The organism is Streptomyces justiciae, assembly GCF_015163075.1.
Classification (GTDB): Bacteria; Actinomycetota; Actinomycetes; order Streptomycetales; family Streptomycetaceae; genus Streptomyces; species Streptomyces justiciae.
Window position 1 is genome coordinate 1 of record NZ_JADDXU010000029.1, and the last position, 102,271, is coordinate 102,271.

Here is a 102,271-nt window from a genome sequence, read left to right on the forward strand (position 1 = left end):
CTCGCTGTCCTTCGAGACACCTATGCTCTGGGCCACCGGCTTCCTGGTCACGTTCGTGTTCGGTGGCCTGACGGGAGTGATGCTGGCCTCGCCGCCCATCGACTTCGCGGTCTCCGACTCGTACTTCGTCGTGGCGCACTTCCACTACGTCGTCTTCGGCACCGTCGTCTTCGCGATGTTCTCCGGCTTCCACTTCTGGTGGCCGAAGTTCACCGGCAAGATGCTCGACGAGCGCCTCGGCAAGATCACGTTCTGGACGCTGTTCGTCGGCTTCCACGGCACGTTCCTCGTCCAGCACTGGCTGGGGGTGAACGGCATGCAGCGCCGGATTCCGGACTATCTGGCGGTGGAGGGCCTGACGCCCCTCAACACCCTGTCGAGCATCTTCTCCCTCGTGCTCGGCGCCTCGCTCCTGCCGTTCTTCTACAACGTCTGGAAGACGGCCAAGTACGGCAGGCCGGTCGCGTCCGACGACCCCTGGGGCTACGGCCGTTCTCTGGAGTGGGCGACCAGCTGTCCCCCGCCGCGGCACAACTTCCTCGCCCTGCCCCGTATCCGCAGCGAGTCCCCCGCGTACGACCTGCACCACGCCCCGGCGCCGGAACGGGAGTTGACCGCCCGATGAGGGACACGTTCGTCAACGACATCGAGGGCCATCTGCTGCTCGCCGCCACCCGGCAGGAAGGCCGCACGGCCGCCGAGCGGCTCACCGCACCCCTGCACTGGCTGACGGACACTCAGCGGGCCGAGCTGGAGCGCCGCTTCGAGGCGGAGTACCTCGCACTCGCCCGCGCCTCCTGGCAGCAGACGGCGGTGCGGGCCGGGAGTCTGCGGGACGAGTACGAGGCGAGGTACCGGACGCTGCGCCGACGACTGCTGGCGGGTTTGCTGCTCGCCTGCGCGGCGGCCGTCGGCGCCCTGGCCCTCTGTCTGGTCTAGCTCTGCGTCCACTTCTGGTTGGTCTGGCCGTTGCACGTCCACAGCACCATCGCCGTGCCGTTGGCCGTGGCCGCGTTGTAGGCGTCGAGGCAGAGACCGGCGTTGACATTGGTGATCGTGCCGTCGCTGTTGACGTTCCACTTCTGGTTGTTCTGGCCGTTGCAGGCCCAGATGACGACCTTGGTGCCGTTGGACGTCCCGCTGTTGTAGGCGTCCAGGCACTTGTTGCCGTACACCACGAGTTCCTTGCGGGAGGTGTACGTCCACTGCTGGTTCTGGCCGCCGTTGCAGTCCCAGAGCTCGGCCTGGGTGCCGTTGGTGAGGGTGTTGTTGTAGACGTCGAGGCAGCGGCTGGAGCCCGTGCCGACGACGAGGGTGCTGTTCGCGCCGGGCAGGGGGCGGACGGTGATGTCGGCGAGCGTGGGCGCGCCGGTGAAGGTCAGCGTGTTCGAGGAGCCCTTGGACAGGCCGACCATGACCGAGATCGTGCCCTGGGAGGAGCCGGTGGGCGGGAAGGAGACGGTCGTCGAGCCCTGGCCGTTGACCTTGAGGGTCGCGGTGCGGGCGCCGGCGGTGTTGTTGGTGTAGGCGACGTCGACGGTCTTGATCCCGGTGCTGCCGGCGGTCACGCCGGTGAAGCTCGCCGTGCCGGTGTAGGTGCTCGCCGACTGCTCGGTGCCGCCGGTGACCGTCAGCATCACGGAGCCGCCCGCCGGGACAGAAGCGGTGTAACTCGTGCCGTACGAGCCGACGTCGGCCCGCGCCCACAGGTCACGGACGGTCGCGTTGGCGTTGGTCAGGCCGAGGTCGGACCAGCGGACGGTGATGTTCTGCGCGGAGGCGGTGCGGTTCATCAGCACGACGGCGCGGTTGCCCTGGCCGGACAGGACCTTGCCGTACACCTGAAGGCCCGTGCTGTCCTCGGCGACCTTGACGCCCTGGAGGCCGCGTGCGTCCTGGTCGACGGCGATGACCTCGGGGTTCTTGAGGATGTTCGCCGTCTCGGTGGACATCGTGGCGAGGTTGTTGCCCGCGAGGAGGGGTGCGCCGGAGATGGCCCACAGGTTCATGTGGGTGCGGTTCTGGGCGGCGGTGAAGCCGGACATGCCGACCATCAGCATGTCGGGGTCGTTGTAGTAGCCGGTGTGCTGGGCGAGCGGGTGCAGGCCCTGGTCGAAGTTGGACAGCATGTTCGTCTGGGACGGGCTGTTGCCCCAGAAGATGATGTCGGTGCTGGTCCGGTACATCGGGGCGAGCCCCGGGGCCCAGTTCCAGGTGTTCTGGTAGCCCCAGTTGCAGATGGAGAGGGTGAGCGGACGCCCGGTGGTGGCGGTCGCCCTGGCCACGGCGTCGCTGATCGACTTGTACGTCGTCGCCGCGTCGAGCCCTTCCGCGTCGCCGCCGCACCAGTCGACCTTCACGAAGTCGAAGCCCCACTGCGAGAACTGGAGCATGTCCTGGTCGTAGTGGCCCTCGCTGCCCGAGCCGGGGGCGGCGGGGCGGCCGGTCGGGTAGTAGTAGCCGCAGCCGTCCTTGCCGGCGTCGGTGTAGATGCCTGCCTTCAGGCCCTTGCTGTGGATGTAGTCGGCGATGGCCTTCATGCCGCCCGGCCACTCGGACTCGTCGACGGTGATGTTCCCGGCACTGTCCCGGGTGCCCTGCCACCACCCCTCGTCGATGTTGATGTACTTGTAGCCCGCGTCCGGCAGCCCCGCCGCCACGAACGCGTCGACCTGCTGCTTGATCACGTCGTAATCGATGGCTGCGGCGAAGCTGTTCCAGGAGGCCCAGCCCATCGGCGCGGTGGGCACGGCGATCTGCCGGCTCGTCGCCGCCTGCGCCGGGGTGGGCTGGGCGAAGAGCAGGGCGGCCGTGGCGGTCAGGGCGAGGACGACGGCGCGTACGACGGCGGTTCTGGTACGGCGGACGAGTCCGCCGCGGGGCGCGCGGGGTGGGGGAAACATGCGGCTCCTTCGGAGGGGAAGAACGCCCGGCATGGTCGACATCTCGAACGAGGATCGAATGCCCGAACGTATCGCGCGCTGAAAGTAGAACCGCGGGAGGCGGAAGTCAACGGCTGCGGCAGGCGTGAACTCGCCGCTTCGCACGGGTCGTTCACCCCGCTCGGGACGTGATCCCGACATACTGGCGCTCGTGCGCGTAGCAATCATGACGGCGGGATCCCGGGGCGACGTGGCCCCCTTCACCGGCCTGGGGCACGGCCTGCTGCGGGCCGGCCACGAGGTCACCCTGGTCACGCACGGCTCCTTCAGGCCCTTGGTGGCGGGCTCGGGGCTCGGCTTCCACCCCCTGCCGGTCGACCCCCGCACCGTGCTGGAGTCCGACCGCGGCAAGGGTCTGCACCGCAGCGCCACCGGCCCCGGGAAGCTGCTGCGAGCGGTCTCGATGGCACGGGCGCTGGCGGGCACGATGGCCGACGACCTGCTGACGGCGGCCCGCGCCGCCGACATCCTCCTCCTCTCGGCCTCCCTCGCCCCGCTCGGCCACACCATCGGCGAGGGCCTGTCCCTGCCGACCCTCGGCCTCAGCCTCCAACCGGTCGCCACGACAAGGGAGTTCGCCCCACCCATGCTGGGCGGCGGCTCCTGGGGCGCGCTCGGCAACCGCGCGGCCGGACACGGCGTGGGCCTCGCCATCGAGCACGTCTTCTCATCGGTCGTCCCCGAGCTGCGCACCCGCCTGGGCCTGGGCCGAGTCGGAAGCGCCGCTGCCCTGCGCCGCCGGGAGCGCCGCAACTGGCCCGTCCAGCACGGCTTCAGCCCCCTGGTGGTGACCCGCCCCCACGACTGGCGCCCCGGCCTGGACGTGGCGGGCTACTGGTGGCCGTACGACGTCTCCACCGAACTCCCCCGGGAGGTGCGGGACTTCCTCGACGCCGGCCCGCCACCCGTCTTCGTCGGCCTCGGCAGCGCCACGGTCCCCGACCCCGAACACCTCAGCACCGAGATCGTCCGAGCCCTGCGCCGGGCCGGGGTACGCGGCGTGTTCCAGCGAGGCTGGGCGGGCCTGGCGGCCGAGGGCGACGACATGCTGACGATCGACGAGATCGCCCACTCGGCGCTGTTCCCCCACATGGCCGCGGTGGTCCATCACGCGGGCGCGGGCACGACCGGGGCGGGACTACGCGCCGGGGTGCCCGCGGTGCCGGTACCGATCCAGTTCGACGCTGGCTTCTGGTCGGAACGCCTGGTCAGACTTGGGGTGGCTCCTCGCGCGGTACCGCTGCGCCGTCTGACCGCCGACACGCTCGGCGCGGCGCTGGTCCAGGTGACGCGGGACGGGGAACACGGGAAGCGGGCACGGGCGCTGGGCGAGCGGATCCGGAGTGAGGACGGAGTGGGCCCGGTGGTGGCGGCGATCAGCCGATTGTGTCGCAGCTGACCGGCTCCACGGTCACTGGGGTGATCCGTCGACCACCTGGGTGATCCCGAGGTCGAGGCGCATCTCACGGCGCAGGTCGTGCAGGAGGCGGCGTGCGGCGTCCAGATGCGCTCGCGCCTGTTCGGCACTGTCCGCGTCCCGAAGAGTCCCGCCGTGCAGCCGCCTGAGGATTCCGTACGCCTGGTTCAGCTCCCGGTTGACGGCCGAGGCGACCGCCAGCACCTGGTCCGGCACCACCATCTGGGCCTCCGCATAGCAGGCCCGGTACTCGGAGCGCGTCTCCTGCAGTTCATCGAGGTGTTCCGCACGCTCCGGCAGCGCGTGCAGGCTGTTGTTCAACGCCCCGAAGTAGTGGCGGGCGCACTGGTTCAGCGCGACGTAGCTCGTCAGTCGCAGTTGCTGCACCCGCTCCTGGGCCCGCGCCGTCTCCTCATGCTGACGCAGTCTCTCGGCGTTGTGCCGTTCGGCCGCCAGCGACCGTGCCGCGCTGCGCTGGGTCAGCCAGGCCGCGCTGAGCGTCCCGCAGACACCTACGACCGCGACGAGCAGTGCCTCCACCGTCCCGCCCTCCTCATCAGCATCCCCCGCCCCCGGAACGTCGGCGGCACGTGCGGGACAGCATCCGCCAACTCGGGCCGCCGAGACAGTCGTTGGGACAGATTCTGTCGCGACGGATGTACAACCCAGAACAGATCTGTACCCTTCCGACATGAACCGCGACTCGGTGCAGAGCGACGGGGGACCCGGCCGCGACCTGCTGAAATCCGCACGGGCACTGCTGCAGGGTCACTTACCGCAGTCCAGTACCGTGACCTTCGTCAAATCCCTCGCGGGTGGCTACACGGCCGCCCGCGTCATGCTGTGCGACATCAGCCAGACACCCCCCACCAGCAGTGGCGTGCTCAAGGGGCAGTACATCTTCAAGGCCGGGTTCTCCACCGGCGAGCCCCAGGCCACCGCCCACAACGCCTTCGTGACAGGCCTCGGCGGATATGGCCACGACCGCGTCCCGCGCCTCGTCGAGTCGGTGCAGGAGTCCGGCATCGGCGTCGACATCTACGACATCGCCGGGCTCGCCCTGAACCTGCTGCGCTCGGCCGAACACGTCGACGTGGAGGACCGCGAGGAGATCTGCGCCCGCGTCGCCGGTGAGCTCCTGGAGGCCCAACTCGCCGTCGCAGGGCAGCCGGACTACACGGCGACCGTCGGATCGGTGCTGCGCGAGTGGCTCGGCAGCGACTTCCCCGAGGACCAGCGCGGCGCACGGGTGCGTGAAGTGCTCGCCGAACTCTGCGACGGGGGCCGTGCCTTCCTCCACGAGGGCGAGCTGCTCCCGAATCCGCTCGTCCTCCTCGAACCCCGATTCGGTCTGGCCGAACGCGACCTGGCCTGCTTCCGCGGTCCCGCCCACGGCGATCTGCACCTGCGCAACGTCATGGTCCGGGGCTCCCGTCTGACCAGGGACCTCGAGTACTGGCTCATCGACGTCAACTGGGACGCCCCCGCACCGCTTCTGTACGACCACGCCTACCTGGAGCTGTCGGCACTGCTGTTCGGGCTCACCCGGTCCAGCAGCGGCCGGGCCCTCCCGCTGCTGGCCCGGCTCGACAACGAGGCCTTGACCGTCCCCGTCGACCTCGACCTCAGCGACAAGGCCTTGCTCACCCTGCTGCGCAGCATGAGGCAGGAGGCACAGCGTGTCCTGACCACCCACGAGGAGAGACGGCCCGACGTCTGGCAGCAGCAGCTGCTCATGGCCCGGATCGCGGCCGGTCTCAACTACGCCGCCAAGCCGCTCGACAGCATGCCCCTGCGGCGTGCCGCGCTGGCGAGCGCCAGCTGGGCGACACGGCTCCTGCTGCGCAGCCGCCACCCCGAGGTGTGGATCGACATCGCCAAGGAGGGCCGGATCAGCAATGTCGGCCTGGCGACCAACGCCGGCGCGATCCGGGTCACCGCCCAGGAGTCCCTGCGCCGTTGGAGACCCTTCCGGGAGACGCACGGCGGCATGGACCTGTTCCTGGTCGCCGACTCCGTGGCCGCCAAACCGGCGCTGGCCGCTCTCGCCCACTGCGGCTGGGCGGCCGTGATCGACCTCGACCCGAGAAGCGACGACGAGGGCCTGTCCAGCATCGTCCTCCCCGGTCTGGAGGAGCGACGCCATGTCAGCGTCTTCGGTGAGAACAGCGGGGAGGTCTCACCGGCCAACGCGACCAACTGGCTGATGGCCAACGGCTGGGAGAGTCACGACGAGGACGCCGCCGAGACCGACGACCAGTGGCGCCGACGCGGTCATCTGCAGCGCGTACGGCAGTTGATCGACAACACGCACGACGGCACCCCGCACCAGTCCGCCGCGGTCCTGGTGCTGCGCTCCGGGAATCGGGACCGGGAGATCGACCGCGTCCTCGACTACATCGACGAGCGCTACGACGGCATCGCCGAACGGCTCGACCTCGCCGAGGCTCCCGCCCACAACGGCATAGACATCGACGCGTTCCTCACCGTCGTCGCCGAATCCCTGCCGCCGGACACCGGTGCCACCTCGCCGTCGCTGCCCGGCCCCGCCGGACGCCGCTGGGCGCTGAAGTGGTCCGACCTGCAGCGCCTCTCGGTCGACCTGGAGGTCCTGCACTCCGAGATCCTCTCCAGCGGCGATCCCGCCGCCGAACAGGTCAGCGACGAGTTCTGGCGTGGCCGGCCGCCCACCTGGCAGGAGCTGGAAGTCCCCGTCGACGTCGAGCGGGACGCGTACAAGGAGCTGGTCAACGACATCATCGAGCGGCTCAGGGACCACCAGCTCGCCACCGTCCGCCTCGACCACTCTCCTGGCTCGGGCGGCACGACGCTGGCCCGTCGCGTCGCTTGGAACCTGCACCGCGGCCATCCGACGGTGCTCCTGCGCTCGTACTCGGACACCACGGCCGACCGCATCGACGAGATCTACCAGGAGACAGGCTCCACGACACTCGTCGTCGCAGAGTCGGCCATACTGCCCGAATACGACCGGGACGAACTGGTCCACTCCCTGGCCCAGCGCAACACCCGGGCCGTGTTGTTGTGGGTGAACCGGACGAACGTCCGCAGGGGCGGAACGCCGCACAAACTGCTCGACCCCCTGCACGGCAACGAGCGCCGCCGCTTCCTCAAGAAGTTCCGGGAGCGCGCGACCACCGACCACGCCCGCCGACTCCTGGACGGCTTGGCCGAGGGAGCCACGGACGATGTGGCGGCGCAGAAACTCTCGCCGTTCTTCTTCGGGCTGTGCGTCTACCAGGAGCAGTTCGAGGGCATCGCCTCGTACGTCCAGAACCACTTCACCCGACTGACCCGGCAGCAGAAGGTGCTCGCCCGCCATCTCGCGCTGCTGACCCGCTACGGCCAGGAACTCGGCCTGCCGATCGTGATGGTCGACGCCTGGATGCGCCCCGAGCGGCCGGTGTACTCGCCTCTCAACGAGACCCAGCTCAGCGAGCTCCTCGGTCCCGACCTCCGTCATCTCGTCGTCGCGGAGCGGGGTGCGCTCAGGCTGCTGCACCCGCTCATCGCGGACTTCGTCCTGCACGGCGAACTGGACGGCGAACAGCACAGCCTCAGTAACATCGCGGTGGAATTCATCAACAAGACCACCGAATTGCTCGGCTCCGCCAACAGTACGACCTACCACCTCCTGAACGAGCTGTTCATCCGGCGTGCCAACATGTCCGGGGACGGGCGGCCGTACGACTTCTCCGAGCTCATCGAGAAAATGGAGACAGACGGCGGCACACGCGTGTTCGAGGCGCTGACCATTCGGTGTCCCGAGAACGCGCATTTCTGGAACCACCGCGGCCGTTTCGCCATCTACCGGCAGAAGACGGACTTCGGCCAGGCCGAGCGGTTCGTGCAGACCGCCGTGGACAAGTCCAAGGGCCGTGACGCCACTCATCTCCACACCCTGGGCATGGTGCGTCGCTTCTGGATCGAGAACACGCTCGACGAGATCCTCAGAGACGGCGACCGGCACACACCGCAGGAACTGCTCACCACCGTCGAGCCGCTGTTCAACCGTGCGATGGAGGCCTTCACCGACGCCGCCAGGTACAAGAACACCGAATTCACCTGGTCCACTCCCATCCAGCTCATCGCCACCGTCGTCGAGCGGGTCTGGAAGGCTTCGGGCCACCAGAGCCTCGCCGAGTTCATGGACAGCGACGACCCCTCGGCGGTCTGGGTGACCGAGCAGATCGGGCGGGCCGAGGAACTGCTCGACAACCTCCGCAACATCAACGCCGAGGGCCGGTACTACCAGAAGCTCGACAACCAGTTGACCTCGCTCTACGGCGATGTCGAGCGGCTGGTCGAGCAGTGGCAGGACCTGCGCCGCCGGGGGACGGACAGTCACGAGGTCGGCCTCGCCATCGCCCGCACCTTGTACGCCAAGGCCGGGCGGGACTGGTCGGAGGTGACCGAGGAACACGCGCGGACCATCGCCGAGATGACCGAGGGGACGGTCGACAGCGGCCAGGCCACCGACGCGGACCTCCGGCTCTGGTTCCAGTCCTACCGCAGGCTGCCCGAGTACTCCGAGACGCGCGCGCTGGAACGGCTTTCGTGGTTCGCCTCGCAGCGCAACAGCCTGGACGCGAACTACTACCTCTACATCCTGCACTTCCTCATCTGGTACCGGGGCGATGCACGGGACGAGGAGCGCGTTCGCTACTACCTGGAGGAGTCCACGCGGCTGAGCCGACAACACCGCAGGCAGTGGAGCTTCGAGTGGCTCGGCAACGCCACTCGCGCCCATCCCCTCGTGCACTTCAGCGAGATGGGCCAGCAGCGGACCGGGCCCACCGGGTTCTGGAGCCGGCCGCAGGAACTGGCACGTGTCGAGGGGATCATCACGGAGATCAAGAGTCCCCAGTCCGGACGGCTCAGGGTCCGGCACGGGAAGCTGCCGGCGTTCTTCACCCCGCGGAACAGGTTCCGGCAGACCCGTGACGTCGAGAAGCCCGTCGAGTTCTATCTCGGTTTCAGCTACGAGGGGCTGCGCGCCTGGGAGCCCACCTACCCCGGCGAGACCCCCGACGCACTGACCAACGCGGAGCCGGCCAGGAGGTTCCTGAGCGCGTCGAGGCCGGTCGCCACGTCGGCTGCCGCGGCGCCGGATCCCGAACCGGAACCCCAGCCGGACGAGCCGGTCCACGCACCCGCGGCGGCCGCGACCGCCCCGACGCCCTACCGGGTCGATCCGGCCGTCCTGCGCTCACTCGCGGGCCGCCGGCAGGGACGCGGCGGTCCGGAGGACTTCCAGAAGGCCATCCTGGACCTGCTCAAGGAGGCCGAGCGCCAGCAGTCCCCGCTGACTTCGCTGGAGTTGGGCAAGGCCCTGCAGACGCTGTTCGGGATGGAGGCGTACAGCCGGTTCCGCCGCGACAAGGGGAAGGGGAAGCTGAAACTCGCCGTGGAGAGCATCGGCTTCCACACCACGCCGACCCCACAGGGTTTCGACGTCCGGCTGCCCTAGGAGGCAGCGACACCCTCAGGCAGTCGCCGGGCCCCACCCCGGCGGCTGCAGTATCCCCAGCAACTGCCGCACCAATTCCTCCACCACCTCATCCAGCGAAGCGTCCACCCACCCCGAGCTCCAGTCATGGAGCAACCCGTTCACGGCCCCGATGAACGCCGTCGCCGGCAACCGGTAGTCCCGGGGCACCGCCTCCCCCCGCGCCACCGCCGCCCCCGCCTCCGCGCACACCAGGTCCACCCACCGCGCCCGCCGAGCCAGCCGCTGTTCCTCCAGCCGCGGGCTGACCCCGATGATCTCGACGAACGTGATGCGGATACGGCGCGCGTCACCGGTGACGTTCGCGGCGTACGCCCGGAAGATCGCCGCGACCCGTTCAGCCAGCGGCAGCGCCTCCGCGTCGGCCACCGCCGTCAGCACCGCCTCCTCCGCCCAGCCGTTGACCTGGAGGTGCAGCGCGGCGAGGACGTCCTCCAGGGTGCGGAACTCCTCGTAGAACTGGCGCGTGGACAGGCCGGCCGCCTCGCTGAGCGCGGCGACGGTCGTGTTGCGGTAGCCCGGCGTGTCGCCGAACAGTTGCAGCGCGGCGTCCAGGAAACGGCGGCGCCGTTCCGCCTGCCGTTCCTCCGCGGTCTTGCCGCCGTAGCGGCCGGTGGGCGCCTTGAGCCTGCCCGCCACGGTCACCTCCGTTGATCGTCCACTGGCTCGCCAATTTTGTCGTGCACGCAGTCTTGTGGACAGGGCGCCTCTTCCTTACTTTTCAGTAAGTTGACTCTGAAAGCATCCGTGTTCAGTTTCCGAGTCCACCTTTCGAGCCGCGCTTTGGCATGTCCTACTCATGAACCCCACTCAGAGGAGAGAGCCGTCATGCCTGCCTTCAGAACCCGGCATCTGTGCGCCCTGGCCGCCGCCGTCGCCCTGACCGCCACCGTCCCGGCGACCGCCGCCTCCGCGGCCGACGCCGCCGCCCTGCGCGAGGTGCTGTTCGTCGGCAACAACTGGGACGGCACCGCCGACGTCCTGCAGTCCACCGGAAGTCTGGCCAAGGTCGGCCGGATCAACGTCATCCCCGACAAGGACGCGCGGATGGCGGAGATCAACGCCGATCCGATCAAGTGGATCTACTTCATGGCGATCCGCAACGGCGTCGGCGAGGGCCACGACCAGTTCGTCGACGACATGTACACCACGCCGGACGGCGCCTCGGTCGTCGTCTCCCGGCCGAGCTTCGCCGACGTCGTGTCGATCAACCTGGCCACCGGAGCCATCAACTGGCGCTTCCCGGTGTCGGGTTACCGCTCCGACCACATGGCGGTCTCCCCCGACGGCACCCGGGTCGCGGTGTCCGCCTCGACCGCGAACACCGTGCACGTCCTCGACATCAACACCGGCAAGCAGGTCGGCAAGTTCGCCACCGGCGACAAGCCGCACGAGAACATCTTCACCAAGGACGGCAAGTACATCTACAACATGGCGATCGGTGACGTGAACACGGACACCGACGCCCCGTGGCTGGACTGGACGAAGGGCGACCGGCACATCACGGTCGTCGACGCGACGACGTACCAGCAGGTCAGGACGATCGACATGCGGCCGAAGCTGGACGCGCTCGGCCTCACCGACTACTCCGACGCGGTGCGCCCGGCCGTGTTCTCGCCGGACGAGTCCAAGCTGTACTTCCAGGTGTCGTTCTTCAACGGCTTCTTCGAGTACGACCTCGCCACGGACAAGATCACCCGGATGAAGACCCTGCCGAAGAACCCCGCGACCAGCGACGACCGCACCACGTACGTCAACGACTCTCGTCACCACGGGCTGTCGATGAGCCCGGACGGCTCCAAGCTGTGCGTCGCGGGCACGATGGACGACTACGCGACCGTCGTCAACCGCTCCACGCTCCAGGAGGGGCCGCTGGTCACCGCGTCGAAGCCGTACTGGGCGACGGTCAGCGGCGACGGCAAGAGCTGCGTCATCTCCGAGAGCGGCGCCGACCAGGTCACGGCGATCGACTTCGCCACGGGTCAGAAGACGGTGTCCGTCCCGGTCGGCGACCACCCCCAGCGGGTGCGGCTCGGCCATGTCGCGGCGAACTGGACGAGCCCGGCGTCCTGAGGGGCGGTGCGGTCGTGTGTCGGGTGCGGGGTGCGTCGTGGCTTGTCGCGCAGTTCCCCGCGCCCCTTGAGGCCGGACCAGTTGTCGAACCCGCACCCGACACACAACCTTCTCAGCTGAACTTCGACGCCATCCAAGTCGCAAGCTCGGCCTTGGCCGCGTTCAGCACGGTCGCCGAGGGCGCGGTCGCCCCGTTGGTGACCAGCGCATAGTGCAGGGTCCCGGAGTCCGAGTCGGTGAGCAGCAGTCGTCGGCTGCCCGTGCCGCCGGGTTCCGGGGCTGTGCCGATCGGGGCGGACGACGTATAGGCCGGCGGAGCGTACGCCGTGCCCAGGTCGGAGACCACCGTGGTCGTCGCGGTCGGGAAGGAGGCGGGCAGGTGGAGTTCCGTGGGAGCCGTGCCGCTGCCCGAGCGCCACACCAGCAGCCCGTACTGCCCTGAGCCCACCAGCGAGGACACGTTCGGCAGCGAACTCGGCACCGGGTTCCAGGTCAGGGTCGTGGAGCCGTCGCGGGAGCGGTCCTCGTAGGTGAAGGCGAGGGTGCTGCCGGAGGTCGCGCTCGGGTAGAGGCGGTCCAGGAGCCTGGCGTCCTGACGAAGCGTCACCACCCCGTTGTCGTCGAGGCGTACGGCGGACAGGTCCTCGTCGTTCCAGGCGTCCCCGCTGGTCTGCACCTTGTCGGGGTTGCCGTTCATCAGCTCGCTGTGGCGGCCGTTGTAGATGTCCCACTGCCACTGCGAACCGGACAGGACCGGACCCGAACCTGCGGGCGAGGTCCACCAGTTGGCGCCCTTCACCCGGGAGTCCAGGGCCTGGTACATGGCCTTGAGGACGGTCGGCGCCTTGCCCGCCGTGGAGCCGTTGAGCGGGTGGCCGAACTCGCTGACGACGGCCGTGGTGCCGAGCGCCGCGGCGCGGTCGCGGACGGTGCCGAAGTCGCTCACGTACTGGCCGTCCGAGGCGTTGCCCCACATCAGGATGCCGGAGATGGCCTTCTGGTCATAGAAGTGGGTGTTGAAGACGTACCGGGAGCCGATGCTGCCCGCGTCGAGGAGACCGCCCTCCTCCTTGCTGACGTTGCCGTTCCAGAAGAGGTTGGGCTCGACGAGGGCGGGCTTGTCCTGCCAGCCGGCCGCGTCCATGCGGGCCCGGAACTTCACGTAGAACGGCCACAGCAGGTCGCGTTCCCAACTGCGGCTGGCCTGGCCGGAGTCGTAGGTGCCGGCGTACGGCTCGTTGTAGGGGTCGAAGCCGAGGACGCCGGCGAACTCCTCGGTGCTGACGTTCTGTTTGATGTACGCCATGACCTTCTGGGCCGTGGTGAGGAAGGCGTCCTGGAGGCCGTGGGCGTTGTGCCAGAAGTCGTACTGGGCGGCCTTCACCGCACCGTTCTGGGTGATGTTCTGGCCCCACAGGAAGCAGATCCCGCACGACTCGTCGGGGTAACTCCCCAGGTCCACCGCCCACTTGGGGGCGCCGTCGCCGGTGTACCAGCTGTCCTCGTCGAAGAGGTACCGGGAGTACAGGTCCTGGTGGAAGTCGGGGTAGACGCGGATGCCCGCGTCGAGGAAGGCGCGCATCTGGGCGGTGGCGGCGGCCAGATACGCGGTGTCGACCTGGCCCTGCACCGGTTCGGCGTAGGCCCAGGAGAGCAGGAAGCGGACGGAGTTGCCGCCGCCGAGGGCGCGCAGGGCCTTCGCCGACTTCTGGGCGTCGGCGACCGAGGCGAAGGGCAGGCCGTGGTTCTCGGCGAGCTTGGTCTCGCCGGAGACGTTGTAGCCGCGCAGCACGACCTCGCGGCCGTTCGCGTCCACGAATCGACCGCCGGACACCGTGAGTGCCGTGCCGTCGAAGGAGAGGGAGTCGGGGACGGTGGCCGCGGTGGCGGACGGGGAGCCCGCCACCGTGAGGAAACCGCAGAGTCCGCAGAGGACAACCAGAACAACCAGCAGACGGGCCCGGAAATTCGGCATGTTCACTACAGTCCGGTGATATCAGGACACCGTCAATACCTTCTGACTCATGAGTAAGTCTCAGGTTTTCTCGGCTCTTTGACCCCACTAACCCCTTCGGCCCGTTACGTTCAGCAGGTACTCCTTGCGGTTGAGCGGGTTGTGGTCGGTCCGCGGACGCTCGGGGACGTCGTCCCCGCCCGCCACCGGCGCGTAGTCCTCGAAGGCGCTCTCCCACTCGGCCTCGCCGCGGGTCAGCCCGGGCAGCCGCTGTTCGAGGCCGTGCACCCGGGCCGCCGGGACCACGCCCTCCAGCACGCACAGCGCGCCCCGCGTCTCGGTCGTCTCCGGCACCGCGCGCGCCGCGGACAGCACCGGCAGCAGCGCCCCCAGCGTGTCCGCCGGGGCCTCCAGGCGGAACCGGTGCATCGGTTCGTACACCCGCGTGCCCGCCAGGCGCAGCGCCTCGGCGAGGACCAGCGGGGTCAGACCGCGGAAGTCGGCGCCGGTGCTGGACATGCTCTTGTCGAAGCCCTGGTGGGCGTGGCTCTGCCGGGGCCAGTAGCCGGAGTGGGTCATGGTGACCGCGCAGTCGGCTACCTGCCAGCCGTGCAGCCCCTGGGCGAGGGTCTCGCGGACGGTGTCCTCGACCGCCCGGAAGAAGGCGTACGGCATCGCGCCCAGCTCCACCTCCAGGCCGAAGGTGACGCCGGTGCCGGGCGGGGCGGGGTCGACGCGCAGACCGACCGTGGCGAGGAAGGGGTTGGCGTCCTTCTTGATGAACTCGGCGGCGGCGCCCGTCCCCACGGGGCGTTCGACGCACAGCGGCGTCGTCTCCCGGAAGCCGACGGCGAGCCCGAACTCCTCGGCGAGGGTGGCCTCGATGACCTCCTTCTGGACCTCGCCGTAGAGAGAGACGGAGAGCTCCTGGCGTACCTCGTCGTGGCGCAGGTCGATGAGCGGGTCCTGCTCGGCGAGCTGGGTGAGGGCCTGGTGCAGGGCCCTGCGATCGGTGCCGGGGCCGGGGACGACGACGGTCTCCAGGGTGGGCGGGGAGAAGAAGTGGCCGTGCCGTTTGCGGGGTTCGCCGATCGTGTCGCCGATGCGGATGTTCCCGAGCCCCCACAGCCGCGCGATCCGGCCGGCCGGGACCGCGTCGGCACGGACGTCCGTCCCGTGGTCGAAGACGCTGACCGCGGTGACCCGGCCCTCCTCGCGCCCGGGACCGAAGGGAACACGGTCACGGGTGCGCAGGGTGCCGGAGAACAGCCGCGCGTACGCGACCTTCTCCCCCGCCGGACCCCGCTCGACCTTGAACACGCTGCCGGAGACGGGCCCTTCGGGGTCGCCGTCGGCGGCGGGCAGCAAGTCCTTGATCCCGTCGATCAGTTCGGGCACTCCGGCGCCGGTGACGGCCGAGCCGAAGTACACCGGGTGGACGAGGGCCTGCCGGGTCTGGGCGACGAGCGCGGCCCGCAGCCGATCGGCCGCGAGAGTCCCGTCGACGTACGCGGCGAGCAACTCGTCGTCGTGGTCGGCGAGGACGTCGGCCGTCACCGCGCCGGGCACGAACGCCGCCTTACGCATGCCGAGTTCCACGGCTCGGCCCATCGGGACGATCGCGGGCGTGAGCCGTTCGGCGAGGGCGTCGAGGACACCCTCGTACCGTGCCCCGCGTCGGTCGATCTTGTTGACGAAGATCAGCGTGGGGATGCGCAGCCGCTGGAGCGTCCGCATCAGGACGCGGGTCTGTGCCTGGACGCCCTCGACGGCCGAGACGACGAGCACGGCCCCGTCGAGCACGCCGAGGACGCGCTCCACCTCGGCGATGAAGTCAGGGTGGCCGGGGGTGTCGATGAGGTTGACGGTGATGTCGTCGACCGCGAACGAGACGACGGCCGACTTGATGGTGATGCCGCGCCGGCGCTCCAGCGCGAGGGTGTCGGTCCGCGTACTGCCGGCGTCGACGCTGCCGATCTCGTCGATCACCCCGACCGAGTGCAGCAGCCGCTCGGTCAGGCTGGTCTTACCGGCGTCGACATGGGCGAGAATCCCGAGGTTGAGCAAGTGCACGAAGCGTCATGTCCTTCGAAGAGGGGGTCATTCCTTCTTGGGTGGACATGCGTGCAGTGCGCACTACTGCTCTCCTTCATCGATGGCCGACCGGTCACTTGCAGTGCAACAGGTCCGCACTCCGGGCGCCAACGGATTAACGCTCAACAAAGCCCTGTCACGGCCCTCGCCGCCTCCCCCGGCCGGTCCTAGAGTGACGCCCATCACGTCCGGTGTTTCCTGGGAGGGCACATGACCCGTGTCTCGGTGAAGGTGGACGGAACGAACTACGAGGACGAGGTCGAACCCCGTCTCCTGCTGATCCACTACCTGCGTGACCGCCTCGGCCTGACCGGGACCCCGGTCGGCTGCGACACCTCCAACTGCGGGGCCTGCACGGTCGACCTGGACGGCGAGAGCGTCAAGAGCTGCTCGGTCCTGGCCGTCCAGGCGGACGGCGGAGAAGTGACCACGGTCCAGGGCCTCGCCGGGGAGGACGGCGAGTGGACGGGCCTCCAGCGCGCCTTCCACGAGCGGCACGCCCTCCAGTGCGGCTACTGCACCCCGGGGATGATCATGGCCGCGCGCGATCTGCTGCGCGACAACCCCACCCCCACCTCGGACGAAGTGCGCCACGCCCTCGAAGGGAACCTGTGCCGCTGCACGGGCTACCAGAACATCGTGCGCGCGGTGCTCGCCGCCTCCGGGCAGGAGGTCGGCACATGAGCGACACCGTCGAACGGGAGGTGGGCCGGGCCCGGCCCCGCAAGGAGGACGCCCGGCTCGTCACCGGACAGACCAACTGGACCGACAACATCGCCGTCAACGGGCTGCTCCACCTGGCGATCCTGCGCAGCCCGATGGCCCACGCCCGCATCGACCACGTGAATGTCACGCCCGCTCTCGAACGCCCTGGCGTGGTCGCTGCGTTCAGCGGCGCCGACCTCGCGGAGGGCCTCGGCTCGCTCCCCTGCGCCTGGCCGGTCACCGAGGACATCGTGCTGCCCGACCACCCGCCGATCGCCACCACCGAGGTGCGCTACGCGGGCGACCCGGTGGCGGTCGTGGTGGCCCGCGACCGGTACGCGGCGGCGGACGCCCTGGAGGCGATCGAGGTCGACTACACGCCGCTGCCCCCGGTCCTCGACCTGGAGGCAGCCCTCGCCGAGGACACGGTCCTGGTCCACTCCGACAAGGGCACCAACCGCTGCTACGACTGGCCCTTGAAGACCGGCGAGGACTTCGAGTCCGTACGGCAGCGCGCCGACGTGACCTTGAAGCGCCGCTACCACCAGCAGCGCCTCATCCCCAACGCGATGGAACCGCGCGGGGTCGTGGTCACCCCGCTCGCCGCGTCCGGCGAGTACACCCTCCACTCCTCCACCCAGATCCCGCACATCCTGCGGATCATGCTCGCCGTGGTCACCGGCATACCCGAGCACAAACTGCGGGTCATCGCCCCGGACGTCGGCGGCGGTTTCGGCTCCAAGCTCCAGGTGTACGGCGAGGAGGCCATCGCCCTCGCGGTCGCCCGCCGGACCGGCCGACCGGTGAAGTGGACGGAGTCCCGCAGCGAGGGCTACCTGGCCACCCATCACGGGCGCGGCATGATCCAGGACATCGAGATCGCCGCGAACCGCGACGGCACCCTCCTCGGCCTCAAGGTTGATCTGCTGGTCGACATGGGCGCCTACCTGATGCTCGTCACCCCGGGCATCCCGATCCTGGGCGCGTTCATGTACCCGGGGATCTACAAGATGGGCTCCTACGAGCTCAACGTCACCGGCGTCTTCACCACCAGGACCCCGACCGACGCCTACCGAGGCGCCGGACGCCCCGAGGCGACGTACGCCATCGAACGGATCATGGACGAGCTGGCCGCCGAACTCGGCCTCGATCCCGTGGAGTTGCGGCGCCGCAACTGGATCGGGCACGAGGAGTTCCCGTACACGACGATCGCGGGCCTGACGTACGACAGCGGCAACTACGAGGCCGCGACCGAGAAGGCGCTCGCCCTGTTCGACTACGACAAGCTGCGCGCCGAGCAGGCCGACCGCAACCACCGGGGCGACAGCGTGCGCCTGGGCCTCGGAGTGTCGACGTACACCGAGATGTGCGGGCTCGCGCCGAGCCGGGTGCTCAGGGATCTGCGGTACGCGGCCGGCGGCTGGGAGGCGGCGACCATCCGCATGCTGCCCACCGGCAAGGTCGAGGTGGTCACCGGCACCAGCCCGCACGGTCAGGGACACGTGACCTGCTGGAGCCAGATCGCCGCCGACGTGCTGGGCGTACCGTTCGAGGACGTCGAGGTCGTCCACGGCGACACCCAGGCAGCCCCGCAGGGCATGGACACCTACGGTTCGCGGTCGCTCGTCGTGGGCGGCACGGCCGTGCATCACGCGGCGGTGAAGGTGGTGGAGAAGGCCCGCAAGATCGCCGCGCATCTGCTCGAAGCGAGCGAGCAGGACCTGGAGTTCACGGACGGCGTCTTCTCGGTCAAGGGTTCCCCGGACGCCCGCAAGACCATCCAGGAGGTCGCCTTCGAGACCTTCACCTCCCACGACCTGCCCGACGGTCTCGTCCCCACCATCAACGCCGAGCACCTGGTCGATCCCGACAACTTCTCCTACCCGCACGGCACCCACCTGTGCGCGGTCGAGGTCGACACCGAGACCGGGCAGACCCGGATCAGGTCGTACGTCTGTGTCGACGACGTCGGCCGGGTCGTCAACCCGCTGATCGTGGAAGGCCAGGTGCACGGCGGCCTCGCGCAGGGCATCGCGCAGGCGCTGTACGAGGAGGCCGTCTACGACGACCAGGGCAACCTGGTCTCGGGCACGATGGCCGACTATCTCGTGCCGTCGGCGCCGGATCTGCCGGAGTTCACAACGGACCGGACGGAGACTCCGGCCACCTCGAACCCCTTGGGGGTGAAGGGCGTTGGTGAGGCCGGGACGATTGCGTCCACGCCCGCCGTCGTCAACGCGATCGTGGACGCGCTGCGTCCGCTGGGCGTGCGCGACGTGCGGATGCCCTGTACGCCCGAACGGGTCTGGCAAGCGGTGAGGGAGGCCTCGCGATGATTCCCCCGGCATTCGAGTACGCCCGCCCGGCCGACGTCGACGAGGCGGTCCGCGCGCTCGCCGACGCGGGCGAGGAGGCCAAGGTACTGGCCGGCGGGCAGAGCCTGCTGCCGCTGCTGCGGCTCCGACTGGCCTTTCCCGAACTCGTCGTGGACGTCGGCCGTATCGCGGAACTGCGCGGGGTGCGCGAGGACGGCGACAGCCTGGTCATCGGCGCGATGACCACGCACCACGACGTGATCCGCGACCCGCTGGTCCGCCGCCACGCCGGTCTGCTGGCCGCCGCCACGGCGACCGTCGCCGACCCCGCCGTACGGCATCGCGGCACCCTCGGCGGCTCCCTGGCGCACGCCGACCCGGCCGGGGACCTGCCCGCCGTGGTACTGGCGATGGACGGCGAGCTGGTGGCGCAGGGCCCGGCCGGGCGACGCACCATCCCCGCCCGGCAGTTCTTCGTCGACTACCTCCAATCCGCCCTGGAACCCGACGAGTTGCTGGTGGAGGTACGGCTGCCGAAGACGGACGGCTGGGGCTTCCACTACGAGAAGTTCCACCGGGTCGCCCAGGCCTGGGCGATCGTCGGCGTGGCCGCGCTGGTACGGCGCGACAACGGCCGCGTCGCCGAGGCGCGCGTCGGACTGACCAACATGGGCACGACCCCGCTGCGCGCCACCGCCACCGAGGAGGCCCTCGCCGGTGCCGGGGACGCGGACGCGGTGGCACGGGCCGCGGAGTCGGCGGCGGTGGCCACCCAGCCGTCCCGGGACACCTCGGCTTCGCCGGAGTACCGGGCCCATCTGGCACGGGTGCTGGCCAAACGCGCGGTGCTGGCCGCCGCCGGGATGGGGTGAGCGGCGATCACGGAGACCGACGGCCAGTTCGACGGCCCGGAACAGGTGCGGGCCCGCCTGGAGGCGACGGGGTACCTCGTCGACGAAGGGCTGGCCGTCGCCTGCTTCCTCGCCCTGCGGCTGGCCCGGCCGATCTTCTGCGAGGGTGACGCGGGCGTCGGCAAGACCGCGCTCGCCGCCGCCCTCGCCGAGGCGCTCGGCGCGCCGCTGATCCGGCTCCAGTGCCATGAGGGCATCGACGCCTCGCAGGCCCTGTACGACTGGGACTTCCCGCGTCAGCTGCTCCATCTGCGGGCCGCCGAGGCGGCGGGGATCACCGACGCGGACCGGCTGGAGAGCGAACTGTACGACCGGCGTTTCCTCGTGGCCCGGCCGCTGCTGCGGGCGTTGGAGACCCGGCCGTCGGTGCTGCTGGTCGACGAGATCGACCGGGCCGACGACGAGTTCGAGGCGTTCCTGCTGGAGCTGCTCTCGGAATACGCGGTGACGATTCCGGAGCTGGGCACGCTGCGGGCGGAGGTTCCGCCCGTGGTGGTGCTGACGTCCAACCGGACGCGTGAGGTGCACGACGCGTTGAAGCGGCGGTGTCTTTATCACTGGTTCGAGCATCCGGGGTTCGGCCGTGAACTGGCCATTGTGCGGCGGCGGTTGCCGGGGGTGTCGGAGCGGTTGGCTGCGCAGGTGACCGCCCTTGTGCAGGCGCTGCGCGGGCAGGACCTGGTCAAGCCACCCGGGGTGGCGGAGACCATCGACTGGGTGCAGGCGTTGGATGCGCTGGGGGCGAGTGAGGTGGATGCGGAGTTGGCTGTGTCCACGTTGGGGGCGGTTCTCAAGTATCGGGAGGATGTGGAGCGGGGGCGGGGGTTGGATTTCGCCGCGTTGCTCAGTGTTTCAACGGAAGTTCAGTGATGGAGTCGTCTGCGGGTTCGTCGTGGCTTGTCGCGCAGTTCCCCGCGCCCCTGGGCGGCGTTGACGCTGCCCTTCTTGGATTTGCGCGGGCCCTTCGCGCTGTGGGGGTCGGCGCCAGTTCCGAGCGGGTGCATGCCTTCTTGCGGGCCGTGGATGTGCTGGGGCCCGCTCGGCGGACGGATGTGTATTGGGCCGGGCGGCTGACTCTTTGCGGGGAGCGGGACGATCTGGAGCGGTATGAGCGGGTGTTCGCCGCCTACTTCGGCTCCGGTGAGCCTGCGGCGCCGCCCATTCCCGTCGCTCCCGCCATCAGGCTGCGGGGTGTCGCGCGCGATGCCACTGGGCCTCGCACCACCACCCGACGCGAAGCCGAAGCACCTCCCATGGCCGCCCTCGCCGGTTCAGCCGAAGTGCTGCGCCATCGGGACTTCGCCCAGCTCAGTGCCAGCGAACGCGTCCAACTCGACCGGCTGCTCGCCGCGTTCGCGCTTCGCGGTGAGACGCGGCGCAGTGCGCGGCGGCGGTCCGCGCGGCGTGGCGGTGTCGATCCGCGGCGGACCGTGCGGGAGCTGTTGCGGCACGGAGGTGAGCCTGCGCGGTTGTTGCGGCACTCTCGGGCCGAGCGGCCCCGGCGGGTCGTGCTGCTCGTGGATGTCAGTGGGTCCATGGCGCCGTACGCCGACGCGCTGCTGCGGTTCGCCCATGCCGCTGTCCGGGGGCCCCGTACCGAGGTGTTCACCATCGGGACCCGGCTGACGCGGGTGACGCGGGAGCTCTCGCATCGTGATCCGGATCTGGCGATGGCTGCGGTCTCCGCGGCCGTGCCTGACTGGCGGGGCGGTACTCGGCTGGGGGTGTTGCTGCGTGAGTTCCTGGATCGGTGGGGGCAGCGTGGGACGGCTCGCGGTGCGGTCGTGGTGGTGCTGTCCGACGGGTGGGAGCGTGGCGATCCGGAGCTGCTGGCGGCGCAGATGCGACGCTTGCGGCGGCTGGCGCACCGGGTGATCTGGGCGAATCCCCGCAAGGCTCGCCCCGGGTACGCGCCCCTGGCGGCCGGGATGGCGGCGGCGCTGCCGAGCGTGGACGCGTTCGTCGAGGGGCACAGCCTGGCCGCTCTGGAGAGCCTGGCGGCGGTCGTGAGAGGAGCGGATCGTGCGTGAGATTCTCCCGGCGCTGAGCGCCTGGTACGCGGCGGGATCGCCGTTCGGGCTGGCCACCGTCGTCGCCGTGAGCCGTAGCGCGCCGCGTGATCCGGGGGCCGCGATGGCGGTCGGGCCCGGTGACGAGGTCGTCGGCAGTGTGTCCGGAGGGTGTGTGGAGGGGGCGGTGTTCGAGCTGGCGCAGGAGGTGGCGGCGAGCGGGGAGGCGCAGCTCCAGACCTTCGGGTACAGCGACGAGGACGCCTTCGCGGTCGGGCTCACCTGCGGCGGCGAGATCACGCTGCTGGTGCGGCCCGTCACGCCGGCGCTGGACCCGGCGTTCGGCGAGGTCGCCGAGTCCGTGGCCGCGGGGCGGCCGGTGACCGTGGCGACGGTGACGGACGGTCCGGCGCCGCGCGGCGCGACGCTCGCCGTGTGGCCGGACCGGGTCTCCGGCACCCTCGGTACGACCGGTCTGGATGTGGCGGTCACCGCCGACGCGCGCGGTGAACTCGCCCTCGGGGCAACGGGGCTGAGGCACTACGGTCCGCGTGGCGAGCGCCGTGAGGACGCGGTGAGTGTCTTCCTGCACTCCTTCGCGCCGCCCCCGCGGATGCTGGTCTTCGGCGCCATCGACTACGCCGCCGCGGTCGCCCGGATCGGCGACTTCCTCGGCTACCGGGTGACCGTCTGCGACGCCCGCCCCGTCTTCGCCACCCCCAAGCGCTTCCCGCCGGGCGTGGAGGTCGTCGTGGACTGGCCGCACCGCTACCTCCAGAGCACGGACACCGACGAGCGCACCGTGATCTGCGTCCTCACCCACGACCCCAAGTTCGACGTCCCGCTGCTCCAGGAGGCGCTGCGCCGGCCCGCCGCGTACATCGGCGCGATGGGCAGCCGGCGTACCCACGACGACCGGATGAAGCGGCTGGTCGACGGCGGGCTGACCGACCGTGAGCTGTCCCGGCTGCGCTCCCCGGTCGGGCTCGACCTCGGCGCCCGTACGCCCGAGGAGGTGGCCGTCTCCGTCGCCGCGGAGATCGTCGCGCTGCGGTGGGGCGGCACGGGCACGCCGTTGACGGCGACCGGTGGGGCCATCCATCCCGAGGGAACCTGACGGAGGAAGTCATGGAACTGCACCACGAGTTCACCGTGCCCGTCCCGGTCGACGACGCCTGGACGGCGCTCCTCGACATCGAACGGGTGGCGCCCTGCATGCCGGGGGCGAGCGTCGAGGAGTACGACGGCAAGACCGTGACGGGCTCGGTGAAGGTGAAGGTCGGCCCGATCACCGTGACGTACAAGGGCACCGCCGTCTTCGAGGAGCAGGACGACGCCGCCCACCGCATGGTCCTCGTCGCGAGTGGCCGGGAGACCCGTGGGCAGGGCACGGCCCGCGCCACCGTCACCGGCACGCTCACGGAACAGGACGGGGGTACCGCCGTCTCCGTGCGGACGGATCTCACCGTCACGGGTCGCCCGGCGCAGTTCGGGCGCGGGGTGATGGCGGAGGTGGGCGACCGGATCATCGGCCAGTTCGCCCAGTGCCTCGCCGAGAAGCTCGCCGTCGCCCCGGACACCGCGTCGCCCGACGCGGAACAGCCGCTGGACCTCCTCCGCACGGCCGGCGTGCCGGTCGCCCGGCGATTCGCGCCGGTGGTCGTGGCCGCCGTCGTGATGGTCCTGGTGGGGCTGCGGATACGGCGGTGGCGGCGGCGCTGAGCCGCACGTTCACCCGTACCGCTGATGATCCTCCACGACCTGCGCCAGGTGGTCCAGAGCCGCCGTCACCCGCGCCGGGTCCTGCTGGAAGAACGGGTCGTCCGGCACCGGCAGCGACCCGGCGAGGGCCCATCCCCGGGCCCGCGCCCAGGTCGCGTCGTCGGCGTCGACCGCCTCCCGGAAGGCGTCGCGGCCCTGCGGCGGCAGGAACATCCACGCGGGCTGTAGGTCGACCGCGGGATCGGCGACGGCGAGCGTCCCGAAGTCGATGACGGCGCTCAACCGGCCGTCCCGCATCAGCAGATTGCCCGTCGCGAGGTCCCCGTGGATCCATACCGGCGGCTTGTGCCAGGCGGGCGCCGCGAGGGCCGCCTCCCACACCTCCGTCACGGCGTCGATGTCGACGATCCCTGTCCCCGCCAGCGCCTCCAGCTTGGGCCGGACGCGCGCCTCGGCGGCCAGCGAGTCACGCGGGTCGCCCAGGGGGACGCCACGGAAGGCGTTGCTCTGCTCGGGGCCGGGACCGCCGGTCGCGTCGATGTCCTTCAGCGCGTTGACGAACCCAGCCAGATCCAGCGCGGCCTGCACCGGGTCGGCGAGAGCCTCGGTGGTCGCCGTCTCGCCGTCCAGCCAGCGGTACACCGACCATGGGTAGGGGTAGCCCTCGCCGGGTTCGCCGAGCTCCAGCGGTTCGGAGACGGTCAGCGGCAGGTGGGGGGCGAGCTTGGGCAGCCAGCGGTGTTCCCGGGCCACCTGGCCGGCCCAGTAGGCGTACCGCGGCAGTCGTACGGACAGTTCGTCGCCGAGCCGGAAGGTCGCGTTGTCCATGCCGGACTGCGGCACCGGGGCGAGCGGGAGGTGGGCCCATTGCGGGAACTGGGCGGTCAGCAGACGGCGTACGAGCGTGGTGTCGATCAGCACGCCGTCCATCTCAGCGGGGCGACGGCGGCAGCGTCCAACGAATTAGAGGGTTGAGAGCCGCTCCCCGGGGTACGCGGCGCCCAACGGAAGGAGAAGAGGACGCACACCGTTGCGCACCCTCTTCGGCACACCTCTGTGGAAGGAGGTCCGTGACAGCGCACACTCGCAGCGCCCGGGCCGCTTCCGGACACATGGAGCGGCCCGGATCCCCGTGAGGTGTCGCAGCCGGCTACCGCGGAGGCAGCCGGTGCAGCAGCACATCGTCCAGGCGGCCGTCCTCGACGGTCGCCGTCATGTACGTGCAGTGCGGCTGACGCCGCCGGTCCGTCGGGGAGCCGGGGTTGAGCAGCCGCAGACCGGTCGGGGCGGTGGTGTCCCAGGGGATGTGACTGTGCCCGAAGACCAGCACGTCGGCGTCGGGGAAACGCGCGGCACAGCGTGCCTCGCGGCCCTGCGCGGGGCCGGTTTCGTGGACCACCGCGAAGCGCAGGCCGCCGAGTTCGGCGTACGCGACCTCCGGCAGCCGGGCTCGCAGTGCCGGTCCGTCGTTGTTGCCGTACACGCCGACGAGGCGCCGGCTGAGGCGCTCCAGCAGATCGAGGGTGGCGGTGTCCACCCAGTCGCCCGCGTGGAACACCACGTCGGCGTGCGGGAGTTCGGCGAGCAGGGGGGCCGGGAGTTCCTTGGCGCGCTTGGGCAGATGGGTGTCGGACATCAGGAGCAGTCGCACGCGGTCAGACTATCCGGGGAAGATCGTCAACCTTGACACGATCGGTATGCGATCCGAGCGGTGGTCGCAACATCAACCACTGCGGCGTCGGGTTAGCATCTGGCCACAAGCACCGCACCATGACAGAAACGACAAGCGACCCAAGGGGGACCGAGCCTCATGCCGGTCAAGGTCAGCGTCGTCGTCCCCGTGTACAACCCCGGGGTCTACATCGAGGACTGCATCGCGTCTCTGAAGAGGCAGTCACTGCCTCCCGACGAGTACGAAGTGATCTTCGTCGACGACGGTTCCACCGACGGAACGCCCGGCCGGCTCGATGAGCTCGCTGCCGAGGACTCACGCGTCCGTGTCATCCACCAGGAGAACTCCGGCTGGTCCGGCAAGCCCCGCAACGTCGGGATCGAGGCCGCCCGGGGCGAGTTCGTGATGTTCGTCGACAACGACGACTACCTCGGCGACGAGGCCCTGGAGCGGATGTACGACTACGGCGTGGCCAACGGCGCCGATGTGATCGTGGGCAAGATGGCCGGCAAGGGGCGCCCCGTGCCGGTGGAGCTGTTCCGCCGCAACCGCCCGAAAGCCACGGTCGAGAACGCGCCGCTGATCGACAGCCTCACCCCGCACAAGATGTTCCGCCGGGCCTTCCTCGACGACATCGGTCTGCGCTTCCCGGAGGGCAGGCGGCGGCTCGAGGACCATGTCTTCATCGCCGAGGCGTATCTGCGCGCGGAGAACGTGTCCGTGCTCAGCGACTACGTCTGCTACTACCACGTACGCCGGGACGACGCCTCCAACGCCGGTTTCCAGCAGTTCGAACCGGCCGGGTACTTCAAGAACCTGCGCGAGGCCCTCGACGTCGTCGAGACCTACACCAAGCCGGGCGACCTGCGGGACCGGCTGTTCCGGCGCTGGCTGCGCAACGAGATGGTCGAGCGGATGCGCGGCCGGCGGCTGCTCGGGCTGCCCGAGGACTACCGCCGGGCGCTGTTCGCGGAGATCCACTCGACCGTCGTCGACCGCTTCGGGCCCGGTGTCGCGGCCGGTCTGCCGCCCGCCCAGCGGGTGGTGGCCGCGCTGATCACCGCGGACCGCTATGACGACATCGTGGGGTTCGCCGAGTGGGAGGCCGGGATCGCCCTCAAGGCCGTTCCGGAGGGCGTCGAGTGGCAGGACGGGGTGCTGGAGGTGTCGCTGAGCGCCGAGTTCACCTCGGGCGGCGAACCGATGCGGTTCCCCGCGCAGGGCGCCCTGGCGAAGGATGCTCCGCCGCTGGACGCGGCCGAGGCGATCGCCTGGGTGTGCGCCGACTCCGTCGCGCGTTTCGACAAGGCCGCGGGCGATCTGCTGCTGCGTGAACGGACCAGTTCCGCCCAGCACTTCCAGCCCGTGCGGGTCGTCCGGGAGACGGTGTCCGACCAGGGCGGCGACCGGGTGCGGCTGGTGCTGCGGGCGACGGCGTCCGTCGATCCCGCCACGGCGGCGGGCGGGGCGGCGCCGGACGACGGTCTGTGGGACGCGTTCGTGCGGGTCCGGCTGGGCGGCTGGACCAAGGAGTGCCGGCTGGGTCCGGCCCCGGCCGAGAACCGGCCCAGGCCGCAGGCCGGTCTGGCGGGCGGGCGCGTGGTCCTGCCGTACTGGACCCATCCGCACGGCAACTTCGCCCTCGACGTGGACCGGGCGACCAAGCGGCTCGGTCTTGACCGGGTCACGCCGGGCACCGTCGCGGTGGACGGCGCCCGGATCAGCACCGCCGTGCCGTTCCAGGTGGCCGGGGAGACCAAGGTGGTGCTGCGGCTCGGCGCGGCCGAGATCGTCGATGTGCCGGGCACCCTCTCCCCCGCCGCGGACGAGCGGCTCGGGTCGGTGCTGGAGGCCGATCTGCCGCTCGCCGAGTTGAGCGGCGGGCGATGGCGGGTGGCGCTGAGCCCGGTGCCGAACGCGGCCGAGCCGCGCTTCCTCGTGCTGCCGCTCGCCCTGCGCGTCTCCGGGGACACCGTCCGTCCGGTCGCCGCGCCCGGCCACGGCGGCGCGCAGCGGCTGGCCCGCAAGGTCAAGCGCACGCTCGGCCGGGTGCTGCGGGGGGCGGCCCACCGGGTCAGGAACCGCGGCAAGTAGACGACAGCAACTGAGCGCGGCCCCCATGGAGTTCATGGGGGCCGCGCTCAAGTGCTGTCCGGGACCGGGATCACTTCTTGGCGTAACGCGCCTTCAGCGCATTGCGCTTGTTGGTGCCCTCGGCGTTCTTGCCCTTCTCGATGATCACCAGGTTGTGGTAGAAGTGCACGCCCACGACGTTGAGGTCCGTGTAGCTGGGCTGGTAGTGCTCGTCCACGAACTCCTCGTAGTTGAGGCCGTCCGTCAGCCGCTTCAGCATCGCCATGCTGGTGTTCGGGTCGTCGAGGTCCTCGCTGCCCATCCACTCCGGCCAGTACGACGACTGGGTGTCCTCGACGACGTAGATGCCGCCGTCCTTGAGGCGCGGGAAGAGCGTGGCGAACGTGGTCAGCACGTGCGGGGGGCGGTGGCTGCCGTCGTCGATGATGACGTCGAGGTCACCGATCTTGTCGGCGACGGCGTTCAGCGACGACGGGTCGGACTGGTCGCCGATGAACGTCGTGATGCGGTCCTCGTCGACATGGGACTTGTCCTGGATGTCCATGCCGAAGATCTGCGCCTTCGGGAAGAACGCCTTCCACATGCGCAGCGAGGCGCCGCCCTGGCCGGGTCGGTTGTAGCCGCCGATACCGATCTCCAGCAGGTTGAACTGCTCGTTCTTCAGGTGCTGGAGGTGCTTCTGGTAGTGCTGGGTGTAGCGGTGCGCGCCCCACTTGTCCGTCTTGAAGTGCACGGCGAGTTTGTTGAGGTCGTGGGAGATGGCGTCGAGCCCGGTGGGCTTCTTCTTGACCGGCTGGGGCGGCTGACCGGAGATACGTCGCTTCAACTGGCGCACGATACGCACGTTCTTCTCACCCAACACGTTCTTCACAGTTGTTCTGATCGACATGGCTCGACGAGGTCCTTTCAAAGGTGAACGGTCGGATGGTGCTCAGTGCGGGGTGACGCGTCGCTTGAGCGGCTCCCACCAGCTGCGGTGGGCGCGGTACCAGGCGACGGTGTCGGCGAGGCCGGTGGCGAAGTCGTGCCGGGGCGCGTAGCCGAGTTCGGTGCGGATCTTGGTCCAGTCGACGGAGTAGCGCAGGTCGTGGCCCTTGCGGTCCTCGACGTACTCGACCATGTCCCAGCCGGCGCCGCACGCTTGGAGGAGCAGCCCGGTGAGTTCCTTGTTGCTCAGTTCGGTGCCGCCGCCGATGTTGTAGACCTCGCCGGCCCGGCCCGCGGTGCGCACGAGGTCAACGCCCTGGCAGTGGTCGTCGACGTGCAGCCAGTCGCGGACGTTGCGGCCGTCGCCGTACAGCGGGACGTTCCTGCCGTCGAGGAGGTGGGTGATGAAGAGCGGGATCACCTTCTCCGGGAACTGGTGCGGCCCGTAGTTGTTGGAGCAGCGGGTGACGCGGACGTCCAGGCCGTGGGTGCGGTGGTAGGCCAGGGCGAGCAGGTCGGAGGAGGCCTTGGAGGCGGAGTACGGCGAGTTGGGCGCGAGGGGGTGCGTCTCGGGCCAGGAGCCCTCGTCGATGGAGCCGTAGACCTCGTCGGTGGAGACGTGCACGAACGGGCCGGTGCCGTGCCTGAGGGCGGCGTCCAGCAGGGTCTGGGTGCCGACCACGTTGGTGAGCACGAAGTCGCCGGCGCCGGCGATCGACCGGTCCACATGGGACTCGGCGGCGAAGTGCACGACCTGGTCCGCGTCGGCCACCAGCTTGTCGACCAGCTCCGCGTCCCGGATGTCGCCCTGCACGAACTCCAGGCGGGGGTGCTCGAGTTCGAGGTTGTCCAGGGTGCCGGCGTAGGTGAGCTTGTCCAGCACGGTGATCCGGGACGCGTCGGAGTCCGCCGAGGCCAGGAGCCTGCGCACGTACTGGGAGCCGATGAAGCCGGCGGCGCCGGTGACGAGGAGGTTCATGAACGGATCTGCACCTTGCTGTGGTCTCCGAGCACTAGGCGGTGGGCAGCGGGCATACCGGTCGTCGGGGTCACCTCGACGTGACGGCCGATGAGGGAGGACTCTATACGTCCCACGCCCCGGATCGAGGAGTCCCGCAGCACGATGGAGAACTCCAACTCGCTGTCGGTGACACGGCAGTTCTCGGCGACCGAGGTGAAGGGGCCGACGTAGGAGTCCTCGACGACCGTGCCGGAGCCGATGATCACGGGTCCGACGATGCGGGAGTTGACGATCCGCGCGCCTTCTTCGAGGACGACCCGGCCGACCAGCTCGGAGCATTCGTCCACCTCGCCGTCGATGCGGTGCGCGACGGTCTCCAGGACGGTGCGGTTGACCTCCAGCATGTCGGTGACGTTGCCGGTGTCCTTCCAGTAGCCCTTGATCACCGTGGAGCGGACGTCGGCGCGTTCGTCGATGAGGTGCTGGATGGCGTGGGTGATCTCCAGCTCGCCGCGCCAGGACGGGGCGATGGCCCGGACCGCGCCGTGGATGACGGGCGTGAACAGGTAGACGCCGACCAGGGCGAGATCGCTCTTGGGGGTCTCCGGCTTCTCCTCCAGGCCGATCACCTGGCCCGCGGCGTCGAGTTCGGCGACACCGAAGGCGCGCGGGTCGGGGACGTGGGTGAGGAGGATCTGCGCGTCGGGGCGGTGGGTGCGGAACTCGTCGACGAGGGCGGCGATGCCGCCGACGATGAAGTTGTCGCCGAGGTACATCACGAAGTCGTCGTCGCCGAGGAACTCCCGGGCGATCAGCACCGCGTGGGCCAGGCCGAGGGGGCGTTCCTGGGGGATGTAGGTGACCTCCAGGCCGAACTTCGAGCCGTCGCCGACCGCTTCCTCGATCTCGGCGGCCGTGTCCCCGACGATCACGCCGACTTCGGTGATCCCGGCGGCCGCGATGGACTCCAGGCCGTAGAACAGGACGGGCTTGTTGGCCACGGGAACGAGTTGTTTGGCCGAGGTGTGGGTGATCGGCCTCAAACGCGTTCCGGCGCCACCAGACAGGACGAGAGCCTTCATCTGGTTCACCTTAGTCCCGTTCACCCGTTGCCGACCGTGCGCGGTGCGGCTTGCCTGCCACGAAAAGGCCGAGGTGGCGCGGGGTGGATTCGATCGACCGGCGCCGTGCGCGATCGGTTCACGGTGCACTCGTACGAGTGGTCACAGCGTGACCTCGCTCCACACCTGTTTGCCGCCGCTGACCGGTACGGTGCCCCAGGCCGCCGACATGGCTTCGACCAGCAGGATGCCGCGACCGCCGGTGGCCTCCCAGCCGATGCTGGTCGGCTTGACCGGGGTGCGGGGCGAGGCGTCGGCGACGGCGACGCGCAGCCGGTGGTTGACCAGGGTGAGGTCGAGGCGGACCCGGCCGTCGGTGTGCACGAGGGCGTTGGTGACGAGTTCGGAGACGATGAGCAGGACGGCGTCCTGGGCGTCGGCGGGCACGTTCCAGGAGCGCAGGGTGCGCCGGGTGAAGCGGCGGGCGTGGCCGACGGCCTGCGGGACCCGCCACACCGTCCAGTTCTCGCGCAGCGGGTGGGAGGCCATCCCGTCGTAGCGCACGAGGAGCAGGGCGACGTCGTCGCTGCGGCGGGCGTTGCCGAGCAGGGCGTCGGCGACGAGGCCGAGGTGGGCGGGGTCGGAGGCGGACAGGCCCTGGGCGAGGCGGTCCATGCCCTCGTCGATGTCGGCGTCGGCGGACTCCACGAGACCGTCGGTGGCCAGCGCGATCAGGGTGCCGGGCCGCAGCCGCAGCGGGGTCATCGGGAAGTCCGCCTGGGCGACCACGCCGAGCGGCGGCCCGCCCTCGGTCTCGGTGATCTCGGTGGTGCCGTCCGGGTGCCGCAGCACCGGCGGGAGGTGGCCGGCCCGGACGCACCAGGCGGAGCCCTCCTCCATGTCGAGGTCGACGTAGGCGCAGGTGGCGAAGAGGTCGGTCTCCATGTCCGTCAGGAGCCGGTTGGCGTGGGAGACGACGACGTCCGGCGGGTGGCCCTCGACGGCGTAGGCGCGCAGGGCGGTGCGCATCTGGCCCATGAGGGTGGCGGCGCCGGCGCTGTGGCCCTGGACGTCGCCGATGACGAGGGCGACGTGGTTGTCGGGCAGCGGGATCACGTCGTACCAGTCGCCGCCGAGCTCCAGTCCGGCCGTGCTCGGCAGATAGCGGGCGACGGCGACCGCGCCGGGGAGCTTGGGCAGCCGGCGGGGCAGCAGCTGCCGCTGGAGCATGCCGACGAGCTCGTGTTCGGCGTCGAAGGCGTGGGCCCGCATCAGGGCCTGTCCGGCGAGCCCGGCGGAGGCGGTGAGCAGGGCGCGTTCGTCGGGGCCGAACTCGTGCGGGGTGTCCCAGCCGATCAGACAGGCGCCGGCCATGCGTCCCGCGGCGGGCAGGGGGAGGACGGCGAGGCCTCCGGGGCCGACGTCGGCGAGGGCTGGCTCCAGGGCGGTGCCCGCGGGCCAGATCTGGGCGCGGCCCTCGCTCAGGGCGGCGGCGAGGGTGGGCATGGCGCGCACGGGGGCGTCGGGCCACTCGGTACGCCATTCCAGGCGCCACAGCTCGGGCCAGGACTCGGGGTCGGGCGGGTCGAGGACGGTGACGACGAGCCGGTCGTTCTCCAGCTCGGCCAGCGCGATCCGGTCGGCCCGCAGCGGCTTGCGCAGGGCGGAGACGACGGCCTGGCTGACGTCACGGACGGTGCCCGCAGTGGCCAGCGCGGCGGCCAGCCGCTGGACGCGGGCCACGTCGGTGACGTCGGAGCGCAGGGTGGAGGCGTCGGCGACGGTGCCGACGAGGCGGGCGGGGCGGCCCTCGCCGCCGGGCAGCAGCCGGCCGCGCAGTCTGAGCCACTTGGGTGGCCCGGTGGGCTGCAGGGCCCGGAACTCCAGCTCGCGGTCGCCGAGGGACATGTGGTCGGCCTCGGTGACGGACATCAGCGAGGGCAGGTCCTCGGGCACGGTGAGCGCCAGCAGGGTCTCCACGCGCCCGTCGAAGTCCTCCCTGCGCATCGCGAACAGGTCCAGGATGTCGTCGCCGACCTCGATGCGGCCGGTGTCCAGGGCGAGACTGAACGCGCCCGCGGGCAGTTCCCCGCCCTCGGCGGCCGCGGCCGGGGCGGGGCAGGCCACGGCGTCGGCGAGGAGCTCCAGGCACTTGCGGTCGTCGGTGTCGAAGCCGTCGGGGCGCTCGCTCACGGCGAGGAGACAGCCTCCGCCGTCGCGGCGGGCGGGCAGGGCCGCCAGATGGAAGTCCCGGGACGGCAGGCGCCGCGCCTCGGCGCCCTCGGCAAGCTCCTCCGGGCCGAGCCAGGCCGACCGCCCGCTGCGGTGCGCGTCGGCCACCGGGGAGCCGCCGGCCAGGGGGTAGGCGTCCCGCAGTCCGTACAGGGTGCGGGGCACCCCGGCCGCGTCCACGAGGCAGAGCAGCTCGCCGTCCTCGCTCGGGGCGTACACGGCGGCGAAGGACGCCCTGGCGAAAACGAGCACCTGTTCGAGGACGCTCCGCAGCCGTTCGGGTGAGTCGGGACCGGCCGTGAGCGCTTTGAGGGCAACTTCGGCACGCAGCGTTCTCGTTCTGCGTCCCGCAGCTCCCTCACTGACCACGTCCGCCATTACAGCGCTTATGAGGCACGTGCGCAGCCCCTGTGACCGTTCCGTGGAGTGTCTGCGGGGGTGACACGGGGGTCGGGATCGAAAGTCGCCGAACAAGTCTTTACGCATGCGTTCCGCACGGTGATCTCGTGACAGCGGTGACTGTCCGTGGCCGCCGCGCCCGCTGGAAGCTCGATGCCGGGCCAAGGAGGGGGAGGCATGGACAAGCGGTACGAGGTGTACGCGCTCGCCGACCGGCACTTCTACGACACGCCGGACCGGCTGTCCGCGGGAGCGCGCCAGGCGGCACCCCTGTTCGAGGCGGCGCGGCGCGAGGTGCCGGCCGGCTGGGACGCGGCGCGCATCGGCGACTGGCTGACGCTGACGCCCCTCGGCCCGGACGGCGGGCCGGTGGCCGGTCCGGCGCAGGGCTGGAAGGTCCACGCCTCGGCCACCCGGGCGAACGCGGAGCGGATCGCGGCGATCGTCTGGGACTACTGCGTGCCGCGCCGTATCCCGTTCAAGTTCGTGCCGGGACCGCATCTGCTGCATCTGCGGAACACCAAGTACGCGGCCCGCGACAGCAGCGGCAAGTTCGTCACCCTGTACCCGGCCGACGAGGAGCAGCTGCACACGGTGCTGCGCGAGCTGGGCAGGCTCCTGGAGGGGTTCGAGGGGCCATACATCCTGACCGACCTGCGCTGGGGCGACGGGCCGCTCTACGTCCGCTACGGGGCGTTCGCACGCCAGTTCGTGGTCGACGAGCGGGGCTCGCTGGTGCCGGCGGTGCGGGACGGCGCGGGCACCCTGGTGCCGGACCGCAGGGCGCCGTCCTTCCAGGTCCCGGAGTGGGTGACGCTGCCCGCCTTCCTGGCCCCGCATCTGGCGGCGCGGAACACCACGACGGTGGGCGAGCTGCCGTACCGGATCGAGAAGGCGCTGCATTTCTCCAACGGCGGCGGGGTCTACTCGGGCACCGACACCCGGGACGGCAGCAGAGTCGTCCTCAAGGAGGGCCGGCCGCACGCGGGCCTCGCCGCGGACGGGGCGGACGCGATCGCCCGGCTGGAGCGCGAGAAGGACGCGCTGGAGCGGGTGGCGGGGACGGGCGTGGTGCCGGAGGTGCGGGACTGGTTCACGCTCGGCGACCACCGGTTCCTGGTCATGGAGTTCCTCGAGGGGCGCCCGCTGAACTCGTTCTTCGCCGAGCGGCACCCGCTGCTCACCCCCGACCCCGACCCGCGGGCGGTGGCCGACTACACCGCCTGGGCGCTGCGTATCCACGCCGGTGTCGAGCGGGCGGTGGCGGCGATCCACGCGCGCGGGATCGTCTTCAACGACCTGCACGTCTTCAACATCATGGTCGGGCCCGACGGGGAGTCGGTGTCCCTGCTCGACTTCGAGGCCGCCGCGCCGATCGACGAGCAGGGCCGCCAGGTCGTCGCGCATCCCGGCTTCTTCGCCCCGCCGGACCGCACGGGCGCCGACGTCGACCGTTACGCGCTGGCGTGTCTGCGGATCGCTCTGTTCCTGCCCGTCACCACGCTTTTCGTGGTCGACCGCGGCAAGGCGGCCCATCTGGCGGAGGTGATCCTCCGTCAGTTCCCGGACGTGCCGAAGGAGTTCCTGGACGAGGCGGTCGCGGAGATCACCCGGGACACCGGATCGTCGGCGCCCGCATTGGTCAAACCTTTCGTCGAGCCCGCCGACTGGCCCTACAGCCGCGACTCCATGGTGAAGGCGATCCTCGCCTCGGCCACCCCGGAGCGCGACGACCGGCTCTTCCCGGGCGACATCACCCAGTTCAACGACGGCGGCGGACTCGGCCTCGCGCACGGCGCGGCCGGCGTGCTCCACGCACTGGACGCGGTCGGCGCGGAACGGTACGAGGAGGGCGAGCGCTGGCTGCTGGCCCGTACCGCGCCCCCGCCGACGGGCACCCCGCTCGGGCTGTACGACGGGCTCGCGGGCGTCGCCCACGTCCTGGACCGGCTCGGCCACCGGCAGCGCGCCCTCGACCTGGTCGGCTCGATCCTCGCCGAACGCTGGCAGAACCTCTCCTCCGACCTGCACGGCGGGCTGGCCGGCCTGGGCCTGGTCCTCGCCGAACTCGCCCGTACGACCGGTGAGTCGGAGCTGCGGGAGCGTGCCGCGGAGGCCGCCGACATCCTCGTACGACGTCTCGGGGAACCCCTTCCCGACGGCACCCGGCGGCGCCGGGCCGGGCTGTTGCGCGGGGCGAGCGGGCCCGCGCTGTTCCTGCTGCGGGAGTACGAACGCACCGGTGAGGAGCGGCTGTTGAAGGCGGCCGGGACGGCGTTGCAGCGGGACCTCGACGTCTGTGTGACGCACCCGAACGGGTCGCTGGAGGTCGACGAGGGGTGGCGGACGCTGCCGTACCTCGGCGAGGGGAGCGCGGGCGTCGGGATGGTGCTGGACGACTATCTCGCCCACACGGGTGGCGAGTTGGCGGACGTCCGGGCCGGCATCCTCACCGCGGCCACCTTCCGCTTCTATGTGCAACCGGGTCTCTTCCAGGGCCGGGCCGGGCTGATCCTGCATCTCGCCCGTACCTCGACGCCCGGAGCCAGGGACCGGCTCGCCGGGCAGATCGACGGGCTCGGCTGGTTCTCCATGTCCTACCAGGGCCAACTGGCCTTCCCCGGACACCAGATGATGCGGCTGTCGATGGACCTGGGCACCGGCACGGCCGGCTGCCTGCTCGCGCTCGGCGCGGCCCTCGACGCCGGGGCGGACACGCATCTGCCCTTCCTGCCGCCGCTCGGGCGGCCCCCACAGCGCGGTTCCGCGAGCTGACGGAGCCGTGATCCGACCCCGTCCCCACGGGTGACGACAACACCGAAGAGAGGAAACCGACATGGCACTTCTCGACCTGCAGACGATGGAAGCCGACGAGACGACGGGCGGCGGCGGGGTCAGCAGCCTCAGCCTGCTGTCCTGCATCAGCGCCGCGAGCATCACGCTCTGTCTCTGACGAGCGCCGCGCGTCCAGGGCTCCGGGCGGTTCCGCTCCCGCGAGGGAGGGGCCGCCCGGGGTCCGCGCCTCACAGGAGCGGACCCGGACCGGACCCGCGGGCCGCAGCTCACAGGACAGGACTGCACCGGTCTCGGGGGGTTCCGCACGTCGCAGGGAAGGGCCGTATGACGATGCCATCGGCAGCGCGTACGACGGTGTTCGGGGCGCTCGGTCCCGCCCCCGTCCGGTGTCTCGCCCTGTGTCTGGTGAGCACCGCCGCCACCGGTGCCGGCCTGCTGCTGCCCGCCGCGCTGGGCCGGGCCCTGGACCTGCTGCTGGCCGGGGCACCGGCGACGCGGTGGGTGGCGTACTGCGCCGCGCTCGTGCTGTTGCTCGCCCTTTTCGACGCGGCCGAGACCGTGCTCGGCGGCACCCTCGACGCCCGCACCACCTCCTGGCTGCGCAGGCGGCTGACCGGCCATGTCCTGGCCGTCGGCCCGCGCGCCGGCGAACGCTTCGGGCCCGGTGACCTCGTCGCCCGCCTCGTCGGCAACGCCGCACAGGCCGGCACCGCGCCGACCGCCCGCGCCGCCCTGCTGGCCGCACTCGCGGGCCCGGCCGGCGGGCTGGTCGCCCTCGCCCTGATCGACCCGTGGCTCGCGGCCGTACTCCTGGCCGGGGCACCCGTGCTGGCGCTGCTGCTGCGCGCCTTCGCCCGCGACACCCGCGAGTGTGTCGCCCACTACCAGCGTGAGCAGGGACGGATCGCGGCGGCGCTCGCGGAGGCCGTCGACGGGCACCGCACCATCCGGGCGGCCGGTACGGCGGAGCGGGAGAGCGCCCGCATCCTCCGGCCGCTGCCCGCGCTGTCCCGGGCCGGGCACCGCATGTGGCGGGTGCAGGGGCGGGCCGCCGGCCAGTCCGTCGCCGTGGCCCCGCTGCTCCAGCTCGGTGTCGTGGCCATCGCCGGTCTGCTGCTCGCCCGGCACCGGGTCACCGTCGGCGAGGTGCTCGCGGCCTCGCGGTACGCGGTGCTCGCCAGTGGCGTCGGCATGCTGGTGGGGCAGCTCGCGAGCCTCGCCCGCGCCCGCGCGGCCACCGGCCGGCTCACCGAGGTGCTGGCCGAACCCGCCCGGGTGCACGGCGACCGACGGCTGCCGCCCGGTCCCGGTCGGCTGGAACTGCGCGGGGTGACCGCCCGGCGCGGTGACCGGGTGGTCCTGGACGGCCTCGACCTCGTGGTGCCCGGCGGGACGACGCTCGCCGTGGTCGGCCGGTCCGGCGCCGGCAAGTCACTGCTCGCCGCGCTCGCCGGCCGGCTCGCCGACCCGGACGCCGGGGAGGTGCTGCTCGACGGTGTCCCCCTGCGCGAGCTGACCCACGACGAGCTGCGCGGGGCGGTACGGCACGCCTTCGACCGGCCCGCGCTGCTGGGCGGGACGCTGGAGGAGGAGATCGGCCTCGGTCCCACGCCCGCCTCCCCCGCGCGCGTCCGTGAAGCCGCCCGCACCGCGCACGCCGACGACTTCGTGAACCGGCTGCCCGCCGGGTACGCCACGCTCTGCGCCGACGCCCCGCACTCCGGCGGCGAGTCCCAACGCCTGGGCCTGGCACGGGCGTTCGCCCACGACGCCCGCCTCCTGGTCCTCGACGACGCCCTCTCCAGCCTCGACACCGTGACGGAGGCCCAGATCACCACGTCCCTGGTCGGCTCCGGCGCACACAGCACCCGGCTCCTGATCGCCCACCGCGCGGCAACGGCGGCCCGGGCGGACTCGGTGGCCTGGCTGGACGGGGGGCGGGTACGGGCGGTGGGACCGCACGAGAAGCTGTGGCAACTACCGGACTACCGGGCGGGGTTCGGGGACGGGGAGGCGACGTGAGCGCCCGGCGGGCCTGCGGGAACTCCCGGACCGGGAACCGTCATGAGCGCCCAGCGGGGCAGCCGCGACTCCCGGACCGGTGGGCTTCGCTCACGGACGGCCAACCGTCACGAGCGCCCGGTGACGCCACCTCAACTCCCGGACCAGCCGAAGCCGTTCGCCGACGGAACACCGGCATGAGCCCCCGTCCGGCGCAGTGGACGTCGTTCACGGACGGAGGCCCGGCATGATCGCCCGGCGGGGGCTGCGCTTCCTCCGGGACCGGTGGCAGGTCGTCCTACGGCTTGCCGTCTGGTCGCTGCTGGAGACCGGGCAGACCTTCCTCACCGGCTACGCCCCCGCCCGCGCCCTCGACGACGGCTTCCTCGCGGGGCGGCCCGGCGTCGGGCTGGCCTGGCTCGGGGTGGCCGGGGTCGGGGTGCTCGTCGGGGCGTTCGGCACGGCCCGGGTCTACGCGGCGGTGGCCGAGCTGGTGGAACCGCTCAGGGACGGGCTGGTGACCCGGGTCGTTTCCCGTGGCGTGCGGGAGGGGGACCCCACGGCGCTTTCCGGGCTCACCCAGCAGACCGAGATCGCCCGGGACACCTTCGCCGGGCTGGTGATGGTGTCGCGCTCGTTCGTGTTCACCGCGGCCGGCGCGCTGATCGGCCTGTTCTCGCTCGCCCCGCCGCTCCTCCTCGTCGTCGGCCTCCCCCTGCTCGCCGGCGTGGCCCTGTTCCTGGCGACGCTCCGTCCGCTGGCCCGCCGCCAGGAGGCGTTCCTCGTGGCCGACGAGGCGCTCGCCGAGCGGTACGGCGCGGTCTGCCCGGGGCTGCGGGACATCACGGCGGCCGGAGCGGAGGAACGGGTGGCCGCCGACACCGGGCGCCACATCGAGACCGAGCGACGGGCCGCGGCCTCCCTGGCCCGCTGGGGCGTGCTGCGGGTGGCCGCGCTGACGATCGGCGGCGAGCTCCCGATCGTGCTCCTGCTGGTGGCCGCTCCCTGGCTGCTCGGACAGGGCGTCACCCCGGGCGCCCTGGTCGGCGCGCTGTCCTACGTCACCCAGTCCCTGCTGCCCGCCCTGCGCAACCTGGTCCACGGCCTGGGCACCAGCGGCTCACGGCTGGTGGTGGTCCTGCGCCGGCTGCTCCGCGAGGACGGCTCGGCATCCGGCACCCCGACCGGGCAGCTGCGGCGCCCCGCCGACGATCCGCCCGGCATCCCCGCTCTCACCCTCAAGTCCGTCACCTTCGCCTACGGCCCCGCCGCGGCCCCCGTCGTCGACGGCCTCGACCTGGAACTCCGGCCCGGCGCCCATCTGGCCGTCGTCGGCCCGAGCGGCATCGGCAAGTCCACGCTCACCACGCTGGTCGCCGGGGTGCTGGAGCCCGGGCAGGGCGCGATCAGGATCTGCGGTTATCCGGTGCCGGGCTCCGAGGCCGCGGCCCGCCGGGTGCTGGTCCCGCAGGAGGCGTACGTCCACACCGGCACCCTCGCCGAGAACCTGGGGCTGCTGCGGCCCGGCCCCGTGCCCGAGGCGGAACTCCTCGCCGCCGCCGAGGCGGTGGGGCTGCTGCCGCTGCTCGACGCGCTCGGCGGCCCCGCCGCCCCGGTCGACCCGGCCGCGCTCTCCGCGGGGGAACGCCAGCTGATCGCCCTGACCCGGGCCTATCTGTCGTACGCCCCGCTCGTCCTGCTCGACGAGGCGACCTGCCATCTGGACCCGCGCGCCGAGGAACACGCGGAGCGGGCCTTCGCCGCGCGGCCCGGCGGCACGCTGGTGGTCGTCGCGCACCGCATCAGCTCGGCCCGCCGGGCCGACCGGGTCCTGGTCATGGACGGCCGGACGACGGCGTACGGCACCCACGACGAGCTGCTGGACCGCTCGGCGCTCTACCGCGACCTCGTCGGCAGCTGGTCGCCGGTGCCGTCACAGCCAGCCCTCGCCCTGGGAGATCCGGATCGCGTCGATGCGGTTGCGGGCCCCGGTCTTGCGGGTGATGGCCGCCATGTAGTTGCGCACGGTCCCGTGGGACAGGTGCAGGCTCCCGGCGATCTCCGCGACGGAGGCCCCCTCGGCGGCCAGGGATAACACGCTCAGCTCCCGCCGGGTCAGCGGCATCTCGGCGGCCTTGAGGAAGCCGAAGCCCAGCGAGTCGTCGACGAAACGTTTTCCTTCCGCGACCCGGCGGATCCCGCGGACCAGGTGCTCGGGCGAACCCTCCTTGTCGACATAGCCGAGCGCCCCCGCCTCCACGGCCCGTTTCAGCAGGCCGGGGCGGTTCGCACTGGCGAGGACGAGCAGGCGGGGCGACGACATCCCCGGCGGCCGGGCACCGAGTTCGCCGAGCGGCGGGAGCCCGTAGCTGTCCGCGCACTCCAGGTCGGCCGCGCAGACGTCCGGCAGCAGGGATCGCAGCCGGCCCGGCGCGCTGCGCCACGGGGCGTCGTAGATCCCCAGGTCCGGTTCCCGGCGCAGCCACTCCGCCAGGACCGACCTGACCAGACACTCGTCGTGCACCAGAAGAACCCGGATCACTGCCCGTCCCCTCGCGTTGCCGTTCGCCGGTTTCCATGGGTGAGAAGCGTCTGCCCCATTGTTCGCGTCCCGCACCTTCCGCGGGCGCGAAGAACCGGCCATCAGGGGGCGCGGGGGCGCACTGACGGCTCTCGTACGCCGCCCCGCGCTTCGAATGCAGGGGCATGGGCGGGGGCGCACGGGGTAGAGGGCGCGGCTGCCGCCGGGGTCCGGTCCGCTCGCCGTGCGCGTCCCGCCGCCAGGGGGCAGATTTGATCCCGGGGCCCGTCGCACGCCGGGCTCCGGGCCCTTCGGGGCGCGCGAGGAGGTGGTCGGCGTGTCCGACGGGCCGAGGACCGCGCAGGCGCCGGCGACCGCCCGGACGCGGGTCGGCCGGCCGCTGCTGTCCCTGGCGCTGGCCTCGATGATGGACGAGGTGCACGCCCACTCCGGCGCGGTGTATCTGCTGGCGTCCGGCGAGCCGGTCCTGGAGATGGCGGTGATGGCCGGGCTGCCGCGGGCCTTCGCGGCGCCGTGGGAGCGGGTCGGGCTGAGCGCGCCGATCCCGGTCGCCGAGGCGGTCCGGGAGCGGCGGCTGGTGTGGGTGGGCGGCGAGGAGGAGATGGCCCGCCGGTATCCGCGGATCGCGGTGGTGCTGCCGTACCCCTTCGCGCTCGCCGCGCTGCCGGTGGCGACGGACACCAAGGTGCATGGCGCGATCTTCGTGACCTGGCCCGGCTCGCATCCGCCGGAGCTGTCCGACCGGGAGCGGGACCATCTGACCGCGGCCTGCGGGCGGCTCGCGGTACGCCTGGAGCGGGCCGCCGACGAGAGCCGCCCGGTGTTCCCGGAACCGGATCTGCTGGCCGGGACGGCGGTGGGCGGGGCGGCGGGCACGCTCGGGACGGTGGAGGCGGCCCGGATGGTGTCCCGGCTGCCGTACGGGCTGTGCTCGCTGGATCTGCACGGCCGGATCGCGTTCGCCAACGCGGCGGCGGCCGAGCTGATCGGCGTCCCCGTCAGCAGCCTGCTCGGCACCCAGCTGTGGGCGTCGGTGCCGTGGCTCAACGACCCGGTGTACGAGGACCGTTACCGGGCCGCGCTGCTCAGTCAGCAGACGACGTCGTTCGTGGCGCTGCGGCCGCCCGGCGACTGGCTGTCGTTCCGGCTCTATCCGAGCACGACCGGACTGAGCGTGCGCATCAGCCGGGCGCGGGCGGTGGCGGAGATGAGCCGGAACGCACCGAAGGAGGACGGCGCCCCGTCCCGGCTGGTGACCATCTCGCAGGTGCTGAGCCTGGCCGGGGCGCTCACCGAGGCGGCGGGCGTGGAGGACGTGGTGCAGCTGGTCGCGGACGAGATCGTGCCGGCGGTGGGCGGTCAGGCGCTGGTCATGCTCGGGTCCCGGGCGGGGCGGCTGCATGTGCTGGGCCATCGCGGCTATCCCGACCCGCATGTCGTGGAACGGTTCGACGGGCTGCCGCTGACCGAGCCGACGCCGGGGACGCACGCCCTGAGCAGCGGGGTGCCGGCGTTCTTCGACTCACGGCAGGAGCTGGAGCACCTGTATCCGACCCGGAACGCGACCCCGGACGGGTTCGCCGCCTGGGCGTATCTGCCGCTGATCGCCTCGGGCCGGCCGGTGGGCACGTGTGTGCTGGCCTACGCCGAGCCGCACCCGTTCCCTGCCGACGAACGGGCGGTCTTGACGAGCCTCGGCGGGCTGATCGCGCAGGCCCTGGAACGGGCGATGCTGTACGACGCCAAGCACCGGCTCGCCCACGGCCTCCAGGAGGCCCTGCTCCCCCACTCGCTCCCCGCGCTGCCCGGCATCCACGCGGCCGCCCGCTATCTGCCGGCCACGCAGGGCATGGACATCGGCGGCGACTTCTACGACCTGGTGCCCTCGCACGGAGTGGCCTCGGCCGTCATCGGGGACGTACAGGGGCACAACGTCACGGCGGCCGGGCTGATGGGGCAGATCCGGACCGCAGTACGGGCGTACACGACCGTCGGACAGGCCCCTCAGGACGTCATGAGCAGCACCAACCGGCTCCTGATCGACCTGGGTTCGGACCTCTTCGCCAGCTGTCTGTACCTACGCCTCGACCCGGCCCACGGGCGGGCCGTGATGGCGCGAGCGGGGCATCCCCCGCCGCTGCTGCGCCGACCGGACGGCAAGGTGCGCGTCCTCGACCTGGCCGGCGGCCCGCTGCTCGGCATCGACGGGTCGGCGACGTATCCGACGACGGAGGTCGAGCTGGCCCCGGGCAGCGTGCTGGCCCTCTACACCGACGGCCTCATCGAGTCGCCCGGCGTCGACATCGAGGACGCTCTCGCCGATCTGGGCCGGCGGCTGGCGGAGGCCGGGGATCTGCCGCTGGACGCGTTGGCGGACGAGCTGGTGGGGCAGGGTGGCGCCGCGCAGGAGCGGATCGACGACGTGGCGTTGCTGCTGCTGCGGGCGCGGTGACGCGAACGCGGTCCGGCCCTCCCGCCGGAGGGTCGGACCGCGTGTCCGTGGAGCGCTGGTGACGCGGGGTCAGTGGGTCTCGGTCAGGCCGGAGTCGCCGTTGTCCGCGCCCGCACCGGTGTCCTCGCCACCGACGTCCTGGCCACCTGCCTCCTGGCCGGCCTCTTCGCCGCCGACTTCCTGACCGGCGCCCGCTTCCTCGCCCCCGCCGACCTCTTGACCGGCCCCGGCTTCCTCGCCCGCGCCCGCCTCGTCGCCGGCGCCCGCACCGGCCTCGTCACCGGCGCCGGCCTCGCCGCCGCCCGCCGCGTCGCCCGCGCCGAGGGTCGCGCCGACCGCCTCCAGGGCGGTGGTGACCGGCTGGAAGAAGGTCTCGCCGCCGACCGTGCAGTCGCCGCTGCCGCCGGAGGTCAGGCCGATGGCCAGCCCGTCCTGGGTGAACAGCGAGCCGCCGCTGTCGCCGGGCTCGGCGCAGACGTCGGTCTGGATGAGGCCGGTGACCGTGCCCTCCGGGTAGTTGACGGTCGCGTCGAGTCCGAGGACCTGGCCGTCGTTGAGCCCGGTGGTGCTGCCCATTCTGAAGACCTGGAGGCCCACCTCGGCGTCGGCGGCCTGGGAGATCTGCACGGTCTGGCCGTCGCCGACGTTGACCTCGCTCGGCGCCACGGTGGCCGGGTCGTCGTACTTCACCAGCGCGAAGTCACCGTCGCCGGGGAACGTGGCCTGGTCGACGGTGGCGATCGGCTGGCCGTCCTGTGCGTCCGCCCACTCGGCCGCCGCGACGCCGCAGTGACCGGCCGTCAGGAAGGCCGGGCTGCCGTCGCCCGCGGTGACGTTGAAGCCGGCCGAGCAGCGGGCGCCGCCGCCGAAGATGGCGTCGCCGCCGGAGAGGAAGGTCTTGAAGGTGCCGGCCGACTTCTTGATGGTCGCCATGCCCGAGCCGAGGGTGTCGACCGTCGACTCCAGCTGGTCCCACTTGGCGCCGGTGACCGTGCTGTCGGCGGTGACCAGGATCTTGTTCGTCCTGGGGTCGACGGCCCACGCGGTGCCCGGGATGGTCGCGTCGGCCTTCAGCGTCGCGGCACCCGCGGCGAGTTCGGTGAGGCTGTTGTCGACCTCGCGTATCTTGGCGCCGGCCTTCTTGGCCTGGACGATCACGTTGTTGTTGTCGCCCGAGATGACGTTGACGACGAGCTGCTGCTGGTCCGTGTCGTAGTACGAACCGGCGAAGGCGTCGCCGAGCAGTTCCTGGAGCTGTGAGGCGAGATCCGATGCGTCCGACGCCTTGAGCGTCTTCGGGGCGGCCGCGGCTCCGTTCGACGACGAGCCGTCCTGGGAGGCGTTCGCGTTGGGCAGGAGAATCGCCGCCGCTCCGAGCGCCACCACGCCGCCTGCCGCGATCGCGGCCTTGCGCTTGGGGATTCGCTTGTGACTCAAACTTCTCGACCTCCTGAAGGACGGGGTCAGTGCCACCGTTCGTCGGCGGCTGTTCGGGGCGCCTGGATGGCAGTGGGTACGCAGGAGGCACCTGGGGCGTTCAATTCCGTTTGTTGGCAGTCCCTTTGCAGTGTCGAATCGGCCACGGGATCGGCGATGGTCCGCGTCCGGCGGCCCGGGAGCGGGAACAATCCCCCATATGACGATGACCACCGCCGAAGCCGACAAGATCCTCTCCGCCAACTTCGCCCCTTGGGTGCTCGATCTGGGCCTGTCGGTCGAGTCCCTGGGCGAGGACCGGGCGACCCTGCGACTTCCCTGGTCGGACCGGCTGTCCCGGGAGGGCGGCGCGCTGTCGGGGCAGGCGCTGATGGCCGCCGCGGACACCGCCACCGTGATCGCCGTGTCGGCGGCGCGGGGCGGCTACGGACCGATGACGACCGTGCAGCAGTCGACGTCGTTCCAGCGCGCGGTGTCCGGTTCGGATGTCCTGATCCAGGCGGTGATCACCAAGCTGGGCCGGCGGATGGCGTTCGCCGACATCACGATGACCGACGCCGACTCGGGTGAGATCGCGGCGCACGCGAGCACGGTCTACGCACTTCTCGGCTGACAACCGATCCGACACGGTCCGCGATCGATCAGCGACGGTCCGTCTCGAAGTTCCCGCGGAATCCTGGCTTCAGCGAATCTGCACATCCAATACCCAACCAAGTCACCGTGCGCGGCGGATCTGCACAAGCGTGCTCCGCCGCGTACGTCATTGGGGCGGGAGTGTCGGATTCGCCTCTCGGGCCGCAAGTCCTCGTGTGAACCGAAGACGTGCCGCTTGTGAAGAAGTCGCCGCAGAGACGTGCGCACGCCTGCACGGTTCGGGGCCTGTGGGGCTCAAGTGCCCTGGTGAGGCCCCTGGTTGATTGGAAGCCCGTGCCCGGCGCGTGCTTTTATCCATCGCACCGCGGCAGCCGCGAAGGCTTTTCCGGAAACGGGTGCCTGGCGCCTGCGGCACGCGGCCGCCCCTGCCAGGGGTCCGCTCCCCCTTGTGAATATCCATATGAAGGGAAGTTCCACCATGAACTCCACCCCCCAGGTTGAGACCGTCGAGATCTCCGACGCCGAGCTCGACAACGTCTCCGGCGGCCTGCAGCTGAACGCCCTGGGCACCGTCACCGGCCTGGTGGACGGCATCGCCCCGGTCTCCGGCCTGGTCGACACGGTCGTCGGCACGGTCGAGGGCACCACCGGCCTCTCCGTGGCCCCGGTCACGAACCTGGTCGCCGGTCTCTGATCGCACCTCGTGCCCTGAGTCCCGGAGCCGTTTCCCGGCTCCGGGACTCTCGGATGTCCTGACTCAACCGGCTGCCGTCAGCCGGTCCTTCCTCGTTTTCAGGTGAGGGAAAGTTCCGTGCAGTTCCGCCAACAGGCCCTCGCCAAGCTCCAGTCACCGGAGGACCTCGACCTTCCGGTGCGGTTCGCCCGCCCGCAGGGCTGGCTCGCGCTGTCCGTGACGGTGGTCGTGATGGCCGCCGCGTCGGTGTGGGCGGTGACCGGTTCGGTCGCCTCCACCGTGGGCGCTCCCGCCATCCTCACCCACGGGCAGGGCAGTTACATCCTGCAGAGCCCGGTCGCGGGCCAGGTCACCGCCGTCCTCGCGAAGCAGGGCGAGCGGCTGCCCGCCAACTCCCCGGTGCTGAAGGTGCGTACCGCCGAGGGCGACACCGTCGTCCGCTCGGTCGCCGCGGGCCGCGTCACCGCGCTCGCCGCCACCATCGGCCAGATCATCCAGACCGGCGCCAACGTGGCGGCCGTGGAGAAGGTCGCGCACACCTCCGATCCGCTGTACGCCACCGTGTACGTCCCCGCCGAGAACGCCGCCTCGATCCCCGCGAACGCCGCCGTGGACCTGACGGTGTCGTCGGTGCCGACGCAGGAGTACGGCGTGCTGCGCGGCCATGTGAAGTCGGTGGACCGTTCGGCGCAGTCGGCGCAGCAGATCTCCGCGTTCCTCGGCGACAGCCAGCTCGGCGAGCAGTTCACGAAGGACGGCAGGCCGGTGGCCGTGACGGTGAAGCTGGACAAGTCGTCCGGCACGAAGAGCGGCTACAAGTGGTCGTCCGCGGACGGGCCGCCGTTCTCCCTCACCTCCATGACCGTGGCCCAGGGTTCGATCCGCCTCGCCGACCAGCGTCCCGTCGATTGGCTGCTGCCGTGAGCACCGCACAGGAGACCCGCAGCCGCCGCCGCTCCGCCCCGCCCAAGCGCCCGGTTCCGAAGGGCAAGGGCAAGACGGTCCGCACGCCCACTGTCCTCCAGATGGAGGCCGTGGAGTGCGGCGCCGCCTCCCTCGCGATGGTGCTGGGCCACTTCGGCAAGCACGTCCCGCTGGAGGAGCTGCGCATCGCGTGCGGTGTCTCGCGGGACGGTTCGCGCGCCAGCAACCTCCTGAAGGCGGCCCGCAGTTACGGCCTCACGGCCAAGGGCATGCAGATGGACACGGCCGCCCTCGCCGAGGTGAAGGCACCGGCGGTGCTGTTCTGGGAGTTCAACCACTACGTCGTCTACGACGGCATGGGCCGCCGCTTCGGCCGCCGCGGGGTCTACATCAACGACCCCGGCAAGGGCCGCCGGTTCGTGCCGATGGAGGACTTCGACTCCAGCTTCACCGGAGTCGTCCTGATCATGGAGCCGGGTGACGGCTTCACCAAGGGCGGCCGCAAGCCCGGCGTGCTGGGCGCGATGCCGGCCCGGCTGCGGGGTACGGCGGGCACGATGCCGGCCGCGGTGCTGGCGAGCCTGCTGCTGGTGCTGGTCGGCGCGGCGGTGCCCGCGCTGAGCCGCACGTACATCGACATGTTCCTCATCGGGGGCCAGACCTCCCTGCTCGGCGTGCTGTTCGCGTCGATGGGGACGTGTGTGGCGCTCACCCTGGTCCTGACCTGGCTGCAACAGGCGAACCTGCTGCGCGGCCGCATCATCTCCTCCACCCTCTCCAGTGCCCGCTTCCTGCGCCATCTGCTGCGGCTGCCGGTGACGTTCTTCTCCCAGCGCAGCCCGGCCGACCTGGTGCAGCGCCTCCAGTCCAACGACGCGGTGGCCGAGACGCTGGCCCGCGACCTCGCGGCGGCGGGCGTGGACGCGGTGGTCGTCGTCCTCTACGCCGTCCTGCTCTACACGTACGACCCGCAGTTGACCTTCGTGGGCATCGGCGTGGCCCTGCTCAACATCGTGGCGATGCGGGTGGTCATCCGGCTGCGCGCCACCCGGACCGCGAAACTGCGGGCCGACAGCGCCCGGTTGACCAACACCGCCTACACCGGCCTCCAGCTGATCGAGACGATGAAGGCGACCGGCGGTGAGGACGGCTACTTCCGCAAGTGGGCCGGGCAGCACGCCACCACGCTGGAGGAGCAGCAGCGGCTCGGCGTGCCCTCCGCCTGGCTGGGTGTGGTCGCGCCGACGCTGGCCTCGCTGAACAGTGCGGTGATCCTGTGGATCGGCGGCATGCGCGCCGTCGAGGGCGGCATCTCGGTCGGCCTTCTCGTCGCCTTCCAGTCGCTGGTCACCCGCTTCACCGCCCCGATCACCCGCCTCAACGGCGTCGCGGGCCGCATCCAGGACTTCGCGGCCGACGTGGCCCGTCTGAAGGACGTGGAGAACTTCCAGGCCGACCCGCTCTACGGCCGCCCCGGCGGCGCCGAGTCGACGCGTCGGCTGCACGGGCACGTGGAGCTCCAGAACATCTCCTTCGGCTACAACCCGCTGGACAAGCCCCTGTTGACCGGCTTCGACCTGACGGTCGGCCCGGGCCAGCAGGTGGCGCTGGTCGGCGGTTCGGGCAGCGGCAAGTCGACGGTGTCCCGGCTGATATCCGGCCTGTACGCGCCCTGGGAGGGTGTCATCCGCATCGACGGGCAGCGCCTGGAGGACATCCCGCGCGGCGCCCTCGCCTCCTCCGTCTCCTTCGTCGACCAGGACGTCTTCCTCTTCGAGGGCTCGGTCCGGGACAACGTGGCGCTGTGGGACCCGTCGATCCCGGACGACGCGGTGGTGGACGCGCTGCGGGACGCCGCCCTGTACGACGTGGTGATGCGCCGCCCGGGCGGCATCAACAGCCGGGTCGAGCAGGACGGCCGGAACTTCTCCGGCGGCCAGCGCCAACGCCTGGAGATCGCGAGGGCGTTGGTCCGCAGGCCGAGCATCCTCGTCCTCGACGAGGTGACGAGCGCGCTGGACGCCGAGACCGAACAGATGGTGATGGACAACCTCCGCAAGCGCGGCTGCGCCTGTGTGGTGATCGCGCACCGGCTGAGCACCGTGCGCGACAGCGACGAGATCGTCGTGCTCCAGCACGGCACGATCGTGGAACGCGGACGGCACGAGGAGCTGGTGGCGCGCGGTGGCGCGTACGCGGCTCTGGTCAGGGAGCGCTGAGATGACGACCGCACCCGAGGGGGACCTCGTCCTCCAGGCCCTCGGCTCGATGGGCACGCCGTACGACCTCGCCGGGCACACCCGCCTGGACCTCGAGGGGCCGCAGGTGCTGTGGCTGGTGGCGTCCGGCGCCGTGGACCTGTTCGCGGTGGACGCCGAACAGCAGGGCCACTGGCACCACTTGGGCCGCCTGGAGGCGGGCTCGCTGCTGCTCGGCCCGACGCCGGGACCCCAACACACGCTCGTGGCCCGCCCGTTGCGGGACTGCGTCGTGCACCGCATCGGGCTGCGCGAGCTGTACCAGCCCGCGAACACCCAGACCTGGTCCTACGACGAGTACGGCAACCCGCAGTACGTCCCGCCGACGACGAGCCCGCTGGAGTACGCCCTCGCCCTCGGCGTCGGCCGCAGCCTGTCCATCCTCTTCCAGGCGCCGATGGCGAACGAGCGCGCCGCGGAGATCACCGACGACGACGTCTTCTGGATGCAGGTCCCGCCGGGCAGTGTGCAGTACGGCTCGCTGTACGGCGCGGAGGCCGCCGCCGACCTGCTGATGGACCCGGCGGTGTGGCAGTCCATGGTCGACCAGCAGTACCGGCTGCTGACCACGCTGGACCGCTGGATCGAGCAGCTGGAGCGCACCCACGAGACACGCACCGCCGAGGGCATCAAGGCCGGTGAGGCGGTCCGCGCGCAGGCCGACCGGACGCTGCTGGCGTCGATCGGCAAGTCGTCGGGCAAGCGCGCCACGGCCGCCGACGCGGACGCCTCGTACGCGGCCTGCAAACTGGTGGCGCAGGCGGCCGGGATCACCCTGGCCGACCCGGCGCAGTCCGGCACCGGCAGCGACCGGCTCGACCCGGTGGAGCAGATCGCGCTCGCCTCCCGGGTGCGCACCCGGGCCGTACGGCTGGACGGCACCTGGTGGCGGGACAACGTCGGCCCCCTGGTGGGGCATCGGGCGCTGTCCGGGGCGCCGGTCGCGCTGCTGTGGCGGCGCGGCGGCTATGTGGCGGTGCATCCGGCGACGGGCCGGGAGACGCCGGTCGAGAAGGCCAACGCGGAGGAGTTCGAGCCGCGCGCGGTGATGTTCTACCGTCCGCTGCCCGACCGGGCGCTCAGTCCGCTGCGGCTGCTGCGGTTCAGCATGCAGAACATGGGCGGCGACCTGACGAACCTCCTGCTCAGTGGCCTCGTCACGGTGGCGATCGGCGCGATCGTGCCCATCGCCACCGGCAAGGTGCTCGGCGAGTTCGTGCCGAAGGCCCAGACGCATCTGATCGTCCAGGTCTGTCTGGCGGTGATGGTCAGCAGTCTCGTCGCCGCGACCTTCATGCTGTTGCAGAACCTGACGATCCTGCGCCTGGAGGGCCGGATCGAGGCGACCCTCCAACCGGCCGTGTGGGACCGGCTGTTGAGGCTGCCCACCAAGTTCTTCACCGAGCGCTCGACGGGTGAGCTGGCGAGCGCGGCGATGGGCATCAGCGCGATCCGCCGTCTGCTGGCCGGAGTCGGTCCGGTGGTCGCCCAGTCGGTGACCGTCGGCGCGATGAACCTGGGGCTGCTGTTCTGGTACAGCGTGCCGATGGCGTGCGCGGCGATCGGCATGCTGGTCGTGATCGCCGGGGTGTTCCTGGGGCTCGGGCTGTGGCAGGTGCGGTGGCAGCGGCGCCTGGTGGTGCTCGGCAACAAGCTGAACAACCAGGCGTTCCAGACCCTGCGCGGACTGCCCAAGCTGCGGGTCGCGGCCGCCGAGAACTACGCCTACGCGGCATGGGCCTCGGAGTTCGCGCGCAGCAGGGAGCTCCAGCAGAAGGTGGGGCGGATCAAGAACCTCACCACGGTGATGGGTGCGGTGTATCTGCCGGTCTGCACGCTGCTGATGTTCATGCTGCTGGCCGGTCCGGCGCGCGGCTCGATGTCGGCGGCGGCGTTCCTGAGCTTCAACACCTCGGTGACGATGGTGCTGACGTCCGTGACCCAGCTGACCGGTGCGTTCGTGTCGGCGGTGGGCGCGCTGCCGCTGTTCGAGGAGATCAAGCCGGTCCTGGAGGCCACCCCGGAGGTCCGCACGGCGAGCACCCGGCCGGGCCCGCTGACCGGCGGGATCGAGGCGCGCCGGCTGTCCTTCCGCTACTCGGACGACGGCCCGCTGATCCTCGACGACGTGTCCTTCGAGGTGAGGCCCGGCGAGTTCGTGGCGATCGTCGGCCCGAGCGGCTGCGGCAAGTCGACGCTGCTCAGGCTGCTGATCGGCTTCGACCCGCCGGTCTCCGGCAGTGTGCTGTACGACGGGCAGGACCTGGCGGCGCTCGACCAGTCGGCGGTGCGCCGGCAGTGCGGGGTGGTGCTCCAGCACGCCCAGCCGTTCACCGGCTCGATCATGGACGTCATCTGCGGCACCGAGCCGTACACGCCGGAGGAGGTCATGGCGGCGGCGCAGATGGCGGGGCTCGCGGAGGACATCCAGCGGATGCCGATGGGCCTGCACACGATCGTCTCCGGCAGTGGTGCCGTCTCGGGCGGCCAGCGTCAACGGCTCATGATCGCCCAGGCGTTGATCCGCCGGCCGCGCATCCTGTTCTTCGACGAGGCGACCAGTGCCCTCGACAACGAGACGCAGCGCACGGTCATCGAGTCCACCAAGGCCCTCAACGCCACCCGCATCGTCATCGCGCACCGCCTGTCCACGGTGCTGGACGCCGACCGCGTGATCGTCATGGAGGACGGCAAGGTCGCCCAGCAGGGTCCGCCCGCGCAGCTGCTCGCGGACACGAACGGGCGGCTGCACGAGCTGGTGCGGCGGCAGATGGCGTAGGGGTCAGTCGAGGCCCGGGACGGGGGCGCCGGAAGGGACACCGGCGTCCACATAGGCGTCGTAGAACACCTTCCACGGCGCCTCGCTCGGGGTGGACGCCCCGTCGGCGTACCTCTCCAAGGCGGCCAGGCAGACCTCCCAGCCGGCGCCGTTACGGGCGGCGGTGTTCGCCTCGCTGAGCACGTTGGTGAGCGTGAAGCGGGTGCTCTTCTCGCCCAACTCCTCCAGGTCGAAGCGCAGTTCGTCGTCGCCCCACGCGAAGGAGAGGTGCCGGGGCGGCTCGACGGCGAGGACGCGGCCGGTGGATTCCGGCATGTTGGGGTCGCCGCTGAACCTGACCTCGCCGCCGGGGCGCAGGTCGATCTCGGCGCGGGACGGGAACCAGTGGGCGAGTTCGTCGGCGTCGGTCACGAACTGCCAGACGCGGTCGATCGGATGGGCGTAGGTGCGGCTGAAGCGGACGGCCGGGCGGCCGTCGTCCAGCGTCAGATAGGTGCCGGTGAGGTCTTCGGACATCGGGATCAGTCCTTCGAAAGGGGCGGTTCCTCGGAGTCGTCCAGGCGTCGGCCCAGCGCGTCGAGGCTGTCGTTCCACAGCCGCCGGTACGGGGCGAGCCATGCGTCGAGGGCGGCGATCGGGGCCGGGTCGAGGGCGTAGACGCGGCGTTGCGCGTCCTGCCGGACCCGGACCAGACCGGCGTCCCTGAGCACTCTCAGATGCTTCGAGGTGCTCGGCTGGCTCAGGCCGCACGCTTCCACGATCTCCCCGACGGGCCGTGGCCGCTCCAGGAGCAGCGCGACGATGGCCCGCCGGTGGGGATCGGCGAGGGCGGCCCAGAGCGCGGCGTCGGACATGAGTCCAATATGCCTCGGCGGTTATATGCCGGTCAAGGCATGCACCCCGGGCTCACGAGTCGGCGCCGTAGGTGCCGAACTCCGGGGACCCCGCCCACTCGAAGACATGCACCGACAGGCCGCCGGGCGTCATCTCGTGGTCGACGGGCCGCAGCCCTGCCGGGGCGCCGCCGTCGGGGAACAAGCGCCGCCCCTGACCCACGACGACCGGGGCGATCGCGAGCCGCAGGGTGTCGACCAGGCCGGCGGCCAGCAGGGACTGGGCCAGCCGGGCGCTGCCGTGGATCTGAAGCTCCCGGCCGGGCTGTCGCTTGAGTTCGGCGACCTGGGCGGGGACGTCGCCGTCGAGAACCGTGGTCGGACTCCAGCTCCCCTCCGTCAGGTGACCCGAGGCCACGTACTTCGGCAGGCCGTTCATGACGGCGGCGAGGGGATGGTCGGTCATCCGCGGCCAGTCCCGGGCGAAGTTGTCGTAGGTCCGGCGGCCGAACAGGAGCCCGTCCGCCTCGCCGAGCCAGGCGCCCGCGAGCTGCTCGAACCGCACGTCCAGGTACGGCACGAACCAGCCGCCCCGCGTGAATCCGTCGCTGGTGTCCTCGTCCGGGGAGCCCGGCCCCTGGGAGACACCGTCGAGGGACAGGAACTGCTGAACCACCAGCTTCATCGCACGCCACTCTCTCCTAGACAGCGAAACGTTGCCGTTTCGATCGAACTGGTCTACCCTCTACGTGTACGAAACCGTTTCGTTCACGGCTTGGTAACGTTCCCGACCCCTTTCCCTGGAGTGGTTTGCCCATGTCCCAGAACACCCTGACCGACAGCGCCCCATCGGGCACTGCGGAGGCCGCGCCCGCCTCGAACAAGCGGTGGTGGATCCTCGCCGTCATCGCCCTCGCCCAGCTGATGGTGGTCCTCGACGCCACCATCGTGAACATCGCCCTGCCCTCGGCGCAGGCCGACCTCGGGTTCTCCGACGGCAACCGGCAGTGGATCGTCACCGCCTACGCGCTGGCCTTCGCCTCCCTCCTGCTGCTCGGCGGCCGCATCGCCGACCTCTTCGGCCGCAAGACGGCGTTCCTGATCGGAGTGGTCGGCTTCGCCGCGGTCTCCGCGCTCGGCGGTGCCGCGACCAACTTCGAGATGCTGGTCACCGCCCGTGCCCTCCAGGGTGCCTTCGGCGCCCTCCTCGCGCCCGCCGCGCTGTCGCTGCTGAACACGACGTTCACCGACGCCAAGGAGCGCGCCAAGGCCTTCAGCGTCTACGGCGCCATCGCCGGCGCCGGCGGTGCGGTGGGTCTGCTGCTCGGCGGCATCCTGACCGACGCGCTCGACTGGCGCTGGACGCTCTACGTCAACGTCGTCATCGCCGTCGTCGCCTTCGCCGGCGGCTGGCTCCTGCTGCACAACCACCGTGACGCCGGGAACTCCAAGCTGGACGTGCCGGGCACGATACTGGTCGCCGCTGGTCTGTTCTCCCTGGTCTACGGCTTCTCCAACGCCGAGACCCACGACTGGAACTCGCCCGCCACCTGGGGCTTCCTGATCGCCGGCGGTGTCCTGCTGGTCGCGTTCTCCTGGTGGCAGACCAAGGCCGCGCACCCGCTGCTGCCGCTGCGCATCCTGCTCGACCGCAACCGCGCCGCCTCCTTCCTCGCCGTGCTGATCTCCGGCGGCGGCATGTTCGGCGTGTTCCTCTTCCTCACCTACTACCTCCAGCTCAACCTCGGCTTCAGCCCGACGAAGACCGGTGTCGCCTTCCTGCCGATGGTCGCCGCGCTGATGGTCGCCGCCCAGCTCGGCACGACCAAGCTGGTGCCGCGGATGGGCCCCAAGGCCGTCATCCCGCTGGGCTTCGGCATCGCCGCGGTCGGCATGGCCTGGCTGACCGGCATCGGGGTCGGGTCGTCGTACACCAGCGCGGTGCTGCCCCAGCTGATCGTCGTCGGCCTCGGGCTCGGTCTGGTCATGCCGCCCGCGATGCAGCTGGCCACGGGCGGGGTCGCCGCGGAGGACGCCGGTGTCGCCTCCGCCACCGTCAACGCCATGCAGCAGGTGGGCGGTTCGATCGGTACGGCGCTGCTGAACACGCTGGCCGCGAGCGCCGCGACCGACTACCTGGCCGGCAAGGACCCGAGCAACAAGCTGGTCCAGGCCCAGGCCACCATCGAGAGCTACACCACCGCCTTCTGGTGGTCGGCGGGCCTCTTCGCCGCCGGCACGCTGATCGCGTTCCTGCTCTACCGCCGCGGGGTGCCGGAGCAGGACCCGGACGCCGCACCCGTGGTCCACATGTAGTTCCCCCCGAGCAGAGGGGCCGCCGTCATCAGGGAGACGGCGGCCCCTCTTCGCTGCCTTGGCGGCCGCATGCCGTATCTGGCCGGTTACCGCGCATCACACCCGGGCGCGGTGAGTGAAGGCCCCGAAGCGGGTACTCACGGGTCCATGCGAATCAGCGTGGTGGATGTGGGGTCGAACACGGTCCGGCTCGTGGTGGCGGACGCCGAGGGCGGGGTGCCGCTGCCGGTGCACACCGCGAAATGGCGGCTCCGGCTGTCCGAACAGGTCGAGCCGGGCGGCGCCGTGCCCGAGGAGGCGGTCGACAGACTCGTCGCCGCCGTGGCCGAGGCGGACCGGACGGCGACCGAGTGGGGCTCGGCCCCTCCGCTGGCCTTCGCCACGGCGGTGGTGCGCGGCGCGCCCAACTGCCGTGACGTGCTGCGCACCGTACGGACCCGCACCGGGGTCGAGCTGTGCACCCTGCCGGGCGAGCTGGAGGCGGAGCTGACCTTCCTCGGGGCGCGGCGCTGGATGGGCTGGCGGTCGGGGCCGCTGGCCCTGCTGGACATCGGGGGCGGCTCCCTCGAAGTGGCCTTCGGCCGCGGCAGGCTGCCGGACTTCGTGGCCTCGCTGCCGCTGGGCGCCGGCCGGCTGACCCACGAGTTCTTCGGCGGCGAGGACCCGCCGTCGCCGGAATTGCTGCGGACGCTGCGGCGCCGGGTCCGGCATCAGCTGCGGGACGTGGCGGCCCGGATCCGCTGGGAGGGGCCGCACACGGCGGTGGCCACGTCCCGTACGTTCCAGCAGCTGGGCCGGTTGTGCGGGGCGCCGCCCGGACGGCACGGACCGTTCGTGGAACGGGAGTTGCGCCGCTCGGACCTGCGCGCGGCGATCACCCGGCTCGCCGCCCTGCCCGCCGCCGAGCGCGCCCGGCTCCCCGGCATCTCCGCCCCCCGGGCCGCCCAGAGCCTGGCCGGCGCGGTGGTCGGCCACACGGCCCTGAAGCTGACCGGCATCAAGGCCGTCAGCATCTGCCCCTGGGCGATCCGCGAGGGCGTCCTGCTGCGCCACATCGAGGACGGCGCGTCCTGGTGGGCGGGGATCAGCCGCCGCAGCGAGGAGAACGGCGGCCAGGAACTCGTCCCGCTGCGCATCGCGGCCGCGACGAACTGAGAGAGGACAGTGCGATGACCCACGACAAGAAGCACCCCGAGACGGCCACGGAGCAAGTGCTGCGCAAGATCGAGGAGGCGGAACGCCACACCCGGGAGACCGAGGAACAGCGCCGCCGCCGGGGCGAGGCCGGCGAGGCCATCACCCCCAACACCCGCGCCCAGGAGGAGTCCGAGGGCGACTAGGGCGCCCTCCCGAGGGAGACGCCGTCGCCGGTGTCTGAGACAGCGGCGGCGTCCGAGGCCGCCGTACCGCCTTCTCCCGTGAAGCGCGCCGTGAACCCCATCTCCCTGGCGGGCCCCATAACGTCCGTGTATACGACGGCTGTTACGCAGCTCGGGGCTGCCCGGCCGGTTTCCGCCGCTGCCCGGCATCCCCGGGCAGCGGACTTGACTGCGAGGGCCGGCCGGGTGGCCCCACTCCGCCCGGCCGGCCCCCGGTGCGAGATCGCAGGGGTCCTCGTGACAGCGCCCGCGCTCCCCAGCCACGGGCTGCCGTCCGGTTTCACGGGAACCCCGCGACCCCGGCCCTAGAAGGTGAAGAGGCTGGCCCCGAGGGAGCCCTTCACGCACTCGTTGGCGAAGGTGCGCTCGTAGGAGACGCGTCTGCCCTGCCAGACCCCGTCGACGGTGACGACCACGGGGTCGTACTCCTTGGTGCACTGCACGTCGTCACGGGCCTGGAACGCGTCGAGGTCGCCGCCCACGCCGCGCAGTTCGGCACAGGCCAGAGCCGCCGCGGGATGTGTGCCGGAGGCGGTCGGCGCGCAGGTCAGGGTGACCGCGCGGGCCGGGGTGACGGTGGCGGCGCTGTCGCCGTGGCCCAGGGTGAGGACCAGGGCGGAGGGGGCGTAGAGCGAGTCCGGGGCGGCCAGGGCGGCTCCGGTGAGGGGGCCGCAGACGGCGCCGGCCGTGAGGGCGAGGGTCGCTGCCCAGCGCGCGGTGTTCCGCATGGTGTGCATCCTTCCGCTGATACGAGGGTGGTGCCGCGCCCGGCACGGTCGGTGCCGGGGCGGCGAGCGCGAGTCTGCCGAGTCCGCGGCCGGAACACACATCGACCCCACGCGTTTCAGTAACCTTGCGTGTTGAATCAGTGGCGCGAAGTCACGGAATTCGAACACCGGAGCCCAGTAACCACGCGGCTCTTGATCGTCTTCACCGACCGAATGGCCGGTTCACACCCGCTCCGCAATCGGCCTGAAACATTCCGGTTGAGCTCTCGGCGCACTCCGTCCCGACCCCTTGCGTTCACGCTCCGGCGGAGTAATCGTCATTACATGATTACAACAGAGCAACGAGAGAAGCTGCGCGGCTGGTTCGCCGGGCGGCTGCCCGACGACCTCTTCGAGGAACTGGCCGAACTGACCGTCGACCGTGAGGAGATCACCGTCATCGGCCGCATCCCCGCACCCCGGCTGGCCGAGGGCGCCTCGGCCACCGAGCGGGAGGCGGCCGTGCAGAGCCGGATGCAGGAGTTCCGGGAGCGCACCCGCGAGGCCCGGATCGAGGTGGCCCGCGAGGCCGAGCACCGGTTCCGGCGCAAGGTGTCCTGGGGTGTGGAGTGCGCCGGGGAACGCGCCCTGTTCACGCATGTGGCCGCGCCCGTGATGACCCGGCTGCGGCAGCCCGAGCGCCAGGTCCTGGACACGCTCATCGCGGGCGGCGTGGCCCGCAGCCGCAGCGACGCGCTCGCCTGGTGCGTCCGCCTGGTCCAGAAGCACACCGACGACTGGCTCACCGAACTGCGCGACTCCCTCGAACATGTGCAGCGGGTACGAGCCCAGGGTCCCGACACGGAACCGGAGGACACCCCTGCCGAGGGAGCCGACGACACCGAGTGATGGAGGTTTCGTACATCCGCGGCGCGAAGGATGGATGAACCGTCCTCTGGTGCGGCCCTCGACCGCGGCCTTACCGTCGGCAGACCCCCGAGAGGACGGCCTCCTCTCCCGCCGCACACCCCCGCGACGACGACCGGCCGCCCCCGACAAGCCCCTCCCCCGCGCCACGACGCGCTCCACCGCCGGTCCCCCTCGCTGGAGCCCCCTTGTCCCCGCAGCCCGACCCCTCGTCCGCGCCGTCCCTGACCGAGGTCGAGACCCACGGTGTCGACCGCATCCCCGACGCGGACCGCACCGCCACCCCGCTGGACCTGTTCCGGCTCGCCTTCGGCGGCGCCAACACCTTCTCCACCTGTGTGCTGGGCGCCTTCCCGATCCTGTTCGGCCTCTCCTTCTGGCAGGGCCTCGCGGCCACCCTGCTGGGCGTCGTCGCGGGGGCGCTGATCCTGTGTCCGATGGCGGTGTTCGGGCCGGTCAACGGCACCAACAACGCCGTCTCCTCCTCGGCGCACCTGGGCGTGCACGGCCGGGTGGTCGGCTCCTTCCTCTCCCTGCTGACGGCGATCGCGTTCTTCTCCATCTCGGTGTGGAGCTCCGGCGACGCCCTGGTCGGCGGCGCCCACCGGCTGTTCGGGCTGCCGCGCGGCGATCTGAGCTACGTCGTGGCGTACGCGCTGTTCGCGTGTCTGGTCCTCGCGGTGTGCGTGTACGGCTTCCGCTTCATGCTGTTCGTCAACAAGGTCGCGGTGACCTCGGCGAGCGTGCTGTTCGTGGTCGGCGCGATCGCCTTCGCCGGCGACTTCGACCCGTCGTACGCGGGCGTCTTCACGGACTCGGCGGACGCGGCCACGCAGTCCCTGTTCTGGCCGTCCTTCATCGGCGCCGCACTGATCGTCCTGTCGAACCCGGTGTCGTTCGGCGCGTTCCTCGGCGACTGGTCGCGCTACATCCCGGCGAGCACCCCGCGCCGCCGCGTGATCGGCGCGGCGTTCCTGTCGCAGATCGCCACGCTGCTGCCGTTCCTGTTCGGCCTGGCGACGGCCAGCATCATCGCGACCAAGGCCCCGGACTACGTCGACCCGGCCGCCCCCGACTTCGTGGGCGGACTGCTCGCCATCTCGCCGAGCTGGTTCTTCCTGCCGGTGTGTCTGCTGGCCCTGATCGGCGGCATGTCGACGGGCACGACCGCGCTGTACGGCACCGGCCTCGACTTCTCCTCGGTGTTCCCGCGGCTGTCCCGGGTGCAGGCGACGCTGCTGGTCGGCGTGGCGTCGATCGCGTTCATCTTCATCGGGCGGTTCGGCCTGAACCTCGTCCAGTCGATCTCGACGTTCGCCACGATGATCATCACCTGCACCACGCCGTGGATGGTCGTGATGATCCTGGGCTTCTGGACCCGGCGCGGCTGGTACGACCCGGACGCGCTCCAGGTCTTCAACCGCCGTCAGCGCGGCGGCCGTTACTGGTTCGCGCACGGCTGGAACTGGCGCGGCATGACCGCCTGGTGGGTCTCCGCGCTGCTCGGTGTGCTGTTCACCAACATCCCGGGCCAGTTCGTGGGCCCGCTGGGCGACCTCGCGAACGGCGTCGACATCAGCCTGCCGCTGTCGCTGGTGGTCTCCGCGGTGCTGTTCCTGACGCTGCTGCGGGTGTTCCCCGAACCGCGGGCCGTGTACGGGCCGGAGGGCGCGCGGCTCGCACGGACCGTCGACGTGCCGGTGCCGGCCATCACCGGACCGGGCGCGGTGCCCGGCGAGCCGGAGCCCGTGGCGGCGGCGAACGGCGGCTGACCCCGGTGTTCTGACCGGCCCTTACTCGCCAGTATCGTCGGAGCGCAGCGCGTTCTCAGCGACGAGAGGCGGGACCCACGGATGGCCAAGCACTGGGCGGACTTCCAGTACGAGATCTATCTCAACGGACTGTCAGGAGCCGTACCGCGGCTCCCGACCGACCTGACCCGCCTGGAGGAGCTCACCGAGCAGCGGCTCGGGCCGGGGCCGGTCGGGTACGTGGCGGGCAGCGCCGGTGACGGGAGCACCGCCCGCGCCAACCGGGCGGCCCTGGAACGCCGTCGGATCGTGCCGCGCATGCTGCGGGACGTGCACGAGCGGGACCTCGCCGTCGAGGTCCTCGGCCGGTCCCTGCCCGCCCCGCTGGCACTGGCACCGGTCGGCGTGCTGTCGATCATGCACCCGGACGCCGAGTCGGCCGCCGCCCGGGCCGCCGCCGCGCAGGGCGTGCCGTACATCCTGTCCTCGGCCTCCAGCACGCCGATGGAGCAGGTCGCGGAGGCGATGGGGGACGCCGAGCGCTGGTTCCAGCTGTACTGGCCCAAGGACCCCGAGGTCGCCCGGAGCTTCCTGCGGCGGGCCAAGGCGTCCGGGTTCACGGTGCTCGTCGTCACGCTGGACACTCCCCTGCTGGCGTGGCGGCCCCGCGACCTGGACCAGGCGTATCTGCCGTTCCTGCACGGCGTCGGCACCGCCAACTACTTCTCCGACCCGGCGTTCCAGGCGGCCCTGGCCAAGCCGGTGCACGAGGACCCGAACGCGGCGGTGCTGCACTTCGTGGGCATGTTCGCGGACCCCGCGAAGACCTGGCCGGACCTGGCGTTCCTGCGCGAGAACTGGGACGGCCCGATCGTGCTGAAGGGCATCCAGCACCCGGACGACGCGCGGCTGGCCGCCGATGCCGGGATGGACGGCGTGGTCGTTTCCAACCACGGGGGCCGGCAGGTCGCCGGGGCGATCGGCGCGGCCGACGCGCTGCCCCTGGTCGCCGAGGCGGTCGGCGACCGGCTCACCGTCCTCTTCGACAGCGGCATCCGCACCGGCGACGACGTTTTCAAGGCGCTCGCGCTCGGCGCCCGGGCGGTGCTCGTCGGACGGCCGTACGTCTACGGCCTCGGCCTCGACGGTCAGGCCGGCGTCGAGCATGTGATCCGCTGTCTGCTCGCCGAACTCGACCTCACCCTCGCACTGTCCGGACACGCCACGCCCACCACCGTGAGCCCCGCCGACCTCACGGAGGACCCCGTATGACCGCCCCGAAGAACGTGCTCGCCGTCATCGCCCCGCACGTCGGAGGCCGGACCGCCGGTGCCGGGCTCGCCACGCTCTTCCCCGGCGACGCCGAGGTCACGGTCGTCGAGCGCGCGGACGAGAACCCGGCGGCGCTGCGCGCGGCGCACGTCGTCATCACGGCCCTCGCCCCGGTCACCGCCGAACACCTCGCCGCCGCGCCCGAGTTGCAGCTCGTACAGTGCGCGAGCCACGGCTTCGACTACGTCGACGTCGAGGCCGCCCGGGAACTCGGCGTGCCGGTCTGCACCATCGGCTCCAGCGGCGCCGAGGCGCAGAACGTGGCCGAGCAGACCTTCGCCCTGATGCTGGCACTGGCCAAGCAGCTGGTCCCGGCCCACACCGCGCTCGTCGAGGCCGACTGGGCGCTCCCCCGCCTCCAGCGGTCCCTGACCGAGCTGTCGGGCAAGACGCTGGGCATCGTCGGCCTGGGACAGATCGGGCGCGAAGTCGCCCGGCGCGCGGTCGCGTTCGACATGAACGTCGTCTACGCGGGACGGCGCCGGGTGCCGGAGGTGACGGAGGCACGGTTGGGCGGGGCCCGGCATGTGCCGCTCGACGAACTGCTGCGTGTCTCCGACTACGTCTCGCTGCACGCGCCCCTGACCGACGACACGCGCAACCTCCTCGACGCCTCGCGGCTCGCGCTGCTCAAGCCGACCGCGTTCGTCGTCAACACCGCGCGGGGCGCGCTGATCGACCAGGACGCCCTCGCCGACGCCCTGGAGAAGGGGGCCCTAGCCGGGGCGGGCATCGACGTCTTCGACCCCGAACCGCCCACCCCGGCCCTGCGGTTGCTGCGCGCCCCGAACGTGGTGCTGTCGCCGCACGTCGGGGGCGTCACCCGCGAGACGCTGGTGCGGATCGCCCTGGCGGCCGTCCAGAATGTGGCCGGCTACCTGGCGGGCGATCCGCCCCGGGACGTGGTCAGCGGGCCCGCCCCTGCTCGCTGAGGTCCACGGCCCGCACGGACGGGGCGCCGGAGTCGGGGACCGACAGCGCGCCGGCGCTGGGCGAGACGGGGTCCGTCACCCAGCGCTGCTGGTCGGAGCCGTCACGGACCTTGACGACGATGTCGGAGTCCGGCTCCCCGCTGGTGGAGGTGACGGCGAGCTGCTCGTCCCAGCGGGTGAGCAACTCGCCCTGCACGGTGATGTCGTAGCGCACGTCGGCGGCCCGTTTGCCCTTGTCGTCCGCGCAGGTGCCGAGGATGACCACCCCGGCGTCGGCGTGCGAGTCGAGGCACAGGTCGGGGTCGGCGGCACTGCGCAGCAGCCCGTCGTCCTCGTCGTACGTCCATTTCTGGGTGTCGTCGTCCGAGCAGGCCTCCAGCTCGGTCGCGGCGCCCTCCTTCACCGCGCCCCGGATGTCGAGGCACAGGTCGGAGCCGACGTTGCGCAGCCTGGATCTGCTGGGCGCGAGGGGGAGTTGGGCGGTGCCCGGCGGGGACGCGGAGACGCCGTCCGGGGCCGACTCGCTGCCGGTGGCGCTGGTGGAGGCGGCCGGGTCGGCGCCGCCGTCGTCCGACCACAGGCTCGCGGCGAGCACACTGGCGATCAGGCCGGCGGAGGCGAGGCCGACTCCGGTGAGCAGCACCCGGGAGGGGCGGGGCCCCTCGGGGGGACGGCGGCCGGGCGAGGGGATGCGGGACAGCAGCCGCCGGCGTCCGCCGCCGTGCCGGGCGCCGCCCTGTGCGCGGGAGCCCTGCGCGCCTTGCCCACGCCGGGAGTCGAGATAGCGGCGGGCTCCCCAGCCGAGCACGGCCTCGGCGAGCAGAATGCCCAACCCACCCTCGAAATGGCTGAGTTGTTCGGCCGCGAAACGGCAGTAGCGGCACTCGCCCAGATGCTGCTGGACATCCGGCAACAGGGCTCCGCCGCGGCGAATCGGGACGTCGAGGAGGCGGTTGTAGAACCGGCAATCCTTGGTCGGCGCGAGTTCCCGATGGGCATGTACACAACCCTCGCGGAATTTGTCACGCGCCTGTTCGAGCGCGGCCGAGGCGCTGACGGTGTCCATACCGAGCAGGGCGGCGGGGACGGCTATCGGCTCGGCCTCGACCTCGGTGTGCCAGAGCAGACAGCGGGCGACTCCGGGCAGCGCGAGGAATGACCGCTCGGCGAGTTTGCGATTTTCGGGCGTCATGGACTTCGCCGCCCGCATACCGCGACCGCCGGCGGGTTTCCCGAGGTCCGGAAGTACGCCGGATATTCGGTCCTCGGCCGACCACTCACGGACGGTGTCCCGCGCGCGCACGAGCAGGCGGGGGCGCAGCGCGGTGGCCGGCTCACCGAGGGCGATCCGGTCGAGGACTTGGTGGAAGGCGGCCGCGGTGACCATGGAGGCCACCTCCGAGCGGGCGGCCAGGCAGATGACGGCGTACTCGTGGACCGGCTGCCAGTGACGCGCCATCAAAAGCGCGGCCGACTGGGCCGCCTCGCCGTCCGGACGGCCGCGGAGATGGGCGGCGAGGTCGTCGTCGGATTCCCCCGGGACTCCGCCGGGCGGCGGGTACGGAGGGCGAGGGGGGTGGGGGGTGGGCACTGAGCGGGTTCCTTCCCACGCGCATGTGGTTCTGTGCTTCAACTCGCCGAAAAGGAGCGGGGACGGATGCGTCCTCTCCGGTGATGCGCGAGGAGCGTGAATTCATGGCGGCTCGTCCGGCCCGGTTCCCCACGGGACGAATGAAGACCCGGCCTTTACCCCCCGCACAGGTAGTTCACCCTTGCACAACGGGGTCATGGCCAACAAGGCACTTGAGCAACATCAGCCTCATTGAAAGAAAGTCAGAAACGGGGTCGGCGCAGCTCTCCCCGCCCGGCTTTCGGTATTCCACACGCCCCGTGTGAAACACGCGCACGCGCCGGGGCACCGCGCACGCTCCCGGCGCGCACCACCCCGTAGTGCACTGGTACCGGCCCCTCGGAGGCCACGCACAGGACGGCGGCTCTCCTGTGCGCAACCGGCCGCCGACCCCGATCCTCCCGCCCTCGGTCGGCGGCCCCGAGGGCGGGCCGGGGTCGGCCAGGCCGACGGGCGCTTTGCGCGGACGAGTCCCAGGACTGCCGGGCCGACCGGTGTGCCTCACACGACGCGTCCCAGACCTGCCGGGCCGACCGGTGCCCCGTGCAGCGCGTCCCCAGATCCGCCAGTCCGCCTGACGCCTCGCGGGACGCGTCCCAGATCTGCCGGCCGCCTGACGCCTCGCGCACCCGCGTCCCAGATCTGCCGGGCCAACTGACGCCCCGCGCGTCCGCGTCTCAGACCTGCCGGGCCGCCTGACGCCCCGCGCACCCGGGTCTCAGACCTGCCGGGCCAACTGACGCCCCGCGCGGCGCGTCCCAGATCTGCCGGCCGCCTGACGCCTCGCGCGTCCGCGTCCCAGACCTGCCGGGCCAACTGACGCCCCGCTCGTCCGCGTCCCAGACCTGCCGGGGCCGCCTGACGCCCCGCTCGTCCGCGTCCCAGACCTGCCGGGCCAACTGACGCCTCGCGCACCCGTGTCTCAGATCTGCCAGGAGCGCAGTCGGTCGGCGGCGCCGTAGACGTCGGTCTTGCCGGAGATCAGGTCGCGGGCGAGGTCGACGAGGGCGCCGTAGGGCGGGTCGATGCCGACGCCGCTGACGAACATGTACGCCACCGCCGTCGCGCAGGCGAAGCGGGCGTTGGCCGACGGCAGCGGCTTGAGCAGGGCGAGGGTGTGCAGCAGCGCGGCGGCCCGCCAGGCGGGGTCGGAGTCCACGCCGAGCCTCGGTGGGTCGACGCGGTGCCGGGCGACGGCGGCCACCAACGCCGAGAAGTCGTTGATCGTGGGCTGGTCCGGCAGGACCTCTTCATGACGCTGGAGCAGCCAGGGGACGTCGATGTGGACGACGGAGGCCATCGGTCAGCCGGCCCGCCGCTCGCCGTGCCCGGCCGGTTCGTCGTCGGGAAAGGCGGCCGCGAACTCGTCGGCGTGGGCCGCGAAGAACCGCCGGAACGCCTCCGCGCCTTCCTTGAGGGCGCGATGCCGCGCGATGTCGGCGGCGGCCGCCTCCCGGACGAGGGCCTTCATCGACGTACCGCGCTCCTTGGCGATCTGCCGCAGGTCCTCTAGCTCACGATCACTGAACTCCACGTTGAGAGCTGGCATGCCCCAACGGTACCGCTGAGGTACTTACCCGTAAATACCCCCAGGTCAAAGCCGCTCCTGACGGGTACCTCGGGTACTCAGCACGACGTCCGAATCCCGCCGGTGACGGGCCGCCCGGCGCAGCAGACTCGTAGCCATGGACACGCACACGGACACCGACACGACGACCTTCACGACGATCGAGAGCCCTCTCGGCGAGCTGCTCCTCGTGGGCCGGGCAGGGATGCTCACCTCCCTGTCGATGCCGGGACAGCGCACCGCACCGGCCGTCCGCCCCGACTGGCAGCGCGACGACGACGCCTTCACCGAGGCCACCACCCAGCTCACCGCGTACTTCGCGGGCCGGCTCACCCGTTTCGACCTGCGGTTCGCCACGGACGGCACGGACTTCCAGCGACGCGTGTGGCAAGCCGTCGACACGATCCCGTACGGCACCACGACCACGTACGGCACGCTCGCCGCGCAGCTCGGTGTGGCGCGGGCCGACACCCCGGCCGTGGGCGCGGCGCTCGGCGCCAACCCGCTGCTGATCGTGCGGCCCTGTCACCGGGTGATCGGCGCGGACGGCTCGATGCGCGGGTACGCGGGCGGGGTGGACCGCAAGGTACGGCTGCTCACGCACGAGGGCGCGCTCCAGCCGACGCTCGTCTGACGGGAGGACCTCATGACCCTCACCCTGAACCAGGCCCGTCGCCGCGTCGCCGGGACCGACTGGGACGCGCTCGCCGCGGAGCTGGACGAGTACGGCAGCGCGCCCACGGGGCAGTTGCTGACGCCCGCCGAGTGCCGTGACCTGGCGGCGCTGTACGAGAAACCGGAGCTGTTCCGTACGACCATCGACCTGGCCCGGCACCGCTTCGGCTCGGGCGAGTACCGGTACTTCACTCACGACCTGCCCGCCCCGGTGGCCGCCCTGCGGGCCGCGCTCTACCCCCGCCTGCTGCCGGTCGCCCGCGACTGGGCGGCCCGGCTCGGCCGTCCGGCGCCCTGGCCGGACTCCCTCGCGGAGTGGCTGGAGCGCTGCCACGCGGCCGGGCAGGACCGGTCGGCGCAGATCCTGCTGCGGTACGGGGCGGGCGACTGGAACGCCCTGCACCGGGACGTGTTCGGCGAGCTGGTCTTCCCGCTCCAGGTCGTCGTCGGGCTCGACGTGTACGGCACGGACTACACGGGCGGCGAGTTCCTGATGGTGGAGCAGCGGCCCAGGGCGCAGTCCCGGGGCACGTCGACCGTGCTGCGGCAGGGCCACGGCCTGGTCTTCACCACCCGGGACCACCCGGTGCGCACCCGCCGGGGCTGGTCGGCCGGCGCGATGCGGCACGGTGTGAGCACCGTCCGCTCAGGACATCGGCACACCCTGGGCCTGGTCTTCCACGACGCCTCCTAGGCGCGCGCCCACAGGCCCCTGCGCCGGTAACCGCCCTCCCAGAACAGCCGGTTGAGGACGCGGACCGGCGGCGGCATACTGCCGAGGAACCTGGCACGGTCGGCGGGCGGGGCGCCGTCGACGACCCACGGCACGAACACCGCGGCCCCGCGCACCCCTTGGGTCTCCCGGATACGGCCGATGAAGGCGCCCCAGTCGGCGTCCGTCAGGACGTCCTGGATCAGCGGCAGGGCGCTGTCCTCCTCGTGCCGGAGATGGTCGTCCAGGGTGGCGGTCAACGCCCGTACGAGGTCGCCGAGTTCGGGCGCGCAGTCGGCCAGCGCGGTGTCGACGGCGGCGAGCAGCGGGTCGATGCGGGAGTGCTCGTCCTCCATCGCGTCGAGCAGCGCGAGCTCGCGCGGCCGCCCGGCGACCCGCTCCCTGACGCGCGGCCACAGCCCGGCGTCCTCGGCGGTGTGGTGGACGTGCAGCTGGTGCTGGAAGTTCTGCCAGCCGGCCCGGACCGCGGGGGTGCCGGCCCGTCCTTCGGCGACGGCGTCGGCCAGCCGGGCCAGATCGCGGCGGAAGGCGTCGTGGGACGCGTACATGGCGGTGAAGTCGATGGTCACCGGTCCTCCTCAGTGCCCACGGATGCGGACTCAGGGTCAAGAGGCCGGGGCGTCGCGGCGGTGTGACACGGCGCTCCCCCGGTGAGGCACACGTCACATTCAGGCCGTCCGATGTCACATTCGCGCCCCCGGGAGCCCTCGCAGTAGTGAGCGCGTACCGGGAGGCCCACGCATGTCCAAGATTCGTTTTCCCGAGGCCGACGAGGCGACGGACGTCTTCGTCGGCCATCGTGAGCTGCTGTTCGGCATCGTCTACAACATGCTCGGCAGCGTCGCCGACACCGAGGACGTCCTGCAGGAGACCTGGCTGTCCTGGACGGCCCGGCGCCGGATCACCGACTCGCCCCTGGACGGGATCGCCAACCCGCGCGCCTATCTCGTCCGCATAGCCGTGAACCACGCCCTGGGCCGCCGTGCCGCGATCAACCGGCGGCGCGAGACGTACGTCGGCCCGTGGCTGCCCGAGCCGCTGGTCGCGGACGACTCCGCCGACGACACCGCGGTGCGCACCGAGTCGGTGTCCCTGGCGATGCTGGTGGTCCTGGAGTCGCTCACCCCGCTGGAGCGCGCGGTGTTCGTGCTGAACGAGGTGTTCGGGTATCCGCACACCGAGATCGCGGAGATCCTCGACCGCACCCCGGCGGCGGTACGGCAGGTGGCGCACCGGGCCCGGGACCATGTGCATGCGCGACGGCCACTGTACGAGGCGCATCCGCGGGTGCGGCGGGAGGCGACCGAGCGGTTCGTGGAGGCCGCGCTCGGCGGGGACATCGGCGCGCTGATGGAGATCCTCGCGCCGGACGTGACGATTTGGACGGACGGTGGCGGCAACCGCCGGGGGGCGGGGTCGCGCCCGGTGCGCGGCCGGGACAAGGTCGCGCGTCTCATCGACGGATTCCGCTCCCGGGGTGCCTCGCTCGACCTGGAACTGCGCTACGGGCAGGCCAACGGCGACGCGGCGGCCGTGCTCTTCGAGGACGGGACGCCGTACGCGGTGATGGTCATGGACCTCACGCCCGAGGGCGACCAGGTGTCCGACATCTACATCGTCGCCAACCCCGACAAGCTCGGGCACGTCGAGCGGGGGGAGCGATGAGCGGGGAGCGGATCGCCGACTGGTTCGACGGCCGGCTCGGCATCCACTCCCTCGGCCGGCGCTATCTGCGCAAGGTCTTCCCGGACCACTGGTCGTTCCTGCTCGGCGAGATCTGCCTCTACAGCTTCGTCGTGCTGGTCCTCAGCGGGGTGTGGCTGACGCTGTTCTTCCATCCCTCGATGAACGAGGTGACGTACCACGGCAGTTACGTCCCGCTCAACGGGGTGCGGATGTCCGAGGCGTACGCCTCCACGCTGGAGATCAGCTTCGACGTGCGGGGCGGTCTGCTGATCCGGCAGTTGCACCACTGGTCGGCGCTGGTGTTCGTGGCCGGGATGCTGACGCACATGATGCGGCACTTCTTCACCGGTTCGTTCCGCAAGCCGCGCGAGGTCAACTGGGTGTTCGGCTGGACCCTGTTGTTCCTCGGGCTGTTCGAGGGCCTCTTCGGCTACTCGCTGCCGGACGACCTGCTGTCGGGCACGGGGCTGCGGTTCGTCAACGGGGCGCTGCTGGCGGTGCCGGTCGTGGGGACGTATCTGTCGATGTTCCTGCTGGGCGGCGAGTTCCCCGGGAACGACATCGTGGCCAGGTTCTACTCACTGCACATCCTGGTGATCCCGGGCATCATGGCAGCGCTCGTCGTGGCCCACGTGCTCCTGGTCGTGTACCACAAGCACACCCAGTTCGCGGGCCCCGGCCGGACCGAACGCAACGTCGTGGGCGCGCCGTTCATGCCGGTGTACCTCGCAAAGGCGGGCGGATTCTTCTTCCTGGTCTTCGGCGTCCTCACCCTCATCGCGGCCGTGGCGAGCATCAACCCGGTCTGGCAGTACGGCCCGTTCCGCGCCGACCAGGTCTCCACGGGCGCCCAGCCGGACTGGTACCTGGGCTTCGCCGAGGGGCTGGTGCGGATCATGCCGGGCTGGGAGATCACCCTGTGGGGGCACACGCTCATCCTCGGGGTCCTCATCCCGATCGTGGTGTTCCCGCTGCTGCTGGTGTTCATCGGCGTCTACCCGTTCGTGGAGGCCAGGATCACCGGCGACCGCCGCGAGCACCACCTCCTGGACCGTCCCCGCAACCGCCCCGTCCGCACCGCGATCGGCGCGTCCTGGATCAGCCTCTATCTGATCCTGCTGGCGGGCGGCGGCAACGACATCGTCGCGACCCGCCTCCACCTGTCCATCAACACGGTGACCTGGGTGGTACGGATCGGGGTGTTCGCCGTCCCGGCAGCGGTCTTCGTCATCACCCGACGCATCTGCCTGGGCCTCCAACTCCGCGACAGGGACCTGGTGTTGCACGGCCGGGAAACGGGCGTGATCAAACGCCTCCCGCACGGCGAGTACATCGAGGTCCACGAGCCCCTCGACCAGGCCCGCCGCCACACCCTGACCGCCCACGAACGGCCGAAGGAACTCGTGGAACACGAACGCTAGTCACCAGGCGGGGCGCGGGTCGCGCAGATGCTCCGGGGTCTGCTCGGGGTGCCAGTCGTTGCCCTGTTGGTCCGTGCGGACGAGGTAGCCCGGGCTCGGCGCGAACTCGAAGGTCTCCGGGGCCGGGTCGTGGAGGCGTACGGTCCGCGGGAGTTCGATCTCGACCAGCTTCCCGTCGTGGATCATCCAGAGCCCGAAGCAGTCGTCCTCCTCGTCATGGATGAGCACCTGCACGGACTCCGGACGGTCCCACGGCAGCGACTCCAGATGCTTCAGCAGCCCCGTACGCGACCCCACCCGGACGAACTCCGAGGCCCAGCTGTACATGGTGCCGGCGCCGAGGGAGCTGGGGACGGGCACGAACCTGCCCTTCCAGCTCCGCTCGTCGTCGTGTTCGAGGAGGGGCTCCATGACCTCCCAGGAATTCCCCAGCGCCAGCACGATGACCTCCGCGATTCTGCTCACGAGCGGAGTATCACCGCGCGCATGGAGCCCCCGCGAACCGATTTCCGTCTACGTCTGGTCCGCCACGAAGGAGGCCATCCGGGTCAGGGCGGAGTTCCAGTTGATGGTGTGTTCGTTGGTCGACCAGGACTGGATGTCGTCTATGTAGCAGAACTGGCCGACGCAGCCCTGGAGTTTGCTCTGTGCGTAGGGGTCCTGGATGCTCGAGTTCGGTCCGCCGGCGAGGGTGCCCTTGGGCGGGTTCGGGAGGTTGGGGTCGAGCTGGTGGGCGTACCAACGGCTGTGCTGGTTGTGGGAGTTCACCTCGCCATACCCGGTCACGTACGACATGTTCAGCGCGTTGCGGCCGAAGAGGTAGTCGACGCTCTGGAGGGCGCCGTCCCGGTACTTCGAGCCGCCCGTGATGTCGTACGCGGTGGCGATGACGATGCCGTTGTGCAGGATCTGGTGGTTGGAGCCCCAGTCGTAGAGGTTGTTGGTGGGCGCGTACGGCATCCCGTACGGCTGTGACTTCAGCGTGGCGAGGTAGCGGTCGGCGCCCTTGACGACCGACTGGCGGACCTTGTCGCGGCCGGGCAGCTTGCTCGGCACGGTCGCGAGGTCGAGACGGGCCGCGGCGGCGGTACGCGCCCAGTCGTAGCCGAGCGGGCCGAAGATGTCGGCGGTGTGGACGGGCGAGTTGAGGACGTAGTCCGCGAACTGCTTCTCGCCCGTGGTGAGATACAGCTCGGCGGCCGCCCAGTAGAACTCGTCGGTGGCGTCGGTGTCCGCGTAGGCGCCGCCGCCGGTGCCGTCGTTCGGGTCGGCGTGCAGGTCGGGGTGCGCGAGCGCCGCGGTCCAGGCCGTGCGGGCGGCAGCGAGGGTCTTCGCCGCGAACGCCTTGTCGTAGGGCCTGTAGAGGCGGGCCGCCTGCGCCGCCGTGGCCGCGAGGTTCAGGGTCGCCTCGGTGGTCGCCGGGTGCAGCTCACGCTTCTGCGGGTCCTCGCTCGGCAGCAGCGGCAGGCCGGTCCACGCCTCGTCGTGGATCTTGTGGTGGGCCATCCCGGCCAGCGGCTGCCCCGCGGGCACCTGCATCTTCAGCAGGAACTCCAGCTCCCAGCGGCTCTCGTCGAGGATGTCCGGCACCTTGTTGCCGCTCTCCGGGATGGCGAGGGTGCCGTCGCCGAGCTTGGCGGGCTCTCCGGTGCGGGCGTGCAGGGCACGCTCGTAGGTGCTCAGCAGCTCCCACGTGGAGATGCCGCCGTTGACGACGTACTTGCCGTGGTCACCGGCGTCGTACCAGCCGCCGGTGACGTCGAGCTTGTAGTCGCAGACACCGGGCTGGCAGGGGACGGCGGAGTCGCCCTGGTTGGGTGCCACGTCGACATGGCCGGCGGCGCGGCCGTAGCCGGGTCGCAGGTCGTCGCGGATCGGGATGCCGCTGCGCTGGGTGTAGTAGTACTTCAGCGCGTCCAGGCGGAGTTGCTCATAGGCGGCGGTGCCGATGTCGAAGGGGCGACTGGTCTCCCCGTCGGCGACCAGCGTGTAGCCGGTGCCCGCCTTCCGGTACGACCCGAAGTCGATCGAGTGGACGTTCTGCCCGGAGGACGCGTCGACGCCCCGCGGGGTGCTGGACCCCTGCGCCACCACGGTCCCGGAGGCGTTCTTCAGCTGCCAGGGCAACTTGGCCGTCGCGTCCGTGACGAGCGTGGCGTTCTTCGGCCCTGACGGCAGATAGGCGACCTGGTTCACGCGCACGCGCGGCCCGGTGTCGGGCTCGTACACCTCCGGCGGCACCCCGCCGAGCAGGGACACGTCGTCCATGCAGAACTTCCAGGCGTCCGCGCTGCCGCCGAGCTGGAAGCCGACCTGCGCCTGCGTGGCGTCCACGGGCGAGGTGAAGGTGTAGGAGTAGCTGTTGCCGGAGACACTGAGCTGCGGGCTGACCTCGAAGTAGGTGTCGTACGGCGCCACTTGGAGCCCCACGATCGCGCGCACGACATGCCCGTCAGGCACCCCGTCCGCCGTGAAGGCGAACTTGTACGACTCCCCCTTGACCAGCGTGACGTCGTTCTGGCCGACGGCGGCGTCCCAGCGGTTGGTGGTGCCGCCCGGCACGTCCGCGCACAGCTTCCCGCCGGACAGGCCGGCGGTGACGTTGCTGGTCGCCCACCAGGGCTCGGTGCTGGTGTCGAAGGTGCCGTTCTTGAGCTGCTCGACCTCGTCGGCGGTTGCCGGGAAGGACGGCGCGGCGACAAGTACCGCTCCCAGCAGGGCCGTCAGGGACAGCAGGGTGGTGTTGCGTCTTTTCACGTCCGGGCTCCTCGGTGAGCTACGGGCGGCGCTCGCGTATGGGAGCGCTCCCAAGAGACGGTCGGAGGCCATGCTTGTTGCAGGCATGACACCCCGTCAACGGTCCGGACGGGACTGGTTGGTCGGATCGTCCGGACCGTGCGCGGGAACCGTCAGGCGGCCGGCACCTCCAACTTGCTGATCCGGACCGCTCCTTGGACCTCACCGGGGTGTCCGCTGGTCAGGGTCAGCCGCAGCCTGGACCCGCTGATCGGGTCGAAGGTGACGACGGTCGGCGCGTCGGACCCGACGGCCCACTCCACCGCCGTCCCCGCCGCCTTCGCCCAGTGCGCGCCGTCCCATGCCTCCACCTCCACGGACGCGGGCAAACTGTGCGTCGCGCTCAGGGTGAACGAGATCTCCACCCGGTCGAAGGTCCGTGTCCGCCCGAAGTCGACGGACACCCAGTCCTCGGCCCGGGCCCCGTTGAAGGCGGGCAGCAGCGCGGTGGCGGCCTTGCTGAAGGCGTTGGACCAGCCGGTGGCCGGATCGCCGTCGAGCATCGCGGCGGGCAGGGTGTCCGTGCGGCCGGAGTAACTGGCGTCCGCGTAGGGGTAGTTCGGCGGGGCCGGGTAGTCGGGCCGGAAGTCGGCCGCCGGGGTGCTCGCGGCCGAGCGGGAGGGCGTGGCGCGCAGGATCGCGGTGCCCGTGCGCAGGCCTTCCGCCCTGCCGGTCACCTTCAGGGCGCCCGATTCGGTGCCCGAGCGCACGACGGCGAGGGCCTTGCCGTGGAACGCGGTGCGGGTGCCGGCCTGGTAGCGCTCGGCACTCTCCTCGCGGCCGTTGTCGAGCCCTGCGAGGGAGCCGCCGGCCACCTCTAAGGCGATCAGGTTCTCGGCGTCCGGCACGACCACCCCGTGCCTGTCGACGATGTCCGCGGTGACGAACACCAGGGAACGCCCGTCCGCGGCCACCGACTTGCGGTCGGCCGTCAGCCGCACCGCGTGCGCGGCCCCCGCGGTGCGCAGCACATCGGTGGCGACGGCCTTCCCGCCCCGCCGGGCCACCGCCTTCAACTCACCAGGCCGGTAAGGGACTTTCCAGGTCAGGTGGAGCTTGCCCGCGCTGCCGTTCGGGCTGGTGTAGCTGCCGGGGTAGGGGCCGTCGGTGAAGGTCTTGTCGTCACCGGTCGCCTCGGTGGTCTCCAGGTAGGTCCGGCCGTCGACGGTCGTCTTCGTGTCGAACTTCCGTATGCCGAGGGACTTTCCGTTGAGGTACAGCTCCACGGTGTCGACGTTGGAGTACGCCCACACCTCCACCGTGTCGCCCTCCTCGTGGTTCCAGGTCATCGGGAGCAGATGGACCATCGGCTCGCTGATCCACTGGCTCTGGAAGAGGTAGTACATGTCCTTCGGGAAGCCGGCCGTGTCGACCGCGCCGAAGAAGGAGGCCTTCACCGGGAAGACGTCGTACGGCGTGGGCTCGCCGATGTAGTCGATGCCGGACCACAGGAACTGGCCCGTGAACCACTTCCGGTCCCGGTCCTTCTTGTGGCCGTACTCGCCGCTCATGGTCCAGGAGGCGAGGTTGTTGTCGTACGAGGAGACCGCCCGCCTGCCCGGCGTGTGGTTCTCGCCGGTGTTCAGGTGCTCGGGCTCCTGGTACGTCCCGCGCGTCGAGGTCTCCGACGACGACTCGGACTCGAAGAGGAACAGGTGCGGGTAGGCCGCGTGCAGCTGGTCGACGGACTTGGCGGTGTTGTAGTTGAGGCCGAGGCCGTCCAGCTTGGCCAGCATCAGGTCGGCGGCGGAGCCCTTGGCGGGCAGGCGGCGGTACTTGTCGGAGCCGATGACCAGGGGACGGGTGTCGTCGGCGGCCTTGATGGCGTCGATGATCCGGTCGGCCATGGCGAGTCCGGCGGTCGAGGTCGAGTCGGGGACCTCGTTGCCGATGGACCACATCACCACGGCGGGCGAGTTACGGGCCGCGAGCACCATCTCGGTGGCGTCCTTCTCGCACCACTCGTCGAAGAAGCGGCCGTAGTCGTAGCGCGTCTTGCCGGTCCTCCAGCAGTCGAAGGCCTCCACCAGCATGACGATGCCCAATTCCTCGCAGACCCGGATCATCTCCGGCGAGGGCGGGTTGTGGGAGGTGCGGAAGGCGTTGACGCCCATCGACTTCATGATGGTCATCTGGCGGCGGATCGCGTCGATGCTCACGGCGGCGCCGAGCGCGCCGAGGTCGTGGTGCAGGTCGACGCCCTTCAACTTGGCGTGGACGCCGTTGAGATGGAAGCCCTCGTCCGGGTCGACGCGGACGGTGCGGATGCCGAAGGGGGTGCGGTAGGTGTCGACGGTCCGTCCGCCGACGCGGATTTCGGTCAGCAGGGTGTAGCGGCGGGGGTCGGCGAAGTCCCACAACTCCGGGTCGGTGACGGTGAGTTCGTGGGTCTCGGTCGCCTTGTCGGTGACGTCGGCCGTGGTCGCCGTACGGGTGACCGTCCGGCCCTTTCCGTCCTTCACCGTAGAGCGGATCTCCACCCGGCTCGCGGTGCCGGACGCGTTCACCACGGAGGTCCGCACCCGTACGACCGCCCGCTCCTCGGTGACGTCGGGCGTGGTGACGTACGTGCCCCAGCGCTCCACGTGCACCGGCTCGGTGATCACCAGGCGGGCCTCGCGGTAGATGCCGCTGCCGGAGTACCAGCGGCTGCTGGGCAGCCGGTTCTGCACCTTGACGGCGATGACGTTCTCGGTGGTGCCGTCGGTGTGCAGCAGGTCGGTGAGGTCGAAGGCGAAGCCGGTGTAGCCGTAGGGGTGGCGGCCGACCTCGGTGCCGTTGCAGTAGAGGTACGCGTCCATGTAGACGCCGTCGAACTCCACCGAGATCCGCTTGCCGGCGCAGGAGGGCGGCAGGGTGAAGGCGAGGCGGTACCAGCCGAGGCCGCCGGGGAAGAAGCCGGTGCCGCTGGTGGTGCCGTGCTCGGTGGTCGGGGCGAGCTCGATGCTCCAGTCGTGCGGCACCGCCACCTCGCGCCAGGCCGAGTCGTCGTGGGCGGGGTCGGCGGCGCCCGCGTAGGCGCCGGTCGGGTCGGTGATGCCGCCCGGGTTGACCAGGGCGAAGCGCCAGCCGTCGCGCAGGGCGACCGTGGTGCGGCCCGTGGCGCTCCCGGTGGCCTCGGCGGCGAGGGCCGCCGGGGCGCCGAGCAGCGCTCCGGCCGTGGGCGCGGCGGCGGTGGTGGCGATCAGAACAGATCTGCGAGTGACCGTCATGATGGTGCGGCTCTCCCTCATCCGGCTCTTGCTCATCAGGGCCCAGAAGTACTCACAACTGATCGTGAACACACAGATTCTGACGCGGTGCCACACTGGACCGTCAAGGGTGCGGAGACGCATGACCGTCCCACCGGCCACATCGGCCGGATTTCCCCCTTGACCCGGGGCGTCCTCGCCGTGGGGCGCCTGAGGGGGTTCCCGTCCGCACGCGGGCCTGACGCACTAGGCTGGAACTCAAGTGACGCGCTTGTTCACTGTGAGTGTGCGCAATGGAGTGGCGACGATGAGCCCGGACTACCCGTTCGACGATGCCGCGACGGCACGGGCTGTCATCGACGAGCGGGGCACGGTCGTGGAGTGGAACGGCGGCGCGGAGCGGCTGCTCGGGCACCCGGCCGCCGACGTCGTGGGCCGTCCCGCCGAGAACCTGCTGGTCGGCGACGGCGCGGGGGCGGCCTACGCCCCGGTCGGCGCGCGCTGGGACGGTACGGTCACGCTCCGCCACCGCGACGGCGGCACCGTGTCCGTGTGGCTGCTCGCCCACCACCGCCCCTCCGACGACGGCACGCCGGGCCACTGGCTCGTGGTCACCCCGCTGGAGGCCGGCGAACCCAGCTCCGCCGACGACCCGCTCGCCACGGCGGCGCTCGTGCAGTCGCCGTGCGCCGTCGCGGTCTACGACGAGCGGCTGCGGCTGAGCCATCTCAATGCCGCCATGGCCGAGGTGATAGGGCTGCCGGAGGACCGCATCCGGGGCCTGCGGCTGTCGGAGATCGGCGGCAAGCCGCAGAGCGCGGAGCTGGAGGGGCATCTGCTGCGCGTGCTCACCTCCGGCCGGGCCGAGGACGTCCAGACCTACATGCGCACCGGCGGCGAGTCGCTGGCGCACGCCTGGCTGGCCCGGATGGCCCCGGTCACCGACCGCGAGGGCCGGGTGCGGGGCGTCTGTCTGGCGGCGCACGACTTCACCGAGAACTACCTCGCCCGCGAACGCCTCCAGCTGGTCAACGAGGCGAGCGTCCGCATCGGCAGCACCCTCGACGTCACCCGGACGGCTCAGGAGCTCGCCGACGTGTGCGTGCCCGCGCTCGCCGACTTCGTCAGCGTCGACCTGCTGGACCCGCAGGAGAACGGCGACCCGCTCGCGCCGGTCGTCACCCCGATCAGCCTGCGCCGGGCCGCCCACCAGTCGGTCAACCCGGGCACCCCGGAGGCGGTGGCCAAGCCGGGCCAGGTCGAGGTGTACCCGGCCTCCTCTCCGCAGGCGGACTCGCTGGTGGCGGGCCGTACGATCGTCGCCACCATCGCCTCCGGGCAGCTGGACGAGTGGCTGAACTGGAACAAGGCGCGTGGCGAGGCCGTCCGGCAGTTCGGCATCCACTCCACGATGTCGGTGCCGATCCAGGCCCGCGGCCTCACCCTCGGGGTCGCGGTGCTGACCCGGTTCCGGCGGCCCGACCCGTTCACGCCGGACGACGTGCTGCTGGCCGAGGAGGTCACGGCCCGCGCGGCCGTCTGCATCGACAACGCCCGCCGGTTCTCCCGCGAGCGGGAGACCGCGCTCGCCCTCCAGCGCAGCCTGCTGCCCCGCTCGCTGCCGCGCACCGCGGCCGTGGCGGCGGCCTCCCGGTATCTGCCGGCCGCGCGGGCCGGGGTGGGCGGCGACTGGTTCGACGTGATCCCGTTGTCCGGGATGCGGGTCGCGATGGTCGTCGGCGACGTCGTCGGCCACGGCATCCAGGCCTCGGCCACCATGGGCCGGCTGCGCACCGCCGTGCGCACCCTCGCCGACATCGACCTGGCCCCGGACGAGCTCCTCACCCACCTCGACGACCTCGTCGTACGACTGTCCGCGGAGGCCGGTGCCGAGGGCAGTCCGGGCGAGGTCGGGGCGACCTGCGTGTACGCGGTGTACGACCCGGTGTCACGGCGTTGCACGCTGGCCCGGGCCGGACATCCCCCGCCGATGCTGATCCCGCCGGGCGGCACGCCCGAGCAGCTCGACCTGCCGTCCGGGCCGCCGCTGGGCGTGGGCGGACTGCCCTTCGAGTCGGCCGAGCTGGAGCTGCGCGAGGGCTCGGTGCTGGCGTTCTACACGGACGGGCTGGTCGAGTCCGCGGAGCGTGACGTCGACGCCGGGCACGAGCTGCTGAGCCAGGCGCTGGCCGCGTTCTCCGACTCGCTCGAGGAGACCTGCGACCGGGTCCTGCACACCCTCCTGCCGGCCGGCGGCTCCACCGACGACGTGGCCCTGCTGCTGGCCCGCACCCGGGGACTGCCCTCCTCCCAGGTGGCGACCTGGCACATCCCCGCCGACCCCTCGCTCGTCGCCCCGATCCGCAAGCAGGTCGTCGACCAGCTCGGCACCTGGGACATGTCGGAGGCGTCGTTCACCGCGGAACTGGTGGTCAGCGAACTCGTCACCAACGCCATCCGGTACGGCGCCCACCCCATCCGGCTCCGGCTGATCCACGACGCGACCACGCTGATCTGCGAGGTGTCCGACACCAGCCACACGGCCCCGCATCTGCGCCGCGCCAAGACCTGGGACGAGGGCGGCCGGGGCCTGCTGCTGGTCGCCCAGCTCACCCAGCGCTGGGGCAGCCGGCACACGGCCGACGGCAAGACGATCTGGGCGGAGATCGGGCTGATCGAGGAGGAGTAGGCGGTCACGGCGTCTCGGCGAGCCAGGGTCTGATCTGTCGACGTGCCTCGTGCAGCCGGGACTTGAAGGTGCCCAGCGGGATGCCGACGCGTTCGGCGGCCTCCGCGTACTCCAGCCGGCAGATGTCCCGGTACACCAACGGCTCGACCAGCAGCGGGTGTTCGCGCTCCAGCCGGTCCAGCGCCTCCAGCAGGTCGATCCGCGAACCGGCGATGACACTGGTGGTGCGCGGGTCGGCGCGGAGGTCGTCGACCGTCGGGGCCGGCTGTTCGGCGGAGCGCCGTTTGAGTTCGCGGTACTTCTGCCGGCAGCAGTTGGCCACCACGGTGTAGAGCCAGGTGCCGAAGCGGCTGCGCCCCTCGAACGTGCCGATCTTGCGGGCGACTTGGAGCAGCACGTCCTGGGCGGCCTCCTCCGCGTCCTCGCGGCAGGGCAGGAAACGGCCGCAGCGCCGGACGACCTCGGGGCGGATCGCCGCGAGCAGTGCGTCGAGAGCGTCCCCGTCACCGGCGGCCGCGCGCCGGGCGAGGTCCTCGATCGGGGGCTGGTCCGGCACGACGGCTCCCCTCGGTGTGGTCGCTGCGGCAGGCATGATAGTCGTATGCACTCCGTCGAGCGGATCGGCCGCTACCGGGTCCAACGGCGCCTGGGAACCGGCGCGTTCGGGACGGTGTGGCTCGCGCACGACGACACGCTCGACGCGCCGGTGGCCGTGAAGGTGCTCGCCGACAACTGGTCGCACCGGCTCGACGTCCGCGAACGCTTCCTGTCCGAGGCGCGGTTGCTGCGCCGGGCCGCGTCGCGGCGTGTGGTGCAGGTCCACGACATCGGTGAACTCCCGGACGGCAGACCGTACTTCGTGATGGAGTACGCCGACGGCGGCACCCTCGCCGACCTCCTCGACGACGGCCCGCTCCCCGTCGACGAGGCGCTGCGGCTGACGGCGTCGGCGGCGCTCGGGGCCGCCGCGCTGCACGAGGCCGGGATCGTGCACCGGGACATCAAGCCGTCCAACCTGCTGTTGCGCACCGGCCCGGACGGCAGCCGGCAGGTGCTGCTGGCCGACCTCGGGCTGGCCAAGATCCTGGCCGAGGCGTCCGGGCTGACGCTGGCCGCCGGTTCGGCAGGGTACCGGCCGCCCGAGCAGGCCGAGCCGGGCACCGGCATCGACGCGCGTGCCGACGTCTACAGCCTGGGCGCGGTCGGCTACCACCTGATCACCGGGGCGGTACCGGCCGCACCCGGCAAGGTCGTACGCCCCGACCGGCTGCGTCCGGGCCTGGACCCCGGCGTCCGGCGGGCCCTGCTGCGCGCCCTGCGCCCGGACCGCGCGCGGCGCTGGCCCGACGCGCGGGCGTTCGCGGCGGAGCTGGAACGGCTGGCGGCGGACCGGCGGCCCCGACGCCGGCCCGCCCTCCTCGCCGGGCCGGCGGTGACGGCGATCCTGATCGGCACGGCCTTCGCGCTGTGGCCGCACGGCTCCGCGCCCGTCGACCGGCGGATCGCCGACGCGACGGGGCGGGTGTCGGCCGACGTGCCCGCCGCCTGGGCCGGTCAGGTGCGCGCCGCTGGGTGGGACCCGGCCGTCCTCGGTCTGCGCGCCGGACATGAACCGGGGTTCGCCGTCGCCGACGACCTGACGAGGTGGCAGGACCTCGGCGCGGGCGTCAACGGCGTCTTCGTCGGGGTACTGGAACACGGTGACATCACGACCGTGGTCAACGACCTCGCCCATCCCCAGTGCCACTACGACGGCGCCCGCGACCACACCCTGGCCGTGTGGCACGGCAGGGTCCGCACCTGGAGCGACTGCCCCGGCGGCGGCTCGGTCGTCGAGGCCGGGCTCACGCCCCCGGACGGGGGCGGGCAGCCGCAGGTGTACGTGCAGATCAGGACGGACGACGGCGGTCCGGCGGCGAGGGACGTCCTCGGTTCGGTGCGGGTCGAGGGCTGAGCGCGCGAACTTTTCCGGCCGTGGGCGCATCGGACTCTCATGACGGGGCCACAACGCGCCGTACGAGGAGTGAGACGACATGGTGAACACGTACCGGTCCGTGCACCGGGCGGCCCTGCTCGCGGGCGCGGCCGCCGCCCTGAGCCTGCTGACCGCCTGCGGCGGTGGCAGTGGCGGCGCGGGCGAGGCCGCGACCGCGCCCTCCACGCTGCCCGGCACCGCCGCGCCGGCCACCAGCGGCGTGACCTCGGCGACGCCCTCGGTGCCGCCGAGCGCCGGCCCGACCTCGCCCACCCCCTCTTCGCCGCCCACCGCGAGCCCGGCCGCGAGCGCCCGCTGCCACACCTCCGAGCTGGAGGCCGTCCTCGGCCGCAACGACCCGGGGGCCGGGCAGGAGAACTTCCCCGTGATCCTCACGAACACCTCCTCGCGGACCTGCACCATCCACGGCTATCCGGGCGCCGCCTTCGTCGACGCCGCCGGCAAACAGCTGGGCCCGGACCCCCAGCGCTCCCCCGGCACACCCACCACCGTGCGACTGGCGCCGGGCCGCAGCGCCTGGTCGGGCATCACCTTCGCCAACCCGAAGATCAGCGGCGCCCGCACCGCCAACCCCGACGCCCTGCTGGTGACGCCGCCGGACGAGCGGGAGCCGCTGAAGGTGTCGTGGTCGGCGGGAGAGGTGCCGGTCTCCGGCAACGAGTCCACGGTCTTCCTGACGGTGTTCGACCAGGGCCCCGGCGCCTGACCCGTCGAAGAGGACTCTTACTTTCACCTGGTTTCATGGGCGGGTACGGCTCGATCACGCCCCGAAGGAACCCCCCTGAACACCCCGCTCGCCGAAGTCCTGTCCATAGCGCTGCTCGTCGCCGTACTCGCCTGGGCCGTGATCCGTCCACGCGGTCTGCCGGAGGCGGTGCTGGCGGTCCCGGCGGCCGGGCTCGCGATCGCCACCGGAGCGATCTCGCCGGAACACGCCTGGGCCGAGGCCGAACGGCTCGGACCGGTGGTCGGCTTTCTCGCCGCGGTGCTCGTGCTCGCCCACTTCTGTGACGTCGAGGGGCTCTTCCGGGCGTGCGGCGCCTGGATGTCCCGCCGGGCCGCCGGCCGCCCCGGCACCCTGCTCACCTCGGTGTTCGTGCTCGCGTCGGCGATCACGGCGGTCCTCAGCCTGGACGCCACCGTGGTGCTGCTCACGCCGGTCGTGCTGGCCACCGCCGCCCGTAGCGGCGTACGGGCCAGGCCGCATCTCTACGCCTGCGCGCACCTGTCGAACACCGCGTCCCTGCTGCTGCCGGTGTCCAACCTCACCAACCTGCTGGCCTTCGAGGCGAGCGGGCTCAGCTTCACCCGGTTCGCGGCCCTCATGGCGCTGCCCTGGCTGATCGCGATCGGCGCCGAGTACCTGGTGTTCCGGCGCTTCTTCGCGGACGACCTCAAGGCCGCCGTCGCCGCTCCCGACACCGGTGCGGCGCCCGAGCTGCCCGTGTTCGCGCTCGTCACCGTCGGCTGCACGCTCGCCGGGTTCGTGGTGGCGTCCGCCGTCGGCGTCGAACCGGCGTGGGTGGCGCTGGTGGGCGCGCTGGTGCTGGCCGGCCGGGCGCTGGTGCGGCGGCGGGCCACGCCGCTCACCGTGGTGAAGGCCGCCGCGCCGGGGTTCCTGGCGTTCGTGCTCGCGCTCGGCGTGGTGGTGCGCGCGGTCGTCGACAACGGGCTCGCCGACGCCCTGCGCCACGTGATCCCGGACGGGTCCGGGGTGGTGGCGCTGCTCGGGATCGCCGTGCTGGCCGCGGTGCTGGCGAACCTGATCAACAACCTGCCCGCGGTGCTGGTGCTGCTGCCGCTCACCGCGGCGGCCGGGCCCGGTGCGGTGCTCGCGGTGCTGATCGGCGTCAACATCGGCCCGAACCTGACGTACGCCGGTTCGCTGGCGACGCTGCTGTGGCGGCGGATCGTGCAGCGCGACGGTCAGCATGTCGGGCTCGGCGAGTTCACCCGCCTCGGTCTGCTCGCCGTCCCGGCCGCGCTGGTGCCGGCCACGCTCGCCCTGTGGGGTTCGATCCAGCTGATCGGGGCCTGAGCGGCGCCGGAGTCAGCGCCGGCCGCCGCCCCCGTACCCGCCGTAGCCCCCGTAGCCTCCGTACCCGCCGCCGTACTGGCCGTCCCAGTTGCAGGAGTACGTGTAGTAGCAGGGCACGTCGCTCGGATACGCGCTGCTGGGGGTCGGCGCCGCGGTCGACGGCGTCGCGGACGGCGTCGGCGTCGGGGTCGCCTTCTTCGGGGTGGGCGTAGGGGTCGGCGTCGGGGTCGGGGTCGGCTCGGCCATCGCACCCCAGTTGACCCACTCCATCTGGAGGTCGGCCTTCGAGGTGTCGAACACCCAGCGCTGGCTGGCCGTCTCGTCCTCGCGGGACTTCAGGACCAGGGCGCCGGTGCCGTCGGTGGCGGCGGGGGTGAGGGCCAGGTCCTGGTCCCAGCGCGGCACCAGGTTGCCGCGCATCGTGAAGTCGTACCGGACGTCCTTGTTCTCGGCCTTCGCGGTGCCGGTGCACGGGGCCAGCTGCACCGAGTAGCCGAGATGGGAGTCGAGGCAGAGCTCCGGGTCGGCGGCGCTGCGCAGCAGTCCGTCGGTCTCGTACGTCCACTGCTGCGCGGCGTCCGAGGAGCAGTCGGTGACCTCGGTCTCGGCGCCCTTGACGGCCTTCTTGCCGACGACGGCGACGCAGAGCCCGGAGTCGACGTTGTGGATCCGGCCGCTCAGGGTGCCCTGCCCCTCCTGGCCGGCGTCGACCCAGGTCGGGTCGGTGGTGGAGTGGTCGGTGCCGGTGCCGGGCGTGTCGGAGGCGCGGGCGCCCGCGGCCGGGGCGGTGTCGTCGCCGTTGCCGACGGCCCACAGGACCAGCGGGAGGACGACGAGGGCACTGGCGGTGGCCACGGCGGCGGTGAGGTTGCGGCGGCGGGCGGCGGCCTTCTTCGCCGAGTGCCGTCTGCGGCTTCTTCGCGCCGGCGCGCCGGCTCCGGCAGGCGGAGCGGGGACGGAGGGGGCGGTACGGGGAAGAGACGGCGCGTCGAAGAAGGGCTCGCCGGCGATGGTGTGGGCCGCGGTCTCCTCGGCCGGCGCCGGTGCGTCCGCCGCCTCCTGGGCGGCCCGGGTCTCCGCGTAGGCGCGCCCGCCCCAGCCGAGGACGGCCTCGGCGAGGGCGACACCGAGGCCCTGGTCGTTGAACTGGTTCAGCTGGTCGGCGGTGTGCCGGCAGTGCTTGCAGCGGTCCAGGTGGGCGCGCAGGTCGGGGTCGACGTCGATGCCGCCGCGCCGGTAGGTGACGTCGAGCATCCGCAGGAAGCTGCGGCACTCCTGCTCGGGCGCGAGTTCGCGGTGGACCTGGAGGCACTCCTCGCGCAACCGCTCGCGGGCCCGGCCCAGTTCGACGCGGACGTCCTCCTCGTCCAGGCCCAGCAGGGCGCCCGGTATCTCCAGCGGCTCGCCCTCGACCTCGCTGTGCCACAGCAGCGCGCGGGCGGACTGGGGCAGCCGCTGGAACGCGCCGGACAGCAGCCGCCGGTCGGCGGGCGGCAGCAGCCGGGCCGAGGCCCGCTCCCCGTCGACGGTCTCGGAGCGCAGTTCGGGGTGGAGTTGTTCGCGTCGGCGGTCGGTGTCCCATTCGGCGGCGATGCGTCGCACGGTGACGAGGATCTGCGGGCGCCAGGCGGCCGTCGGCCCGTTGTGCCGCAGGGATTCTCCGAAGAGCCGGGTGAATGCGGCGGTGGTGAGCATTCCGGCGGAACGCGGTCCGTCGGTGCACAGCCGGGCATAGGTGAAAGCCGCTTCCCAGTGCCGGTCGAGGAGTTCACCGACGGGGTGAAGGGCGGGTGCCGTTCCCGTCCACTTCTTCAGCTCCGCACTGAGTTGTGCGTCCGTCACGTCGAAGAGGCGGGCCGGGGCGGTGGAATTCGGCAGGCCTGCGTCTTTCACGGCGGCATTCCTCTCGGGGGCATACACAAGAAAGTCCATACCAATGGGTATGTGGTCCCGCCGACGACAGCTCTTGTGAAGCGTGGGGGGCGTACGGGAGGGGTCGCGCACGGAGCGGGGACCTTGTCCGGGCGCCGACAGGGCCCCACCTTTCCACAGGTGAGCGAGATGTAACAAGAGAGCCCGCTGTTTTGTGCATTACGTGCGCACCACGTGTTTTTGACGTTGGGTCAATAGCCCGGGCGTTAGTGAATGACTTTCCTGCGGCAAACCATTGAACTGCCACTCCATCCCGTATCGGACGGGCTCGCGCGCATCACGCCCCAACCATTGGCCCGCCGGACCGGTACGCGCCGGGCGGCATGCCGAAACGCTCGCGGAAGACGCGGTGGAAATGGAAGGGGCTCACGAACCCCGACGCCGTGGCCACCCGTTCCACGGGCAGGTCGGTGGCCTCCAGCAGCCGCGCGGCGTGCCGCAGCCTCGCCTCGCGCAGGGCGCGCATCGGCGACTGGCCCACCTGCCGCGTGAACAGGTGCGCCAGCCGGGAGGGCGACAGCGCGACACGCGCGGCGAGCGAGTCGACGGTGTGGGGCGCGCCGGGGTCGGCGGCGATGAGTTCCTGGACGTGGGCGATGCGGGGGTCGAGGCCGGGTGCCGGGGGACGCCGGCGAGCGGCCCCGGCCGTCAGCAGGATCACCTCCTCCAGTGCGCACAGGGCGAGTTCCCGGGCGACGGTGTCGTGCGCTACGGCGATGCGGTCGTCCGGGGCCTCGCGTCCCGGCGCCGGTTCCTCGGCGCCGGGGGGCCGGCGGGCGTCCGTGCGCATCCGGTGGAACGCCGACTCGACGCGGGCGCGCAGTGCGGCCGGGGTCGGGGTGACGACGTACAGGCCGTCGCCGCGGTCGTACGGGCGCAGCCACGGCAGCCAGGAGGGGCGGGCCTGGCAGTGCACCCACCAGAACCGCCAGTGCGGGGCGTCCGGCGCGACGCCGTAGCCGTGCGGGGAGCCGGGCGCGAGGGCGACGAGGTCGCCGGCCCCGGCCCGGGTCGCCGCCGAGCCGTGGCGCAGTTCTCCGCCGCCGGCCGCGGTCCAGGTGAACAGCCAACTGTCCGAGCCCTGCGGCCGGTTGACGAAGTAGCCCGGCGCCTCGTCGTAGCGGCCGAGCACGACCAGGCCCGCGGGCGGCGCGGGTACGCCCGGGGCAGCAGTCCCGGGCAGTCCGTCAGCGGTCACGGGCATCCTCCTGAAGTCGCCTCCCACCTAGCGTGACACGCGGAAGAGCACCGACCGAGGAGTGGACGCATGACAGTGCTGGACAAGGAAGCCGCCGACCGCGTGCGGCAGTTCGAGGAGGACGGGTTCATCGTCGTCCGCGGGCTGTTCGGGGCGGACGAGATCGACCGGCTGTGCGCCGAGTTCACGGCGCTGCACGCGGCCGGGCCGGTGCGCGGGCACTTCGAGCCGCGGCCCGGGGACGACCCGCTGGCGGTGTGGCCGCGGGTGATGCAGCCGCACGAGATCAACGCGCTCGCCCGGCGGATGCTGCTCGACGCGCGGCTGCGGGGTGTCCTGGAAGCGCTGCTCGGCGAGGAAGTGCTGGCCGCGCAGAGCATGTTCTACTTCAAGCCGCCGGGGGCGCGCGGGCAGGCGCTGCACCAGGACAACTTCTATCTGCGGGTCGAGCCGGGGACGTGCGTCGCGGCGTGGGTGGCGTGCGATGTGATCGACCGGGAGAACGGTGGCCTGGAGGTCGTTCCCGGTACGCACCGGATGGACCTGTTCTGCCCGGAGGAGGCGGACGAAGGGGTGTCGTTCGCCCGGGAGTACGTGCCGCCGCCGGCGGGGCTCGCGGCGGTGCCGGTGGACATGGCGCCGGGGGACGTCCTGTTCTTCAACGGCAGTGTGGTGCACGGCTCGCAGCCGAACCGGAGCGCGTCGCGGTTCCGGCGCTCGTTCATCGGGCACTACGTGGGGGCTTCCGCCGAACGGATCGGGGCGTACTACCGGACGATGTCGATGCGGGGAGAGCGCGTCGAACTGCAGGAGAGCGAGGGCGCGGGCCCCTGTGGGACGGAGTTCGCACCGCAGGGGCCGCACTGAGTAGCGGTGTCAGTGGCCGACGATCGGCCGGGCGGTGTACGGCTGCTCCAGCGCCTCGATCTCCTTCTCGCTGAGGGCGAGTTCGACCGCCGCCACCGCGTCCTCGATGTGGTGGGGCTTGGCCGCGCCCACGATGGGGGCCGCCACCGTGTCCTGGTGGAGCAGCCAGGCCAGCGCCACCTGGGCGCGGGGGACGCCGCGGTCGCCGGCGATGCGGGTGACCGCCTCGACGATGGTGCGGTCGCCCTCCTGGTAGAGGCGGTTGCCGAAGTTGTCGCCCGCGCTGCGGTCGGTGACCGTGCCCCAGTCCCGGGTCAGCCGGCCCCGGGCGAGCGGGCTCCAGGGCAGCGCGCTGACGCCCTGGTCGGCGCAGAGCGGGAGCATCTCGCGCTCCTCCTCGCGGTAGAGGAGGTTGTAGTGGTTCTGCATGGAGACGAACTTCGTCCAGCCGTGCCTCTCCGCCGTGTACTGCATCTTGGAGAACTGCCACGCGTACATCGAACTGGCCCCGAGATAGCGGACCTTGCCGGCCTTGACCAGGTCGTGCAGGGCCTCCATCGTCTCCTCGACCGGGGTGTGCGGGTCGTAGCGGTGGATCTGGTAGAGGTCGACGTAGTCGGTGCCGAGGCGGCTCAGGCTGTGGTCGATCTCGGTCATGATCGCCTTGCGGGACAGTCCGCCGCCGTTGGGTCCGGAGCGCATCCGGCCGTGCACCTTGGTGGCGAGGACGATCTCGTCGCGGTCGGCGAAGTCATTCAGCGCCTTGCCGACGATCTCCTCGCTGGTGCCGTCGGAGTACACGTTCGCCGTGTCGAAGAAGTTGATGCCCGCGTCCAGCGCCTGCCGGATCAGCGGCCGGGACGCCTCCTCGTCGAGGGTCCACTCGTGCACGCCGCGGTCGGGCAGGCCGTAGGTCATGCACCCCAGACAGATCCGCGACACGTCCAGGCCCGTCGAACCGAGCTTCACGTACTGCATCGTTGCTGCTCCTGCCTTCCGAGTGGTTACGAAGGGGAGCGTACGGTGTCCGGTCGCGCCCCTCAGGGGGTCACCGTCCGAGCAGGTCCAGGGCCTGTTCCCAGCCGAACTCCGTGCCCGGCCCGCCCGCGAACGGCGGGCCGAACCGCACGCCCATCCCCCGCAGTCGTATCAGGCTGTCCTGGTAGGCGGGGTGGGCGGCCAACGCGTCGGCCACACAAGGCAGTACGGCTATGGGGACACCGAGGCCGTACGCCTCGCACAGGGTCGCCACCGCGAGGGTGTCGGCGAGGCCGGCCGCCCATTTGTTGACGGTGTTGAACGTGGCGGGCGCGACCACGACGGCGTCCGGCGGCGGGAAGGGGCGCGGGTCGCCCGGGGTGCGCCAGGCGGAGCGGATCGGGCGGCCGGTCCGCGCCTCCACGGCGGCGGTGTCGAAGAACCCGTTCATCGCGACGGGGGTGGCGATGACTCCGACCTCCCAGTTCCGCTCCTGGGCGGCGGTGATGAGTTCGCTGACGTCGGCGGCGATGCCGGCGGCGCAGACGACGACGTAGAGGAAGGGTTTCTGAACCTGTTCGGTCACTCCGGAACCCTACTGAAGGGGGAAGGACCGCCCGTGCTCGGCTTCGGGGCGCGGGCCGAAGATGCGGCGCTCCTTCTCCTCGATCGCGACGTCGTTGATGCTGGCCTCGCGCCGGGTCATCAGGCCGTGCTCGTCGAACTCCCAGAGCTCGTTGCCGTAACTGCGCCACCACTGCCCGTCGGTGTCGAGGGACTCGTACTGGAAGCGGACGGCGATGCGGTTGCCGTCGAACGCCCACAGGTCCTTGCGCAGGGCGTACTCCTGCTCGCGCGCCCACTTCGCGGTGAGGAACGCGACGATCTCGTCCCGGCCGGTGACGAAGGTGTCGCGGTTGCGCCACACCGAGTCCTCGGAGTACGCGAGCGCCACCTTGTGCGGGTCGCGGGTGTTCCAGGCGTCCTCGGCGGCCTGCACCTTCCGGGCGGCGGTCTCGCGGGTGAACGGCGGCAGGGGCGGGCGGTCGGTCATGTCATCCTCCGTGACCAGAAAGGGAGAACGTGCGTTCTCCACGCTGCTGCTACCGTAGGAGAACGCACGTTCTCGCGTCAAGGAACGTCAGTCATCGTCGAGGAGTGGCCCTCATGGACAGCGCGACCGCCCGGGAGCAGGCACTGGACGCCGCGGAGGAGCTGTTCTACGGCCGCGGCATCCAGTCCGTCGGCATGGACGACATCCGTGGCGCGTCCGGCGTCTCGCTCAAGCGGCTCTACCAACTCTTCCCCGCGAAGGAGCAGTTGGTGGAGGCCTACCTGGAACGCCGCGACGTCCTCTGGCGCGGGCGGCTCGCCGAGCACGTCGAGGGGAGCACGGACCCCGAGGAGCGGATTCTCGCCGTCTTCGACTGGCTGGAGTCGTGGTTCGGCGAGGACGGTTTCCGCGGGTGCGCGTGGATCAATTCGTACGGCGAGCTGGGCGCGACCTCGGCCCGGGTCACGGCCCAAGTCCAGGCGCACAAAGGGGCGTTCCGGCAGTACCTCGACGGCCTGGTGGCGGACGCGGGACTGCCCGGCGCGTTGGCCGGGCAGCTGTTCCTGCTCGCCGAGGGGGCGATGGTGACGGCGGGGATCACGGGGAGCACCGCACCCGCGCGGGAGGCGCGCGAGGCGGCGCGGCTGCTGTTGCGGGCCGCGGCCCTGTGACGATCGGCCGGCTATGTCACGGTGATGGCCCCCACGGGGCAGGCCCGGGCCGCCTCGCGGACCATCGGGTCCCCGGCGCCGTCCTCGCGGTCGGGCAGCAGCGTGCTGAATCCGTCGTCGTCCTGGGTGAACACGGCCGGGGCGGCCAGGGCGCACTGGCCGGCGCCGATGCAGACGTCCTTGTCGATGTCGATGTGCATGGCCTCGAGCCTCTTACCAGGTCACGGGGAGTTCCAGCATCCCCTGGATCGTGTCGCCGGGCTTGAAGGGGATCTCGTCCGCGGGGGCGGCGAGCCGGAGTGCGGGCAGCCGGGTGAAGAGGGTGCGCAGGGCGATCTCCATCTCGGCGCGGGCCAGGTTCTGGCCGAGGCACTGGTGGATGCCGAAGCCGAAGCCGACGTGGTGGCGGGCGGAGCGGTGCCAGTCCAGGGTGTCGGGGGCGGGGTAGACGTCCTCGTCACGGTTGATGACCGAGGTCGAGAAGACCACTCCGTCGCCCGCCCGGATCGTCTCGCCGCCCGCCTCGATGTCCTCGGTGGCCAGCCGGAGCAGCCCGTCGGCGATCGAGAGCATGCGCATCAGCTCCTCGACCGCGGCGGGCAGCAGCTCGGGCCGTGCACGCAACTCGGCCAGCCGATCGGGGTGTTGGAGCAGGGTGAAGGTGCCGAGGGAGATCATGTTGGCGGTCGTCTCGTGTCCGGCGACCAGCAGGATGGTGGCGAAGGAGATGACCTCGGCGCGGTCCAACTCCCCGGTGCGCAGCCGGTCGTGGACGAGTTCGTCCAGCACGCCGTCGCCGGGCCGCTCCTGCTTCAGCTTCCGGTCGATCAACTCCTCGAAGTAGGCGTCCAGTTGATCGCGTGCGTCCTGGGTGTCGGAGGCCCTCGGGCCGCGCAGCAGCCGGCGCGACTGCCCCTCGAAGAACTCGTGGTCGGCGTACGGCACGCCGAGCAGGGCGCAGATCACCATCGAGGGGACCGGCAGCGCGAAGGCGCTCACCAGCTCGGCGGGCGGGCCCTGTGCGACCATCGCGTCGAGCCGCTCGTCGACGATCCGCTGGATCCGCGGCCGCAGTTCGGCGGCCCGGCGCAGGGTGAAGCTGGGCACCATCATGCGCCGCTGCGTGTGGTGCTTCGGGTCGTCTACGCCGAGCAGCGCCACCCTCCGGTTGCGTACCGCCGCGAAGCGTTCCGTGGGCGCGGGGAAGTCCGGGTGGGTGCGGTCGGTCGACAGGCGCGGGTCGGCGAGGAGGGCGCGCGCGAGGGCGTGCCCCGTCACCAGCCAGGCCGGTCGTCCGTCATAGAGGGAGACGCGGGCCAGCGGGCGGCCGTCGCGCAGGGGGGCGTAGGCGGTGGGCGGGTGGTAGGGACAGGTGCGGTCCTGCGGGAAGGCGACGGGTTCCGTTTGCGTGGGGGGCGTTGCCGTCATGGAAGACCTCGCAGACGAAGTGAGCTTCGTGCCCGATGTCGGTCGCGGCATCGGACAGATCTTCATTAGATGCCCGGGGCATCTATGCGGCGACGAGAAGTTCGGCCAGATCGGTGGCGCAGGGAGGTTGGCCGGGGATGCTCGCTCGGAATCGAAAACCGGGGGTCGGCCGCTTCGGCCGGGCTCGGACGAAAACCGGTTGTGGGCGGGAGCGGCCCCGCCGCAGAATCCCGCCATGTCTACGACGAACCGCGCCCTTCTGCCGCTGACCGCCGCCGCCACGCCGGTGCGGTTCCAGCAGCAGACCGGCCGCCCGGAGGGACTGACACCTCCCACCTCGTGACCGGGGCGTTCGTCGCGGGCCTGCTCGCGGGCTACGGCATCGCCATGCCCGTAGGCGCGGTCGCGACCTATCTCGTCTCGCTCACCGCCCGGACGTCCCTGCGCACCGGTGTCTGCGCCGCGCTCGGCGTCGCGGCCGCCGACGGGTTGTACGCCCTGGTGGCCACGGTCGGGGGCACCGCCCTGGCCGCCGCGCTGCGTCCGGTGCTCGGGCCGCTGCGCTGGGCGTCGGCGCTGCTGCTGCTCGCGCTGGCGGTCCGCGGCGCGGTCGTCGCCGTACGCCACTACCGCGGCCGCCACCCCGGCACCCGCACCGAGCCTCCGCCCCCGAGCCCCGCCCGGGCCTTCCTGACGCTCCTAGGGATCACCCTGCTCAACCCGACCACCGTGATCTACTTCGTGGCCCTGGTGCTCGGCACCCGGACCGCGGACCCCGTCCGGCCACTGGAACAGGGCGTGTTCGTCCTGGCCGCCTTCGCCGCGTCCGCGAGCTGGCAGGTACTGCTGGCCGGCGGCGGCGCCCTGCTCGGCCGAACGCTGACCGGCCGACGGGGGCGGCTGGCGACGGCACTGGCGTCGAGCGCGGTGATCGTGGCGCTGGCGGTGCGGATGATGGGGTGAAGCGGGTGGTCAGGGCGGCGGTCAGGGGGCGCGAATTCGCGCCGCGCCTGGTCGGGGGTGCAGGCCGGGCCGCGGCCGGTTAGGGCCGAGAACCCAGTCGGCGGCCCGGTCAGGGGCTAGGACCCGGGCGGCGGCCGCAGTTAGGGGCTAGGACCCGGGCGGCGGCCCCGGTCAGAGGCTAGGACCCGGGCCATGGCCGCTCAGGACGCGAACGCCCGGGCGACGGCCAGTCAGGGGCGAGGACGCGGGCCCGGGCCGGTCAGGGGCGATGGTCCGGGCGAAGGTCCTGGCCCCGGCGCCCGTCAGGGACAAGGCCCTGGCCCCGGCCGCTCACGGGGCGAAGGCTCTGGCGACCGTGAGGCTGTCCTCGTACACGTGGTGTCGGACGATCAGGTCGTCCTCGATGGTCAGGTGCAGGGCGAACCTGGCGCGATAGGGGCGCCCGGTCGCCCGTGCCGTCTGCCGGATCTCGCCGAGGACCACCGCGTCGGCGCCGTCCACCAGGATGCGTTCGATCCGGGTGTCCGCCTGCCCGGGGACGTGGTGCGCGGCCAGTTCGCGGTAGTGGGCGGCGGCGTCCTCGCGGGTCGCCCGGTGCCGGATCCACGGGGTCGCGGCGCGACCGTGCTCGTCCTCGGGCCAGTCCAGTTTCCAGTCGGCGTGTTCGGCGTACAGCTCGGCGATCCGCTCCGGGTCGCCCTGGCCGATGCGCCGCAGCAGTTCCGCGATCACCGCGCGGGTCATGGTCTCGATGGTGGTGGTCATGGGTACTCGTACTCCTCCCCTTCGGCGGTTGCCACTGTGCCCCGCGAGACACGGGCGACGCGATTACCCCCGAGGTCATGGCGGGGTGGATGAATCCGCCGCGCTCCGGTGTTGTGGGTGGTGGCAGTCAGCCGCAGGACACGACGACGATGGGACGGATGCCATGCCTCTCGAGGGTCAGTACGAACCCAGCCCGACCGCCTGGGTGCGCGAGCAGGTGGAGCTGTACGAGAGCTCCGGCGGTACCGAGGGGACGACCCTGATGGACACCGGGATGCCCGTGATCCTGCTGACGACCCTGGGCGCCAAGAGCGGCAAGATCCGCAAGACGCCGCTGATGCGGGTCGAGCACGAGGGCCGGTACGCCGTGGTCGCCTCGCAGGGCGGCGCGCCCACGCACCCGGTCTGGTACCACAACATCAAGGCCGACCCCCGCGTGGAGCTCCAGGACGGACCCGAGAAGGGCGACATGATCGCGCGCGAGGTCACCGGCGCGGAGAAGGCCGAGTGGTGGGAGCGGGCCGTGGCGGCGTATCCCCCGTACGCGGACTACCAGAAGAAGACGGACCGCGAGATCCCGGTCTTCGTGCTGGAACCGTCCACGGAGAGCTGACCGACCGGCCCCGCCGAGCTGACCGACCGGCCCCGGAAAAAGATCTCTCGAAAAATTCTGGGACGGGGTGCATGAAGCCCCGTCGGCCGGGCACCAGAGCCTCAGGCCCCGCCGCGCTCCCCCGTCGCGGCGGGGCTTTCTCGTGCCTCGCGCGCGGGCCGGTCGGTGATGTCGAGGAAGATCTGGTCGGCCTCGGTGAAGGTGTCGGCGACATGCCGCTTGATGCGTACGGCGACCTCCTCGACCCGCTCGCTGTCCATCCCCGGCACGAGGTCGACGCGCGCCGCCACCAGGACCGATTCCAGTCCCGTCTTCATCGTGAACAGCGCCTCCACGCTGTCGATCTCGGGCTGCTCCTGGAGCAGCGCCCGGATCCGCCCGCTCGTCTCCGCGTCGACGGCCTCCCCGATCAGCTGGTCGCGCGCCTCACGGCCGAGCCGGTAGGCGACGTAGACGAGCAGCGCCCCGATCGCCAGCGACGCGGACGCCTCCCACACGACCTGCCCGGTGACCATGTGCAGGGCCATGCCGGCCATGGCCAGGCTGACGCCCAGCACCGCCGTGCCGTCCTCGGCGACGACCGTGCGCAGCGCCGGGTCGCGCAGGCCGTCGCCCGTGCCGCCCTGCCGGTGCGTCTGGTAGAGCGCCCGCACCAGCGACGCGCCCTCGGCGACGAAGGCGACACCGAGGACGACGAGCCCGGCGACGTAGCCGCTGAGCTTCTCCTCGGCTCCGTTGCGCAGCGCCTCGAAGCCCTGGAAGAACGAGAAGCAGCCGCCCATGACGAAGATCCCCACGGCGGCGAGGAGCGACCAGAAGAACCGTTCCTTGCCGTAGCCGAAGGGGTGCCGTCGGTCGGCGGGGCGGCGGCTGCGGCGCAGGGCGGCCAGGAGGAAGACCTCGTTGAGGCTGTCGGCGACCGAGTGCGCGGCCTCCGACAGCAGGGCCGGGGAGTGCGCGACCAGACCGCCGACGGCCTTCGCGACGGCGATGACCAGGTTGGCGGTGAGCGCCACCAGGACGGTGACCCGCGTTCTGCGGTCCGCCTTGTGGCCCTCGGCCTCCCGCGCCGGGGCCTGCGGTGATGCCTTGTGCCGTGTGTTCAGGGATGCGTTCGAGGTCGTGTTCGAAGATGTCCCGCTCACCTTCGCCGACTGCCCCGACTGACGGGGCTCACACGCCGAAATCGGGGAACGCGGTCATGGGACACCCGCACGGCGACAGGGCACGGCAGGGAGGCGGCATGACTGGCTCGGACGGAGGCAACAGCGCGTACGGGAACCGGACGTTCCAGCGGTCCAAGGCCCATTTCACGGACCGGATCACCGCGGACGGCCGCGACGGCTGGCCGGTGGAGCCCGGCCGCTACCGTCTGGTGGTCAGCCGGGCCTGCCCCTGGGCGAGCCGGGCCCTGGTCTCCCGGCGGCTGCTGGGCCTGGAGGGCGCCCTGTCGCTGGCGGTGGCCGACCCGATCCAGGACGACCGCAGCTGGCGGTTCACCCTCGACCCCGACGGCCGCGACCCGGTCCTCGGCATCCGGTACCTGAGTGAGGCCTACGACCGGCGGGAGACCGACTACCCGGGCGGGGTGAGCGTGCCCGCGATCGTGGACGTACCCAGCGGGAAGCTGGTCACCAACGACTACCAGCAGATCACCCTCGACCTCGCCACGGAGTGGCGCGCCCTGCACCGGGACGGCGCCCCCGACCTGTATCCGATGGCGCTGCGCGACGAGATCGACGCGGTGATGGCGGACGTCTACGAGGACGTCAACAACGGCGTGTACCGGGCGGGTTTCGCCACCGAGCAGGCGGAGTACGAGGCCGCCTGCTCGGCGGTGTTCCGGCGGCTGGAGCTGCTGACGCCCCGGCTCGCCCGGCAGCGCTATCTCGTCGGCGACACCCTCACCGAGGCGGACATCCGGCTGTTCACCACGCTGGTGCGTTTCGACGCCGTCTATCACGGCCACTTCAAGTGCAACCGCTGGAAGCTGGCCGAGAACGAGGTGCTGTGGGGGTACGTCCGTGACCTCTACCAGACGCCGGGCTTCGGTGACACCGTCGACTTCGACCACATCAAGCGGCACTACTACCAGGTGCACACCGGCATCAACCCGACCCGGATCGTGCCGCTCGGACCGGATCTGTCGGGCTGGCTGACCGCGCACCACCGCGAGGAGCTGGTCGGCAGGCCGTTCGGCGACGGGACACCGCCGGGGCCACCGCCCCCGGACGAGCAAGTGGCAGCGCAGGGCCGGCCCGCACCGGCGTAGGGACGGCAGACGAAGTCGGAGGAGAGACGATGGCCAAGAAGAACAAGAAGAAGAAGCTGAAGCTCCCCCTCGCCTACAAGCCCCTCGGTTTCGTGCTGGGCTGGTCGAGCGGGGCGCTGGCCGGGATCGCGTTCCGCAAGACGTGGAAGGTGATCCGGCACGAGGACGACGCGCCCGACGCCCTGGACCGGGACCGCACTTGGGGCGAGATCCTGCTCGCGGCGGCGGTGCAGGGCGCGATCTTCGCGGTGGTGCGCAGCGCGGTGGACCGCACGGGCGCGAAGGCCATCGAGCGGTCCACCGGCGTCTGGCCCACCGCCGACGAGGGCGGCCGGGACTGACGCGGCGTCAGCCCTGTTTCGGTGCGGGACTGACGCGCCGTCAGCCCTGTTTCGGTGCCGTGGGCGTGACGCGGCGCAGGGTGAAGGAGTGGCCCGCCGGGTCGGCGTAGCCGCGCTCCTCGAACGGGCCCGAGGCGTCCTTCGTCTCCAGCGGGCGCCCGCCCAGCCCGATCACCCTGCGCTCCGCCTCGTCCAAGTCGTCTACGACGAAGTCGAGATGGGCCTGCAGGGCGTTCTCGGGGCGCGGCCAGCTCGGCGGGGTGGCGTTCATGTCCCGGCGGAACGCCAGCCGCATCCCCTCCGAGCCCCTGATCTCGACGCGGTTGGCGGTCGCGTCCGTCTCCTCGCCGTCCAGCAGTTCCTTGTAGAACCCGGCGAGCTTCTCCGGCTCGGCGCAGTCGAGCACCACGATGCCCGCTTTCACCAGTGCCATGTCTCCTCCGTACGGTCCGGGGCGCGGGGCGTTCGTGCCCCGCGGCCCTGTACCTCACGGATATCCCGGTCCGCCCGGTTCAGTCGGCGACCAGCCACTCCCCGTCCCGCATCAGCTCCCGTCCGACGAGTTCGTCGGCCTCGCGCCAGGCCTGGACCCTGACCGGGCGGACCCTGAAGTACTCGTAGAGGGTGGTGAGTTGACGGGGGTCGAAGCCGGTCTTCGCCGCGAAGCGGTCGCCCTCCTCCTGGGACAGTTCGGCGAGGGTGATCGTCTCGACGGTGCCCTCGATCATCGTGACGTCCCTGGTCGGTCCGATGCCGAGCCGGGTGCGGCCGGTCGTGCGCAGATTGCGGCCGGTGGGGCTCTTGGCCGGGGTAGCGAGCAGCAGGGTGGCGCCGTCCCAGAGGAAGGAGAGCGGGGTCAGGAACGGCAGCCCGCCGGCGGCGTCGGCCGTCGCGACCCAGACGTCCTCGTCGTGCTCCAGGCGGTGCAGGGTGTCGAGCTTCCGCTGTTTCGCGGGACGTGCGGGCGGGTTCGCCATCGCCGGTCGGCCTCCTGAGGTCATCGGGAACGGTCAGGGACAGTCTCGCGGTCAGGTGTCCGTCCCGTCCCGGATCTCCGCGAGCCGGGCCGCCGCCGCGCTCAGCAGCAGGTCCAGGGCCATCGGGTAGGAGCTGCGGGGCATGTCCGTCATGAGGTGGCGGGCGGTCGCGGCGATGTGCGGGTGGGTGTCGGCGGGCAGCCGGGCGTACGTCGCCCGCCACACGGCCGCCTCCGCCTCCCGGGCCGGCCGGGGCAGGGCGGTGCTCGCCGAGTCGAGGGCGGCGAAGGCGAGGGCCTGGTCGACGAAGGCGTGGTAGATCCGTACCGCTTCGGCGTCGGGGAACCCCGCGTCGCGCAGCACTCCGATGATGGTCTCCACGGCCTGGATCTCGTGGTCGCGCCCGGTCACCCGGTGCGAGCTGAGGACCGCGGCCCGGGGGTGGGCGAGCGCCCCGGCGTGCATGCGCAGGCCCAGGTCCCGCAGGTCGGCGCGCCAGTAGCCGGTGGGCCGCCAGATGCGCAGGGTGCGGCCGATGAGCTCGTCGGCGACGGCGAGCATCAGGTCGTCGGTGTGCCGGAAGTACCGGTAGAGGGAGCTGGGGTCGGCGCCGAGGGCGCGGCCGAGGCGGCGGACCGAGAGGGCCTCGGCGCCGTGCTCCTCGATCAGCCGCATGGCCGTCTCGACGATCAGCTCCTCAGAGAGGACGATGCCCTGCTTGGTGGGCCGTCTGCGCTGCCGGGCGGTGGGCGGGACGACGCGGTCGGTCATGGCGTGCCTCCGTGGGTCCGATGGCCGCACCTTATGACAACACCGTTGACCTGTTAACCCCCCGGCCAGTTTCATGTCGCCTCACCGGGGCCGACCAGGCCCCCCGGTGCGAGCGGAGAACCGGCCATGCCCGACACACCACCCCACGCGTCTCCCGCGCAGCCGGTGCTGCGCAAGTCCCTCGGCGTCCTGGACGGCGTCGCCATCGCCGCCTCCAGCACGGCCGCGACCACCAGCATCGGCATCGGCCTCGGGGTCACGGCCGGGGTCGTCGGACTGCATCTTCCGGCGATCATGCTGCTGGCGTTCCTGCCGGTCCTCGGCATCGCCGGCGCCTACGCCCGGCTCAACCGCGTCGAGCCGAACGCCGGCAACGGCTATGTGTGGGTGGGCCGTTCGCTCAACCCCTGGCTGGGTTTCCTGGTCGGCTGGATGAACATCGTCGCGACGGTGGCGTTCCTCGCCTACACCACGGCCGTCACCGGCTCGGCCCTGATCCAGCTGGCCGGGGACGCCGGACTGCACCGGCTCGGCGGCCTGACCCTGGACCCCGGGTCGACGGCCCAGACGACACTCCTCGGGGTCGTGGTCCTCGCCGCGGTCACCCTGACCGCCGTCACGGGCGTGCGCACGGCGGCACGACTCCAGGCCGGGCTGCTGGTCTTCGAGTACGTCGTGCTGCTGGGCTTCTGCGGATACGGCATCGTCACCGGCCCGCACGCGTTCAGCTGGAGCTGGTTCGACCCGTTCGCGATCCCGTCCGCGACCGCGCTGGCCCAGGGGCTGCTGCTGTCGGTGTTCTGCTACTGGGGTTTCGAGGCCGCGTTCAGCGTGTCCGAGGAGGTCCGCGACCCCCGGGACGCCTCCCGGGCGGGCCTGACGACGCTGTTCACGATGCTCGGCCTGTTCCTCATCGGCTCGGTCGCGTTCCAACGCGTCTTGTCCGAGCAGGAGTTGGCGGGCCACGGCGCGGAGGGCCTGGCGTTCTTCGGCGACCGGCTGGCCTCGCAGCCGCTGGCCGCGCTCCCGCTGGTGGCGCTGATGTTCTCGGCGGTCGCCTCGCTCCAGGCCGGGGTGATCCCGACGGCGCGCGGGATGTTCGCGATGAGCCGGGACCGTACGCTCGGGCCGGTCTGGTCCAAGGTCAGCCGCCGGTACGGCACTCCCGCCGCCGGCACCGTGCTGATCGGCGCGCTGGCGGCCGGGGTCGCACTGCTCGCCCTCGTCATTCCCCGCCTGGCGGACATGATCATTGCGACAGTGAGCGCCATCGGCATCGTGGTGGCCCTGTCGTACGCGCTGACCGCCCTCGCGGCCGCCGTGCGCTTCCGTTCGCTGCTGCGCGAGGACTGGCGGGAGGGCGTACGGGCCGTGGTGCTGCCGACGCTCAGCGCGCTGGCCCTGCTCGGGCTCGGCGGCTATCTCGGCTGGTCCTTCTACACCTCCACCGATCACTTCGCGCTCCGCGCGGACAACGGCTGGTTCCTGCTCAGCACTCCCCTGGCGATGATCGCGTCCGGCTTCGCGGCCGCCGCGTGGGCCAAGTGGGTGCGCGGGTCGGCCTACTTCCGCACCGGCGAGGGCACGGACGCGGACTCCCCTCGCCTGCTCCCGACACCCCACTGAGCGCTCCGCCTGTCCGCTGCATCCCGCGCCCCTTCGAGGCGCGCCGACGCTCCACGCACTTCACCCGACCTCCCAGGAAACGGACCATGTACGCAGATCTGCTCTTCACCGGCGGCCCCGTCCTCACCCCCGAGGGCCGCACCGCGACCGCGGTGGCCGTCACCGGCGACCGCGTCACCGCCGTAGGACGGGACGAGGTCCTGGACCTGCGCGGGCCGCGGACCGAAGTGGTCGACCTCGCCGGGCGGTTGCTGCTGCCGGGCTTCCAGGACGCGCATGTGCACCCGGTGCCGGCCGGCCTCGAACTGACGCAGTGCGACCTCACCGGCACGAAGACCGCCGCGGAGACCGTCGCCGCCGTACGCGCCTACGCCGACGCGCATCCCGAGCGGGTGTGGATCACCGGCGGCGGCTGGTCCATGGAGGCCTTCGAGGGCGGCACGCCGACGAAGGAGCTACTCGACGCGGTCGTCCCCGACCGGCCCGTGTACCTGCCCAACCGCGACCATCACGGCGCCTGGGTCAACAGCCGCGCCCTCGAACTGGCCGGCATCACGCGCGACACGCCCGACCCTGCCGACGGACGGATCGAGCGGGACGCGTCAGGCTCGGGCGAGCCGAGCGGCACCCTTCAGGAAGGGGCGATGCAGCTCGTCGGACGCCTCGCGCCCGCGGCCACCCCGGCCGACCGGCTGGCCGCCCTCCTGCACGCCCAGCGCCATCTGCACGCGCTCGGCATCACGGCCTGGCAGGACGCGCTCATCGGGGACTTCCTCGGCATGGATGACCCGGCGGAGGCGTATCTGACGGCGGCCCGGGACGGTTCGCTCACCGCGCGTGTCGTCGGCGCCCTGTGGTGGGACCGGGAGCGAGGGGCCGAGCAGATCCCCGAACTCGCCGCGAGGCGGGCCGCGTTGAGCCACGGCCGGTTCCGGGCGGGCACGGTCAAGATGATGCTGGACGGGGTCGCCGAGACCGGGACGGCGGCGCTGCTCGACCCATACCTGGACCGGTGCGGCTGCGCCACCGCCAACCGCGGCACCAGCTTCATCGATCCCGGTCAACTGCCCAAGTACGTCACCGAGTTGGACGCGCTCGGTTTCCAGTGCCACTTCCACGCCCTGGGCGACCGTGCCGTACGCGACGCGCTGGACGCGATCGAGGCCGCGCGCACCGCGAACGGACGGAGCGACACGCGGCCCCACCTGGCGCATCTTCAGGTCGTCCACCCCGACGACGTACCGCGGTTCGCCCGACTCGGCGCCACCGCCAACATCCAGCCGCTGTGGGCGGCGCACGAGCCGCAGATGGACGAGCTGACCATCCCCTTCCTGGGGCCAGAACGGGCCGCGTGGCAGTACCCGTTCGGTGCGCTGCTGCGGTCCGGCGCCACGCTCGCGGCGGGCAGTGACTGGCCGGTGAGCAGCCCCGATCCGCTGGAAGGCATCCATGTCGCGGTCAACCGGCGCACGCCCGACGCGGACGGCGCGCCGGTGTTCCTGCCGGCCGAACGCATCGGTCTCGCCGAGGCGTTGACGGCGTACACGGCGGGTTCGGCGTATGTGAACCATCTCGACGACACCGGGCAGGTGCGCGCGGGGGCGCTGGCGGACCTGGTCGTGCTGGACCGCGACCCGTTCGACGTTCCGCCTGCGGAAATCGCGGCGACGCGCGTGGCGCTGACGTACGTCGGGGGCGCGCGAGTATACGCAGCTCAAGGGGCTTGAGCAGTAACGGAGATCACGGTCGGGTCACGGTGTAGATCATTTACGCTCTGGGAAGTCTCGTTCCGCTTCTCGATTCAACTTTCGTACCACGAAGGCGAGTTCGAGTACATGGGCGGTCTCCCCCTGGACCGCCCACTCCCAGGGGTGGGGGGTTCTGCGCGCCGTCTCCCGAAAGGAACCACATGCCTCAGGCCGTCACGTCCGACCTGCCCTCCGACGCCCCCACCGGCCACCACCAGTCCACGGAGGCGGGCGACGCCCTGATCCGCCTCCTGACGCAGCACACCAAGGGGATCACCGCACGGCACCGCGATTCCCAACGCTCCGTCCAGCAACGGCTGGACGCGCTCCGCTCCCCCCACCCCGGGTCCGCGCTGCGGCTGGAGGGGGCCCTCCACCTCGCGCGGCCCGCCTTCCTCCCTCCCGACGAGGCGGGCCTCGCCCGGCTGCGGCAGCTGGACGCCGGTCTGCGCGTGATAGAAGCGGCGTTCCCCCAGGTCGGCACCGACGCCGAGATCTGCCGGCTGACCTGCACGATGCTGGAAGGCGCCTGGCGCACCCGGGCCCTCACCCCACCGCGCGAGGCGGAGCAGGCGGACGTCTGCGACTGCGCGCTGTGCGGTCGGCTGCCCACGCCCCCCGTCCGCACGCTGGACGACTACGACTGGCGGCAGAGCGCCGGCCGTCCGCTCGCCGTCAAGACCTGGCCGTACCGCCGGGAGCTCGACAGCGTCCTGACCGGTGGCTGGTCCTGGACCCGGCAGATGAACGACCTGGAGCACGACCTCGGCCACCGGCACCGCTACGAGGACGACATCCTCGTCTTCCACGAGTACAAACGCGTGATCGACACCATCGACACCACCCGCCTCACCCAACTCGTCGAGGACCGCCTCGCCGAGAACTTCAGCACCAACACGGCACGGGCCCTGGTCGCCGGACTCTTCGCGGCCCACAAGCGCGCCGTCGACGAGTACTGGCTCCAGCAGCACGGCACGGGCGACGTCACGCTCCCCCAGTCCAACCCGCTGAGCCACAGCACCTATTCGGCCCTGCAGATGATGGACTGCCTGTTCTGGCACGTCGCACCGGACACCGAGCTCTGGCAGGACGGGAACCTCGCCTCGCTGCTGCTGTGCCGCGTCATCGACGACATGGCCGACGTCCGGGCCGACGCCCTCACCGGCGAGATCAGCAACTTCTGGCTCGCAGACCTGCCCACCCACACCAAGGCCCTCTACGGCGCCAGCGCGATCGCCCTCGTCAAGTACGGCTGCACGCCCGAGGCGCACGACCCGATGTGGAACACCTGGCTGATGACCACGACCATCGTGTGGATGGGGCTCACCGGCCGCCACGCCCTGTGGTTCGACGGCATCACCCAGGGCCTCCCGCCGGCCGAGGCCTGCCCGCTGTGCGATCTGCAGCCCGACCCGTGCACCGGCATCCTCACCGACGGCACCACGCTCACCATGGCCCCGCGGGCGACGGTACCGGCGCTGAGTATCCGGGCCGCCGAGCTGTCCGCACGCTGCAAGACCCAACACCCGCGGGCCTGGGCCCTGTTCGACGCCGAGCTGCACGCATTCGAGGCCGTGCACGGCACCTGGTCCGGCGACGTCGACAACGCGTGGGAGATCCTGCGCCGCACCTACATAGCCGGTGTCGAGGCCTCGATGGCCGACCCGTCCCCGGACCGCGCCCGTGCCGTCCAAGTGGACGCCGGAGTGGTCGGATCGGAGAGGTTCCACGCCCTGCACGACCCGCGGACCGGGCGCGAGGACATAGCGCTGCTCGCCTACATGTTCGCCTGCGCGCACCCGCACTTCCTGTGGAACGCCATGGGATACGTCCCCACGGGCGTGGCGGGCGACTGGCTCGACGGCTGACGCCGAGAACGCCACCCCCCCCCCCCCCCCCCGGGGGGGGGGGGGGGGGGGGGGGGGCGGGGGTGGGGGGGGGGGGGGGGGGGGGGGGGGGGGGGGGGGGGGCGGGGG

83 protein-coding genes and 1 pseudogene are annotated in these 102,271 nt (G+C 71.6%); 47 read left to right on the plus strand and 37 right to left on the minus strand.

Annotated features, from left to right (window positions below; genetic code table 11):
* Both IQ210_RS44000 and IQ210_RS44005 read left to right on the plus strand, forming a co-directional pair.
* Positions 1 to 625: cytochrome c oxidase subunit I (locus tag IQ210_RS44000; RefSeq protein ID WP_194084859.1), on the plus strand; the 625-nt coding region annotated here is incomplete at its 5' end.
* On the plus strand, positions 622 to 939 hold the full coding sequence (locus IQ210_RS44005; protein WP_194084860.1) for a hypothetical protein: 318 nt from the start codon (positions 622 to 624) through the stop codon (positions 937 to 939). The genes IQ210_RS44000 and IQ210_RS44005, both read left to right, overlap by 4 nt.
* Here IQ210_RS44005 and IQ210_RS44010 read toward each other — a convergent pair.
* A complete protein-coding gene (locus IQ210_RS44010; RefSeq protein WP_194084861.1) occupies positions 936 to 2,903 on the minus strand; it encodes a ricin-type beta-trefoil lectin domain protein in 1,968 nt (655 codons plus the stop codon). The genes IQ210_RS44005 and IQ210_RS44010 overlap by 4 nt on opposite strands.
* Before the next feature lie 205 nt (positions 2,904 to 3,108).
* Between IQ210_RS44010 and IQ210_RS44015 the strand changes: the two genes are divergently transcribed.
* Positions 3,109 to 4,341 (plus strand): glycosyltransferase, encoded by a 1,233-nt coding sequence (locus IQ210_RS44015; protein ID WP_194084946.1) that lies wholly within the window; start codon positions 3,109 to 3,111, stop codon positions 4,339 to 4,341.
* A 12-nt stretch (positions 4,342 to 4,353) separates the two neighbouring features.
* Here the strand turns inward: IQ210_RS44015 and IQ210_RS44020 are convergent, their stop codons facing one another.
* Positions 4,354 to 4,899 carry a hypothetical protein gene (locus IQ210_RS44020; protein WP_194084862.1) on the minus strand — a complete coding sequence of 182 codons (546 nt, stop codon included), beginning with the start codon at positions 4,897 to 4,899 and terminating at the stop codon, positions 4,354 to 4,356.
* Positions 4,900 to 5,050: 151 nt separating this feature from the next.
* On the opposite strand from IQ210_RS44020, the gene IQ210_RS44025 reads away from it, so the two are divergent.
* Positions 5,051 to 9,847: a P-loop NTPase gene (locus IQ210_RS44025; RefSeq protein ID WP_194084863.1), complete on the plus strand. Its 4,797-nt coding sequence runs from the start codon at positions 5,051 to 5,053 to the stop codon at positions 9,845 to 9,847.
* Positions 9,848 to 9,862: 15 nt separating this feature from the next.
* Here the strand turns inward: IQ210_RS44025 and IQ210_RS44030 are convergent, their stop codons facing one another.
* Positions 9,863 to 10,525: a TetR/AcrR family transcriptional regulator gene (locus IQ210_RS44030; RefSeq protein WP_194084864.1), complete on the minus strand. Its 663-nt coding sequence runs from the start codon at positions 10,523 to 10,525 to the stop codon at positions 9,863 to 9,865.
* Positions 10,526 to 10,714: 189 nt separating this feature from the next.
* Between IQ210_RS44030 and IQ210_RS44035 the strand changes: the two genes are divergently transcribed.
* Positions 10,715 to 11,959, plus strand: a complete 1,245-nt coding sequence (locus tag IQ210_RS44035; protein ID WP_194084865.1) for a YncE family protein — start codon at positions 10,715 to 10,717, stop codon at positions 11,957 to 11,959.
* 112 nt (positions 11,960 to 12,071) lie between these two features.
* Here IQ210_RS44035 and IQ210_RS44040 read toward each other — a convergent pair whose 3' ends face one another.
* Together IQ210_RS44040 and IQ210_RS44045 are read right to left on the minus strand one after the other, a co-directional pair.
* Positions 12,072 to 13,934, minus strand: a complete 1,863-nt coding sequence (locus tag IQ210_RS44040; protein WP_194084866.1) for a glycoside hydrolase family 5 protein — start codon at positions 13,932 to 13,934, stop codon at positions 12,072 to 12,074.
* An 87-nt stretch (positions 13,935 to 14,021) separates the two neighbouring features.
* Entirely contained in the window at positions 14,022 to 15,986 is a 1,965-nt protein-coding gene (locus tag IQ210_RS44045; RefSeq protein WP_194084867.1) for a GTP-binding protein, read from the minus strand.
* A 231-nt stretch (positions 15,987 to 16,217) separates the two neighbouring features.
* Here IQ210_RS44045 and IQ210_RS44050 point away from each other — a divergent pair, with 231 nt between their 5' ends.
* Genes IQ210_RS44050 through IQ210_RS44080 form a run of 7 tightly spaced genes read left to right on the plus strand, consistent with a single transcriptional unit; the run spans position 16,218 to position 23,669 of the window.
* Positions 16,218 to 16,691 (plus strand): (2Fe-2S)-binding protein, encoded by a 474-nt coding sequence (locus IQ210_RS44050; protein WP_194084868.1) that lies wholly within the window; start codon positions 16,218 to 16,220, stop codon positions 16,689 to 16,691.
* Positions 16,688 to 19,048 carry a xanthine dehydrogenase family protein molybdopterin-binding subunit gene (locus IQ210_RS44055; protein WP_194084869.1) on the plus strand — a complete coding sequence of 787 codons (2,361 nt, stop codon included), beginning with the start codon at positions 16,688 to 16,690 and terminating at the stop codon, positions 19,046 to 19,048. The genes IQ210_RS44050 and IQ210_RS44055 overlap by 4 nt, the downstream gene beginning before the upstream one ends.
* Entirely contained in the window at positions 19,045 to 19,899 is an 855-nt protein-coding gene (locus tag IQ210_RS44060; RefSeq protein WP_194084870.1) for an FAD binding domain-containing protein, read from the plus strand. The genes IQ210_RS44055 and IQ210_RS44060 overlap by 4 nt, the downstream gene beginning before the upstream one ends.
* Positions 19,900 to 19,944: 45 nt before the next feature.
* On the plus strand, positions 19,945 to 20,808 hold the full coding sequence (locus tag IQ210_RS44065) for an AAA family ATPase (protein ID WP_194084871.1): 864 nt from the start codon (positions 19,945 to 19,947) through the stop codon (positions 20,806 to 20,808).
* Positions 20,808 to 21,968 carry a vWA domain-containing protein gene (locus tag IQ210_RS44070; RefSeq protein ID WP_194084872.1) on the plus strand — a complete coding sequence of 387 codons (1,161 nt, stop codon included), beginning with the start codon at positions 20,808 to 20,810 and terminating at the stop codon, positions 21,966 to 21,968. The genes IQ210_RS44065 and IQ210_RS44070 overlap by 1 nt, the downstream gene beginning before the upstream one ends.
* Positions 21,961 to 23,064, plus strand: a complete 1,104-nt coding sequence (locus tag IQ210_RS44075) for an XdhC family protein (protein WP_194084873.1) — start codon at positions 21,961 to 21,963, stop codon at positions 23,062 to 23,064. Before IQ210_RS44070 ends, IQ210_RS44075 begins: the two co-directional genes overlap by 8 nt.
* Before the next feature lie 11 nt (positions 23,065 to 23,075).
* Positions 23,076 to 23,669: an SRPBCC family protein gene (locus tag IQ210_RS44080; protein WP_194084874.1), complete on the plus strand. Its 594-nt coding sequence runs from the start codon at positions 23,076 to 23,078 to the stop codon at positions 23,667 to 23,669.
* 9 nt (positions 23,670 to 23,678) lie between these two features.
* On the opposite strand, the gene IQ210_RS44085 is transcribed toward IQ210_RS44080, so the two are convergent.
* Both IQ210_RS44085 and IQ210_RS44090 read right to left on the minus strand, forming a co-directional pair.
* Positions 23,679 to 24,599, minus strand: a complete 921-nt coding sequence (locus IQ210_RS44085) for an aminoglycoside phosphotransferase family protein (RefSeq protein WP_194084875.1) — start codon at positions 24,597 to 24,599, stop codon at positions 23,679 to 23,681.
* Between the two features lie 220 nt (positions 24,600 to 24,819).
* Positions 24,820 to 25,320, minus strand: a complete 501-nt coding sequence (locus IQ210_RS44090) for a metallophosphoesterase family protein (protein ID WP_194084876.1) — start codon at positions 25,318 to 25,320, stop codon at positions 24,820 to 24,822.
* 159 nt (positions 25,321 to 25,479) lie between these two features.
* Here IQ210_RS44090 and IQ210_RS44095 point away from each other — a divergent pair, with 159 nt between their 5' ends.
* Positions 25,480 to 27,435 carry a glycosyltransferase family 2 protein gene (locus tag IQ210_RS44095; protein ID WP_194084877.1) on the plus strand — a complete coding sequence of 652 codons (1,956 nt, stop codon included), beginning with the start codon at positions 25,480 to 25,482 and terminating at the stop codon, positions 27,433 to 27,435.
* Between the two features lie 70 nt (positions 27,436 to 27,505).
* On the opposite strand, the gene IQ210_RS44100 is transcribed toward IQ210_RS44095, so the two are convergent.
* From IQ210_RS44100 to IQ210_RS44115, 4 genes are all read right to left on the minus strand, one after another.
* A complete protein-coding gene (locus IQ210_RS44100) occupies positions 27,506 to 28,324 on the minus strand; it encodes a class I SAM-dependent methyltransferase (RefSeq protein WP_194084878.1) in 819 nt (272 codons plus the stop codon).
* A 42-nt stretch (positions 28,325 to 28,366) separates the two neighbouring features.
* The gene (gene rfbB / locus IQ210_RS44105) at positions 28,367 to 29,341 is read right to left on the minus strand and encodes a dTDP-glucose 4,6-dehydratase (protein ID WP_194084879.1); all 975 of its coding nucleotides are present in this window, start codon (positions 29,339 to 29,341) and stop codon (positions 28,367 to 28,369) included.
* Positions 29,338 to 30,405 (minus strand): glucose-1-phosphate thymidylyltransferase, encoded by a 1,068-nt coding sequence (locus tag IQ210_RS44110; RefSeq protein ID WP_194084880.1) that lies wholly within the window; start codon positions 30,403 to 30,405, stop codon positions 29,338 to 29,340. The genes rfbB and IQ210_RS44110 overlap by 4 nt, the downstream gene beginning before the upstream one ends.
* A 141-nt stretch (positions 30,406 to 30,546) precedes the next feature.
* A complete protein-coding gene (locus IQ210_RS44115; protein WP_194084881.1) occupies positions 30,547 to 32,994 on the minus strand; it encodes a SpoIIE family protein phosphatase in 2,448 nt (815 codons plus the stop codon).
* A 198-nt stretch (positions 32,995 to 33,192) separates the two neighbouring features.
* Between IQ210_RS44115 and lanKC the strand changes: the two genes are divergently transcribed.
* From lanKC to IQ210_RS48405, 4 genes are all read left to right on the plus strand, one after another.
* Complete coding sequence (gene lanKC / locus IQ210_RS44120) at positions 33,193 to 35,790, plus strand: class III lanthionine synthetase LanKC (protein WP_194084882.1); 2,598 nt, start codon at positions 33,193 to 33,195, stop codon at positions 35,788 to 35,790.
* Between the two features lie 61 nt (positions 35,791 to 35,851).
* Positions 35,852 to 35,968 (plus strand): SapB/AmfS family lanthipeptide, encoded by a 117-nt coding sequence (locus IQ210_RS44125; protein WP_194084883.1) that lies wholly within the window; start codon positions 35,852 to 35,854, stop codon positions 35,966 to 35,968.
* A gap of 167 nt (positions 35,969 to 36,135) precedes the next feature.
* Complete coding sequence (locus tag IQ210_RS44130; RefSeq protein ID WP_194084884.1) at positions 36,136 to 37,833, plus strand: ABC transporter ATP-binding protein; 1,698 nt, start codon at positions 36,136 to 36,138, stop codon at positions 37,831 to 37,833.
* A gap of 226 nt (positions 37,834 to 38,059) precedes the next feature.
* Positions 38,060 to 39,907, plus strand: a complete 1,848-nt coding sequence (locus tag IQ210_RS48405) for an ABC transporter ATP-binding protein (protein WP_322658364.1) — start codon at positions 38,060 to 38,062, stop codon at positions 39,905 to 39,907.
* On the opposite strand, the pseudogene IQ210_RS44140 reads toward IQ210_RS48405, so the two are convergent.
* A pseudogene (locus IQ210_RS44140) lies at positions 39,830 to 40,456 on the minus strand (LuxR C-terminal-related transcriptional regulator); the annotation flags it as partial. The gene IQ210_RS48405 and the pseudogene IQ210_RS44140 sit on opposite strands and share 78 nt — an antisense overlap.
* A 205-nt stretch (positions 40,457 to 40,661) precedes the next feature.
* On the opposite strand from IQ210_RS44140, the gene IQ210_RS44145 reads away from it, so the two are divergent.
* Positions 40,662 to 42,806, plus strand: coding sequence for a PP2C family protein-serine/threonine phosphatase (locus tag IQ210_RS44145; protein ID WP_194084886.1), 2,145 nt, complete (start codon positions 40,662 to 40,664; stop codon positions 42,804 to 42,806).
* Positions 42,807 to 42,875: 69 nt separating this feature from the next.
* Here the strand turns inward: IQ210_RS44145 and IQ210_RS44150 are convergent, their stop codons facing one another.
* On the minus strand, positions 42,876 to 44,243 hold the full coding sequence (locus tag IQ210_RS44150; protein WP_194084887.1) for a S1 family peptidase: 1,368 nt from the start codon (positions 44,241 to 44,243) through the stop codon (positions 42,876 to 42,878).
* 199 nt (positions 44,244 to 44,442) lie between these two features.
* Between IQ210_RS44150 and IQ210_RS44155 the strand changes: the two genes are divergently transcribed.
* The 5 genes from IQ210_RS44155 to IQ210_RS44175 all read left to right on the plus strand — a co-directional run bounded on the left by IQ210_RS44155 (position 44,443) and on the right by IQ210_RS44175 (position 51,492).
* Positions 44,443 to 44,856, plus strand: a complete 414-nt coding sequence (locus tag IQ210_RS44155; protein WP_194084888.1) for a PaaI family thioesterase — start codon at positions 44,443 to 44,445, stop codon at positions 44,854 to 44,856.
* A 459-nt stretch (positions 44,857 to 45,315) separates the two neighbouring features.
* A complete protein-coding gene (locus IQ210_RS44160) occupies positions 45,316 to 45,531 on the plus strand; it encodes a hypothetical protein (protein ID WP_059194609.1) in 216 nt (71 codons plus the stop codon).
* A gap of 117 nt (positions 45,532 to 45,648) precedes the next feature.
* Entirely contained in the window at positions 45,649 to 46,455 is an 807-nt protein-coding gene (locus IQ210_RS44165) for an HlyD family efflux transporter periplasmic adaptor subunit (RefSeq protein WP_194084889.1), read from the plus strand.
* On the plus strand, positions 46,452 to 48,674 hold the full coding sequence (locus IQ210_RS44170; RefSeq protein ID WP_194084890.1) for an NHLP family bacteriocin export ABC transporter peptidase/permease/ATPase subunit: 2,223 nt from the start codon (positions 46,452 to 46,454) through the stop codon (positions 48,672 to 48,674). Before IQ210_RS44165 ends, IQ210_RS44170 begins: the two co-directional genes overlap by 4 nt.
* A 1-nt stretch (position 48,675) precedes the next feature.
* Complete coding sequence (locus IQ210_RS44175; protein WP_194084891.1) at positions 48,676 to 51,492, plus strand: NHLP bacteriocin export ABC transporter permease/ATPase subunit; 2,817 nt, start codon at positions 48,676 to 48,678, stop codon at positions 51,490 to 51,492.
* A gap of 3 nt (positions 51,493 to 51,495) precedes the next feature.
* Here the strand turns inward: IQ210_RS44175 and IQ210_RS44180 are convergent, their stop codons facing one another.
* From IQ210_RS44180 to IQ210_RS44190, 3 genes are read right to left on the minus strand one after another with little or no spacing between them, the layout of a single operon-like run.
* On the minus strand, positions 51,496 to 52,008 hold the full coding sequence (locus IQ210_RS44180) for an SRPBCC family protein (protein WP_194084892.1): 513 nt from the start codon (positions 52,006 to 52,008) through the stop codon (positions 51,496 to 51,498).
* Between the two features lie 5 nt (positions 52,009 to 52,013).
* The gene (locus IQ210_RS44185) at positions 52,014 to 52,346 is read right to left on the minus strand and encodes an ArsR/SmtB family transcription factor (protein ID WP_194084893.1); all 333 of its coding nucleotides are present in this window, start codon (positions 52,344 to 52,346) and stop codon (positions 52,014 to 52,016) included.
* 52 nt (positions 52,347 to 52,398) lie between these two features.
* Positions 52,399 to 53,010 carry a dihydrofolate reductase family protein gene (locus IQ210_RS44190; RefSeq protein WP_194084894.1) on the minus strand — a complete coding sequence of 204 codons (612 nt, stop codon included), beginning with the start codon at positions 53,008 to 53,010 and terminating at the stop codon, positions 52,399 to 52,401.
* A 131-nt stretch (positions 53,011 to 53,141) separates the two neighbouring features.
* Here IQ210_RS44190 and IQ210_RS44195 point away from each other — a divergent pair, with 131 nt between their 5' ends.
* The 3 genes from IQ210_RS44195 to IQ210_RS44205 all read left to right on the plus strand — a co-directional run bounded on the left by IQ210_RS44195 (position 53,142) and on the right by IQ210_RS44205 (position 55,981).
* Positions 53,142 to 54,641 (plus strand): MFS transporter, encoded by a 1,500-nt coding sequence (locus tag IQ210_RS44195; RefSeq protein ID WP_194084895.1) that lies wholly within the window; start codon positions 53,142 to 53,144, stop codon positions 54,639 to 54,641.
* A 147-nt stretch (positions 54,642 to 54,788) separates the two neighbouring features.
* Complete coding sequence (locus IQ210_RS44200; RefSeq protein ID WP_194084896.1) at positions 54,789 to 55,796, plus strand: Ppx/GppA phosphatase family protein; 1,008 nt, start codon at positions 54,789 to 54,791, stop codon at positions 55,794 to 55,796.
* A 14-nt stretch (positions 55,797 to 55,810) separates the two neighbouring features.
* A complete protein-coding gene (locus IQ210_RS44205; protein ID WP_194084897.1) occupies positions 55,811 to 55,981 on the plus strand; it encodes a hypothetical protein in 171 nt (56 codons plus the stop codon).
* A 344-nt stretch (positions 55,982 to 56,325) separates the two neighbouring features.
* Here IQ210_RS44205 and IQ210_RS44210 read toward each other — a convergent pair whose 3' ends face one another.
* Positions 56,326 to 56,748 carry a protease inhibitor gene (locus tag IQ210_RS44210; RefSeq protein WP_194084898.1) on the minus strand — a complete coding sequence of 141 codons (423 nt, stop codon included), beginning with the start codon at positions 56,746 to 56,748 and terminating at the stop codon, positions 56,326 to 56,328.
* A gap of 324 nt (positions 56,749 to 57,072) precedes the next feature.
* Here IQ210_RS44210 and IQ210_RS44215 point away from each other — a divergent pair, with 324 nt between their 5' ends.
* The 4 genes from IQ210_RS44215 to IQ210_RS44230 all read left to right on the plus strand — a co-directional run bounded on the left by IQ210_RS44215 (position 57,073) and on the right by IQ210_RS44230 (position 61,669).
* Entirely contained in the window at positions 57,073 to 57,636 is a 564-nt protein-coding gene (locus tag IQ210_RS44215) for a hypothetical protein (protein WP_194084899.1), read from the plus strand.
* A gap of 206 nt (positions 57,637 to 57,842) precedes the next feature.
* Complete coding sequence (locus IQ210_RS44220; protein WP_194084900.1) at positions 57,843 to 59,426, plus strand: purine-cytosine permease family protein; 1,584 nt, start codon at positions 57,843 to 57,845, stop codon at positions 59,424 to 59,426.
* Between the two features lie 81 nt (positions 59,427 to 59,507).
* Entirely contained in the window at positions 59,508 to 60,677 is a 1,170-nt protein-coding gene (locus IQ210_RS44225; RefSeq protein WP_194084901.1) for a lactate 2-monooxygenase, read from the plus strand.
* Positions 60,674 to 61,669, plus strand: a complete 996-nt coding sequence (locus tag IQ210_RS44230) for a 2-hydroxyacid dehydrogenase (RefSeq protein ID WP_194084902.1) — start codon at positions 60,674 to 60,676, stop codon at positions 61,667 to 61,669. The genes IQ210_RS44225 and IQ210_RS44230 overlap by 4 nt, the downstream gene beginning before the upstream one ends.
* On the opposite strand, the gene IQ210_RS44235 is transcribed toward IQ210_RS44230, so the two are convergent.
* From IQ210_RS44235 to IQ210_RS44245, 3 genes are all read right to left on the minus strand, one after another.
* Positions 61,644 to 63,260, minus strand: a complete 1,617-nt coding sequence (locus tag IQ210_RS44235) for an RICIN domain-containing protein (RefSeq protein WP_194084903.1) — start codon at positions 63,258 to 63,260, stop codon at positions 61,644 to 61,646. The genes IQ210_RS44230 and IQ210_RS44235 overlap by 26 nt on opposite strands.
* Before the next feature lie 961 nt (positions 63,261 to 64,221).
* On the minus strand, positions 64,222 to 64,599 hold the full coding sequence (locus tag IQ210_RS44240) for a hypothetical protein (RefSeq protein WP_007386606.1): 378 nt from the start codon (positions 64,597 to 64,599) through the stop codon (positions 64,222 to 64,224).
* A gap of 3 nt (positions 64,600 to 64,602) precedes the next feature.
* Positions 64,603 to 64,848 (minus strand): hypothetical protein, encoded by a 246-nt coding sequence (locus IQ210_RS44245; RefSeq protein ID WP_194084904.1) that lies wholly within the window; start codon positions 64,846 to 64,848, stop codon positions 64,603 to 64,605.
* A 136-nt stretch (positions 64,849 to 64,984) separates the two neighbouring features.
* On the opposite strand from IQ210_RS44245, the gene IQ210_RS44250 reads away from it, so the two are divergent.
* Entirely contained in the window at positions 64,985 to 65,500 is a 516-nt protein-coding gene (locus IQ210_RS44250) for a methylated-DNA--[protein]-cysteine S-methyltransferase (RefSeq protein ID WP_194084905.1), read from the plus strand.
* Between the two features lie 12 nt (positions 65,501 to 65,512).
* Positions 65,513 to 66,235 (plus strand): 2OG-Fe(II) oxygenase, encoded by a 723-nt coding sequence (locus IQ210_RS44255; RefSeq protein ID WP_194084906.1) that lies wholly within the window; start codon positions 65,513 to 65,515, stop codon positions 66,233 to 66,235.
* On the opposite strand, the gene IQ210_RS44260 is transcribed toward IQ210_RS44255, so the two are convergent.
* Positions 66,232 to 66,843: a hemerythrin domain-containing protein gene (locus IQ210_RS44260; protein WP_256783735.1), complete on the minus strand. Its 612-nt coding sequence runs from the start codon at positions 66,841 to 66,843 to the stop codon at positions 66,232 to 66,234. The genes IQ210_RS44255 and IQ210_RS44260 overlap by 4 nt on opposite strands.
* Before the next feature lie 172 nt (positions 66,844 to 67,015).
* On the opposite strand from IQ210_RS44260, the gene sigJ reads away from it, so the two are divergent.
* Both sigJ and qcrB read left to right on the plus strand, forming a co-directional pair.
* Complete coding sequence (gene sigJ, locus IQ210_RS44265) at positions 67,016 to 67,939, plus strand: RNA polymerase sigma factor SigJ (RefSeq protein ID WP_194084907.1); 924 nt, start codon at positions 67,016 to 67,018, stop codon at positions 67,937 to 67,939.
* Positions 67,936 to 69,381: a cytochrome bc1 complex cytochrome b subunit gene (gene qcrB / locus IQ210_RS44270; RefSeq protein ID WP_194084908.1), complete on the plus strand. Its 1,446-nt coding sequence runs from the start codon at positions 67,936 to 67,938 to the stop codon at positions 69,379 to 69,381. The genes sigJ and qcrB overlap by 4 nt, the downstream gene beginning before the upstream one ends.
* On the opposite strand, the gene IQ210_RS44275 is transcribed toward qcrB, so the two are convergent.
* The 3 genes from IQ210_RS44275 to IQ210_RS44285 all read right to left on the minus strand — a co-directional run bounded on the left by IQ210_RS44275 (position 69,382) and on the right by IQ210_RS44285 (position 75,389).
* On the minus strand, positions 69,382 to 69,846 hold the full coding sequence (locus IQ210_RS44275) for a hypothetical protein (protein WP_194084909.1): 465 nt from the start codon (positions 69,844 to 69,846) through the stop codon (positions 69,382 to 69,384).
* A gap of 48 nt (positions 69,847 to 69,894) precedes the next feature.
* Positions 69,895 to 72,138 (minus strand): glycoside hydrolase family 9 protein, encoded by a 2,244-nt coding sequence (locus tag IQ210_RS44280; RefSeq protein WP_194084910.1) that lies wholly within the window; start codon positions 72,136 to 72,138, stop codon positions 69,895 to 69,897.
* A 152-nt stretch (positions 72,139 to 72,290) separates the two neighbouring features.
* Positions 72,291 to 75,389, minus strand: a complete 3,099-nt coding sequence (locus IQ210_RS44285; RefSeq protein ID WP_194084911.1) for a glycoside hydrolase family 2 TIM barrel-domain containing protein — start codon at positions 75,387 to 75,389, stop codon at positions 72,291 to 72,293.
* Between the two features lie 286 nt (positions 75,390 to 75,675).
* Between IQ210_RS44285 and IQ210_RS44290 the strand changes: the two genes are divergently transcribed.
* Positions 75,676 to 78,057, plus strand: coding sequence for a SpoIIE family protein phosphatase (locus IQ210_RS44290; RefSeq protein ID WP_194084912.1), 2,382 nt, complete (start codon positions 75,676 to 75,678; stop codon positions 78,055 to 78,057).
* Positions 78,058 to 78,061: 4 nt separating this feature from the next.
* On the opposite strand, the gene IQ210_RS44295 is transcribed toward IQ210_RS44290, so the two are convergent.
* Positions 78,062 to 78,613: an RNA polymerase sigma factor gene (locus IQ210_RS44295; protein ID WP_322658384.1), complete on the minus strand. Its 552-nt coding sequence runs from the start codon at positions 78,611 to 78,613 to the stop codon at positions 78,062 to 78,064.
* Positions 78,614 to 78,658: 45 nt separating this feature from the next.
* Here IQ210_RS44295 and IQ210_RS44300 point away from each other — a divergent pair, with 45 nt between their 5' ends.
* From IQ210_RS44300 to IQ210_RS44310, 3 genes are all read left to right on the plus strand, one after another.
* Positions 78,659 to 80,011, plus strand: a complete 1,353-nt coding sequence (locus IQ210_RS44300) for a serine/threonine-protein kinase (RefSeq protein WP_194084914.1) — start codon at positions 78,659 to 78,661, stop codon at positions 80,009 to 80,011.
* Between the two features lie 79 nt (positions 80,012 to 80,090).
* Positions 80,091 to 80,759: a DUF4232 domain-containing protein gene (locus IQ210_RS44305; protein WP_194084915.1), complete on the plus strand. Its 669-nt coding sequence runs from the start codon at positions 80,091 to 80,093 to the stop codon at positions 80,757 to 80,759.
* Positions 80,760 to 80,834: 75 nt separating this feature from the next.
* Positions 80,835 to 82,091: an arsenic transporter gene (locus IQ210_RS44310; protein WP_194084949.1), complete on the plus strand. Its 1,257-nt coding sequence runs from the start codon at positions 80,835 to 80,837 to the stop codon at positions 82,089 to 82,091.
* 12 nt (positions 82,092 to 82,103) lie between these two features.
* Here IQ210_RS44310 and IQ210_RS44315 read toward each other — a convergent pair whose 3' ends face one another.
* Together IQ210_RS44315 and IQ210_RS44320 are read right to left on the minus strand one after the other, a co-directional pair.
* Entirely contained in the window at positions 82,104 to 83,984 is a 1,881-nt protein-coding gene (locus IQ210_RS44315) for a ricin-type beta-trefoil lectin domain protein (protein WP_322658386.1), read from the minus strand.
* A gap of 316 nt (positions 83,985 to 84,300) precedes the next feature.
* On the minus strand, positions 84,301 to 85,227 hold the full coding sequence (locus IQ210_RS44320) for a helix-turn-helix domain-containing protein (protein WP_194084917.1): 927 nt from the start codon (positions 85,225 to 85,227) through the stop codon (positions 84,301 to 84,303).
* Between the two features lie 63 nt (positions 85,228 to 85,290).
* On the opposite strand from IQ210_RS44320, the gene IQ210_RS44325 reads away from it, so the two are divergent.
* Entirely contained in the window at positions 85,291 to 86,088 is a 798-nt protein-coding gene (locus tag IQ210_RS44325; RefSeq protein ID WP_194084918.1) for a phytanoyl-CoA dioxygenase family protein, read from the plus strand.
* A gap of 9 nt (positions 86,089 to 86,097) precedes the next feature.
* On the opposite strand, the gene IQ210_RS44330 is transcribed toward IQ210_RS44325, so the two are convergent.
* The 3 genes from IQ210_RS44330 to IQ210_RS44340 form a co-directional block, all read right to left on the minus strand.
* Positions 86,098 to 87,066 (minus strand): aldo/keto reductase, encoded by a 969-nt coding sequence (locus IQ210_RS44330; protein ID WP_194084919.1) that lies wholly within the window; start codon positions 87,064 to 87,066, stop codon positions 86,098 to 86,100.
* 70 nt (positions 87,067 to 87,136) lie between these two features.
* Positions 87,137 to 87,652, minus strand: a complete 516-nt coding sequence (locus IQ210_RS44335; RefSeq protein ID WP_194084920.1) for a flavoprotein — start codon at positions 87,650 to 87,652, stop codon at positions 87,137 to 87,139.
* A 9-nt stretch (positions 87,653 to 87,661) separates the two neighbouring features.
* Complete coding sequence (locus tag IQ210_RS44340; RefSeq protein ID WP_194084922.1) at positions 87,662 to 88,120, minus strand: nuclear transport factor 2 family protein; 459 nt, start codon at positions 88,118 to 88,120, stop codon at positions 87,662 to 87,664.
* A gap of 113 nt (positions 88,121 to 88,233) precedes the next feature.
* On the opposite strand from IQ210_RS44340, the gene IQ210_RS44345 reads away from it, so the two are divergent.
* A complete protein-coding gene (locus IQ210_RS44345; protein ID WP_194084924.1) occupies positions 88,234 to 88,791 on the plus strand; it encodes a TetR/AcrR family transcriptional regulator in 558 nt (185 codons plus the stop codon).
* Between the two features lie 11 nt (positions 88,792 to 88,802).
* Here the strand turns inward: IQ210_RS44345 and IQ210_RS44350 are convergent, their stop codons facing one another.
* Complete coding sequence (locus IQ210_RS44350; protein ID WP_194084925.1) at positions 88,803 to 88,991, minus strand: ferredoxin; 189 nt, start codon at positions 88,989 to 88,991, stop codon at positions 88,803 to 88,805.
* A gap of 13 nt (positions 88,992 to 89,004) precedes the next feature.
* Positions 89,005 to 90,219 (minus strand): cytochrome P450, encoded by a 1,215-nt coding sequence (locus IQ210_RS44355; protein WP_194084927.1) that lies wholly within the window; start codon positions 90,217 to 90,219, stop codon positions 89,005 to 89,007.
* A gap of 339 nt (positions 90,220 to 90,558) precedes the next feature.
* Here IQ210_RS44355 and IQ210_RS44360 point away from each other — a divergent pair, with 339 nt between their 5' ends.
* Complete coding sequence (locus tag IQ210_RS44360; RefSeq protein ID WP_194084928.1) at positions 90,559 to 91,182, plus strand: LysE family transporter; 624 nt, start codon at positions 90,559 to 90,561, stop codon at positions 91,180 to 91,182.
* Positions 91,183 to 91,512: 330 nt separating this feature from the next.
* Here the strand turns inward: IQ210_RS44360 and IQ210_RS44365 are convergent, their stop codons facing one another.
* Positions 91,513 to 91,947, minus strand: coding sequence for a nuclear transport factor 2 family protein (locus IQ210_RS44365; RefSeq protein WP_194084930.1), 435 nt, complete (start codon positions 91,945 to 91,947; stop codon positions 91,513 to 91,515).
* A 163-nt stretch (positions 91,948 to 92,110) separates the two neighbouring features.
* On the opposite strand from IQ210_RS44365, the gene IQ210_RS44370 reads away from it, so the two are divergent.
* Positions 92,111 to 92,560, plus strand: coding sequence for a nitroreductase family deazaflavin-dependent oxidoreductase (locus IQ210_RS44370; protein ID WP_194084931.1), 450 nt, complete (start codon positions 92,111 to 92,113; stop codon positions 92,558 to 92,560).
* Between the two features lie 101 nt (positions 92,561 to 92,661).
* Here the strand turns inward: IQ210_RS44370 and IQ210_RS44375 are convergent, their stop codons facing one another.
* The gene (locus IQ210_RS44375) at positions 92,662 to 93,576 is read right to left on the minus strand and encodes a cation diffusion facilitator family transporter (protein ID WP_390897472.1); all 915 of its coding nucleotides are present in this window, start codon (positions 93,574 to 93,576) and stop codon (positions 92,662 to 92,664) included.
* 227 nt (positions 93,577 to 93,803) lie between these two features.
* On the opposite strand from IQ210_RS44375, the gene IQ210_RS44380 reads away from it, so the two are divergent.
* Together IQ210_RS44380 and IQ210_RS44385 are read left to right on the plus strand one after the other, a co-directional pair.
* Complete coding sequence (locus IQ210_RS44380; protein ID WP_194084935.1) at positions 93,804 to 94,832, plus strand: glutathione S-transferase family protein; 1,029 nt, start codon at positions 93,804 to 93,806, stop codon at positions 94,830 to 94,832.
* Positions 94,833 to 94,861: 29 nt separating this feature from the next.
* Positions 94,862 to 95,173, plus strand: a complete 312-nt coding sequence (locus IQ210_RS44385) for a DUF4235 domain-containing protein (RefSeq protein WP_194084936.1) — start codon at positions 94,862 to 94,864, stop codon at positions 95,171 to 95,173.
* 40 nt (positions 95,174 to 95,213) lie between these two features.
* Here the strand turns inward: IQ210_RS44385 and IQ210_RS44390 are convergent, their stop codons facing one another.
* The 3 genes from IQ210_RS44390 to IQ210_RS44400 form a co-directional block, all read right to left on the minus strand.
* Entirely contained in the window at positions 95,214 to 95,606 is a 393-nt protein-coding gene (locus IQ210_RS44390) for a VOC family protein (RefSeq protein ID WP_194084938.1), read from the minus strand.
* 79 nt (positions 95,607 to 95,685) lie between these two features.
* Positions 95,686 to 96,150, minus strand: a complete 465-nt coding sequence (locus IQ210_RS44395; RefSeq protein WP_194084939.1) for a pyridoxamine 5'-phosphate oxidase family protein — start codon at positions 96,148 to 96,150, stop codon at positions 95,686 to 95,688.
* A gap of 51 nt (positions 96,151 to 96,201) precedes the next feature.
* Positions 96,202 to 96,921, minus strand: a complete 720-nt coding sequence (locus IQ210_RS44400) for a TetR/AcrR family transcriptional regulator (RefSeq protein ID WP_194084941.1) — start codon at positions 96,919 to 96,921, stop codon at positions 96,202 to 96,204.
* A 126-nt stretch (positions 96,922 to 97,047) separates the two neighbouring features.
* Here IQ210_RS44400 and IQ210_RS44405 point away from each other — a divergent pair, with 126 nt between their 5' ends.
* The 3 genes from IQ210_RS44405 (at position 97,048) to IQ210_RS44415 (ending at position 102,163) form a co-directional block, all read left to right on the plus strand.
* Positions 97,048 to 98,547: an APC family permease gene (locus tag IQ210_RS44405; protein ID WP_194084943.1), complete on the plus strand. Its 1,500-nt coding sequence runs from the start codon at positions 97,048 to 97,050 to the stop codon at positions 98,545 to 98,547.
* Positions 98,548 to 98,633: 86 nt separating this feature from the next.
* Positions 98,634 to 100,274 (plus strand): amidohydrolase, encoded by a 1,641-nt coding sequence (locus IQ210_RS44410; RefSeq protein ID WP_194084945.1) that lies wholly within the window; start codon positions 98,634 to 98,636, stop codon positions 100,272 to 100,274.
* 182 nt (positions 100,275 to 100,456) lie between these two features.
* Positions 100,457 to 102,163, plus strand: a complete 1,707-nt coding sequence (locus IQ210_RS44415) for a hypothetical protein (RefSeq protein ID WP_228049558.1) — start codon at positions 100,457 to 100,459, stop codon at positions 102,161 to 102,163.
* The last annotated feature ends 108 nt before the right edge of the window (positions 102,164 to 102,271 follow it).

Excerpts from the sequence above, each read along its gene's own strand:
- IQ210_RS44210 (WP_194084898.1), bottom strand. The coding sequence starts at position 56,748 with ATGCGGAACACCGCGCGCTGGGCAGCGACCCTCGCCCTCACGGCCGGC.
- IQ210_RS44355 (WP_194084927.1), bottom strand. The coding sequence starts at position 90,219 with ATGACGGCAACGCCCCCCACGCAAACGGAACCCGTCGCCTTCCCGCAG.
- IQ210_RS44005 (WP_194084860.1), top strand. The coding sequence starts at position 622 with ATGAGGGACACGTTCGTCAACGACATCGAGGGCCATCTGCTGCTCGCC.
- IQ210_RS44060 (WP_194084870.1), top strand. The coding sequence starts at position 19,045 with ATGATTCCCCCGGCATTCGAGTACGCCCGCCCGGCCGACGTCGACGAG.
- IQ210_RS44050 (WP_194084868.1), top strand. The coding sequence starts at position 16,218 with ATGACCCGTGTCTCGGTGAAGGTGGACGGAACGAACTACGAGGACGAG.
- IQ210_RS44085 (WP_194084875.1), bottom strand. The coding sequence starts at position 24,599 with ATGGACGGCGTGCTGATCGACACCACGCTCGTACGCCGTCTGCTGACC.
- rfbB (WP_194084879.1), bottom strand. The coding sequence starts at position 29,341 with ATGAACCTCCTCGTCACCGGCGCCGCCGGCTTCATCGGCTCCCAGTAC.
- IQ210_RS44215 (WP_194084899.1), top strand. The coding sequence starts at position 57,073 with ATGATTACAACAGAGCAACGAGAGAAGCTGCGCGGCTGGTTCGCCGGG.
- IQ210_RS44350 (WP_194084925.1), bottom strand. The coding sequence starts at position 88,991 with ATGCACATCGACATCGACAAGGACGTCTGCATCGGCGCCGGCCAGTGC.
- IQ210_RS44300 (WP_194084914.1), top strand. The coding sequence starts at position 78,659 with ATGCACTCCGTCGAGCGGATCGGCCGCTACCGGGTCCAACGGCGCCTG.
- IQ210_RS44190 (WP_194084894.1), bottom strand. The coding sequence starts at position 53,010 with ATGAAGCTGGTGGTTCAGCAGTTCCTGTCCCTCGACGGTGTCTCCCAG.
- IQ210_RS44240 (WP_007386606.1), bottom strand. The coding sequence starts at position 64,599 with ATGGCCTCCGTCGTCCACATCGACGTCCCCTGGCTGCTCCAGCGTCAT.
- IQ210_RS44390 (WP_194084938.1), bottom strand. The coding sequence starts at position 95,606 with ATGGCACTGGTGAAAGCGGGCATCGTGGTGCTCGACTGCGCCGAGCCG.
- IQ210_RS44175 (WP_194084891.1), top strand. The coding sequence starts at position 48,676 with ATGACGACCGCACCCGAGGGGGACCTCGTCCTCCAGGCCCTCGGCTCG.
- IQ210_RS44070 (WP_194084872.1), top strand. The coding sequence starts at position 20,808 with ATGGAGTCGTCTGCGGGTTCGTCGTGGCTTGTCGCGCAGTTCCCCGCG.
- IQ210_RS44320 (WP_194084917.1), bottom strand. The coding sequence starts at position 85,227 with ATGCCCGTGACCGCTGACGGACTGCCCGGGACTGCTGCCCCGGGCGTA.
- IQ210_RS44130 (WP_194084884.1), top strand. The coding sequence starts at position 36,136 with ATGACGATGCCATCGGCAGCGCGTACGACGGTGTTCGGGGCGCTCGGT.
- IQ210_RS44365 (WP_194084930.1), bottom strand. The coding sequence starts at position 91,947 with ATGACCACCACCATCGAGACCATGACCCGCGCGGTGATCGCGGAACTG.
- IQ210_RS44370 (WP_194084931.1), top strand. The coding sequence starts at position 92,111 with ATGCCTCTCGAGGGTCAGTACGAACCCAGCCCGACCGCCTGGGTGCGC.
- IQ210_RS44185 (WP_194084893.1), bottom strand. The coding sequence starts at position 52,346 with ATGTCCGACGCCGCGCTCTGGGCCGCCCTCGCCGATCCCCACCGGCGG.
- IQ210_RS44250 (WP_194084905.1), top strand. The coding sequence starts at position 64,985 with ATGGACACGCACACGGACACCGACACGACGACCTTCACGACGATCGAG.
- IQ210_RS44040 (WP_194084866.1), bottom strand. The coding sequence starts at position 13,934 with ATGCCGAATTTCCGGGCCCGTCTGCTGGTTGTTCTGGTTGTCCTCTGC.
- qcrB (WP_194084908.1), top strand. The coding sequence starts at position 67,936 with ATGAGCGGGGAGCGGATCGCCGACTGGTTCGACGGCCGGCTCGGCATC.
- IQ210_RS44125 (WP_194084883.1), top strand. The coding sequence starts at position 35,852 with ATGGCACTTCTCGACCTGCAGACGATGGAAGCCGACGAGACGACGGGC.
- IQ210_RS44195 (WP_194084895.1), top strand. The coding sequence starts at position 53,142 with ATGTCCCAGAACACCCTGACCGACAGCGCCCCATCGGGCACTGCGGAG.
- IQ210_RS44055 (WP_194084869.1), top strand. The coding sequence starts at position 16,688 with ATGAGCGACACCGTCGAACGGGAGGTGGGCCGGGCCCGGCCCCGCAAG.
- IQ210_RS44010 (WP_194084861.1), bottom strand. The coding sequence starts at position 2,903 with ATGTTTCCCCCACCCCGCGCGCCCCGCGGCGGACTCGTCCGCCGTACC.
- IQ210_RS44230 (WP_194084902.1), top strand. The coding sequence starts at position 60,674 with ATGACCGCCCCGAAGAACGTGCTCGCCGTCATCGCCCCGCACGTCGGA.
- IQ210_RS44025 (WP_194084863.1), top strand. The coding sequence starts at position 5,051 with ATGAACCGCGACTCGGTGCAGAGCGACGGGGGACCCGGCCGCGACCTG.
- IQ210_RS44340 (WP_194084922.1), bottom strand. The coding sequence starts at position 88,120 with ATGACCGACCGCCCGCCCCTGCCGCCGTTCACCCGCGAGACCGCCGCC.
- IQ210_RS44080 (WP_194084874.1), top strand. The coding sequence starts at position 23,076 with ATGGAACTGCACCACGAGTTCACCGTGCCCGTCCCGGTCGACGACGCC.
- IQ210_RS44245 (WP_194084904.1), bottom strand. The coding sequence starts at position 64,848 with ATGCCAGCTCTCAACGTGGAGTTCAGTGATCGTGAGCTAGAGGACCTG.
- IQ210_RS44200 (WP_194084896.1), top strand. The coding sequence starts at position 54,789 with ATGCGAATCAGCGTGGTGGATGTGGGGTCGAACACGGTCCGGCTCGTG.
- IQ210_RS44285 (WP_194084911.1), bottom strand. The coding sequence starts at position 75,389 with ATGACGGTCACTCGCAGATCTGTTCTGATCGCCACCACCGCCGCCGCG.
- IQ210_RS44305 (WP_194084915.1), top strand. The coding sequence starts at position 80,091 with ATGGTGAACACGTACCGGTCCGTGCACCGGGCGGCCCTGCTCGCGGGC.
- sigJ (WP_194084907.1), top strand. The coding sequence starts at position 67,016 with ATGTCCAAGATTCGTTTTCCCGAGGCCGACGAGGCGACGGACGTCTTC.
- IQ210_RS44405 (WP_194084943.1), top strand. The coding sequence starts at position 97,048 with ATGCCCGACACACCACCCCACGCGTCTCCCGCGCAGCCGGTGCTGCGC.
- IQ210_RS44290 (WP_194084912.1), top strand. The coding sequence starts at position 75,676 with ATGAGCCCGGACTACCCGTTCGACGATGCCGCGACGGCACGGGCTGTC.
- IQ210_RS44330 (WP_194084919.1), bottom strand. The coding sequence starts at position 87,066 with ATGCAGTACGTGAAGCTCGGTTCGACGGGCCTGGACGTGTCGCGGATC.
- IQ210_RS44100 (WP_194084878.1), bottom strand. The coding sequence starts at position 28,324 with ATGTCGATCAGAACAACTGTGAAGAACGTGTTGGGTGAGAAGAACGTG.
- IQ210_RS44155 (WP_194084888.1), top strand. The coding sequence starts at position 44,443 with ATGACGATGACCACCGCCGAAGCCGACAAGATCCTCTCCGCCAACTTC.
- IQ210_RS44095 (WP_194084877.1), top strand. The coding sequence starts at position 25,480 with ATGCCGGTCAAGGTCAGCGTCGTCGTCCCCGTGTACAACCCCGGGGTC.
- IQ210_RS48405 (WP_322658364.1), top strand. The coding sequence starts at position 38,060 with ATGATCGCCCGGCGGGGGCTGCGCTTCCTCCGGGACCGGTGGCAGGTC.
- IQ210_RS44160 (WP_059194609.1), top strand. The coding sequence starts at position 45,316 with ATGAACTCCACCCCCCAGGTTGAGACCGTCGAGATCTCCGACGCCGAG.
- IQ210_RS44415 (WP_228049558.1), top strand. The coding sequence starts at position 100,457 with ATGCCTCAGGCCGTCACGTCCGACCTGCCCTCCGACGCCCCCACCGGC.
- IQ210_RS44345 (WP_194084924.1), top strand. The coding sequence starts at position 88,234 with ATGGACAGCGCGACCGCCCGGGAGCAGGCACTGGACGCCGCGGAGGAG.
- IQ210_RS44110 (WP_194084880.1), bottom strand. The coding sequence starts at position 30,405 with ATGAAGGCTCTCGTCCTGTCTGGTGGCGCCGGAACGCGTTTGAGGCCG.
- IQ210_RS44115 (WP_194084881.1), bottom strand. The coding sequence starts at position 32,994 with ATGGCGGACGTGGTCAGTGAGGGAGCTGCGGGACGCAGAACGAGAACG.
- IQ210_RS44380 (WP_194084935.1), top strand. The coding sequence starts at position 93,804 with ATGACTGGCTCGGACGGAGGCAACAGCGCGTACGGGAACCGGACGTTC.
- lanKC (WP_194084882.1), top strand. The coding sequence starts at position 33,193 with ATGGACAAGCGGTACGAGGTGTACGCGCTCGCCGACCGGCACTTCTAC.
- IQ210_RS44400 (WP_194084941.1), bottom strand. The coding sequence starts at position 96,921 with ATGACCGACCGCGTCGTCCCGCCCACCGCCCGGCAGCGCAGACGGCCC.
- IQ210_RS44325 (WP_194084918.1), top strand. The coding sequence starts at position 85,291 with ATGACAGTGCTGGACAAGGAAGCCGCCGACCGCGTGCGGCAGTTCGAG.
- IQ210_RS44225 (WP_194084901.1), top strand. The coding sequence starts at position 59,508 with ATGGCCAAGCACTGGGCGGACTTCCAGTACGAGATCTATCTCAACGGA.
- IQ210_RS44180 (WP_194084892.1), bottom strand. The coding sequence starts at position 52,008 with ATGTCCGAAGACCTCACCGGCACCTATCTGACGCTGGACGACGGCCGC.
- IQ210_RS44255 (WP_194084906.1), top strand. The coding sequence starts at position 65,513 with ATGACCCTCACCCTGAACCAGGCCCGTCGCCGCGTCGCCGGGACCGAC.
- IQ210_RS44395 (WP_194084939.1), bottom strand. The coding sequence starts at position 96,150 with ATGGCGAACCCGCCCGCACGTCCCGCGAAACAGCGGAAGCTCGACACC.
- IQ210_RS44015 (WP_194084946.1), top strand. The coding sequence starts at position 3,109 with ATGACGGCGGGATCCCGGGGCGACGTGGCCCCCTTCACCGGCCTGGGG.
- IQ210_RS44410 (WP_194084945.1), top strand. The coding sequence starts at position 98,634 with ATGTACGCAGATCTGCTCTTCACCGGCGGCCCCGTCCTCACCCCCGAG.
- IQ210_RS44035 (WP_194084865.1), top strand. The coding sequence starts at position 10,715 with ATGCCTGCCTTCAGAACCCGGCATCTGTGCGCCCTGGCCGCCGCCGTC.
- IQ210_RS44205 (WP_194084897.1), top strand. The coding sequence starts at position 55,811 with ATGACCCACGACAAGAAGCACCCCGAGACGGCCACGGAGCAAGTGCTG.
- IQ210_RS44385 (WP_194084936.1), top strand. The coding sequence starts at position 94,862 with ATGGCCAAGAAGAACAAGAAGAAGAAGCTGAAGCTCCCCCTCGCCTAC.